This is a genomic window from Acinetobacter sp. GQ146 (genome assembly GCF_059758585.1).
The window spans coordinates 115,343-230,685 of sequence record NZ_JCAXDV010000004.1; the positions used below are offsets into that span (position 1 = coordinate 115,343).

At 43.9% G+C, this 115,343-nt stretch carries 108 protein-coding genes and 3 tRNA genes (2 of these 111 running past the window's edge); 54 read left to right on the plus strand and 57 right to left on the minus strand.

The window, feature by feature from the left end:
• The 4 genes from AC6CHI_RS08515 to AC6CHI_RS08530 all read left to right on the plus strand — a co-directional run.
• A protein-coding gene (locus AC6CHI_RS08515; RefSeq protein WP_498120702.1) for a coniferyl aldehyde dehydrogenase crosses the window boundary here: on the plus strand, window positions 1–57 show its 3' portion. Its footprint begins 1,392 nt before the window's first position; only the last 57 of its 1,449 coding nucleotides appear in the window; its start codon lies beyond the left edge, outside the window; it ends in the stop codon at window positions 55–57.
• Window positions 58–222: 165 nt separating this feature from the next.
• Window positions 223–459 carry a 50S ribosomal protein L28 gene (rpmB, locus tag AC6CHI_RS08520; RefSeq protein WP_000048256.1) on the plus strand — a complete coding sequence of 79 codons (237 nt, stop codon included), beginning with the start codon at window positions 223–225 and terminating at the stop codon, window positions 457–459.
• A gap of 16 nt (window positions 460–475) precedes the next feature.
• Entirely contained in the window at window positions 476–631 is a 156-nt protein-coding gene (gene rpmG, locus AC6CHI_RS08525; RefSeq protein WP_003654787.1) for a 50S ribosomal protein L33, read from the plus strand.
• Window positions 632–776: 145 nt separating this feature from the next.
• The gene (locus AC6CHI_RS08530; protein ID WP_498120704.1) at window positions 777–2,495 is read left to right on the plus strand and encodes a cation:proton antiporter; all 1,719 of its coding nucleotides are present in this window, start codon (window positions 777–779) and stop codon (window positions 2,493–2,495) included.
• Between the two features lie 52 nt (window positions 2,496–2,547).
• Here AC6CHI_RS08530 and AC6CHI_RS08535 read toward each other — a convergent pair whose 3' ends face one another.
• The 12 genes from AC6CHI_RS08535 to AC6CHI_RS08590 form a co-directional block, all read right to left on the minus strand.
• Window positions 2,548–2,826, minus strand: coding sequence for a hypothetical protein (locus tag AC6CHI_RS08535; RefSeq protein WP_016168262.1), 279 nt, complete (start codon window positions 2,824–2,826; stop codon window positions 2,548–2,550).
• 107 nt (window positions 2,827–2,933) lie between these two features.
• Complete coding sequence (locus tag AC6CHI_RS08540) at window positions 2,934–3,437, minus strand: DUF6586 family protein (protein WP_498120706.1); 504 nt, start codon at window positions 3,435–3,437, stop codon at window positions 2,934–2,936.
• 473 nt (window positions 3,438–3,910) lie between these two features.
• On the minus strand, window positions 3,911–4,162 hold the full coding sequence (locus tag AC6CHI_RS08545; protein ID WP_458892646.1) for an RNA recognition motif domain-containing protein: 252 nt from the start codon (window positions 4,160–4,162) through the stop codon (window positions 3,911–3,913).
• A 74-nt stretch (window positions 4,163–4,236) separates the two neighbouring features.
• A complete protein-coding gene (locus AC6CHI_RS08550) occupies window positions 4,237–6,225 on the minus strand; it encodes an ATP-dependent helicase (RefSeq protein WP_498120707.1) in 1,989 nt (662 codons plus the stop codon).
• Window positions 6,226–6,316: 91 nt separating this feature from the next.
• A complete protein-coding gene (locus AC6CHI_RS08555) occupies window positions 6,317–7,471 on the minus strand; it encodes a glycerate kinase family protein (RefSeq protein WP_498120708.1) in 1,155 nt (384 codons plus the stop codon).
• Window positions 7,472–7,568: 97 nt separating this feature from the next.
• On the minus strand, window positions 7,569–8,141 hold the full coding sequence (locus tag AC6CHI_RS08560) for an HdeD family acid-resistance protein (protein WP_498120709.1): 573 nt from the start codon (window positions 8,139–8,141) through the stop codon (window positions 7,569–7,571).
• Window positions 8,142–8,275: 134 nt separating this feature from the next.
• The gene (locus AC6CHI_RS08565; RefSeq protein ID WP_458892643.1) at window positions 8,276–9,034 is read right to left on the minus strand and encodes a hypothetical protein; all 759 of its coding nucleotides are present in this window, start codon (window positions 9,032–9,034) and stop codon (window positions 8,276–8,278) included.
• A 40-nt stretch (window positions 9,035–9,074) separates the two neighbouring features.
• The gene (locus AC6CHI_RS08570) at window positions 9,075–10,052 is read right to left on the minus strand and encodes an NYN domain-containing protein (protein ID WP_498120711.1); all 978 of its coding nucleotides are present in this window, start codon (window positions 10,050–10,052) and stop codon (window positions 9,075–9,077) included.
• Between the two features lie 99 nt (window positions 10,053–10,151).
• Window positions 10,152–12,797 carry a type I DNA topoisomerase gene (topA, locus tag AC6CHI_RS08575; RefSeq protein WP_498120712.1) on the minus strand — a complete coding sequence of 882 codons (2,646 nt, stop codon included), beginning with the start codon at window positions 12,795–12,797 and terminating at the stop codon, window positions 10,152–10,154.
• Window positions 12,798–12,833: 36 nt separating this feature from the next.
• Complete coding sequence (locus AC6CHI_RS08580; RefSeq protein WP_458892640.1) at window positions 12,834–13,283, minus strand: ammonium transporter; 450 nt, start codon at window positions 13,281–13,283, stop codon at window positions 12,834–12,836.
• Between the two features lie 70 nt (window positions 13,284–13,353).
• A complete protein-coding gene (locus AC6CHI_RS08585) occupies window positions 13,354–14,346 on the minus strand; it encodes a hypothetical protein (protein WP_498120713.1) in 993 nt (330 codons plus the stop codon).
• Between the two features lie 134 nt (window positions 14,347–14,480).
• Window positions 14,481–14,726: a SlyX family protein gene (locus AC6CHI_RS08590; protein WP_458892638.1), complete on the minus strand. Its 246-nt coding sequence runs from the start codon at window positions 14,724–14,726 to the stop codon at window positions 14,481–14,483.
• Window positions 14,727–14,759: 33 nt separating this feature from the next.
• On the opposite strand from AC6CHI_RS08590, the gene AC6CHI_RS08595 reads away from it, so the two are divergent.
• Window positions 14,760–16,661 (plus strand): ATP-binding cassette domain-containing protein, encoded by a 1,902-nt coding sequence (locus AC6CHI_RS08595; protein ID WP_498120715.1) that lies wholly within the window; start codon window positions 14,760–14,762, stop codon window positions 16,659–16,661.
• Between the two features lie 109 nt (window positions 16,662–16,770).
• Here the strand turns inward: AC6CHI_RS08595 and AC6CHI_RS08600 are convergent, their stop codons facing one another.
• Complete coding sequence (locus AC6CHI_RS08600; protein ID WP_498120717.1) at window positions 16,771–17,742, minus strand: acyltransferase family protein; 972 nt, start codon at window positions 17,740–17,742, stop codon at window positions 16,771–16,773.
• 387 nt (window positions 17,743–18,129) lie between these two features.
• Between AC6CHI_RS08600 and AC6CHI_RS08605 the strand changes: the two genes are divergently transcribed.
• Window positions 18,130–19,068, plus strand: coding sequence for an LpxL/LpxP family acyltransferase (locus AC6CHI_RS08605; protein WP_498120719.1), 939 nt, complete (start codon window positions 18,130–18,132; stop codon window positions 19,066–19,068).
• A gap of 98 nt (window positions 19,069–19,166) precedes the next feature.
• The gene (locus AC6CHI_RS08610; RefSeq protein ID WP_498120720.1) at window positions 19,167–20,276 is read left to right on the plus strand and encodes a glycosyltransferase family 4 protein; all 1,110 of its coding nucleotides are present in this window, start codon (window positions 19,167–19,169) and stop codon (window positions 20,274–20,276) included.
• A 301-nt stretch (window positions 20,277–20,577) separates the two neighbouring features.
• Here the strand turns inward: AC6CHI_RS08610 and AC6CHI_RS08615 are convergent, their stop codons facing one another.
• Window positions 20,578–21,690 carry an endonuclease/exonuclease/phosphatase family protein gene (locus AC6CHI_RS08615; protein WP_498120721.1) on the minus strand — a complete coding sequence of 371 codons (1,113 nt, stop codon included), beginning with the start codon at window positions 21,688–21,690 and terminating at the stop codon, window positions 20,578–20,580.
• A 187-nt stretch (window positions 21,691–21,877) separates the two neighbouring features.
• Between AC6CHI_RS08615 and asd the strand changes: the two genes are divergently transcribed.
• The 5 genes from asd (at window position 21,878) to truA (ending at window position 27,756) form a co-directional block, all read left to right on the plus strand.
• Window positions 21,878–22,996 carry an aspartate-semialdehyde dehydrogenase gene (asd, locus tag AC6CHI_RS08620; protein ID WP_458892632.1) on the plus strand — a complete coding sequence of 373 codons (1,119 nt, stop codon included), beginning with the start codon at window positions 21,878–21,880 and terminating at the stop codon, window positions 22,994–22,996.
• A 142-nt stretch (window positions 22,997–23,138) separates the two neighbouring features.
• Window positions 23,139–24,563 (plus strand): FimV/HubP-related protein, encoded by a 1,425-nt coding sequence (locus tag AC6CHI_RS08625; protein WP_498120722.1) that lies wholly within the window; start codon window positions 23,139–23,141, stop codon window positions 24,561–24,563.
• 67 nt (window positions 24,564–24,630) lie between these two features.
• On the plus strand, window positions 24,631–25,926 hold the full coding sequence (gene fimV, locus AC6CHI_RS08630) for a T4P machinery localization factor FimV (RefSeq protein ID WP_498120723.1): 1,296 nt from the start codon (window positions 24,631–24,633) through the stop codon (window positions 25,924–25,926).
• 45 nt (window positions 25,927–25,971) lie between these two features.
• Complete coding sequence (locus AC6CHI_RS08635; RefSeq protein WP_498120724.1) at window positions 25,972–26,940, plus strand: asparaginase domain-containing protein; 969 nt, start codon at window positions 25,972–25,974, stop codon at window positions 26,938–26,940.
• An 18-nt stretch (window positions 26,941–26,958) separates the two neighbouring features.
• Window positions 26,959–27,756, plus strand: coding sequence for a tRNA pseudouridine(38-40) synthase TruA (truA, locus tag AC6CHI_RS08640; protein WP_498120726.1), 798 nt, complete (start codon window positions 26,959–26,961; stop codon window positions 27,754–27,756).
• 76 nt (window positions 27,757–27,832) lie between these two features.
• Here truA and AC6CHI_RS08645 read toward each other — a convergent pair whose 3' ends face one another.
• The gene (locus AC6CHI_RS08645; protein ID WP_458892627.1) at window positions 27,833–28,840 is read right to left on the minus strand and encodes an AraC family transcriptional regulator; all 1,008 of its coding nucleotides are present in this window, start codon (window positions 28,838–28,840) and stop codon (window positions 27,833–27,835) included.
• A 228-nt stretch (window positions 28,841–29,068) separates the two neighbouring features.
• Between AC6CHI_RS08645 and infA the strand changes: the two genes are divergently transcribed.
• Both infA and AC6CHI_RS08655 read left to right on the plus strand, forming a co-directional pair.
• The gene (gene infA, locus AC6CHI_RS08650; RefSeq protein ID WP_001284370.1) at window positions 29,069–29,290 is read left to right on the plus strand and encodes a translation initiation factor IF-1; all 222 of its coding nucleotides are present in this window, start codon (window positions 29,069–29,071) and stop codon (window positions 29,288–29,290) included.
• Between the two features lie 138 nt (window positions 29,291–29,428).
• Entirely contained in the window at window positions 29,429–29,815 is a 387-nt protein-coding gene (locus tag AC6CHI_RS08655) for a hypothetical protein (protein ID WP_498120728.1), read from the plus strand.
• 58 nt (window positions 29,816–29,873) lie between these two features.
• Here AC6CHI_RS08655 and leuB read toward each other — a convergent pair whose 3' ends face one another.
• From leuB to leuC, 4 genes are all read right to left on the minus strand, one after another.
• Entirely contained in the window at window positions 29,874–30,953 is a 1,080-nt protein-coding gene (gene leuB / locus AC6CHI_RS08660) for a 3-isopropylmalate dehydrogenase (protein ID WP_498120730.1), read from the minus strand.
• Between the two features lie 35 nt (window positions 30,954–30,988).
• The gene (locus AC6CHI_RS08665) at window positions 30,989–31,558 is read right to left on the minus strand and encodes a hypothetical protein (RefSeq protein ID WP_458892624.1); all 570 of its coding nucleotides are present in this window, start codon (window positions 31,556–31,558) and stop codon (window positions 30,989–30,991) included.
• Window positions 31,559–31,659: 101 nt separating this feature from the next.
• Window positions 31,660–32,310: a 3-isopropylmalate dehydratase small subunit gene (gene leuD / locus AC6CHI_RS08670; RefSeq protein ID WP_498120731.1), complete on the minus strand. Its 651-nt coding sequence runs from the start codon at window positions 32,308–32,310 to the stop codon at window positions 31,660–31,662.
• 21 nt (window positions 32,311–32,331) lie between these two features.
• Complete coding sequence (gene leuC / locus AC6CHI_RS08675) at window positions 32,332–33,750, minus strand: 3-isopropylmalate dehydratase large subunit (RefSeq protein ID WP_498120733.1); 1,419 nt, start codon at window positions 33,748–33,750, stop codon at window positions 32,332–32,334.
• Between the two features lie 230 nt (window positions 33,751–33,980).
• Here leuC and AC6CHI_RS08680 point away from each other — a divergent pair, with 230 nt between their 5' ends.
• Together AC6CHI_RS08680 and AC6CHI_RS08685 are read left to right on the plus strand one after the other, a co-directional pair.
• Window positions 33,981–34,223 carry a DUF2061 domain-containing protein gene (locus AC6CHI_RS08680; RefSeq protein ID WP_458892621.1) on the plus strand — a complete coding sequence of 81 codons (243 nt, stop codon included), beginning with the start codon at window positions 33,981–33,983 and terminating at the stop codon, window positions 34,221–34,223.
• 122 nt (window positions 34,224–34,345) lie between these two features.
• Window positions 34,346–35,203 carry a LysR family transcriptional regulator gene (locus AC6CHI_RS08685; protein WP_498120735.1) on the plus strand — a complete coding sequence of 286 codons (858 nt, stop codon included), beginning with the start codon at window positions 34,346–34,348 and terminating at the stop codon, window positions 35,201–35,203.
• Between the two features lie 330 nt (window positions 35,204–35,533).
• On the opposite strand, the gene AC6CHI_RS08690 is transcribed toward AC6CHI_RS08685, so the two are convergent.
• Complete coding sequence (locus AC6CHI_RS08690) at window positions 35,534–35,788, minus strand: DUF2789 family protein (protein ID WP_498120737.1); 255 nt, start codon at window positions 35,786–35,788, stop codon at window positions 35,534–35,536.
• A 148-nt stretch (window positions 35,789–35,936) separates the two neighbouring features.
• Complete coding sequence (locus AC6CHI_RS08695) at window positions 35,937–36,590, minus strand: HAD family hydrolase (protein WP_458892618.1); 654 nt, start codon at window positions 36,588–36,590, stop codon at window positions 35,937–35,939.
• Window positions 36,591–36,772: 182 nt separating this feature from the next.
• Here AC6CHI_RS08695 and AC6CHI_RS08700 point away from each other — a divergent pair, with 182 nt between their 5' ends.
• Both AC6CHI_RS08700 and ptsP read left to right on the plus strand, forming a co-directional pair.
• On the plus strand, window positions 36,773–37,255 hold the full coding sequence (locus tag AC6CHI_RS08700; RefSeq protein WP_016168296.1) for an RNA pyrophosphohydrolase: 483 nt from the start codon (window positions 36,773–36,775) through the stop codon (window positions 37,253–37,255).
• 85 nt (window positions 37,256–37,340) lie between these two features.
• Window positions 37,341–39,638 (plus strand): phosphoenolpyruvate--protein phosphotransferase, encoded by a 2,298-nt coding sequence (ptsP, locus tag AC6CHI_RS08705; protein WP_498120740.1) that lies wholly within the window; start codon window positions 37,341–37,343, stop codon window positions 39,636–39,638.
• Here the strand turns inward: ptsP and AC6CHI_RS08710 are convergent.
• A complete protein-coding gene (locus tag AC6CHI_RS08710) occupies window positions 39,635–39,832 on the minus strand; it encodes a DUF7230 family protein (protein WP_498120742.1) in 198 nt (65 codons plus the stop codon). The genes ptsP and AC6CHI_RS08710 overlap by 4 nt on opposite strands.
• Before the next feature lie 236 nt (window positions 39,833–40,068).
• Between AC6CHI_RS08710 and AC6CHI_RS08715 the strand changes: the two genes are divergently transcribed.
• Window positions 40,069–40,509 (plus strand): MarR family winged helix-turn-helix transcriptional regulator, encoded by a 441-nt coding sequence (locus tag AC6CHI_RS08715; protein WP_498120744.1) that lies wholly within the window; start codon window positions 40,069–40,071, stop codon window positions 40,507–40,509.
• Window positions 40,510–40,849: 340 nt separating this feature from the next.
• The gene (locus AC6CHI_RS08720; protein WP_498120746.1) at window positions 40,850–41,839 is read left to right on the plus strand and encodes a zinc-binding dehydrogenase; all 990 of its coding nucleotides are present in this window, start codon (window positions 40,850–40,852) and stop codon (window positions 41,837–41,839) included.
• A 306-nt stretch (window positions 41,840–42,145) separates the two neighbouring features.
• On the opposite strand, the gene AC6CHI_RS08725 is transcribed toward AC6CHI_RS08720, so the two are convergent.
• Window positions 42,146–43,798, minus strand: coding sequence for an acyl-CoA dehydrogenase family protein (locus tag AC6CHI_RS08725; protein ID WP_498120927.1), 1,653 nt, complete (start codon window positions 43,796–43,798; stop codon window positions 42,146–42,148).
• Window positions 43,799–43,877: 79 nt separating this feature from the next.
• Between AC6CHI_RS08725 and AC6CHI_RS08730 the strand changes: the two genes are divergently transcribed.
• Window positions 43,878–44,495: a TetR/AcrR family transcriptional regulator gene (locus tag AC6CHI_RS08730; RefSeq protein WP_498120747.1), complete on the plus strand. Its 618-nt coding sequence runs from the start codon at window positions 43,878–43,880 to the stop codon at window positions 44,493–44,495.
• A gap of 198 nt (window positions 44,496–44,693) precedes the next feature.
• Here the strand turns inward: AC6CHI_RS08730 and AC6CHI_RS08735 are convergent, their stop codons facing one another.
• On the minus strand, window positions 44,694–45,440 hold the full coding sequence (locus AC6CHI_RS08735) for a hypothetical protein (protein ID WP_498120749.1): 747 nt from the start codon (window positions 45,438–45,440) through the stop codon (window positions 44,694–44,696).
• Between the two features lie 206 nt (window positions 45,441–45,646).
• Window positions 45,647–47,833, minus strand: coding sequence for a catalase/peroxidase HPI (katG, locus tag AC6CHI_RS08740; protein ID WP_498120751.1), 2,187 nt, complete (start codon window positions 47,831–47,833; stop codon window positions 45,647–45,649).
• Window positions 47,834–48,105: 272 nt separating this feature from the next.
• Here katG and AC6CHI_RS08745 point away from each other — a divergent pair, with 272 nt between their 5' ends.
• Window positions 48,106–48,561 (plus strand): thiol-disulfide oxidoreductase DCC family protein, encoded by a 456-nt coding sequence (locus AC6CHI_RS08745; RefSeq protein WP_498120752.1) that lies wholly within the window; start codon window positions 48,106–48,108, stop codon window positions 48,559–48,561.
• The gene (locus AC6CHI_RS08750) at window positions 48,539–48,958 is read left to right on the plus strand and encodes a DoxX-like family protein (RefSeq protein ID WP_498120754.1); all 420 of its coding nucleotides are present in this window, start codon (window positions 48,539–48,541) and stop codon (window positions 48,956–48,958) included. The genes AC6CHI_RS08745 and AC6CHI_RS08750 overlap by 23 nt, the downstream gene beginning before the upstream one ends.
• On the opposite strand, the gene AC6CHI_RS08755 is transcribed toward AC6CHI_RS08750, so the two are convergent.
• The 7 genes from AC6CHI_RS08755 to hcaE all read right to left on the minus strand — a co-directional run bounded on the left by AC6CHI_RS08755 (window position 48,955) and on the right by hcaE (window position 55,879).
• Window positions 48,955–50,007 carry an MBL fold metallo-hydrolase gene (locus tag AC6CHI_RS08755; protein ID WP_498120755.1) on the minus strand — a complete coding sequence of 351 codons (1,053 nt, stop codon included), beginning with the start codon at window positions 50,005–50,007 and terminating at the stop codon, window positions 48,955–48,957. The genes AC6CHI_RS08750 and AC6CHI_RS08755 overlap by 4 nt on opposite strands.
• A gap of 242 nt (window positions 50,008–50,249) precedes the next feature.
• A complete protein-coding gene (gene hcaD, locus AC6CHI_RS08760) occupies window positions 50,250–51,476 on the minus strand; it encodes a 3-phenylpropionate/cinnamic acid dioxygenase ferredoxin--NAD(+) reductase subunit (RefSeq protein ID WP_498120757.1) in 1,227 nt (408 codons plus the stop codon).
• Window position 51,477: 1 nt separating this feature from the next.
• Window positions 51,478–52,446, minus strand: coding sequence for a 3-carboxyethylcatechol 2,3-dioxygenase (locus AC6CHI_RS08765; protein WP_498120758.1), 969 nt, complete (start codon window positions 52,444–52,446; stop codon window positions 51,478–51,480).
• 406 nt (window positions 52,447–52,852) lie between these two features.
• A complete protein-coding gene (hcaB, locus tag AC6CHI_RS08770; protein ID WP_498120759.1) occupies window positions 52,853–53,668 on the minus strand; it encodes a 3-phenylpropionate-dihydrodiol/cinnamic acid-dihydrodiol dehydrogenase in 816 nt (271 codons plus the stop codon).
• A gap of 2 nt (window positions 53,669–53,670) precedes the next feature.
• On the minus strand, window positions 53,671–53,997 hold the full coding sequence (gene hcaC, locus AC6CHI_RS08775; RefSeq protein ID WP_498120760.1) for a 3-phenylpropionate/cinnamic acid dioxygenase ferredoxin subunit: 327 nt from the start codon (window positions 53,995–53,997) through the stop codon (window positions 53,671–53,673).
• Window positions 53,997–54,515, minus strand: coding sequence for a 3-phenylpropionate/cinnamic acid dioxygenase subunit beta (gene hcaF / locus AC6CHI_RS08780; protein WP_458892602.1), 519 nt, complete (start codon window positions 54,513–54,515; stop codon window positions 53,997–53,999). Before hcaF ends, hcaC begins: the two co-directional genes overlap by 1 nt.
• Window positions 54,512–55,879 carry a 3-phenylpropionate/cinnamic acid dioxygenase subunit alpha gene (gene hcaE / locus AC6CHI_RS08785; protein WP_498120762.1) on the minus strand — a complete coding sequence of 456 codons (1,368 nt, stop codon included), beginning with the start codon at window positions 55,877–55,879 and terminating at the stop codon, window positions 54,512–54,514. Before hcaE ends, hcaF begins: the two co-directional genes overlap by 4 nt.
• Before the next feature lie 282 nt (window positions 55,880–56,161).
• Between hcaE and hcaR the strand changes: the two genes are divergently transcribed.
• On the plus strand, window positions 56,162–57,061 hold the full coding sequence (hcaR, locus tag AC6CHI_RS08790) for a DNA-binding transcriptional regulator HcaR (protein WP_458892600.1): 900 nt from the start codon (window positions 56,162–56,164) through the stop codon (window positions 57,059–57,061).
• 306 nt (window positions 57,062–57,367) lie between these two features.
• Entirely contained in the window at window positions 57,368–58,045 is a 678-nt protein-coding gene (locus tag AC6CHI_RS08795) for a DUF1345 domain-containing protein (RefSeq protein ID WP_498120764.1), read from the plus strand.
• Window positions 58,046–58,118: 73 nt separating this feature from the next.
• On the opposite strand, the gene AC6CHI_RS08800 is transcribed toward AC6CHI_RS08795, so the two are convergent.
• The 7 genes from AC6CHI_RS08800 to AC6CHI_RS08830 form a co-directional block, all read right to left on the minus strand.
• Complete coding sequence (locus tag AC6CHI_RS08800; protein ID WP_498120765.1) at window positions 58,119–58,979, minus strand: alpha/beta fold hydrolase; 861 nt, start codon at window positions 58,977–58,979, stop codon at window positions 58,119–58,121.
• 284 nt (window positions 58,980–59,263) lie between these two features.
• Complete coding sequence (locus tag AC6CHI_RS08805; protein WP_498120767.1) at window positions 59,264–60,502, minus strand: OprD family outer membrane porin; 1,239 nt, start codon at window positions 60,500–60,502, stop codon at window positions 59,264–59,266.
• An 816-nt stretch (window positions 60,503–61,318) separates the two neighbouring features.
• Window positions 61,319–62,338, minus strand: coding sequence for a 4-hydroxy-2-oxovalerate aldolase (gene dmpG, locus AC6CHI_RS08810; protein WP_498120769.1), 1,020 nt, complete (start codon window positions 62,336–62,338; stop codon window positions 61,319–61,321).
• Window positions 62,339–62,348: 10 nt separating this feature from the next.
• Complete coding sequence (locus AC6CHI_RS08815) at window positions 62,349–63,245, minus strand: acetaldehyde dehydrogenase (acetylating) (RefSeq protein WP_458892595.1); 897 nt, start codon at window positions 63,243–63,245, stop codon at window positions 62,349–62,351.
• A gap of 25 nt (window positions 63,246–63,270) precedes the next feature.
• Window positions 63,271–64,068 carry a 2-keto-4-pentenoate hydratase gene (locus AC6CHI_RS08820; RefSeq protein WP_498120771.1) on the minus strand — a complete coding sequence of 266 codons (798 nt, stop codon included), beginning with the start codon at window positions 64,066–64,068 and terminating at the stop codon, window positions 63,271–63,273.
• Window positions 64,069–64,478: 410 nt separating this feature from the next.
• Complete coding sequence (locus AC6CHI_RS08825) at window positions 64,479–65,147, minus strand: HAD-IA family hydrolase (protein WP_498120773.1); 669 nt, start codon at window positions 65,145–65,147, stop codon at window positions 64,479–64,481.
• A 271-nt stretch (window positions 65,148–65,418) separates the two neighbouring features.
• Window positions 65,419–66,357 (minus strand): RluA family pseudouridine synthase, encoded by a 939-nt coding sequence (locus AC6CHI_RS08830; RefSeq protein WP_498120774.1) that lies wholly within the window; start codon window positions 66,355–66,357, stop codon window positions 65,419–65,421.
• Between the two features lie 759 nt (window positions 66,358–67,116).
• Here AC6CHI_RS08830 and AC6CHI_RS08835 point away from each other — a divergent pair.
• The 5 genes from AC6CHI_RS08835 to AC6CHI_RS08855 all read left to right on the plus strand — a co-directional run bounded on the left by AC6CHI_RS08835 (window position 67,117) and on the right by AC6CHI_RS08855 (window position 72,917).
• Window positions 67,117–70,461: an Rne/Rng family ribonuclease gene (locus AC6CHI_RS08835; protein ID WP_498120776.1), complete on the plus strand. Its 3,345-nt coding sequence runs from the start codon at window positions 67,117–67,119 to the stop codon at window positions 70,459–70,461.
• Window positions 70,462–70,648: 187 nt separating this feature from the next.
• Complete coding sequence (locus AC6CHI_RS08840) at window positions 70,649–72,490, plus strand: long-chain-acyl-CoA synthetase (protein WP_498120778.1); 1,842 nt, start codon at window positions 70,649–70,651, stop codon at window positions 72,488–72,490.
• 133 nt (window positions 72,491–72,623) lie between these two features.
• A tRNA-Lys gene (locus AC6CHI_RS08845) sits at window positions 72,624–72,699 on the plus strand.
• Window positions 72,700–72,717: 18 nt separating this feature from the next.
• Window positions 72,718–72,793 (plus strand) — tRNA-Lys (locus AC6CHI_RS08850).
• A 48-nt stretch (window positions 72,794–72,841) separates the two neighbouring features.
• Window positions 72,842–72,917: transfer RNA gene (locus AC6CHI_RS08855), tRNA-Lys, on the plus strand.
• 111 nt (window positions 72,918–73,028) lie between these two features.
• Here the strand turns inward: AC6CHI_RS08855 and AC6CHI_RS08860 are convergent.
• Window positions 73,029–73,685 (minus strand): hypothetical protein, encoded by a 657-nt coding sequence (locus tag AC6CHI_RS08860; protein WP_498120779.1) that lies wholly within the window; start codon window positions 73,683–73,685, stop codon window positions 73,029–73,031.
• A gap of 290 nt (window positions 73,686–73,975) precedes the next feature.
• Between AC6CHI_RS08860 and AC6CHI_RS08865 the strand changes: the two genes are divergently transcribed.
• Window positions 73,976–74,233: a PspC domain-containing protein gene (locus tag AC6CHI_RS08865; protein ID WP_498120781.1), complete on the plus strand. Its 258-nt coding sequence runs from the start codon at window positions 73,976–73,978 to the stop codon at window positions 74,231–74,233.
• Window positions 74,234–74,308: 75 nt separating this feature from the next.
• On the opposite strand, the gene AC6CHI_RS08870 is transcribed toward AC6CHI_RS08865, so the two are convergent.
• Window positions 74,309–75,427: an HPP family protein gene (locus tag AC6CHI_RS08870; RefSeq protein WP_498120783.1), complete on the minus strand. Its 1,119-nt coding sequence runs from the start codon at window positions 75,425–75,427 to the stop codon at window positions 74,309–74,311.
• 222 nt (window positions 75,428–75,649) lie between these two features.
• On the opposite strand from AC6CHI_RS08870, the gene AC6CHI_RS08875 reads away from it, so the two are divergent.
• From AC6CHI_RS08875 to AC6CHI_RS08915, 9 genes are all read left to right on the plus strand, one after another.
• A complete protein-coding gene (locus AC6CHI_RS08875; protein ID WP_498120785.1) occupies window positions 75,650–76,408 on the plus strand; it encodes a sulfite exporter TauE/SafE family protein in 759 nt (252 codons plus the stop codon).
• 117 nt (window positions 76,409–76,525) lie between these two features.
• Complete coding sequence (locus AC6CHI_RS08880) at window positions 76,526–77,938, plus strand: SLC13 family permease (RefSeq protein ID WP_498120787.1); 1,413 nt, start codon at window positions 76,526–76,528, stop codon at window positions 77,936–77,938.
• An 86-nt stretch (window positions 77,939–78,024) separates the two neighbouring features.
• Entirely contained in the window at window positions 78,025–79,647 is a 1,623-nt protein-coding gene (locus AC6CHI_RS08885; protein ID WP_498120788.1) for an SIR2 family protein, read from the plus strand.
• Window positions 79,648–79,716: 69 nt separating this feature from the next.
• On the plus strand, window positions 79,717–80,706 hold the full coding sequence (gene glyQ, locus AC6CHI_RS08890; protein ID WP_498120790.1) for a glycine--tRNA ligase subunit alpha: 990 nt from the start codon (window positions 79,717–79,719) through the stop codon (window positions 80,704–80,706).
• On the plus strand, window positions 80,706–82,775 hold the full coding sequence (gene glyS / locus AC6CHI_RS08895) for a glycine--tRNA ligase subunit beta (RefSeq protein ID WP_498120791.1): 2,070 nt from the start codon (window positions 80,706–80,708) through the stop codon (window positions 82,773–82,775). The genes glyQ and glyS overlap by 1 nt, the downstream gene beginning before the upstream one ends.
• A gap of 69 nt (window positions 82,776–82,844) precedes the next feature.
• Window positions 82,845–83,948, plus strand: a complete 1,104-nt coding sequence (locus tag AC6CHI_RS08900; protein ID WP_498120793.1) for an HNH endonuclease — start codon at window positions 82,845–82,847, stop codon at window positions 83,946–83,948.
• 60 nt (window positions 83,949–84,008) lie between these two features.
• On the plus strand, window positions 84,009–84,398 hold the full coding sequence (locus AC6CHI_RS08905; RefSeq protein ID WP_498120795.1) for a hypothetical protein: 390 nt from the start codon (window positions 84,009–84,011) through the stop codon (window positions 84,396–84,398).
• Window positions 84,399–84,710: 312 nt separating this feature from the next.
• Entirely contained in the window at window positions 84,711–85,322 is a 612-nt protein-coding gene (locus tag AC6CHI_RS08910) for a hypothetical protein (RefSeq protein ID WP_498120797.1), read from the plus strand.
• Between the two features lie 184 nt (window positions 85,323–85,506).
• Window positions 85,507–85,914, plus strand: coding sequence for a hypothetical protein (locus AC6CHI_RS08915; RefSeq protein WP_498120798.1), 408 nt, complete (start codon window positions 85,507–85,509; stop codon window positions 85,912–85,914).
• A 54-nt stretch (window positions 85,915–85,968) separates the two neighbouring features.
• On the opposite strand, the gene AC6CHI_RS08920 is transcribed toward AC6CHI_RS08915, so the two are convergent.
• A complete protein-coding gene (locus AC6CHI_RS08920) occupies window positions 85,969–86,922 on the minus strand; it encodes a 2-hydroxyacid dehydrogenase (protein WP_498120800.1) in 954 nt (317 codons plus the stop codon).
• 412 nt (window positions 86,923–87,334) lie between these two features.
• Window positions 87,335–88,609 (minus strand): hypothetical protein, encoded by a 1,275-nt coding sequence (locus tag AC6CHI_RS08925; protein WP_458892578.1) that lies wholly within the window; start codon window positions 88,607–88,609, stop codon window positions 87,335–87,337.
• A gap of 275 nt (window positions 88,610–88,884) precedes the next feature.
• Between AC6CHI_RS08925 and AC6CHI_RS08930 the strand changes: the two genes are divergently transcribed.
• Together AC6CHI_RS08930 and AC6CHI_RS08935 are read left to right on the plus strand one after the other, a co-directional pair.
• Window positions 88,885–89,661 (plus strand): class I SAM-dependent methyltransferase, encoded by a 777-nt coding sequence (locus AC6CHI_RS08930; RefSeq protein WP_498120801.1) that lies wholly within the window; start codon window positions 88,885–88,887, stop codon window positions 89,659–89,661.
• A gap of 23 nt (window positions 89,662–89,684) precedes the next feature.
• Window positions 89,685–90,236 (plus strand): hypothetical protein, encoded by a 552-nt coding sequence (locus AC6CHI_RS08935; RefSeq protein WP_498120803.1) that lies wholly within the window; start codon window positions 89,685–89,687, stop codon window positions 90,234–90,236.
• An 86-nt stretch (window positions 90,237–90,322) separates the two neighbouring features.
• On the opposite strand, the gene AC6CHI_RS08940 is transcribed toward AC6CHI_RS08935, so the two are convergent.
• From AC6CHI_RS08940 to AC6CHI_RS08950, 3 genes are all read right to left on the minus strand, one after another.
• On the minus strand, window positions 90,323–90,730 hold the full coding sequence (locus tag AC6CHI_RS08940) for a GFA family protein (protein WP_498120804.1): 408 nt from the start codon (window positions 90,728–90,730) through the stop codon (window positions 90,323–90,325).
• A gap of 67 nt (window positions 90,731–90,797) precedes the next feature.
• A complete protein-coding gene (locus AC6CHI_RS08945) occupies window positions 90,798–91,985 on the minus strand; it encodes a TIGR03862 family flavoprotein (protein WP_498120805.1) in 1,188 nt (395 codons plus the stop codon).
• Between the two features lie 3 nt (window positions 91,986–91,988).
• Entirely contained in the window at window positions 91,989–92,657 is a 669-nt protein-coding gene (locus AC6CHI_RS08950) for a class I SAM-dependent methyltransferase (RefSeq protein ID WP_498120928.1), read from the minus strand.
• A gap of 83 nt (window positions 92,658–92,740) precedes the next feature.
• On the opposite strand from AC6CHI_RS08950, the gene AC6CHI_RS08955 reads away from it, so the two are divergent.
• Together AC6CHI_RS08955 and AC6CHI_RS08960 are read left to right on the plus strand one after the other, a co-directional pair.
• Window positions 92,741–92,914, plus strand: a complete 174-nt coding sequence (locus tag AC6CHI_RS08955; RefSeq protein WP_498120806.1) for a DNA gyrase inhibitor YacG — start codon at window positions 92,741–92,743, stop codon at window positions 92,912–92,914.
• A 541-nt stretch (window positions 92,915–93,455) separates the two neighbouring features.
• Entirely contained in the window at window positions 93,456–93,638 is a 183-nt protein-coding gene (locus AC6CHI_RS08960) for a hypothetical protein (protein WP_498120808.1), read from the plus strand.
• A gap of 90 nt (window positions 93,639–93,728) precedes the next feature.
• Here the strand turns inward: AC6CHI_RS08960 and AC6CHI_RS08965 are convergent, their stop codons facing one another.
• From AC6CHI_RS08965 to AC6CHI_RS08985, 5 genes are all read right to left on the minus strand, one after another.
• Entirely contained in the window at window positions 93,729–94,373 is a 645-nt protein-coding gene (locus tag AC6CHI_RS08965) for an MBL fold metallo-hydrolase (protein ID WP_458892572.1), read from the minus strand.
• Window positions 94,374–94,388: 15 nt separating this feature from the next.
• Window positions 94,389–95,402 (minus strand): ferrochelatase, encoded by a 1,014-nt coding sequence (hemH, locus tag AC6CHI_RS08970; RefSeq protein ID WP_498120810.1) that lies wholly within the window; start codon window positions 95,400–95,402, stop codon window positions 94,389–94,391.
• Window positions 95,403–95,477: 75 nt separating this feature from the next.
• Entirely contained in the window at window positions 95,478–96,497 is a 1,020-nt protein-coding gene (locus AC6CHI_RS08975; protein ID WP_498120812.1) for a DUF4062 domain-containing protein, read from the minus strand.
• Window positions 96,498–96,604: 107 nt separating this feature from the next.
• Window positions 96,605–97,480: a glutamate racemase gene (gene murI / locus AC6CHI_RS08980; RefSeq protein WP_498120814.1), complete on the minus strand. Its 876-nt coding sequence runs from the start codon at window positions 97,478–97,480 to the stop codon at window positions 96,605–96,607.
• A gap of 47 nt (window positions 97,481–97,527) precedes the next feature.
• Window positions 97,528–98,139, minus strand: a complete 612-nt coding sequence (locus AC6CHI_RS08985) for a DUF1285 domain-containing protein (protein WP_498120815.1) — start codon at window positions 98,137–98,139, stop codon at window positions 97,528–97,530.
• Between the two features lie 187 nt (window positions 98,140–98,326).
• Between AC6CHI_RS08985 and AC6CHI_RS08990 the strand changes: the two genes are divergently transcribed.
• Window positions 98,327–100,039, plus strand: coding sequence for an electron transfer flavoprotein-ubiquinone oxidoreductase (locus AC6CHI_RS08990; RefSeq protein WP_498120817.1), 1,713 nt, complete (start codon window positions 98,327–98,329; stop codon window positions 100,037–100,039).
• Window positions 100,040–100,136: 97 nt separating this feature from the next.
• Here AC6CHI_RS08990 and tusA read toward each other — a convergent pair whose 3' ends face one another.
• Entirely contained in the window at window positions 100,137–100,394 is a 258-nt protein-coding gene (tusA, locus tag AC6CHI_RS08995; protein ID WP_458892566.1) for a sulfurtransferase TusA, read from the minus strand.
• 231 nt (window positions 100,395–100,625) lie between these two features.
• Here tusA and AC6CHI_RS09000 point away from each other — a divergent pair, with 231 nt between their 5' ends.
• Both AC6CHI_RS09000 and lnt read left to right on the plus strand, forming a co-directional pair.
• Complete coding sequence (locus AC6CHI_RS09000; protein ID WP_458892565.1) at window positions 100,626–101,465, plus strand: CorC family transporter; 840 nt, start codon at window positions 100,626–100,628, stop codon at window positions 101,463–101,465.
• On the plus strand, window positions 101,462–103,021 hold the full coding sequence (gene lnt, locus AC6CHI_RS09005; protein WP_498120819.1) for an apolipoprotein N-acyltransferase: 1,560 nt from the start codon (window positions 101,462–101,464) through the stop codon (window positions 103,019–103,021). The genes AC6CHI_RS09000 and lnt overlap by 4 nt, the downstream gene beginning before the upstream one ends.
• Window positions 103,022–103,089: 68 nt before the next feature.
• Here lnt and AC6CHI_RS09010 read toward each other — a convergent pair whose 3' ends face one another.
• The 3 genes from AC6CHI_RS09010 to gspF form a co-directional block, all read right to left on the minus strand.
• Window positions 103,090–103,431 (minus strand): hypothetical protein, encoded by a 342-nt coding sequence (locus AC6CHI_RS09010; RefSeq protein WP_498120820.1) that lies wholly within the window; start codon window positions 103,429–103,431, stop codon window positions 103,090–103,092.
• A gap of 279 nt (window positions 103,432–103,710) precedes the next feature.
• Window positions 103,711–104,148 carry a type II secretion system major pseudopilin GspG gene (gene gspG / locus AC6CHI_RS09015; RefSeq protein ID WP_458892561.1) on the minus strand — a complete coding sequence of 146 codons (438 nt, stop codon included), beginning with the start codon at window positions 104,146–104,148 and terminating at the stop codon, window positions 103,711–103,713.
• Window positions 104,149–104,178: 30 nt separating this feature from the next.
• Window positions 104,179–105,384 (minus strand): type II secretion system inner membrane protein GspF, encoded by a 1,206-nt coding sequence (gspF, locus tag AC6CHI_RS09020; RefSeq protein WP_498120821.1) that lies wholly within the window; start codon window positions 105,382–105,384, stop codon window positions 104,179–104,181.
• 152 nt (window positions 105,385–105,536) lie between these two features.
• Between gspF and AC6CHI_RS09025 the strand changes: the two genes are divergently transcribed.
• From AC6CHI_RS09025 to AC6CHI_RS09055, 7 genes are all read left to right on the plus strand, one after another.
• Entirely contained in the window at window positions 105,537–107,759 is a 2,223-nt protein-coding gene (locus AC6CHI_RS09025) for a primosomal protein N' (protein ID WP_498120822.1), read from the plus strand.
• Between the two features lie 53 nt (window positions 107,760–107,812).
• Complete coding sequence (locus tag AC6CHI_RS09030; RefSeq protein WP_498120824.1) at window positions 107,813–109,654, plus strand: monovalent cation:proton antiporter-2 (CPA2) family protein; 1,842 nt, start codon at window positions 107,813–107,815, stop codon at window positions 109,652–109,654.
• Window positions 109,655–109,704: 50 nt separating this feature from the next.
• Complete coding sequence (gene hslO, locus AC6CHI_RS09035; RefSeq protein ID WP_458892557.1) at window positions 109,705–110,580, plus strand: Hsp33 family molecular chaperone HslO; 876 nt, start codon at window positions 109,705–109,707, stop codon at window positions 110,578–110,580.
• A gap of 298 nt (window positions 110,581–110,878) precedes the next feature.
• Window positions 110,879–111,343, plus strand: coding sequence for a DUF2147 domain-containing protein (locus AC6CHI_RS09040; protein WP_498120825.1), 465 nt, complete (start codon window positions 110,879–110,881; stop codon window positions 111,341–111,343).
• A gap of 293 nt (window positions 111,344–111,636) precedes the next feature.
• Entirely contained in the window at window positions 111,637–112,593 is a 957-nt protein-coding gene (locus AC6CHI_RS09045) for a DnaJ C-terminal domain-containing protein (protein WP_458892555.1), read from the plus strand.
• 10 nt (window positions 112,594–112,603) lie between these two features.
• On the plus strand, window positions 112,604–112,942 hold the full coding sequence (locus AC6CHI_RS09050; RefSeq protein WP_458892554.1) for a chaperone modulator CbpM: 339 nt from the start codon (window positions 112,604–112,606) through the stop codon (window positions 112,940–112,942).
• A gap of 85 nt (window positions 112,943–113,027) precedes the next feature.
• Entirely contained in the window at window positions 113,028–113,303 is a 276-nt protein-coding gene (locus AC6CHI_RS09055; RefSeq protein ID WP_498120826.1) for an HP1242/YdcH family protein, read from the plus strand.
• A gap of 131 nt (window positions 113,304–113,434) precedes the next feature.
• Here AC6CHI_RS09055 and AC6CHI_RS09060 read toward each other — a convergent pair whose 3' ends face one another.
• Both AC6CHI_RS09060 and pnp read right to left on the minus strand, forming a co-directional pair.
• On the minus strand, window positions 113,435–114,670 hold the full coding sequence (locus AC6CHI_RS09060) for a magnesium transporter CorA family protein (RefSeq protein ID WP_498120827.1): 1,236 nt from the start codon (window positions 114,668–114,670) through the stop codon (window positions 113,435–113,437).
• 198 nt (window positions 114,671–114,868) lie between these two features.
• On the minus strand, window positions 114,869–115,343 hold the 3' portion of the coding sequence (pnp, locus tag AC6CHI_RS09065; protein ID WP_458892685.1) for a polyribonucleotide nucleotidyltransferase. The gene runs 1,613 nt beyond the window's last position; only the last 475 of its 2,088 coding nucleotides appear in the window; its start codon lies off the right edge, out of view — the gene reads right to left on this strand; the stop codon is at window positions 114,869–114,871.

Below are 115,343 nucleotides of genomic sequence, written 5' to 3' on the forward strand. Positions count from 1 at the left end.
CTCCCACCGTTTAATAAGCCGATTCACAAATTGATTTTGAAAACTCTTCTTCGTTAAGTGATCAAGGCATGAGCTATCGCACTAGTTCATGTCGAGTTTTAATGAAAATCGCTTGTCTTTTAAGCGCATTTTTGGTATAAAACGCCCCTTGAATGAATTCAATCCGTTTATTTTTGACTGGCCATACAGATTTGCTGTTGGCTAAATCAATGGAGTTACACCATGTCTAAGGTTTGCCAAGTTACCGGCAAGCGTCCAGTCGTTGGTAACAACGTCTCACACGCCAACAACAAAACTAAGCGCCGGTTCGAGCCGAACCTGCACCACCACCGCTTCTGGTTAGAAAGCGAAAAACGTTTCGTACGTCTTCGTCTTACTACTAAGGGTATGCGTATTATCGACAAATTGGGCATTGAAAAGGTTGTTGCTGACCTACGTGCTCAAGGTCAAAAGATCTAAGTAAGGAGTCAGGACAATGCGTGATAAGATTCGCTTAGTTTCTACAGCTGGTACAGGTTATTTCTATACCACTACTAAAAACAAACGTACTATGCCGGAAAAAATGGAAATCAAAAAATTTGATCCAAAAATCCGTCAACACGTAATCTTCAAAGAAGCTAAAATCAAATAATTTTAGATTCTTAAAAGAAAACGACCTTATCTGGGGTCGTTTTTTTTTGCATTTTTTTTATGCGCCTTGATAAACTTAAATAACTTTTTGGCATTCTTTGTGCTTATTTTCTTTTCACCCTTAACCTATGTTTAAGGAGTTCTTAGTGCCACATAATGTAGACCTGATAATATTACTGGCTGTTGGTTTTGGGCTTGCGCTGATCTTTGGCTATCTGGCCGCTCGTTTACGCCTTCCCCCGCTCATCGGGTATTTAATTGCAGGCATAATTATTAGCCCGAACACTCCGGGTATTGTGGGTGATATTCAACTGGCCAATCAGCTGGCCGAACTTGGGGTCATGTTCCTGATGTTCGGGGTCGGCATGCACTTTTCCCTAAACGACCTCTTACAAGTCCGAAGAATTGCCCTTCCTGGCGCCATCTTACAAATTGCGGTGGCGACCTTGCTGGGTATCGGACTTTCCATGCTCTGGGGATGGAGTTTTGGTTCCGCTTTGGTCTTTGGCCTGAGCTTATCTTGTGCAAGTACAGTGGTCTTACTCAAAGCCTTAGCCGATCAAGGCCTCCTCAACTCAATTAACGGCAAAATTGCGGTTGGCTGGCTGTTGGTTGAAGATCTGGTCATGGTGCTGGTTTTGGTGCTCCTACCTGCAACAGCGATGTTACTGGGCGGAGAATCTATCTCAGGGCATGCTGGCCAGGACAATATCTGGCTGACCCTCGGCTTAACCTTATTAAAAGTCGCAGGCTTTATTGCCTTTATGTTGATCATTGGCAAACGTCTCGTGCCACTGATTATGCAGTTTGTTGCGCGCTTGGGTTCCCGTGAGCTGTTTACCTTAACCGTTGTCGCTGCTGCCGTCTCGATTGCATTTGGTGCCTATAAGGTCTTTGGTGTCTCTATGGCGCTCGGTGCCTTCTTTGCAGGGATGGTGGTGAAAGAATCGGACTTTAGTCATCGCGCTGAAGAAGAAACTCTGCCTTTACGCGAAATTTTCGCCATCTTGTTCTTTGTCTCGGTAGGCATGCTGTTCGACCCACGTATTTTATGGGAAGAACCTGAACACGTTTTGGCCGTCGTTGGCATTATCATGATTGGTAAGACCATTGCCGCCATGGCATTGGTCTTATTCTTTCGTTACCCCATCAATACAGCCCTCACCGTCGGTGCGAGTCTGGCACAGATTGGCGAGTTCTCCTTTATTCTGGCCACACTGGGTGTGTCCTTAAAGCTCTTGTCATTAGAAGGTCAAAACTTGATTTTGGCGGGTGCGCTGATTTCCATCACCCTAAACTCCTTTATTTTTGCTGCGATTGAACCGATTCAAAACTGGATTCGTGAACGTTCTTCACTGGCGCGCTTATTAGAGCGAAGCAGTGACCCCTTGGCGATGCTGCCAGATGAAGTCTCGCAAGATTATTTACGTGACCAAATTGTGATTGTCGGTCATGGTGAAGTCGGTCGTCGTATTACCAAAAGTCTGATGGCGAAAGAAATTAAGGTGGTCATTGCTGAAGAAAACCGCGATATTGTCGAGAATCTACGTGAAAAAGGCATTGCTGCGGTATCAGGGGTGGCAACTGAACCTGGGGTACTGATTCAGGCCCATATTCAGCATGCCCGACTTTTGGTGCTGTCTCCGATGGATATTATCGACATCCATAAAATTGTCGATATTGCCAAAACCTTAAACCCTCAAATACAGGTCTTGATTTGTGCCGAAAGTAAAGAAGAGGCTGAAGTCATTCGCAAGGAAAACCTTGGCGAAGTGTATTTAGCCAAAGAGGAAATGGCGAAAAATATGAGCAATCATATTCTTAATCAAATTGAACTGGCTCACCATCAATCCCCGAGTCATTAATTCTCAGACATAAAAAAGCGCACTTCATGTGCGCTTTTTGGGCTAAAACAGCTTAGCTCATAAACTGTGGTTTTTCGTCCACAACCTCGGCTTGCCATTCATTCACTTGTTTTTCAAGCAAGCCAAACAATGCCGCCTGAATCATGTGCTGTGCAATCACGGCGGTCTGATCACCCAACAAGGCTTTTACTTCATCGTTAAACTGAATTTTCACCAGAGGTTCTTTCTCTGAGCCTGCGTTACGCAATGCCAACTCACCACCTTCAAGTTGAACTAACTCTAAAACCGCTTCCTGATTCCCGAATAACTCTTTCAATTGCTCTATAGACATATCTTCCTCCATGTTCAACATGGTGGCAAAGGCCGTTGCACTTTGCATTGCTTAGATTATTAATATCGGGTCAAAAATCTAAACTTCAAGCATTTGCCTTGATTTACTTAAAACTCCACCATTTCATTGCGGAAACCATCAATCAGCTGAGTCAGATCACGATGCCACTCACGTAAAATTTTCGTATCAGGTAACCACGCCTGCGGAGTTTGCGTCACTTTAATAATCAAGTTAGATGAGGTTTCATCTTCTGGTTCTGGCGCAGTTGGCTCAGGTGCGTACTGGCACATCCGATAGGCACGCTTTAATTCCGCAATAAAGCCATCTTTAGCAAGTTGCTGCATCACCGTAACTTCTGGTGAAACCTGACCTTTGGCCGCCATCAGTTCCTCAATGGACTTTAAAGTCGGCTGAAAGTCATTTAAACGGTAATAACGCACCAGCTCCTGCAAGAAAGCCAGTACCGCACCATGCAGATGAAAAACTGCTGCCTCACGATAGGCCTGTGCTTGTTGAATATGATCGATTTGCTCTGCTTGTTGGCACGACAAACGTGCAAAATATAATTTCTGATTGGTACGGTCGGCATGGAAGCGAGCAACACGGGACATACGGATTTCCTATTTTTTGGGCATTTTGTAACAGCTCTAAGATTAAACTCAATTCAATTCGATGCACAATAAAAAAATTACATCTGTTCCTGTTCTATCCAAGATATTTTAGGGCGAGTCACAGTTTTTATTGGGGGTGTATTGGTCTGACATTTTCAATGACCCAAGCGTAATAGCGTGTCCTCAATAGAAAGCTTGGCCGAAATCAATTTCAGGATTTTCTGAATATGAAGCGAATGATCATCAACGAACGCAACAACGCAAGCTACCTCTATAATGCCGTGGCGATCCCAATAATGCCTCGGCTTCGAGCATCAGTAAATCCTTGCGTTGTACTGATCGCCTAGAGCGAATTTCCAATACTTGTCTACCTTGAACAATATATTTACTCGCAGGTGCCGACCTAGATTAGGCTGAATCAGAGTTTTTATAATTTTTATCAAAAAAAAGGAGCAATTATTGCTCCTTTTAATTTAAGCCTGTGGCTTGTCTTCAGCTTGCTTGACCCGAATACCAGTGCCATGTAAACGCAAGGTATTTAAACCTTTAATCGCTTTTACCGCTTCACGGCCATGTGGCATTTCCACAAAAGCAAAACCTTTGGATTTACCGGTTTCGGCATCCAACACCAACTGACAAGTGTCGACTGTACCGTATTGCTGAAACAGCTTCAGTAATTCATCTTCTGTGACAGTACGTTCTAAATTACGAACTAAAATTTTCATCTTTAAACCTTAAAATAGGCAAATACTCAAAAAGCAGAATGGAATTGGCTTTCAAGCTTCGCAATAGCGATAGTTTAATCGAGATTGATCCCAAAATCTAAATCAATTGACTGACGTTCAATTAAAGCACTTTTCACCGTCTGCTGACGGGTTTTATGATGCGTTTCTAGCGTACATAAATTTCGCGTCAAATCATTCAGGAAATAACTTTCAACAGTACGCCCTTGTTCATCAATCACATCGCGCGCCCACAGATTTAAGTTCTGCTTCGTTAAAATCAGCTCATTTTTCGCACGAGTCATTGCAACATACAGCACTCGACGCTCTTCCTCAACCTCATCAAAATTCCCCTGCGCTCGCGCATGTGGATACTGCCCTGGCGTGACATTCGCTACATAACATACCTTTTGCTCCGTCCCCTTGGCAGAATGGATGGTAATCAGGGTCACCACATCACGATCAGACTGACGTTCAATTTCAGAAATCGACACAGGATCAAGCACATATTCCTCAAGAAATTCGCTTAATTGAGCATGTTTGGCAGCCAACTGCTTCACCAGTTCAAAATCACCTTGGCGACGATTCCAGTCTTTTTTATAATTTTCCGCCAGTTGAGCTTCAATCGCCTGAATCCCCAAACTGACACAGGCTTGTACTTCTTGTTTCAGCACCGTCATTTGTTTCATGATCAACAAGACGTCTGCTGGAATACGCCCAAACTGTTCCAGCTTCGTAAACATTACCTCGAACTCAGGTTCCAGTAACAATTGCTGTGCTAAACGGCTCGCACCGACATCACCAACACCATTCCACAAGGTAAGAAAGCGCATCCAGGCAATATCATCCAGCGGATTGGCAATCACGCGTAACAGACTCAGTAAATCTTTCACATGAGCCGTTTCCAGCAACTTCATGCCACCAATAAAACGGTACGGGACATTCGCTGCAATACAAGCCGCCTCGATATGCCGTGCAGCAAAGCTAGAACGCACCAAAACCATATGATCTGACCACGGATGCCCCTGCAAGTAATGGCGCTCTTTAATGTCTATGGCGATCCATTTGGCTTCATCAAATTCATTCGGAAAAATATGCATCCGGGGCTTAATTCCCTCCCCCCGATATGCATCCAAACGTTTGTCATAATGAATTTCAGACTGATCCAGCAACCAATTGGATAAATCTAAAATTTCTTGGGTAGAACGATAGTTCTGCTCCAGTTTATAGACCACTGCATCAGGTACGCGTTCTTTAAAATGGTGAATATTTTCAAAATCGGCACCACGAAACCCATAAATCGACTGGGCATCATCTCCGACGCAGAACAGGCTAACTTTGTCTTTTAAGGGATCGAGTAGTGCCCACTGTAAGGGATTGGTATCCTGCATTTCATCCACCAGCATATGCTGGCAAATCGAGGCCACATAATCCACCAAGCCTTCTGACTGATCGAGCGCCGAAGCAACAATGGCTAAAATATCATCATAGTCCAAAAAGCTGCGGGCACGCTTGCGGCTTTCATATTCTTGCATGATTGCAGCGATTTGATCTTTAAACACCAAATGCTCAGGATGCTGTTTTTCTAAAGCCTCGCTCAATTTCTGACGAGTATTACGTGCAAAAGAATAGAGATCGCATAGCTCTTGTGGCTTAGGCAATTGATTGGGATTTTTCTTGTCGTCTTTACCCCGAATCAGTCGAAACATCATCAACTGGTCATCCCGATCAATAATCGAGAATTGTTCTAATCCAAAGGCTTTCGGTACGCGGCGCAACAGATACATACAAAAGGTATGAAAAGTCGATGCACGCAGCCCTTTGGCTTGCTCACCCAAAGCCAGTTCTACCCGCGCCACAATTTCACTGGCTGCACGACGCGTAAAGGTGAGGATTTGAATTTGATTGGCAGGCACCCCCTGATCAATCAAATAGGCCGCACGCGCCACAATGGTTTTGGTCTTACCACAGCCTGCCCCTGCCAGCACCAGACTATGTTGTGACGCTGTCGTGGCTGCTTGCTTTTGTTGTGGATTTAATTCATCAATTAGGCTGGCTAAACTCATAATGGCTCATCGTGCTAGATCGATGCCTAGTTTAACAAAATCCCCTCTAAAATGCCGATTTTGCTTTTTATCGCGTACCTAAGCTAATCCTTTAAGTTTCAAGACATGGCTGTAAGGATAAAAGCCGTGCCACATTCTCACAGCTTCGTTCCAAATTATTTTGACCATTTTTTAAGGCTGTAGGTAAATCGCACGCAGCATCCACAATTCCAAAAATGGCAGTAAAACCTTCGGCATATAATTCATCAACGCGATCACCAATTGCTCCAGCAAAGGCAATCACAGGCTTATTAAATTGCTTTGCCACTTGCGCCACGCCATAGGGCGTTTTACCCAATTTGGTTTGAAAATCGATCCCTCCTTCGCCGGTAAAAACATAATCGGCATGAGCAATATGCTGGGCCAGTTGTGTATACTGAATCACCATTTCCACCCCAGAACAGATTTTTGCCCCCGTGAACACCATCAAGCCATAGCCCAAGCCACCTGCCGCACCTGCGCCAGCAACATCGGCATAATCGAGCTGCAATTGAGCTTTCACCACATCGGCAAAATGCGCCAGATTGTGATCCAATTGATGCACCATGGCTGGTGTTGCCCCTTTCTGTGCTCCAAAGACCTGAGAGGCACCATTTTCCCCGCAAAGTGGATTATTGACATCACTCGCAATCACGATCTCAACCTGCTCTAAGCGTGGATCACGTTGTGACACATCAATCTGAACAACCCGATGCAACTGCCCACCCCCTTGAGCAACATCGTTCCCGTCGCCATCTAAAAATCGCACCCCTAATGCCTGTGCCATACCCATACCCGCATCGTTGGTCACACTGCCACCTAGCCCAATGATGATTTGAGTCACCCCTCGATCCAATGCTTGTTGGATCATCTGCCCAGTTCCATAGGTCGACGTCAATGCAGGATTGCGTTTAGAGGGTTCCAGGAGATGAATTCCATTGGCTTTGGCCATTTCAATCACTGCGGTTTTACCTTCATCCAGCAATCCCCAATAGCTAGTGATCTGCTGTTCGACCAGAGGGCCAGAAACCATGCAAGGTACTTTCCTACCGTGTACTGCCGCGACCAAAGCATCGACCGTGCCCTCACCGCCATCTGCCATTGGAACCTGAACACACACCGCATCTGGATATACACGCTGAATACCACGTTGCATAGCTTGACAGGCTTGTTGAGCGGTCATACTTTCTTTAAAGGAATCTGGAGCAAGCACAAAAGTTTTAGGCATAAGTGTATGAAGAATAACTGGAGTATTCTTGCATCATACGCAATAAAAAAGAGCGCACATAGCACTCTTTTTTCGGTGACTCTAAGGCTATCTTCCCCTATAAGTCTGCCGAACTTTTAGGAACTTCGTGCTTGATATATGAGGCTAAGGTTAAATAATTGATGCCTTGAAATAGAATATCCACAGCGAGGAACATGCCCAACACCCAAAATGGCGCAGTCGGAGACATTAAGATCACCACCCCTGTAATGAAGGTGAGCACCCCTGAAAAAAGCGTCCAGCCCCAGCCTGCCAAAGGTTTTAGCATAAAGGCATTTATACTCCGCACAATCCCCGCAATCACCAAGAAAATGGCCAAGAAACTGGTTAATACAATGGCCGTTTTGACAGGCGTGGTAAAGGCATAATAACCCGCAATCAGATAAAAAATCGCAAATGCGGCCCATAGCCAACGATATCCCCCCTCAAAGATTTTAAATGCCGCGACCAAGTGTAGTACCCCACCGATCATCATTAAAATACCAAACAAATAAACCGCTGACAGGGTCGCAAATGGCAAAGCCGCCAACAAAATAAAGCCAAACACGGTCAACAGAATGCCGAGTGCCAAGTACCATTTACGGTTTTCATGTAATTGATGTCGAACCAGATCATTACCCACAGTTTTCATATTTTTTCTCAATTTTTTTGTGATGGATGACCATGATTATTATCGATTTTAAATGACCTGTCTGTTACCAATCTGCATCTTTTTTATCCACAGCAAAGTAAAGAACTGTGGATAAAACTGAAGTTATACCCAGCTTATTTTATCCAACCAATTTCTAGTGCGGTAATTTGATTAATCAATGTGTCTTGTAATGCTTCAGGCATTTTGCTGCTTTGTGCCGATACAGGAATATGCCCGGCCATTAACTCCGCTTTAGCCTGCGGGAATAACGGCTGCTGCATTGGATAAGCATAACCTTGCGGATACAGGGGCTGTCCTGTCGCAATATCGTATTTGTCCGAAGCACCAAAGGCATGTAACAGCTCATGAACCAAAACGATCTGATTCTGCCCATTTTGCTTTTTACTGGCATAAAGATTGACCGAACCAATCCGCCCTTTTTCTAAGGCAGTAGAGTGTTTTAACTCATTTGTAAATTGAGGATCGTAATAATTTAAATACAGCGTCACTGCCGAAGCACCATCACTACGTTTATGCTGTTGCCAGTCATAAAAACGAAATTTAAGGCTCCACCATATAATGTCCAACATGTTGGCCTGTTCAGGCACTTTGGGTGGTTTTTGACTCAGTGCCCGTCCAAAATTTAAATACAACTGAATGGGTTGTCCACGATACTGTGCTGACATCTGCTGTAAATAAGGCTGTACATCAGCAAGATCGTGTAGAGATAATTGTTGAATATAGTGTTGCGTGCTTGCCTGACCATCCGCATTAATCGGATGTAGTAACACGATAATCGGCTTATTCCAATTTTGATTTTGATCACGCCATGCGTTTACCGCCACAATCAATAAAATCAGCAATAAGCATAAAATTCTTATTTTTTTCCACATACCGTATCCTCTTATCTAAATACCAATTGCATGTTGGTTATCACGGCATGACCTTATTTGTTCGAATGAACTTAGATTCATTTACAATCTTAACTTCAATCCATCCCTGATGAATTGAATCAATAGCTTCTTCATAATTTTTTATATTCAAATCAGACTTTTTTAAAAAATTAATTACTTCTTGAATATGTACCCAATCATTTACTTCTGATTGTTGACTAATTGCCTTCTGTACTAGTTTAATAAATGAGCTGAAACTGCTTTTTCTCAGATACATTTGACTACCTTGCATTCTGGTTTCAAATAGCCCTAATCCTTTTATTAATCCAGATAACTTATCATAGCCATAATTACGGGTATCGAAATCAGGTTTAACAGTAGAAATATAAGTTCCTATAGTGCCTAAATAAGCCCACCCACGCTCATCAGAGTTTTCTTTAACCGCCTTATAAATAAGATTTAGCGTTGCTTTATCTATTTGTTGTTTAATATTTTCTCGCTCAAGAGTAACTATTTTAATTGTTTCTTTATTAATTTCTTTTTTCAATTCATCACTTTGCTTAATATCTTCTTTTTCCTCAATAATAAGATTCTCTACTGAAATAAATTTATCACAAGCCTTTTTAAAAGCTTCTGGCGTGGATTTTTTACCAAATCCATAAACACTTAATCCATTTTCACGAATACGCGATGCTAAAGGAGTAAAGTCACTATCACTGGATACAATACAAAAGCCATCTAATGCTCCTGCATACAGCAAATCCATTGCATCAATAATTAAAATCATATCCGTCGCATCTTTACCTTTTGTGTAGGCAAACTGCTGAACGGGCGTAATTGCATGAGGCAATAAAACATCTCTCCATTTCTTCAGTGTGTCACTACTCCAGTCACCATAAACCCGCTTTACACTCGCAATCCCATATTTAGCGACTTCTTCTAAAACCGATGAAATGGCGCCAATTGATGAATTATCGGCATCAATTAATACAGCAAACTTTTTCGTTTGAATGTCCACAGTTCCCCCAAAAAAAATATTTTTTACGTTTTTATATGATTTATTGTGACATAAAAAATGCCCACCGAAGTGAGCATTTATAATCAATCATTTAAGACTTTAAGCTTCAACCCACTTGCCATCTTGGAACACCAGTGACCATTTGGTTTGCTTACCTTCAGCCGTTTCCGAACCAATATACTGTGCTTGGTTTTTACGGCTAAATTTCACCAAAGTTGGATTTCCTTCTGGATCAACATCAGGGGCTTGCAAAATAAATTGATACTTTGGATCAAGCTGCTCGGCAACGGAACGTAGCTCAGACACTTTCGGGGCACGCGTTTCACGAATTTTCGGGAACTTGCTTGCAGCCAAAAATAGACCTGCAGCACCATCACGTAAGACGAAGAAGTCATCATGCTTGGTCGAGCGCAAATGTTCCATTTTAATTGGATCAACCCGCGGTGGTGCCGGCTGACCGCTCTTCAATACTTTACGCGTATTATCACAGCTGGTGCAGGCAAAATAAGGACCAAAACGACCCGTCTTTAACTGCATTTCACCATCGCACTTGTCACATGGAATGGTTGGACCGTCATACCCTTTAATTTTGAACTCGCCTTCTTCCAGTTCAAAACCAGCGCAATCTGGATTATTACCGCAAACATGTAGTTTACGACCACCATCAATCACATAACTGTCCATGGCAGTTGCGCAAATTGGGCAACGCTTTTTCGACATCAAGTCCGCTGTTTCAGCCGCATCATCATCAGACAGGGCCGCAAGAGATTCAACAGGCGTCAAGTTCAAGGTGCCTTTACAACGCTCTTTAGGCGGCAGGTTATAACCTGAACAGCCCAAGAACACACCCGTCGTTCCTGTACGAATCTGCATAGGACGTGAACATTCAGGGCAATGCACCTCTCCCACTTCAACAGGTTGATTGCGACGCATGCCACTATCGCCCTGAGCCGTGGTTAAACGCTTTTTGAAATCACCATAGAAACTGTCTAGCAAGTCTTTCCAGTTGCGCTCACCTTCTGCAACTTTATCCAACTGACCTTCAAGATCAGCCGTAAAGTCATAGTTCATCAGGTTATTGAAACTTTCATCCAAACGATCTGTGACGATCTCCCCCATCTTTTCAGCAAAAAGACGACGATTTTCCAGTTTTACATAACCACGATCTTGAATGGTCGAAATAATCGCAGCATATGTTGATGGACGACCAATACCCCGCTTTTCCAATTCTTTCACCAACGAAGCTTCGGTAAAACGCGCAGGCGGCTTGGTAAAATGTTGTGATGGATCGAGTTTTTCCAGATTCAGGACTTCGCCCACTTTTACCGCAGGTAACAAGACATCATCATCGGATTTGTTTTGACCGCGAACTTTGGTAAAGCCATCAAACACCAAGGTACGACCTTTGGCCTTTAGCTCTACGCCATTGGCATCGACTAAAATTGTAGAAGATAAGTATTCCGCTGGCGTCATCTGACAGGCCACAAATTGACGCCAGATTAAGTCATATAAACGCTGAGCATCACGCTCTACACCCACCAAACTATCGCCTTTTAAGCCAACATTGGATGGACGAATGGCTTCATGCGCTTCTTGTGCACCTGCTTTATTGCCATAACGATTCGGCTTGGCAGGTAAATATTTGGCACCAAACTCTGACTCAATATGCTGACGCACCATATTCACGGCATCATCACTCAAGAACGTTGAGTCGGTACGCATATAGGTAATAAAACCGGCTTCATACAAACGCTGCGCCAACATCATGGTTTTCTTGACCGAGAAACCTAAACGGGTACTGGCAGCTTGTTGTAAGGTCGACGTGATATACGGTGCGCTTGGATTGACCTTAGTCGGTTTATCTTCACGTGCTGAAACTGTGTAATCGGCATCTTTTAAAATTTTCAATAAAGCATCAGTTTCGGCTTTATTGCGTAATTTCAGTGTTTTACCGGCTTGCTTCACCGCCTCTAAACGAATCTCATCGCTCGAAGATTTGGTATCCGCAAAGACTTGCCAGTACTCTTCAGGAATAAAGGCACGAATTTCACGTTCACGCTCTACCACCAGTTTGACTGCAACCGACTGTACCCGTCCTGCAGATAAACCACGGGCAATTTTTTCCCAGAGTAATGGTGAAATCATGAAACCAACGACACGGTCCAGAAAACGACGCGCCTGTTGTGCATTGACTTTATTGGTATCTAAACGTGCAGGATGCTTAAAGGCTTCTTGAATGGCATTTTTGGTAATTTCGTTAAACACCACACGTTGATAGCGCGAATCATCACCACCAATCACTTCTTTTAAATGCCATGCAATTGCTTCCCCTTCACGGTCCAAGTCCGTTGCGAGGTAAACTTCGTCGACTTGCGAAGCCAGTTTTTTTAATTCAGCAACCACATTTTCTTTACCAGGCAGCACTTCATAATGCGCTTTCCAGTCATGTTCAGGATCGACCCCCATCCGATTGACCAAAGCCTGTTGCGCTTTTTCAGCTTTTTGTGCTTCGGTCAATTTGGTTCGGGTCGCTGCCGCTTTCTTATCTGTACTTTTACCAGAGCCACCCGTCGGCAAGTCACGTACATGACCTACAGAGGATTTCACAATGTAATTTGAACCGAGATATTTGTTGATTGTTTTCGCTTTTGCAGGCGACTCCACAATCACTAAGGCACGCTTATTCCCAGCATCAGAAGATTTTGCTGTAGTGCTTTTGGATGTGGATCGAGGAGCATTCGCCATAGTTAACCGTTTTTCCTATTTCAGTGAATCTAAAAATTAAAGTTCAGCCAAAGAATGTAAATATGCTTTGATGTCTTCTAATTGGGTTGCTTTTAAATCAGCTTCTTCATCCCAATAGAGTCCTACACAGTTTGCCTGCATATCAATAGCATAAATGCCCTTTAATGCAATTGGAAAATTATTAAATTTTTCATCACCATGCACGAGCTTAAGTTGCTGATCTTCAACACGGGCACGCATGAGCGGCAAACGCGCATCGGGAATCAGTACGCTATAGTATGCAACCATACTGGCACGATCTGAAGATGCTTTGGGAATTTTGGTCCAATCGGGAGCTGCCACTAAACGTGGGTGTAGACCCATTTTGCGTGCTTTTTCGCGCATTAAGCCCAAAGCCTTTTCACGCGGACTGACACGGAGACCAAAAATTGATCCCAGCACAAAAACCACAATGACCACAGCAACCCAAATGCCTGTATGTTCCATAACAAAACCTTATTTATCTTTTATTAGATTTGCATAAGCACAATATAAAACGCAAGTTACAACGACGAAATTAATTCAGGAACATTTCATGACTATATAAGACTTCATGCCCATTCCAGTAAATATATCCCTTCTCAATCAACTCTTTGAGCAACAAACGGATATCTGCTTTGGGAAACATTTGTTCCAGTAAATCGCGTAAGGCATAGATGTCTTTAGGCTTATCATTTTTCAGTTCGCGCAGTTTTTTGGCGACCTGAAGCTGCACAGGATCAATTTTTCCAAAGTCCTTAAATAAGGCCTCTTGTGCATGTTGAGTCTCTAGCGCTGAACAGGATTGCTCAGCCGCAGTCTGCAATTGCTCTACCGCTTGATCAAGATTGAGAGACGTCTCCAATTCAGCCTGATCTTGCGCCAAATGCAGTTGTGCCCATTGTTTTAAGACTTTTTTACGAAAATTAATCTGTTCATCATAACGTTTGACGATTTTCAGATTAATCAACATGCCGACCACGTGCTGCGCTTTTTCAGGCACCACATGCAAAATATTCATCACTGAATTTTTTAATGAATCGACGGTATTTGGTTTACCCGACATTTTGGCCAAGGCATCACAGTACTGCTTGACCATTTTCAAATACGGTTTACTTTGAATGACATCCAGACTTGGAATTTTATATTTGGGTTTGCTGATTTCCGCCGCATCTTGAATTTGAATTAAGCTGCAACTCAAAGATGAACTTTGCATTAACTCAATTAATAGCACACTGCTTTTTGCCGCAGAAATCACTTCCACATGGGTATCTGGTTCCAGTAAAGCAATCAGTTGCCCCACTAAAACGGCATATTCAAACTCTTTCTCTTTGGCTTGTGCAGTCTCTAAAATCACCACTTGACCACTGCTCACCCAAGTTGCAAATTCGGTTAGATCTTCCAACGAATATGTAAACTGACCTTTACAGTTAAACAAATACAAGGTGGGATAATGCTCCACGAGATCGCGTAACATCTTTGCCGTTGGCATATTATTTTCTAGATCGAACAAAACCGCTTTAGCAGACATAAATTTACAGTCATGAGAGATAAGCAAAGAGCGTGCATTAGAACGGGAAGCGGACAAAAGGTCAAGCCTCGCCCGGCGTTCCCTCATTTGAAATCAGGCTCATGAACAGAGACATCTTCATGCTGCCGACAAGATTAATAATGCGGAGGCACATTGGCTAAAGGATCAAAAGCTTCAATGCCTTCCGATATATCAGCCGACTCTACCCGCTGATACAATAACTGCATTTGTTTCTTTAAATCAGCGATTTCGAGATTTTGGCGTGCCACCTGATCATTCAGCTGATCAACTAAATCATCCAAAAATGCAATTCGGACTTGCAAATCTTCAATGGGTGCGGAAAATGACGCCTGATTATCTAGATTTTTTTGTTTAGTCATTTAAAGTCCTCATTTGAGATTTCAGGAAACATTATGGCCTATATTACTTTAAGGGACGTCCAGCTTGCATTTGGTGGACCTGCCTTGCTCGACGGCGCGAATTTTAACCTAGAACGTGGCGAACGAGTGTGTTTGATTGGCCGTAATGGTGAAGGTAAGTCTACGCTACTTAAACTGATTGAAGGTAGTTTATTGCCCGATGCCGGCGAAGTATCCATTCAAAATGGCTTAACCGTATCCATGTTGGCACAAGACGTTCCTATGGATTCTGGCAAAGTGGCCGATATCGTCGCCGATGGTGCGGGCGAAGCAGCCATCGTGCTTAAAGCATACCACGAAGCCAGTGATGCCTGCATCTTAGGTGATATGGAAGCTTGCGATCGCATGGGCAATTTGCAACACAAATTGGATTTGCTAGATGGCTGGGCTTTAGAAAATAAAGTTAATTCCATTTTAAGCAAGATGGGACTGGATCCGAATGCTGATTTAGCAGATTTATCGGGTGGACGTAAGCGTCGTGTGCTGTTGGCTCGCGCTTTATTGACGCAACCAGACGTATTATTGCTGGATGAGCCGACCAACCATTTAGATGTTGAAAGCATTGAATGGTTAGAGAAATTCTTGCTCGACCAAAACAATTTAACGTTGTTGTTTATCTCGCATGACCGTTCATTTGTGGACAGTATTGCGACCCGTATTGTCGAGCTAGATCGTGGTACTTTGCGTAGCTACGAAGGCAACTATTCGCGCTACCTCGATCTTAAAGCGCAACAAATGGAAGCCGAAGAAAAACAAAATGCTTTATTTGATAAAAAACTGGCTGAAGAAGAAGCTTGGATTCGCCAAGGGATTAAAGCACGTCGTACCCGTAATGAAGGTCGTGTTCGCGCCCTGAAAGCACTTCGTGAAGAATCCAAAGCACGTCGTTTCCAACAAGGCAAAGTCAGTATGGCCACCCAAGATGCCAATCGCTCTGGCAAACTGGTGTTTGATATTGAGCATCTCAGTGTCGCATACAATGACAAAGCACTGATCAAGGATTTCTCTGCGTTGGTGATGCGTGGAGACCGCATCGGCCTAGTTGGGGATAATGGTGTAGGAAAAACCACCTTAATTAAAGCCATTTTGGGTGAAATTGAGCATGGCGGTTCAGTCAAAACAGGGACACAGCTTGAGGTTGCCTATTTTGACCAATTACGTAATGCACTTGACCTTGAAAAAACTGTGATGGCAAACGTGTCCGAAGGCTCTGACTTTGTCGATGTAAATGGTAATCGTCGCCATATCTACAGCTATTTACAAGACTTTTTGTTCTCGCCTGAACGTGCGCGTACACCTGTCAAAGCCCTTTCTGGTGGTGAAAGAAATCGTATTCTATTGGCTAAACTGTTACTCAAACCGTCCAATTTAATTGTGATGGATGAGCCTACCAACGATCTAGATATGGTGACGCTAGAACTCTTAGAAGAAATGTTGGCGGAATATAAAGGCACCCTGTTATTAATCTCGCATGACCGTGCCTTCATGGACAACGTCGTGACTTCAACTTGGGTGTTTGACGGCAAAGGCAACATCGATGAATATATTGGTGGCTATCAAGACTACTTAGAACAACGCCCAGATCAGAAAGTGGTTGATCAAAAAAGTGACGTGAAAAAAGCACAAGCCAAAGCTGAAGCAGCAGCAACGCCTGCACCGAAAAAGGTCAAACTCAGCTATAAAGATCAACGTGAACTGGATAGCTTGCCTGCAGAAATCGAGGCTTTAGAAACTGAGCAAAGCCAACTTTCAGATAAATTGGCAGATGGTTCATGGTTTGTCAGCGATGCCGAAGCAGCAACCAAGGCTTCACAGCGTTTGGCTGAAATTGAAGAGCTCTTGCTGGAAAAGCTGGAACGCTGGGATGAACTGGAAAATCTGAGCAAAGGCAATTAATTCAGCCATGCTTTATACCTCAAATGCCTGTTCGGCAGGCATTTGAGGAGATTCGAATTTTCAAAAAATAACTAATATTATCAACGGTTCTGACGCAACCGTATCTATTTTATTTTTGCCAAAGTCTACTGCTCGGTTTGACTAACCACAACGATAGTTTCCGCAACAGTTGATCAAAAACACTTTGTCTCAACACCCAGCAGGTCATGATCGAAAGTACCACACAAACTCCAATTTTGATGGCAATTGGAGCATCCAACTGTATCCAGTGCGCCAGCCAAATCACCACAAAACCATGTAATAAATATACAGGCAAGGTGTTTTTTCCTAATTCCGTAAATCGGCTGCCTAGACCTTGAAATAAGGTCAAAAGGGTTAAAATGCCCCAACTCGACATCAGCATACAGGCAAATCGAATCAGACTGCCCTGCCAGACGTCTACTTTAAGTTGCATATAACTTAAACTGCCATACCACCAGAACTGGCTGAGATGGGTGTAATACAGAATGAGCATAATCATACCAAGGCTCACACTTCCCAACAAAAACGTATGCTTTTGCTGCTGTAACGCTTCTAATATGCGCTGCCCATAACGACATCCCAGTACAAAAAAAGGTAAAAACACCCCAATTCGACCAATCGAATAGGCATAATTATTCCAAGGCGATAAACCAATTCCGAACGCGACTAATATTGCCCACAATAAGACGTATTGACTGCGATAAAACACATGCATGAATAAGGTCCATGCCATCATGCCCATGAGATACCACATCAACCAATATGGTCGTTCAAATAGGGTAAAATGCCACTGCCCAGTCATCAAAGCATTAGACGCCAAGTACAACAATTGAAAAGGCACAAATAAAGCAACAAAGAAGATGATATTTTTCAACCAGTTTTTATCTTTATACAACATACCGGAAATAAAAATAAAAGCAGGCATATGCATTGCATAAATGGTTTCCAGAATTAAATGACTCGCAGGTTGCGACCACCCGATCATTCGTTCCAGAAAATGCCCCAGCACCACTAAAAAAATTAGTCCAGCTTTGGCGGTATCAAGTGCTTCATTTCTCATGAATCGCTACAGTGATTTAACAATATCAAATAGTTTAACATTAGTACGCTAGGGTTGATTCAGCATAATCATTTTTGCTGATTGGAATAAAATAAACGCCTTGCACTTCAGTCTACACAGCAGAGACAACAGAACCCAATTTTTCATAAATCTTTTGCCATTTACACTGAATTTTAGGGTGATTTTCTGATTCACCTCTCAGAAGTGATCACTTCGCTATTTCATTCTGTTAAATCTGATTTGCCCTGTAAAAACTCGCTCAATTGAACACTTAAGAGCAACAATCACGTCAAGCACTCAAGTTGCCCCAGTTTCAGCCCAATGGTGTCCAATTATTTCCGCTTCATGCTAAACTCAAGGCTTTCTTTTCTAAGCTTTTCATCAGTTATGAGTAATAAGCCAGACTATCAGCCCGGTGAATTTCAATGGTCCTTTCTGCTGCCTCAATATTGGGGCATTTGGCTTGGCATTGTATTTCTGATGATACTGGCAATTTTACCGTGGGCCATACAGCACCGTTTAGCCACTTTTCTAGGCAATGTTGCATTTAACAAACTGAAATCACGCCGCAAGACGACCGTGCGTAATTTGGAAGTGTGTTTTCCTGAGTGGAGTCCAGAACAGCTTCAAGCCAATGCACGTCAAGTTTTTGTCGATCAGATGCTCGGGGTATTTGAGACGCTAAATGCTTGGTATTGCCCGCAATGGTTTAAAAACCGCGTCAGCATTGAAGGCTTAGAACATATTCAAACGGCACAAGCCGCAGGTAAAGGTGTATTGCTATTAGGGACACACTCCACTTTATTGGATGCCGGTGGTTATTTATGCGCACAATATTTTGAACCCGATGTGGTTTATCGTCCGCAAAACAATCCTTTGTTAGACATGCTGATCTACCGTTGTCGTGCCACGATTTATGCAAATCAGATTGACCATGACGACATGCGTGGCTTAATTCGCAATTTAAAAAATGGACATGCCATCTGGTATAGCCCAGATCAAGATTTTGGTTTAAAGCAAGGGGTCATGGCCCCCTTCTTTGGGGTTCCAGCTGCAACCGTCACGGCACATCGACGTCTGTTAAAGATTTCGAAGGCCGTGGCTGTGCCTTTATATTTTTATCGTCATGGCGATGTTGCCAATCCTCAATATCACTTATTGATTGAACCCGCTGTTGAAAACTTGCCAAGTGAAGACGAAGTCGCTGATGCAACTCGAGTTAATCAGATTATCGAGCGACAATTGCGCATTGCACCAACCCAATACATGTGGTTCCACCGCCGCTTTAAAACCCGCCCAGAAGGCTATGAAAAGATTTACAAATAGCTAAGTCACTGGCGAGTAAATTCGGTTCCGACACCACACGCTGTTTTTAGTTTTTCGGTAACTTGAACAGCGCAACCTCTCAAATAAGGATAAATCCAATGAAAGTGATGCAGCTTCTTCCTGAACTCAATAGTGGTGGTGTTGAACGTGGTACGCTCGAAATTGCCAGAGCTTTAGTCAGTCAAGGGCATACATCACTGGTGGTTTCCAATGGTGGTCGTCTGGTGGCGCAGCTTGAAGCAGAAGGTTCGACTCACTTAACCTTGCCGATTCACAAAAAGTCACTGTCCAGTTTATGGCAGATTCGTCCACTCAGACAGTTGATCCTGCAACATCGCCCAGACATCGTACATGTCCGTTCCCGTGTCCCCGCGTGGTTAACTCATTTTGCCTTAAAAGGCATTCCTGCCGCACATCGTCCCCACTTAATCAGCACGGTGCATGGCTTTTATTCTATTAACCGTTATAGCGCCATTATGACCCAAGCAGAAAAGGTCATTGCTGTTTCAGATAGTGTGGTGCAATACATTACCGATCACTATAAAAATTGTCCGCCTAAAGATATTGTACGGATTTATCGTGGTATTGATCCCAAAGCTTTTCCGCATGGTTATCAACCTTCGGTACAGTGGATCCAGCATACCTTAAAAGACTATCCTCAACTGGAGCACAAATTTTTGTTGTGTCTCCCGGGGCGGATTACTCGCCTAAAAGGACATGAGACCTTAATTGAACTCATTCAGCAACTGCAAGATCACTATCCGTATTTACATGCAGTGGTGGTGGGTGGTGCAGATCCGAAAAAAGCGGCTTATCTGGATGAACTGGAACGGACGATTCAAGCTAAGGGCTTAGACCATCACATCACCTTTGTCGGTCACCGTTCAGACATTCGCGAATGGTTGGCCTATAGTGATGTGGTTCTTTCCTTGTCGAATCAAGCCGAAACTTTTGGACGTACCGCATTAGAGGCACTCTCCGTGGGCACACCTGTGGTCGGCTGGAATCGCGGAGGGGTTGCCGAGATTTTATCTCAGCTCTATCCAGAAGGACTCATTCCGGTTGATGATCAAGCTACCTTAATGCAAGTAATTCAGCAACATATTGACCATCCTAAACATGTTGCCCCAGTGACGCAGTTCAGCTTACAAGATATGTGTGATCAAACCTTGGCTCTCTATCAACAGGTTTTACAATCGTCATCATGATGAAATAAATTTCAGCTAGACTAAAACACATAACCCGAGTTCTGCATCCTGCAAAACTCGGGCATATGAGGTTGTGCTTTCAATCATCATTTTTGTTTTATCGTGCGGTCATCCTAACCTGCCATCATTTCCGTGATGTTTTCCTTCAGCGTTGTCTTCCTTAGTGGGATTATCCATTCCCTGTTCCGTGTGCTGATGAAATAAGAATAAGATAAATCTGTTCATCCGACCATTCGTCAGAGACCTAAACCTTTGTAAGCAATTTCGTACACTATTTTGATTTGAATTTGCCGACCAATTCTCACTTTTTATAATCTTGCGCAATTTCATCGGTCACGCATTTTTCTTCTTGCTCCGCTTTTTCTATCCCCTCTTGAATGGCTGCCTGAGCTTCCTGTTCATCGGCATCGGTTTGCTCAAGCTCTTGTTGCTGCTGTTCAAATTTACGCCCCGACTGTAACTCCACATAAATCGGGAAATGATCCGAACCAATATGCGGTAAACGCTGCATTTTAATCAGCGCAAAGTCTGTGCTATGAAAGACATGATCTAAAGACCAGCGAAAAAAGGGATAGTCGGCATGAAAGGTATTGACATAATGCCGCCCGACGCGAGGATCCAATAAACCACTAATGCGCTGAAACAGTCGGGTCGTTCTCGACCATGCCACATCATTTAAATCCCCCATCACAATGCAGCTTTGATCCAATTCTTTGATTTGATCTCCCACAATCAACAGCTCAGCATCACGTAAGGTAGAATCTTTGGCTTCTGTTGGACTCGGCGGTTTGGGATGCAGACAATACAACTGCACGGGCTGCCCTGAAGGCAGCACCACTGTGGTATGAATCGAGGGAATTTCATCACTCAGAATAAACTTTACTTCGGGCTCTAATAATTTTAGACGGCTGTACAAATGCATGCCGTATAAATTATCTAATGGAATCGGGACGCGATAGGGATACTCCGCCTCAATCACCTCTAGGGCCTGTTGCCAGCACTGATCGGTTTCCAAAGTGAGTACCAGATCGGGCTTCAATGTTAAAATTTGTTCAATCAATAAATGATATTGAGTATTTTGTGTCAGCACATTCGATACGATCAGGGAAATTTGGCGATCGGGTTTTAAGTCCGCAGCAGAAACCGTTTGCACCTGTTTTTTCCAGAGAAAGGTATAAGGCAGAACCATTTTTAACTGATAGGCCAGAGCGGCAATTAATGCCACTAAACTCAGCTCACGTGCCATATCCCAATCAGCTGGACTGAAAAGCAATAAAATAAAAGCCAATATTCCGATGGCCAAAATTTGCAGCCTTGGAAAATCCGCACCGCGAATCCACCATTCATCTCGGGGAATCAGTGACCAAAAGGTCAAGACCACCACCAACATCGCCAAGATTTCCACCCAGATCATTTTGTTTTTCTCGGTTTATCCTGTTCGCAGAATTGATTTTCCCGAACTTTATCAATTTTGTATGTATCATAAACAAGTTATTTCTCTCAATTATATTGATGTTTTACTTATGTAGTGCTTGCAGTTGTGGTCGCTTTTGATACACTCAAACCCCTTTTAATTTTTTAACGCACCGAGGCAAAATGACATGAAAGTAGGTCTGGTCGGTTGGCGCGGGATGGTTGGTTCCGTCCTTATGCAACGTATGGTTGAAGAGAATGACTTTGCTCACTTTGAGCCATTCTATTTTTCTACCAGTAATGCAGGTGGTGAAGCCCCTGCATTTGGTGGTAAGACTGCCCCAGCACTTATGGATGCATCAGACATTAACAGTCTGAAGCAAATGGATGTCATTATTACCTGCCAAGGTGGCGACTATACCTCTGAGGTTTTTCCAAAGCTGAAAGCTGAAGGCTGGAACGGTTATTGGATTGATGCTGCTTCAACGCTTCGTATGGATGATGAAGCCATCATCGTGCTTGATCCAGTCAACATGAATGTGATCAAAGACGGTTTAGTTAAAGGCACTAAAACCTTTGTTGGCGGCAACTGTACCGTTTCCTTGATGTTGATGGGCTTAGGTGGTCTATTCCAGAACAATTTGGTGGAATGGGCAACATCCATGACTTATCAAGCGGCTTCTGGTGCAGGCGCGCAAAATATGCGTGAACTGATCACCGGTATGGGCTACTTGTACAACAACACCAAAGATTTACTGGATGACCCGAAATCTGCGATTTTGGACATCGACAGTAAAATTGCAGCGCTACAACGTGGCGAAGGCTTCCCTTCTGCTAACTTTGGTGTGCCTTTAGCAGGTTCCCTCATTCCGTACATCGACAAGCAATTAGAAAGCGGTCAATCGAAAGAAGAATGGAAAGGTCAGGTTGAAACCAACAAAATTTTAGGTAATCAACAGATCGTTCCAATTGATGGCCACTGTGTGCGTATTGGTGCCATGCGTTGCCATTCACAAGCCTTAACTTTAAAGCTTCGTAAAGATGTTCCGCTTGATGAGATCGAAGATATCATTGCCAGCGCCAACGATTGGTCTAAAGTAGTTCCAAATACCCGTGAAGCATCGATGACGGATCTTACCCCAGTTGCAGTCACAGGAACTTTAACTGTGCCTGTTGGTCGCCTGCGTAAACTGAACATGGGTAAAGAATACCTAGGTGCATTCACAGTTGGTGACCAACTGCTTTGGGGTGCTGCAGAACCGTTACGCCGTATGCTCCGCATTCTGATTGATTTTAAAAATGCATAAGTATTTTTAATTATTCACACAAAAGCCGATCAAATATGATCGGCTTTTTATGTAACTAGAATGTTATCCATTTACAATTCCTCCACATCTCGGTAAGGTATAATTCTCTCGTTGCGATATATGACCAGAGTCAAAAACTAAGATGACTGTATATAACAAATTAAAAATAGCTATTCTCGCCATTATTGCATCGCAGAACCTTCATGCGATTAGCATAGAGCCATTACAAATTCAGTCTGCGCCTGGGGAACTACTTTACGCAGAAATTCCGTTCCATCATGCCAAAACCGATGCTCCTGTACAGGTCAGCTTAGCGACGCCTGAAGATTTAAATTCGCTTGGTGTCATGCATCAGCCACCTGGTCATTTAAATTTCTTTTCACGCCAAAGCAGTTCCGGTGAAGGGGTCATTACTATTACGTCCTCACGTCCATTGACTGAATCTGAACTGAATATTGTGGTCAGAATTCAAGAAGGCAATGCGGTACATTTACAGCATATTCGTACACCAATTCAGCGTAATGCCTTGCCTAAACCTAGGTTCAATGCCAAGGCCAATGAAACAGTCCTCAGCCCAATCATGATTGTGAGTGAAAAGGATATTGCGCTAAATTTACCAACCAGTACCCAATTACAGCCACCCGTCATGGCAGCGCAAAGTCCTGCAATACCGGATCAAAAGGTTGCAGCTCAAAATCAAATCCAACCTGTAAAACTCGAAGCACGACCAAGCACAAATGATGCCCCGATTGTGGTGTCAAGCGTGGCCAATACATCTGCTCCAAGCGAGCAGACCACAACTACAAACGTGAAAACGAACGCTGTAACCAAACAAGCAACTAATGTTGCAACGACAGCAAGTACACAATCGGCAGATCCTTTGGTCCAGCAATATCAAAAACGGGTTGAGGCCGAGAAGCTTGCGGCTAATGCTGCCCAAGCACCGGCTCCTGCTCCCGCAAAAGCCGCGAAAACACCTGCAGCTGAAACGGCAAAGTCCACTCCTGCACCAGTAGCCGCTAAACCTGCACAGTCCAATCAACATGTGGTACAAAACAACGAATCATTGTGGGCAATTGCACAACGGGTTGCTACTGAGCAAAATCGTCCCATTGGCGAAGTGATGCAACAAATTAAAACTGAAAATACCCATGCCTTTATTCAAGGCGATATTAATCGCTTGCGTCGCGGGGCAACCTTAAACCTACAGACCAACACCAACAAGCCGCAAAAACAGGTGGTGAACCCGACGACGACAACTGCAAAACAGTCTGGAAAAGCCAAATACCGCCTTAACCAAGCCGAAATGAGCCTCGTAGCGGAAAAAAATCCAGAATCCACCAATGGCAGTGCCAAACAGAAAGCTGAGAACGAACAAATATCAAATGAATTGTCATTAAAAGTTATGACATCACGAGAAAAAACCGTTAAATTACAGAAAGACGTAACCCAGCTGGAATTGGCACTCCGTCAAAAGGATCAAAGAATTCAATTATTAAATGCTCGTCTTGCACAATTGCAACAACAGTTGAAAGCACAACAAGCACAGAAAAAGCCAAACAGCTAAAGTGTTATATAATTTTGATATTAGAATCAGTGTCTTAAATTTGCATTCGATTCATAAGGGGTAAAACATGCTGATTTATGTGATTCCGTTTGTACTTTTGTTAGTCGTCGCAATTGTTTTAAAAAAGCGCGAAGCAAGTAAAGAAGCCGACACGGCACCTAAAAAAACGGCGGCGGCACGCAACAAAGCTAAAACACCTGCAAGCAAACGGAAAACCCCAGCAAAAGCACAAGTTGTGGAAGAAGAGCCCGTTATTGAGCACAAACAGGCAACCGTACTCAATAATGAATTACGCACTCAAATTCAGGGTCTGATTCGTGACCGCAACTTTTTTGCCGCAGAAGCTCAGATTAATCAGGCCCTGAATAAAGATAATTCGCAACATGAATTGTATTTACTCTTGCTCGAAGTTCATCTTCAACAAAAAGATGAATTTGCTATTGGTCAACTCTTCAATCATTTACGTTCTTTAGAGCTAGATGAGACACTAGCTCAGGCTGAACAGAAAAAAGCTGAATATGACAAAGAACATGCTTTTCAAGCTGAAACAAATGAACATCAGCCTGTCGCTGCATCTTTGAATGCTACGCCTCAATCCAATCTAAACAACAGTTTAGATTTTGATGCCCTGATTCAAGATAAACAGCCGACTCTAGCGAGCCATCAGGCCCAACCAGAAACGCTCGAACAAGATAAACCCTTAGAGTTCAAATCCTTTAGCATTAGCTCTGAAACGATTGAACCCGCGTCTGAACCTGCCGTAAAAGAAAAAACTGTAAGCTCTCCGTCCGACAGTTTAGAGTTAAAGCCACAAGCTGAAGAAATCTCAACGGCAAAACCAGAAGCTGAAGCTGCAGTGACCGAGTTGAAAGATCTGGAATTCTCATTCGCGCTGGACCCAGTTTCAAACACTGCTTCTACAACCGAACCGGCCGTTACAGCCGCTGAGGAAAAGTCTGAAACTGAAGATCAACCTGAATTTAAATTCTCATTTGATCTTGAGCCATCTACATCGACTCAAGCAGCACCGCAGATTGAGCCAGACATTGCTGCACCAGCAATATCATTTGATCTCGAGCGGCAACAAACAAATCTGGCAACTGAACAGGCCATCACACAAGATCTGACTGAATCTGCACCAGCTAGCGCACAAACAGAGATAAATTTACAAGATCCTTTAGTGCAGTCCTTCCCTGAGCTGTGTGAGGTCAATGAAATTACACTTAATCTGGATTTAGCCCAACAGTACATTCAGTTAGGCGCTTATGAAGCGGCTCGTCGTCTGCTCGCTGAAAAATCGAATAAATTTTCAACGGAACAACAGCAACAAGCTCAACAGTTACTGAATCAAATAGCTTCTTAAAGCATTTCCCTCTACTATAAAGCAGTCATACTTGACTGCTTTTTTATGATGAAAAAAATTGCTTTAATTTATATGGGTGGAACTTTTGGCTGTGTTGGAGAACCGCTGAGCCCAATGCCAGCAGCTGAATTTATTCCTCAACTGGAAAAAGTACTGCCCCTCGACCTGAATATTGAATGCCTAGTTGCTCCGGTAATCAAGGATAGCAGTGCCTGTACAGCTGCTGATTGGCTGCAACTGATCCAATTTATACAACACCTGCAATTACAACAATTCCAGCATTTCGTGATTATTCATGGTACAGATACACTGAGTTATGCCAGTGCAATACTCGCTAGATTTATTGGGCAATCGGCCCATGTTGTGCTGACTGGCAGCCAGTATCCTTTACTCAATATAGAGGGAAGCGATACACGCGAATTTACCGATGCGATTGATAATCTGAATTTTGCCTTACACGCTGTACACAACCAACCTGTCGGGGTGTACTTGGCATTCCATCAGCAGTTATTCCACGGTCGTAGTGTATTAAAACAACATACCACTGAATTAGATGCCTTTGCAGGGCTGGACAGCCACGTTGAACTTGCACAGCCTGCTGCTTATGTTGTGAGTGATGACGATCTGGTGAAAGCGCAGGGCTTTAATTGCTTGAATCTCATGGTACAACCGATTGACTTAGCTCAACAATTACAAAATTTACAGTTGATCGCCCAACGCCCTCCGCGCTTCCTGATTTTACAAGGCTTTGGTACAGGCAATATGGCCGTCAATGCCGCTTGTATTGAGTTGTTGCAACAATTACGTCAGCAAGGATGTCTGGTGATCCTCACCACACAAGTCTGCTTCGGTACGCTTGATCAGCGCTATGCCATCAGTCGCTGGATTCAGGATGCTGGGGTCTTGGTCAGCGACTGTATCAGTCATGCGGATTTATATGCCAAAGCATTACAGATGTATTTAAAATACGACACAGCTGAGCAATGTTTCGCACATTGGCATGCTTCAGTTTAATTTGAGGTAAGTAACCCTATGCAACGTTTCGCCATCGGCATCGAATTTTCAGGTGTTCATTATCGTGGCTGGCAAACTCAGCAAGCTGGTGTCATCAGTGTGCAAGAAACACTAGAAAAAGTGCTCAGTAAAATTGCGAATGAGCCAATTATGCTGCATGGCGCAGGCCGGACAGACGCAGGGGTTCATGCCACCAATATGGTGGCACATTTCGATACAAATGCCATCCGTCCAGAACGTGGCTGGCTGATGGGAGCCAATAGCCAACTCCCCAAAGATATCGCGATCCAATGGATTAAAGAAATGGATCATGAATTTCATGCCCGTTTCAAAGCTCAGGCACGTCGTTATCGTTATGTGGTGTATAACCATCCACAACGCCCAGCGTTGCTGTATAAACAAGTGACGCATACCTATTGCGCTCTTGATGTCGCCAAGATGATGGCAGCCGCGAAAAAATTTGAAGGCACCCATAATTTCGAGAGTTTTCGTGCAGCGGCCTGCCAATCCAATCAGCCTGTGCGCCATGTCAGCCATTGTCGCCTGATTCAACATGGGGCGTATTTAGTGCTTGATATTCAAGCCGATGGCTTCTTACATCATATGGTGCGCAATATTATGGGCTGCTTGCTTGAAATTGGCCAAGGCATGTATGACGTAGATCATATTGACCACATCTTTGCGGCACAAGACCGTAAAGCCGCAGGAGTGACAGCACCGCCCGATGGTCTGTATTTTATTCATGCCGACTATCCAGCGCAGTTCGATTTACCTAAAGTCGCTTTAGGACCGCATTGGCTGAATATGCCTGAATAAATCAAGCGTTTTCAAATACTGCTCTGCGCCAACATAAAAAACCTCCCGAATGGAGGTTTTTTATCGACTTTAATGCCTAACGCTGTTTACGTTTCCGATATTCAACCGGGGTTTCATTGGTCCAACGCTTAAATGCGCGGTAAAAAGTACTTGGTTCAGAGAAGCCTGTGAGATAAACAATTCGCTCCACACTTTCATTGGTATTTGCCAACAATTTCTTTGCCAAGCGACAGCGATAGTCTGAAAGAATCTGCTGAAAACTGGTATTGGCTTCACTCAATTGGGTCCGCAGACGACGTGGGGTAATATTGAGATGCGCTGCAACAGTTTCCAGCGTAGTCTCCCCACTTTCGAGCGTTGAACCTATTGCACGACGCACTTCACCCACCAGGTCATAGCGTGCCAATTCCTGCAATTTCTCAAGCGCGAGTTGCTCATGTAATTGTAATAGTTCAGGTTCTGCCTGCCATAATGGATAGGCTAAAATTGACGGATCAAAATATAGACGGGTTTCTTTTTGCCCTAAACTGACTGGACACTCAAATACGCGAAAGTACTCATCGTCTGGGGCACCTTGAGAAAAGTTAAAATCAATGTACAGCGGTTGAAACCGCCCTTCAGTAATGAATTTAAAAAACCGCAAAATGCCAGACATGGCACATTCAGAAAAATGACGATTGATGATATTTTCTGCCCAAGGCTGCTCGCCATTAGTCAAATAACAGCGGTCATCTTCAATCACCAAGCGAGCATGAAAAGCGTCACTGATTAGACGTTGATATGCTAAGGCACGCTTTAAACCTTCACCAAAGTTTTCACTACTGACAAATAGATGCTCAATCACCTGCCCTCGATATAAAGGCAAGTGTTCACCTAAATGTAAACCAATATCTGGGTCCTTGCTGACTTCCTCTGCCGCAGCCCAAAAGGCAAATTGCGCATTTAATGGGGTTCGATCATTGGCATGAACTTGTTTTAAAGCCACCCCTGCTTTTGTTAAAATTTCTTCGGTTGGTAATCCTGAACGACGAATCGCCTGATAGCCCAATCGCAGTACAACCGATGCATCCGTTAGCTGACCCACGCAATGACCTTCCTTGTATGTTATTCATTTATACCTAAAACAATAATTTAGATTAACTGCGATTGACCAAACTGACAACATCTATAGTCAAATTTTTCTGGAATTTTTTGAAACCGACAGTTCGCTTAATTTACTGCCAGCCAGCACGCAAGCACGGCTTTGATTCTTGATTTTTTCTAAAAAATTGACTATAATTTGCCCCTTTCCAATTTGATCATCAGGTAGGCTATGGCCAATAAAGAGGAACTCATTGAGTTCGAAGGCGTTGTCACCGAAACGCTTCCTAATACGATGTTCCGTGTACGTTTAGAAAACGGTCACGAAGTAATTGCTCACATTTCTGGTAAAATGCGTAAACACTATATCCGCATTTTAACTGGCGACAGTGTGAAGGTAGAAATGACCCCTTATGACCTCACTAAAGGTCGTATCACGTACCGTGCACGCTAATTAGTGAATGCAAATGAAGCCACATGATGTGGCTTTTTTGTTGCCTAAATTTTTGTATAAAACCGTTTATCCAACTCTACAACCATCGCGGCTATACTTGCCTATAATAAGAAAATCATCATCCGCATAGGATCTCCTATGAAGCTGATTTCCTTATTACTATGCAGTCTTTGCTTGTTCCTCTCCGCTTGCGCTACTACGCCCACTTCTAGTGTGCAACTGGAACAGTATTTACAACGCTATATCGGTCAATCCAGTGCCTATATTAAGCAAAACTTTGATTTACAGGCCTTAGGTTATGCTCCTGCAGAGCTGATGAAACAAGATCAGCACATGCTGTTATATAGTATTCCACGTTCAATCAATATTCCCATCCCTCAAGCGCCAAACAGTATGGGCGAAGCCCCGTTATACATTCCCAGCAACAGTACGCAGCACTATCCAACCGATCTTGCCTGTAACATCGTTTTCCAACTGAAAAATGACATTGCCATATCGGTACAGGTGAGCCAACGCACGTGCTAAAACCTTTTATACATAAAAAAACGCAGCTTAGAGCTGCGTTTTTCGTGTGGTCACACCATTATGCGAGCGCAGCAACAACCGCTTGACCCATTTCCACAGTCCCAACCTTGTTCATACCTTCAGACATAATATCCGCTGTACGTAAACCTTGATCCAGTACTTGACCTACTGCATCTTCAATGGCTTGAGCTGCCGCTTCTTCACGGAACGTGTAACGTAGCATCATTGCCACCGACAAAATGGTGGCCAATGGATTCGCAACATTTTGACCCGCGATATCTGGTGCAGAGCCATGACAAGGTTCATACATGCCTTTGCCATTTTCATCTAAAGAGGCTGAAGGCAACATACCAATCGAACCCGTCAACATCGCTGCCTCATCCGACAAAATATCGCCAAACAAGTTGCCCGTGACAATCACATCAAACTGCTTCGGCGCACGAACCAACTGCATCGCGGCATTATCGACATACATATGCGACAAATTAATTTCAGGATATTGCTGTTCTTTTAATGCAGTAACGGTTTGCTTCCAAAGCTCGGTGACTTCAAGGACGTTGGCTTTATCCACTGAACAGACTTTACCACCGCGTAATCCAGCCATCTCAAAAGCGACTTTGGCAATACGCTTAATTTCTGATTCAGAATAAACATCCGTATTAAAGCCTTGCTTCTCACCATTTTCGAGTTCACGGATACCACGTGGCTGACCAAAATAGATCCCACCTGTTAATTCACGCACGATTAAGATATCTAAACCCGCCACAATTTCAGGTTTCAAGCTTGAAGCATCCGCCAATTGCGGATAGAGAATCGCAGGACGCAAGTTCGCGAATAGATTTAGTTCGCTACGGATTTTTAATAATCCGCGTTCTGGGCGAATTGCACGCTCAATCGTATCCCATTTTGGACCACCGACAGCACCCAATAAAATCGCATCGGCTTTTTTCGCCTGTTCCGCAGTCACTGCTGGGTAGGGTTCGCCATGCGCATCAATTGCCGCGCCGCCCAGTAAACCATGCTCCCATGTTAAACCTAAATTAAATTTTGTATTGACTCGGTCAAGTACATGCTCGGCAGCTTTGACAATTTCTGGTCCAATACCATCACCCGCCAAAATCAAAATTTGTTTAGACATGAGAACTTCCATTATTTGATCAGTACACTGACTGTTTAGAGATTAATTTTTTGCTCTACAAACTCGCCCAATCCAGTTTGAGGATCATACGGTCTACAGAAGCGGCGAATTGTTTTTTGTTCTTGCTGTAAATCTACACACAATGGATCTGGCGCAGACGCATTCAATAAACTGACATGTTGTCTGGTTCGATCACGATACATTGTAAAGGTATAGCGTTGTTTGGCCTTAAATGCATGAATTACATGTAAAGTTTCAGCTCGATCAGGCGAAATTGGATAAAACCGAATGACCAATTCCTGCTGTTTTGCAGGTGCAGACAAATACAAGGCATTCGGTTGATTCAATGATTTCGCTTGTAAGCGTACCAAGCCTTTATCAATTGCATCGGTGGTCACGCGATGAGTTTTTGAATCTATGATAAAGACATCACCTAGACGCTCAAACTCACAATTATGTGTTCCTGAACAATAAATTAAAGCATTGGCATGTGTGCTTTCGGTATGTTCCACTTGTTTAATGCGGGCACTGTCCAACCATTGGCAACCACTCAGTGCACTCAACAATAATCCTGCAACTACACATCGACCGAAAACCTTCGTCATCTTTCTAGCCCAACCTTGCGTAATAAAGCATTTATCATCTTGATTATGCCTCCGATGTTAGCAAGAGTTGGGCCGTGTTGTCATGACCTAATCTGCACGCTTTAGCCCTGAATTTCTTGAAAAACCCATGGACGCGACTGTTTGGTTTTGGCTTCATAGGCACGAATATCATCTTGGGCCTGTAAAGTTAAACCAATGTCATCCAAACCATTTAATAAACAATGCTTACGGAACGGATCAACTTCAAATTTAAATGCCCCACCTGATGGTGTACGCACTTCTTGTGCTTCAAGGTCAATGGTCAACTGATAGCCTTCCGTTGCCGCACATTCTTTAAAAAGCTGATCGACAATTTCTTCGGCCAAAATTACCGGTAACATGCCATTTTTAAAGCTGTTATTAAAGAAAATGTCCGCATAGCTTGGCGCAATCACGGTACGGAAACCATACTCTTCCAATGCCCACGGCGCATGTTCACGGCTTGAACCACAACCGAAGTTGGCACGAGAAATTAAAATTGTCGCACCTTGATAACGCGGCTGATTCAATGCGAACTCAGGATTTTTAGGACGCTTAGAATTGTCTTGACCTAAAAAACCTTCGTCTAAATAGCGTAATTCATCAAATAAGTTTTCACCAAAACCAGTGCGCTTAATCGACTTCAAAAACTGTTTTGGAATAATTAAATCTGTATCGACATTGGCACGGTCTAATGGTGCAACAATACCTTGTTCAACGGTATATTTTTTCATGTCTTTGCTCCCCAGCCCGAATTAAAATGATCGTACATCAACGAAATGACCTGCAATTGCCGCTGCGGCTGCCATTGCTGGACTCACCAAATGCGTACGACCACCATTGCCCTGACGGCCTTCAAAGTTACGGTTTGAGGTTGAAGCACAATGCTCACCCGGTTGTAATTTATCCGCATTCATTGCCAAGCACATTGAGCAACCTGGTTCACGCCATTCAAAACCAGCTTCAAGGAAGACTTGATCCAAACCTTCGTCTTCGGCTTGTTTCTTGACTAAACCAGAACCTGGAACCACCATGGCTTGTTTAATAGTTGCAGCAACTTTACGACCTTTCACCACTTCTGCCGCAGCACGAATATCTTCAATACGTGAATTGGTACATGAACCAATAAACACACGATCCAATTGAATATCTGCCAATGCCTGACCGGCTTGCAAGCCCATGTATTGATACGCACGGGTCCAGTCATTGCGTTGTACATCATCTTTAGCATCTGCCAAAGTCGGTACGGCTTGAGATACTGGAATCACCATCTCTGGAGAAGTACCCCATGACACTTGTGGCTCAATTTCTTCGCCTTGTAAAACCACGACCGTGTCAAACTCGGCATCAGCATCGGAATGTAAGGTATTCCAATAGGCTACCGCAGCATCCCACTGCTCTGCTTTCGGTGCATAAGGACGGTCTTTCACATAAGCAATGGTTTTATCATCAACAGCCACCATGCCCACACGTGCACCCGCTTCAATTGCCATGTTACATACCGTCATACGTCCTTCAATCGACATGTCACGGAATACCTGACCACCGAATTCAATTGCATGACCTGTACCGCCAGCGGTCCCGATTTTTCCAATAATGGCTAAGACCACGTCTTTAGGTGTCACGCCCTGACCTAATGTCCCATCCACGCGGACTAACATGTTCTTCATTTTTTTCTGAACCAAGCATTGGGTCGCCAATACATGCTCAACTTCTGAAGTTCCAATCCCGTGTGCCAAACAGCCAAAAGCACCATGTGTCGCCGTATGCGAGTCACCACACACCACCGTCATACCCGGTAAAGTTAAACCTTGTTCTGGCCCAACCACATGGGCAATCCCTTGGCGGATATCATTGATTTTGAATTCAACAATATTGAAGGCTTCACAGTTGTCATCCAAGGTTTGTACCTGAATACGTGAAGTATCATCTTCAATCCCTGCAATCCCCTGCTCACGCTCTTTTTTTGACGTCGGCACGTTATGGTCAGGTGTTGCAACATTGGCACTTAAACGCCATGGTTGACGGCCTGCAAGCTGTAAACCTTCGAATGCCTGCGGTGAAGTCACTTCATGTAATAAATGACGGTCGATATAAAGTAAGCACGAACCATCATCACGTTGTTTTACTAAGTGGTCATCCCACAATTTGTCATATAAGGTTTTGCCTGCCATGTCGACGCGCTCCATAGAACTGGGTAATTGCTATACTTTAGGTGATTATAACGCTGAAATAATATAAATCTAATTTATCATTTTTATAGATTTAAAAACTTTTTGGAATAGATTCAACACCCAATTAAAATCGTATTATTCGATTATTTTAAAATAATTATTCGTTTTTACAGATTAAATTAAACTCATTATCATTAAGCCATACAGCGCAGCTCAAGGACATTTTTCTCATGGCACATATTTATCATTTTGTTCAGCACAATCAACGCACCTTAAAAAAAACCTTTAGCTACTACCTGATGCATATCAGTGTAGCGATGTTCGTTGGCTACTTTGTCACAGGCAGCTGGGTCATGGCAATTACCTTAAGTTTACTCGAACCCACAGTTCAGGCGATCGCGTTCTTTTTCCATGAAAAAGTCTGGGATAAAAATTCAAATCAGGCGACGAGCACACAGGACATTTCAGCCTAATCATTCAGTCCTGAGTATGCTTTCCTCTTTGCACCCTAAATCTGGGTGCTTTTTTTATTTGCTTAATGCTAAAAGTTTATAAATAATACATAACACATAAAAAAACTTTATGGATTATATCTATGAACTTGGCCGCCTTTGAAGCCTTTGTAAAAGTAATGGAAACAGGTTCGATTTCCTTAGCGGCTGACCAACTGTTTATTACCCAACCCGCGGTCACCAAACGAATTCATAGTTTAGAAGATTATTTTGGGGTTAAACTGTTTGAATCCGCAGGACGTGGGGTACAAGCTACCCATGCTGCACACTCGCTGTTGCCCAAAGTTAAAAACTGGCTAAATGAACTGGGTGATATTCATCACACCCTGAGCCATGAACAAGGACAAGTACAAGGCAAACTGAAAATCGGCACTAGCCATCATATTGGCCTGCATCACCTCCCGCATCATTTACGCAATTATGTACAACACTTTCCACAAGTCACTTTAGATGTGCATTTTGTTGATTCAGAGCAAGCCCACGAACAGGTTTTGGCTGGTGATCTAGAACTGGCCTTTCTGACGCTACCACCGCAAGGGGATGAACGCTTAAATTATGTCACCATTTGGAATGACCCTCTGGTGTTTGTGGCGGCCCCATTTCACCCTTTGGCTCAGAAGAAAAATCTAAAACTTGAAGATCTAATTGCCTATCCGAGTTTGTTGCCCTCTGCCCAAACTTATACCAGTCAAATCACCTTGGCTGAGTTTGAAAAGCAGGGCTTAAAGCCGAAAATTACCATGAGCAATAATCCGCTGGAATCAATCCGAATGTTGGTGTCAATTGGCTTAGGTTGGTCGGTGCTACCACAAACGCTGCTGAATCAGGATTTACAACAACTGGACATTCGTTTCGAAATGAACCGTCAACTGGGCATGGTTTGGCATCCTGGGCGGACACAGTCAAAAGCAGTGTTAGAACTGATTGAAATGATGAAATAAAATTCCAAAATGATAAAAAGCCATCTTTAAAGATGGCTTTTTTTATCTTTGCCATAGACCTTCGCTATAGATTTTTCGATACAACAACCTCTGAAAACAAGGCTGCAATCTCAAACTCAGGTGATTGTACCTTCGGGGTGACTTTTTCAAACTGCTCTATAGAAGTCATTTTACCGCGACCAATACGGCACGTATCTTACTCAGGCTGATTCATGCAGGTCACCCGCTTAAACCAAACTGAAAATGAAAAGATTGTTGATCTTAACAGAGCTCTTTCTTTTGATTTATTCAGTTATGCCATGGTGCAACCTATTTAAGCCCATCCCTAAATTACAACTTATTTTTGAGCATTGAATCTTCATGCAACGATTCATTCAACTGATCGACAATAATCGCCCATTCACCATCGGACTGGATTTTTTCTTCTAAAAATTGCCGCTGTGCCCCGCTCCAAAAGTCGGCCTGAGCAATATGGGTTTGTGCATTCAGTTGATGCGTCACAATAAATAGCGCGATTGCGTCTTCACTGGCATCTAAACCGAGCTGTTCAAATAAATGTGTCATTCTTGGGCGCACTTGATTCATTTTAATATCCTCCAGTGTTCTTATTCTCCCTCTTAGCATATCAACACAACAGCCGAGAAACTGTTAAATCTCTTTAATCTGTCCATAAAAAAGCATGGGCAGATTTCAATCCACCCATGCTTGTTCATCAAAATCTACTAAAAATTCTTTAGCTGATTGACCAGTCTTGAATGTCCCAGCCCTGTTCTTTGGCCAAAACTTCTAGGCGATCATCTGGATTCACCGCAATCGCATGATCGGCATATTCCAACAAGAAACGGTCATTGATGGAGTCGGAGTATGCCCAAGACTCTTTTACTTCTCGTCCATCTAGCCACAAGTCTAAACGCGCCAATTTACCTTTTTGGTAGCACGGAATATTGATCACTTTGCCCGTATATTTACCATCGATCACTTCTGCATTGGTGGCGATAATTTCGCTAATGCCAAATTCACGAAAAATCGGGGCCGTAATAAAGTCCGAAGTCGCAGTAATCCCCACCAAAGCATGTCCAGCTTCCCGATGTTTTTCAATTGCGGCAAATCCTTCAGGACGCATTTGTGGACGAATCACTTTATGCATAAAGCGTTCATGCAATTCCGTTAAATACTGATTGTCGTGCTGAGTCAGAAATTCAAAGACAAATTCATTATAGGCAATCGGGTCTAACTGCCCTGCTTTATAATCTTCATAAAATTTGTCATTCATTTGACGATGGCGGATAGGGTCGACCAGTCCTTCATTGACTAAAAACTCTCCCCAAGAATGATCTGAATCGGTATTAAGTAAGGTGTGATCGAGATCAAATAGCGCCAATTTCATGAAAATACTCGTAAAAACTGAAATTTAAGAAAAAATTTGTAAATCTATCTCCGCTAGTCGATAGAAATTCGTTAAGATCATAGCAATTTTAACATTTTAGCTTTGTTTTGGTTCGAGTTGGATAAAGAAATAACAATCCCCGAACGCGAGGCCACAATATTACACAAAATTTAGGTAGCCAAATGATCGACTCTGAAGGTTTCCGACCCAATGTCGGGATCATTTTGGCAAACGACTTTGGACAGGTTTTATGGGCAAAACGCATTGGACACAATGCTTGGCAATTTCCACAAGGAGGTATCCAATATGGAGAAACCCCTGAACAGGCACTTTATCGTGAGCTGAGAGAAGAAGTTGGCTTACTGCCCGAACACGTCGAAATCATAGCGCAAACTAAGGGTTGGCTGCGCTATCGTTTGCCACATCGATATATACGTGCGGATTCAGACCCCGTATGTATTGGTCAAAAACAAAAGTGGTTTTTACTGAAACTGACCGCTTCGGTACAGCATATTCAATTGAATTTGTCTGACCCGCCAGAATTTGACCAATGGCAATGGGTCAGTTACTGGTATCCATTAGGACAGGTGGTGAATTTCAAGCGCGATGTCTACCGTAAAGCCATGGTAGAGTTGTGCAATCAATTACCCATTAAAAAACCTTAAAAAAAATGTATAAAAATGCAGATTTTTTAAGACACTATTGCTATAAATAATACTAATTTAGACCTTTATTTTGGGAGCAGACTTTATGTCAAATATGCAACTGGATACCCTCAGACGGATTGTACAAGAAATCAATGCGTCCACCAGTTTGCATGAATCACTCGACATAATGGTCAATCAAGTCGCTGAAGCGATGCATGTCGATGTCTGCTCCATCTACCTTCTCGACGAACGCAATCAACGTTATCTGCTCATGGCCTCTAAAGGTCTGAACCCCGAATCGGTCGGTCATGTATCTTTACATACTGGTGAAGGACTTGTCGGCCTTGTCGGGCAACGTGAAGAAATCGTCAACCTAGACGATGCACCGAAGCACGAAAGGTTTATGTATCTGCCAGAAACAGGGGAAGAAATTTATAACTCGTTCCTCGGTGTACCTGTGATGTACCGTCGTAAAGTGATGGGGGTATTGGTGGTACAAAATAAGGAACGACAAGATTTTAGCGAAGCCGCTGAATCTTTTCTGGTGACCTTATGTGCGCAGTTGTCGGGCGTGATTGCACATGCTCATGCCGTGGGCAATATTGATGTGTTCCGTAAGCCGAACAATCTACCAGCCTATAAAACCTTCCAAGGGGTTTCAGGTTCTGGTGGCATTGCCTTGGGTCGTGCTGTCATCTTGTATCCTCCTGCAGATTTATCCGCAGTTCCTGACCGTGAAGCCGATGACATCAGTGAAGAACTGGATTTACTGGATCGAGCGCTTACTGCAGTACGCGAAGAAATTCAGTCACTCGATGACAAAATGCAAGATGCCTTGATGGCCGAAGAACGCGCCCTGTTTAGCGTGTTCCTACGCATGCTGGATGAGAATGCCCTGCCAGCCGAAATTAAATCAGAAATTCGGGATGGTAATTGGGCACAAGGTGCTGTACGCATTGTCATCGATAATCATATTGCCCTGTTTGCGCAAATGGAAGATGACTACTTACGTGAACGCGTCGCCGATCTGAAAGATTTAGGCCGACGAATTTTAGCGTTTTTGCAAGAAGCGGATTCTAGCCATCGTGAGCTGACCGATGAAAGCATCCTGATTGGGGAAGAAATTTCCACGGCGGCCTTGGTCGAATTGCCAGTAGATAAGATTGCCGCGATTGTGACTACCGAAGGCGCCATGAATTCACATATGGTGATTGTGGCACGTGCCTTAGGCATTCCAACCGTGGTCGGGGTCACGGAACTGCCGATCAATACCCTTGATGATGCCGAAATGATTGTCGATGCCCATCAGGGACGGGTCTTTATTAACCCGCCGCGTCGTTTGCGAACCCGCTATAAAGAAATTCAGAAAGAAGAAGAGCAAATTGCCAAAGACCTGAAACAGTACGAGACCAAAGATGCCATCACTCCAGATGGTGTTGCAGTGCGCTTATACGTCAATACAGGTTTAATGATTGATGTGGTGCGTGGTGTGCAGCGCGGGGCGAAAGGTGTCGGGCTGTATCGTTCTGAAATTCCGTTTATGCTACGTGACCGCTTCCCTGGCGAAGAAGAACAACGTGCCATTTATCGCCAGCAACTCAGCCATTTCGCCAACAAGCCAGTGGTGATGCGTACCCTCGATATTGGTGCAGATAAAGACCTGCCTTACTTCTCAATTGAAGAAGAAAACTCAGCTTTAGGTTGGCGTGGCATTCGTTTTACCCTCGACCATCCTGAGATCTTTTCTTCGCAAATTCGTGCCATGCTCAAAGCCAGCATTGGCCTGAATAATTTGCATATTCTGTTACCTATGGTGACCAGTGTTAGTGAAGTCGAAGAAGCCCTGTATTTACTGGATCGTGACTGGCATGCCGTTCAAGAAGAAGAACAGGTCAAAATTAATAAACCTAAAATCGGGATTATGGTTGAAGTGCCAAGTGTGCTACTGCAAATTGAAGAGTTTGCAGAATTGGTGGACTTCTTCTCGGTCGGTTCAAATGACTTAACCCAATACTTATTAGCCGTAGACCGCAACAATCCACGGGTTGCTAACGTCTATTCGCATTACCATCCTTCTATCTTGAGAGCACTCACGCGCTTGGTACAAGAATGTCATCAGTATGACAAGCCGATTAGTATCTGTGGGGAAATGGCGGGTGATCCGCTATCTGCGGTGCTGCTCATGGCGATGGGCTTTAATACCCTCTCGATGAGTTCGAGCAATATCTTACGTGTGCGTAAAGCGATTTGTCATGTCCCGATGAGCGATGCACAAGAACTGCTGGAACGTGTGTTGAAAATGAGTAATCCGTTAATGGTGAAAAGCTGGATGGAATATTATTTTAAAACGCATGGTTTAGCGGATATGGTGAAATCGAGTACCCGAATTGTCAGTGCCTAAGTCAACAGCACAGTATTGATGAGACATGAAAAAGGGCGATAATCTTCGGAATATCGCCCTTGTTTGTGTTTGTTATAACCACGTTTTGCATTTTTCTTTCGATCTACAAACACTTGGCTTTTGTTGACCTCGTGCATGTATTTTGCTACAAAATTATGCATCACAGCTTCTGGCTGCGGCTTCTTCTTTGCCATTCTGTTTCACCTTATTCACAACAGATTTCAAGCATGCTCTGAGTAGAACATACCCTGCGATAATACGCCTTTTTGTTGCTTTTTCAAGCAATTTTTCATCCTCAGAACGTCCTACTTCGGTCTGCAAAAATGCTTCTAAATTCAGCCAGGGTCGACCGAGTAAAATTCATAATTGGCTACAAGCCTAGCGCGCTTACCGTTATAATATCAATAATTTCCACGCTCGGTGCCCGACCATGTCCAAATCAGAGGAGTTGTTAAAGCTCGATAATCAACTGTGCTTTGCGCTCTATTCGACCAATCTGGCACTGAACCAATATTATCGTAAATTACTGCAGCCACATGGGATTACTTATCCGCAGTACTTGGTTATGCTGATTTTATGGGAGCAGGATCAACTAACAGTATCTGAAATTGGCGAACGGATTTTTTTAGAGTCTTCCACCCTCACCCCCTTATTAAAACGTCTAGAAAGTTTGGGTTTGATTGAGCGTAAACGCTCAGTTGAAGATGAACGGCGCGTGCTGATTTCCCTGACAGACCAAGGCAAAGCCCTGAAACAAGCTGTATTGCCGATTCCTGAACAAATTTTGAATGCCATTCAATGTATGCCAGACCAAGTCACACAATTAAGAGAAGAGCTACATCGCTTACGTACGCAATTAAAACAGCAATAAGATAAAACACAGCAAAAAGGAGATTGAAAAGTCCGGCTTGTACATTTTACAATCATTTTATCTCCTTGCTTGGGACAGCGTCAGGCAACCAAATCCAATACATTTTCCATCATTCACATAAAAACAATCGTGCTCGACAGATATTGAGCCTTGTCTGCCCATACGAATAAAACACAACAAACCACCTGCTTTAGCATCATGGCTCTACTTTACCAAAGGGCTGAATGCACAGATCACCGTACGACAGGATCTGCTAAAGGTAAAGCACTTCCCCACCTCTTTCAACTCAATGTTTTGGCTAGGAAAAAATAATGATAAGCAGATAAAAAGGATGAACATCATGAGAAATCAAGCTTTTAGGTTAGCCAAATATCCGCAAGGAACATTGAGCACAGACATGTTTGATCTGCTTCCCTTTCCCCTCCCGCAGCTCACTCAAGGTGAGTTTTTAGTCAAACAAAGCTATATGTCCTTAGAACCAGCCTTGCAGAGCTGGCAGCACAAAACACTACTCAACCCAAGCAGCCCTGCAGTGTTTGATGATGTCTTACAGGCATATGGTGTGGGCATGGTGATTCAATCTTTGAATGCTCAATTTCCGGTTGGTGCGATGGTAGTGGGTCCGACCACATGGAGTGAGTATGTACTCGGGTGTGAGGAAATGCAGATTGTAGATTCGACCCTCCCCGCAGAAGCCGTGCTCGCGATTTTCTATTTGACTGGCCTGACGGCGTATGCGGGCTTAATCAAAATCGGACATGCTCAAAGCGGAGAAACCGTATTGATTTCTGATGCGAGCAGTAGCGTTGGGGCGCTATTGGGACAACTGGCAAAAGCCCACGGCTTAAAAGTGCTTGGCATCGCAGAATCGGCAGGTCAGTGTGCATGGCTAAAACAGCAGCTTGGATTTGATACCGCCCTCAACGAGAATGCGCCCGATTTAGCGACAGAATTAAAAGCCGCTGCCCCACATGGGATTGATCTTTTTTACCCCAATACGCAGCGCTCAAGCTTCAATCAGGTTATGCATCACATGAATCAATATGCACGGATTGTGTGGGGAACCACCCATGCTGTGCAAACTCAGCATCAGCCCAAACATGCCATAGATTGGGCCGATATACAGAGGAAAAGTCTGCATTTACAAGGCTTTGTGGTGGCTGATTATTTAGGCTACCAAGAGGAGGCCCATCGCGTGATTGCTACGTTGCTACAGCAAGGTCTAATCCAATATAAAGTCCATGTAATAGACGATCTAGAACATTTACCGCAACGCTTAATTGAGTATTTTAATCACGACCATATCGGTCAATTGATGGTGAAATTTTAATCTAGATCAGAATCTGGACTAAACCTGAATATATTTTTCTTCTACAAAAGAAAAAGCCCAACATCCTGTCGGGCTTTTCCGTATTTGTTGCTCGGTATAACATCCTGTTGCACCAAAACAATCCTTGCTTTAGAACATCTCAATCCTTGTATGTTCCGGAACATCCTGTTCCTGAATGAGATGCATGATAGGAGATTTCTAAAAAAATACCTATACGCAAAGTCCTTCATTTATTGTACGCCACAGCTTACATAATCGATCAAAAAACAATCTACACTTTGCGTTAGTTTGTCACGACAACTGCTTTTAACCAGACAAAGCACGTTGCAATAATTGTTCTACATCAATGTCTTGTAGCTCTAATATGCCCACCACGCGCCCATGAAAGGCATGGTAACGTGACTGAATAAAAGCCTTGCTGACAAAGTCTGGCGCATACTGCTGTAATAAAATAGCTTGGGCTAAAATCACCAATCGACTCACAACACTGCGTGCTATGAATTGCAATTGCTCAGGCTGTTGCTGAAATAAAGCCAGCAATTGCTGTAATTCTGCAAGCAATACTGGCTGCTCGGCTACCACAGATGCAAAGGACTGGAGTAAAACCTGCAGCGTTTCCGGCTCTCGCTGAATGGCTCGCAGTACATCCAGACACATGACATTACCTGAACCCTCCCAAATGGTATTGACTGGTGCTTCCTTAAAAATGCGCGCCATCATGCCATTATCGACATAACCATTGCCGCCAAACACTTCCATCATTTCACCAGTGAGTTCCACTGCACGCTTACAAATCCAGAACTTGGCCGCAGGGGTCATAATGCGTTTCCATGCGACAGACAAGGCATCATCTGTTTCATAACAATGGGCCAAGTAAAAACTAAGCTGTATGGCAGCTTCGGTTTCTAAAGCCAAATCTGCCAATACCGCTTGCATGAGAGGTTGTGCGGATAGGGTTTTGCCAAAAGCTTGACGCTGTCGGGTATAGGCCAAGCATTGCACCAGTGCCTGTCTCAGCATGGCGCTACTACCCACCGAACAGGTCAAACGGGTGTAATTTGCCATTTCGATAATGGTCGGAATGCCACGCCCTAGCTCTCCAATCATGATGCCCCAAGCCGCTTTAAATTCGACTTCAGAACTGGAATTACTGCGATTCCCGACTTTTTCTTTTAAGCGTTGCACTTGTACCGCATTTTTACGGCCATCTTCTAGCCAACGCGGTACAAAGAAGCAGGCCAAACCATCCTGTTCAGTTTGTGCCACCACCAAATGTGCATCACACATTGGGGCAGAGAAAAACCATTTATGCCCCGTGAGTAAATAGGCTTGCCCTCGTCCCGCAGCAGCAATCGGTTTTGCCAGCGTTTGATTAGCGCGGACATCTGACCCTCCCTGTTTTTCGGTCATGCCCATGCCCAGCCAAATCGACTTTTTCTGCGCAATTGGAATATCTCGCGGGTCATATTCGGTCGAGAGTAATTTACTCCCGATTTTCTCCCACAGCTCGGGTTCGCGTTGCAGCACAGGAATGCTACCCAACGTCATTGCGGTCGGGCACAAACTGCCACATTCTATTTGCCCTGTGAGATAGAATCGTGCTGCCCAATCTACCCAATTAGCTTTTGTATGGGGCTGTAAAAATGGATGCGCATGTACAGCATGATTTCGGTTTAATGCCATCCATTGATGCCATGCAGGATGAAACTCGACTACATCCAGACGACGACCCCGAGCATCAAAGCTATGTAATAGTGGTGTATGCCGATTGGCTTGTTCTGCATAGGCATAATATTCTGCTGAGCCTGCAATTTGCCCCAGTTCGGTTAAATGTGCCTGATCCTGACTGCCATAACGTGCCAAAATCTCCTGCAATACCGTGTCTGTAGTGAATAAGTTATAGTCTTGTTTTTCATCAAATTGATTGCTAATTTGATGGGTCATCCATGTATTCAACATCGCCATTTCACTCTTGTTCTGATTTGGATTTTCTTTCAGTATAGACAAAAATGTCCCTTGAGATGTTCAGCTTTTAGCTATGAAAAATCCTGAGATTCAAGTCCGTCGTAAGCCGCGCCAATCCAGAGCTCGACTGACCCAAGAAGCTTTGCAAGACAGTTTTGTTCGGCTTTTGCACGAGCATTCGGCAGAGAAAATAACCATTCGTGAAATTACCGATGTGGCTGGTGTAGGCTTGGGTACCTTTTATGAATATTTTTCTAAAAAGGAAGATTTGATTGCCTTGACCATTCATCAGCATGTGAAAAACAATGCTGAACAACTCAAAAGTTATGCACAAACGCGAATGCAGTTATCCACAAAATTAAGTTTTGAGGACTATTTACAGCAGATTATTCACTTTCAGCTAAAGCAGATTCAGGCGCAACAGTTTCTTTGGGCACAGACTTTTTTACTGGAACGGCAGGTTTCAAATATTGAAAGTTACCGTAAAAGTTATGCCATGATGCTGCAAATGTGGCGCAGCATTTTGTCGCCTTATATGGAAGATGAAATGCAACTCCAGCGAATCAGTTTAAATGTGCAGCGGGTGTGTTATGGCTTTGTGTCGCAGACTTTATTGGTCGAGCCTGAATTTAAGGACTGGGATGAACTTGGAAAAGACATTAGCCAAAGTTTGGAGAAGATTAATTTTTAATAAGCGAAGTAACCATCTTGAATTGGCAAAACACATCTAAATTAATGACTTATTTACAAATCGGATTTCTTCATTTATTAGCACATCAAATAAATTAAGCAATTGATATTTAATACAATATAAAAAATACATAATCATCAGCCTGATAAATTAAAATATTTTAGAAGAGTTTTACATCCACTATTTTACTTAGAATTACTACCTAATAGGGTTATTTTTAGAAATACAGTTATTATGAGGAAGATCAAATATATCTTTAAATTCAATAGAGTGAATAAATTTTTCCCCTAAATTAGTAATTATTAAAGGGGAATCGCCCCAAAATGTAGGAGCAATTAGATTTAGGTTTTTCAGTTCTTCCATATAAGTAGGTAAAAGTGGATTTTCATTTTGCAAGGCATAAACATCATTAGATTGCCATAGTGACTCTTGCCCTAATATTACAAATCTATTGAGAATATCTAAGTGATTAAAACTTAATCTATCCAAAATCGAAATGAATAATGAAATCATTTGTGGTGAAAGAGTTGTATCTACGCATCCGTTTGCATATAAATTTGAAAATAATTCAACTTTTGCTTCTTCATACTGATTCCTAGATTTTATAAGCATCCCTTCAAACAGTTCTTCTGCAGGTTTTCTATATCCTACAGAAGATCTAAAAAAGTCATCATCTCTTATTTTAAGACCTTGATTTAAATTGCTTTCTAATTTTTCTACGAAATAAATATAAGCTTTATTAGTACGTATAACTTCTCGCTGTGACATATTCCTATCTAAAGTATCAGCTATTGTTTCACCAGCTGTAGTAATTAATACCCCTATGGTATTTGGAATAATTCCTGTTGGATCAGGAATCCATACTTGAAGTATTGGAGTGGTAGCTGCTGCAGTTATTTGAGAACCTTCTTTAAACACAGCAGGTAGAATTCTTCTAATGTTCATCAAATACTTTTCCTGAGAAATTTTAGTTTTTCTACAATTCACCATACACAGCTTATATAAAATTAAATTTAATAAATTAATTATTTAAATAAATTGAGACCAAATTAAAAATAAAGTGTGCTTACTTATCATTAACTTTTTAAATACAAAATCATCATTCAATAAAAAACCGCCCTTTCGAGCGGTTTTTTATTTTTAAAAGAAAATTACTTCACATCAAAACGGTCTGCATTCATGACTTTGTTCCAAGCGGCAATAAAGTCATGCACAAATTTCTCTTGGTTATCGTCTTGCGCATACACTTCCGCATAAGAACGTAAAATCGAGTTAGAACCAAACACCAAGTCCACACGAGTCGCAGTCCATTTCACTGCGCCTGTCGCACGATCACAAATTTCATAACGGTTTTTAGCGACGGGTTTCCATGTGTTATTCATGTCGGTGAGGTTCACAAAGAAATCATTGCTTAACACACCCACACGGTCGGTAAACACACCTTCTTTTGCACCGCCATAGTTGGTGTCTAACACACGCATACCGCCAATCAATACCGTCATTTCTGGTGCGGTTAAGCCCATGAGTTGGGTATGATCTAACAACATTTCTTCAGGTTGTACCGCATAATCCTGTTTTAACCAGTTACGGTAACCATCATGTACAGGTTCTAAGTCGGCAAATGAGTATTCGTCGGTTTGTTCCTGAGTCGCATCACCACGACCTGGCGTAAATGGTACTTTGACATTTACCCCTGCGGCTTGCGCTGCTTTTTCTACCGCTGCGGTTCCCCCCAGCACAATCAGGTCGGCAATGCTGACTTTTTTCGCAAGACCAGCCTGAATTTCTTCCAGTTTGGCTAAAACTTTGGCTAAACGCTCAGGCTCATTCCCTACCCAGTCTTTCTGTGGCGATAAACGAATACGCGCGCCATTGGCACCACCACGGTAGTCCGAACCACGATAAGTTCTGGCACTGTCCCAAGCGGTGGTAATTAAATCACTGCTAGATAAACCACTATTCAGCAATTTTGCTTTCAGTTCATCAATTTCCGCTTCAGACAAGGTGTAATCCACAGTCGGAATTGGGTCTTGCCAAATCAAGTCTTCCGCAGGCACATCGGCACCCAAGTAACGCGATTTTGGCCCCATATCACGGTGCGTTAGTTTGTACCATGCACGGGCAAAGACTTCGGCTAAACGTGCAGGGTCTTTATAAAAACCTTCTGCAATTTTGCGGTATTCCGGGTCCATTTTCAGAGCCATGTCGGCATCGGTCATCATCGGATTGCGGCGAACATTCGGGTTGTGCGCATCAACAGGCTTGTCTTCCTCTTTGATGTTAATCGGTTCCCATTGTTTTGCCCCCGCAGGGCTGGTGGTTTTTTGCCACTCATAGGTAAATAAAAGATACAGGAATTCATTGTCCCATTTGGTTGGATGTGTGGTCCATGCACCTTCCAAGCCACTCACCATGGTATTAGGGCCGTTGCCTGTGCCTTCTGGATTATGCCAACCTAAGCCTTGGAATTCGACATCGGCTCCTTCCACATCTTTACCGAGGAGTTCCGCCTTACCATTACCATGCGCTTTACCCACGGTATGCCCACCGACGGTAAGTGCCACGGTTTCTTCATCATCCATACCCATACGGTCAAAGGTCACTCGCATGTCTTGTGCGGTGCGCAGTGGATCTTGTACACCATCCACACCTTCAGGGTTCACGTAGATCAAGCCCATTTGTACCGCAGCCAGTGGGTTTTCTAAAGATTTACGGTCTTGGTCACTGGCATAACGGTTGGCTGTTGGTGCCAGCCATTCCTGCTCTTCACCCCAGTAAATGTCTTTTTCAGGATGCCAGATGTCTTTACGCCCACCGCCAAAGCCAAAGGTTTTAAGACCTGCCACGTCATACGCCACAGTGCCTGCGAGAATAATTAAATCTCCCCAAGAAAGTTTGTTGCCATATTTTTTCTTGATAGGCCACAGCAAACGGCGACCTTTATCGGTGTTGACGTTATCTGGCCAACTGTTGAGGGGAGCAAAGCGCTGATTACCTGTATTGGCACCGCCACGCCCATCTTGCTTACGGTAAGAACCCGCCAAATGCCATGCGGTACGGACAAACATCCCAATATAACTGCCATAATCGGATGGCCACCAGTCTTGGCTGCTGTTAATCAGGTCTCGGAGATCTTGTTTTACGGCTTCTAAGTCGAGCGACTCGAATGCCTTGGCATAATCAAATTCGGGATCTAAAGGATTGGTTTTGGTATCGTGTTGCGAAAGGATGTCTAAATTAAGTGAATTTGGCCACCAATCATGTGTGCTGGCAGCGGAGGTATTTGCGCCATGTGAAAATGGGCACTTACCCGTCGAGGCTTGCGAATTATTGTCCATATTATCTCTCCAAACTCAAGTATGGCATTGATTATTATTGAACCGTCGTAAATAGTGTTCGACTACCAACATAGCCCTTTTTTTATACAAGCTAAAGCGGTATTTACTAATCAAAACAATCGAATTCTTCTATGCTTAGCCCAGATTCCAAGTCTATGTTTCAGTTCAACATCAAAAAAAAAATCGGCCTACAATTGAGAGGCTTTTTTAAACTATCTCGGTGTTCAAGAATCTGCTATTTTGAAGCGTCTGAATCTGTGAATGCTTAAACAATGCAACAAGATATCCAACACATCATTCAGCAAAATGACATTATTCTCTTTGATGCCATTTGTGTCATTTGTAATGCTTGGGCCCATTTTCTCATTCAACATGATCCACAGGCGCAATTTAAATTAGTGTCAGCCCAATCTACTTTGGGAGAGGAAATTCTTAAATATTATGCGCTGTCGACCACCCATTACAGCACCATGCTTGTGATTATAAATGGGCAACTATTTACCGAATCGACGGCCTTATTAAAGGTTCTGTCTCGGCTAGGACTTCCGTTCTCACTGATGAACGCGGGTTATCTGATGCCGCGAGCTTTTCGAGATTTTCTGTATCGCAAGGTTGCACTGAATCGCTATAAAATTTTTGGTAAAACCCATTTTTGTCTTATTCCATCCCCAGAAAATAAGCATCATTTTCTAGAACAGGTCATCCGTGGACAGTCAGCAAGCAAATAAAAAATCTCTGCAAATCATTCATATGAGCCTAGCCACACTGTGGATCTATCAAGGTCTTGTTCCGAAAATTCTATTCCAAGCAAACGATGAAATTCAGATCTGGCGCATGCAAGGATTCAACCCAAACACGGCTATACATTTGATGCAATACTCAGGGGTCATGGAAATCCTGTTTGGATGTCTTTTTTTATGTGGTTATAAAAGCAGGCTGTTACATCGCTTGAATATTCTCGGCATGTTGGGCTTAAGCCTTTTAATATTAGGGACCTATCCGCAATATTTTATGCAAGCCTTTAATCCCTTTGTCATGAATGTAGCAATGGCGGCGCTGTCTCTCACCGCCCTTACGCTGATCCAACAGAGGGATAGCTCTTCTCACATGCCAAGGCCGCATTAAACAATCAAGCGCTTTCCTTCACGGATGCAATAGAATGGATTCATCAATTTCGAAGTGCCTCGCATCGCGACATGTAGGTCATGCTCAGGTTGCTCACGCGCTTCATCGGTGAGTTGATAGCTGCGATAATGAATCGCCAAGGAGCATTTGGCATGTAAGTCTTTATGCGCCTGAAAGGCATCTTCAGGGTTCATATGCAAATACCGCATCAACTCACGCGGCTCATACGCCCCGATTGGCAATAGGGCAATTCGAGGAGCCCCCAAGCGTGCATGAATCTCTTTAAAATGGGCGGAATAGCCTGTATCACCGGCAAAAAAACAATGATCTCGACCATGTTTTACCGAGAAGCCGCCCCAGAGTGCCATATTCTGATCACGCATGCCCCGCCCAGAACCATGTTGCGCCGGGGTATAGACCAATTCAAGTTCATGGAATTGTGCCGACTGCCACCAGTCCAATTCAATAACATGAAAACTCTTCGGCAAATACCAGCCATTTCCTAAACCGGTATAAATCGGCATGGCAAATTTTTCATGTAACCAGTTCAAGCTAGCGAGATCCATATGGTCATAGTGATTATGACTGAGCAACACCGCATGAATGGTCGGTAATTCTTCCAGAGCAATCCCTGCTGGGCAAAAACGCTTGGGACCACGCCCTTGTTTCGGACTCACAAAATCAGCCCAAACAGGATCTGTTAATAAGTTATAAGGCCCAATTTGTAACAGTACCGTCGCATGCCCAACAAACCAGACTTGCCAGTCCTCCAGTGCCGCATTGGGACGATCATGCGGTAAAACACGGTTAGCACTGCTATTTGAAGGATCCGTGCTCTCTGCAGCGCCCCATGTGGAAGACTTTCTTTTTAACAGCCATTTAAACAGATCAAAATGGGTGAGACCTTCGGGTGCAGGCGTAGGGTTTAAAAACCGCACGCCATTAAAATGTGCAGATTCAAGATATTGAAAAGAAGGTCTACGCCAAGTATGTGACCAACATTCTTGGGTTTTAATTTGGAAATGCTGTTGTTGTAAGTTCTGCTTCATGTACTGTCATTATCTAAAAGAAATGTCACATTCAATCCAATAACACGAATGTCGAGATCGGCGTGTTTCTTATTGTAGATACTCTGTTTGCTAATTCAAGCCAAACCGTAAAATATAAACTTTAGACGTATAACTTAAAGCTGAGGCGTCCACACTCTCGCGGTGGAAGGTTCGGATAGATCACCAAATAAAAAAATAGCAGGCTTAAATCTCCCAAGCCTGCCAAGGTTGCAAACATGGTTTTAGGCAATTTTGCGTAAGTCTTGTACCAGATCCAGATGCTTTTCGGCATCAAAAGGCTGTTGCTTACTGATCATTTTTTTCAAATGGCGCATTTCTTTGGCTGCATTCACCGTGATGCCTCCCACGACAATACCGTCGCTTACTCCAAAGAGTACACAGGAACAGGCTGAACCTAAAGCTGGGTCCATGTCCCCGCGCACATACCATTCGGCTGCCTGCATATCACCCACAAACTGGTAATTAATCTCCAGTTGATCGGTCCAGAACCATGCAGGATTGGCTGCTGGATGCGTCACACCCATCACATGGCGGGCAAAAATTCCTGCTTGCAGATTGGCATTTTCCCACGTTTCCACACGGCGGTATTGACCATCGGCACGCAGTTGGGTGGCCACATCGCCCGCAGCATAAATATCCGGATGTGAGGTTTGGCAGTTTTCATTCACCTGAATGGCAAAATCTACCGCCAAGCCCGCATCAACGGCCAGTTGCGCATTCGGTACAATGCCAATCCCGTAAATCACCGCATCTGCACGCAATTCTTCACCATCGGCTAACGTAATCAGCACCTCATCACCCGCTAAGCGGCAGTCACTGATTTGGGTATTCAAACGGACATCCACACCAGCCAATCGTTGCTGTGCCAGTAAAAATTCGCTCAGAATCCGAGGAGATGAACGTCCCATCACCATCGGCCCCATTTCAATCACGGTCACCTGACAGTCTTTAAACCGTGCTGATGAAGCCAGTTCCAAACCAATTACGCCACCGCCAATTAACACAATGCGACGCTGTGTTTGCAGCACCGGAACTAAAGCTTGAGAGTCTTCCAGATTCCGTAAGGTATAGACCTGTTGACCCAAAGCATCGAAATTCGCTAAGCGACGCGCAGCACCACCTGTCGCCAATAACAGCTTGTCATAGGCCAGCAGCTCCCCATTTTTCAAGGTCACGGTTTTGGCTTCAGCGTTGATTTTGACCACGCCATTACCACGAATCACCTCAACGCCCAATTCTGCCAGCTTGGCTTCAGACAGAATTTCAATTTTGGTCTCTTCCGGTTTTAAAATCACGTCTTTAGATAAAGGCGGGCGCTCATAAGGCAGGTGGCTTTCATCCCCGACCAAAATGATTTTGCCTGGGTATTGATGGGCACGCAGTTCTAAAATTGCGCTTGCCCCTGCTTGTCCTGCACCCACAATAATAATAGTTTCAGTCTTGCTCATGTCATGATCCTTTTAATCCTGCCGATACGATACCAAAGCCCGCAATCCACTCGCTAATGTCTTCATAGCAATGTGTCGTCATCTCATACGCTCCTAATTCATGCAATGCAGCAAAGGCGGCCATCCATGAACGGACTTCCTGACCACCACGACCACCATCACGACGAATCCCGGCTTCGGTCATGGCTTCAATTGCAGCGAAGTCTGCCTTGGCAAAGGTCTCTAACAAGGCACGATCCCACTCAGGATTCAACGGCACAGCCACGGACTGATCTCCCGCAGCCAGTTTTTGCCCCACAGCAATAATTTTGGCTTGGCGATTTTGGCGTGATTCAGGCGATGGGTTACGCCCACAAATCAGAAACTCTTCAACTTCCGGTGGCACTGCACCCATTTGTGGCGTCGGTGGATCATGTGATAATCCGCCTGTGCCTAAAATCAATACCCGCTCATGCTCTAGATTTAAAGACTGAATGAACTGTCCTACGGCACGTCCCAAGGCCACCGTCCGCTTGGTAGTCGGCATAGGGGCAGCCGCGCCATTAATAAAAATCGGAATGGTTGGATAACGGTTCAACTGCCCATCACATAAAAAATGCAACGGCTGAGTTACGCCATGATCGGCCTGCATGCGATAGGAATAAGCCACATCAACGCCTTCATCTAGCACACGGCGGACCAATTGCAGCGCTGTCTCCTCTGGAACATTCAGTTCAGGATGTTCCTTGCCATAGTCCCAATCCCCTGCGGCTGTGGCGCGAATGCCCACGCAGAAACTCGGCATCAAGTCATAGAAAAACCCATTAAAATGATCTGGACCGAAGGTAATGATTAAAGTCGGATCATAGGCTTTGACTTCCGCAGCCAGCTTGCTAAAGGTTTCACGAACCAGCTGTTCTTTGCGTTGTTCCTGCGGGGATGCAAATTCCATCAATGGGCTGTGCGATGCACAAATGAGTTTAACGGCCATGTGTGACTCCAAAATAGAAACCGTCGCTTAATGACTGTGTTTCCTTAAAATATTCAAAGATTTCAATATAAAGACTGGGTCAAAAATAAACGTTGAAATGATGAAGCTGAGTCTTTCCAAGAATGCATAAATTTTCGGATTAACCTTTGGTTCGACCTACTTTTCTTTTGGGAAAAGTAGGCAAAACCATTGTCGTTCGCAAAACTCGGCAACGACCAGCACGATCTTAATGAATCGCAGAAACATTTCGTTTTGGCTCTCGTCCTGCCTCAAACAATTGCGAATGACATTTCCGCGTACCAAAGATCTTGAGATACCCATCAAACCTCATTCAATTTAAATTCGAGATTTCTTTAGGTTTAAAAGCTCTGAAGATCCCTAAATGATGAGTCATTTAGTGAATCAATCACTCATCAAAGAACCCAGCACGCGGTTGACGTAAACCACGAATACCAAGACCACATTCAGCATTGATCAACACGCCCGTCAGTGGACGGTTATTTTGACGCGATGCCAACAGCACGTATGAACCGGTCATGTCTTCAGGTTCAGGCAGAAAATTCAACGGCATACCCCGAGCAATTTTTTCAGGGTCGCGGGCATCGAGTAAACCAAGGTTCTCCTGCCCTAAAGATGCGGCACCTTTAATGTTGACGTTCATGCCTGATGGCGCAACCGCATTCACGCGCACTTTAGGTGCGAGCTCATAGGCCAGCTCTTTCATCACCCCCACACCCGCATGTTTAGAGGCGGTATAAATGGGTCCACCACCCGCAGAATAAAGCGCAGAATTTGAAAGCGTAAAAATGATCGAACCTTCAGATTTCACCAATTCATCCAGTGCCGCTTTCGCACCCAGAATCAGAGCCTTGGTGTTAATGCCCATGATTTCATCAAAGGCATGTTCCAGTTGTTCACCCGACATATTCACGATGTCGGCATAGTGGTCCCAAATGCCCGCATTGCCAATAAAGCAGTCCAGTTTGCCAAAGCGTTCCACCGTGGCCTGCACTGCTCGCACGTTGTCGGCAAAATTAGCGACATCACCCGTCACTGCCACAATACGGTCACCGAAATGAGCTTTGAGTGCATCGACCTTGGCTTGCGAGCGTTGTAGTACTGCAACCTGAGCTCCTTCTGCTAAAAAGCGCTCGACCAACGCCCAACCCAGACCCGAACCACCACCGGTAATCAGGGCAACTTCACCCTCCAGCCAGCCCATGCTTATGCTCCTTCCATACTGACGTACAAAGCACCATCTTCGATCAGCACAGGAAAAGTTTGAATTGGATCAGTGGCTGGCAGGCATAAAGCCTGACCTGTTTTCAGACAGAACCGGGCAGAATGTAATGGGCATTCCACCGTACCGTCTTCTTCCAGATAGCCTTCTGACATTGAAGCATTGCCGTGTGAACAACGGTCATTCATAGCGAAGAACTCTCCGCCATTGTTGAAGACTGCCAATGCTTCAATACCATTAACTCCACATGCCACTTTGAGCGCATCCCCTTCATCCAATTCATCGATTTGGCAGACAAAAATCTTATTCATTAGAAGAACACACTCAAGTTATGTGACGAATAGGTCACTTGATCCAATACAATTTTGCGATTAAAAATCTGCCAGCCCAACTCCGTATCCACTTTACGGATTTTGTCTAGGCGCTTACCGCAGTAGATGGTGACATCTTTTTCTTTTTGCGTGCGATACAGCAAATAAGTCAGATGCACATCATATTCACCCTCGACGTCAGTCGCTTCGACCAAAATATTCGAGACCATATGCGTGGTGCGTGATGGCGGTTCTTCGGCCCATGCCATCCCAGTTTCCAAACGTGCCACCCGACGTTCCAACAGGTGTTTATTGTCATTAAACACCCATGTGGTTGGCGGTTCGACCGAGCGACGACGGTCACGGGTTTGAGCATTGGGCGTAGTACGCAAGGTATAGGAAATATCCTCGGCCAGCACATCCAGCCATTCGCGGAATTTCCAGTCATCCAGCAACTTGGCTTCGGTATACATAAATTGGCTAATTGAATGATAAAGCTCTAGGCTGACTGCTTTCATTTCACAAGCTCCTTCTCGTAGGCTTCTGCAGCGGCTTCCACGTCTTCCCATTTTTCATGGATCAATAAATCTGCCCAACGGCGATATAAACCACGTGCGGCAGTTTCAGAGAAAATGTAGTTGGTGATGCCTGGAATACCGTCTTCACGGACTTTTTCATTGCCCATGCCCATTTCCATAATCAGTTGGTTTTGACGTGCTTTATAACCACGTAAGACTTTCTGAATTTCCACCCAGTTTTCCGAGTCATCTTGCTCAAGGAAACCTGCCGGACCAAAGGCACGTGTCGCTGAACGCTCAAAGGCATCTTTCACTTCTTGTGAGGCTTCGGCATCGGCAATACAGAATGCCCAAACTTCGGTTTTGTTTGGACCGCGTGGGTGCCAGACGCGCAAAGTCGCAGTACCGTTTAACCAAGACAAAGTTGGGAACATGGTGTTATGCCCTGCCAAACGTAAAGCTCGGATTTCCCCTAGACGTTCTTTAACTTCATCAAAGGTTTCACGGAAGTAGTTGGCCACTTCACCATCGACCCATACGTTGGCATCCGGTTTTTCAGTAAAGAAGAAACCTGAACCATGACCGCGCTGACCATATTGCAAGGCATCTTTAGCAGTTTCCCAAACTGGACGCGCCGTTTGTGCTGCACCGAGTTGTTTCGAGGCATCATCATTCGGCTTGGCACCCAAAACTTGCACCGCAGAGGCATGCGAGAACAAGGCATGGTACTGGTCGGAAGCAAACTGTTCCGCGGCAAATTTCCAGTTACACTCGATTTCCCATTTGTGTACCCCGCCAATAATTTCGGTGCCCCCCGGACGACGATCCAGCACACCATCAAGATACCAAGCGATGTCGCCCATGTATTCAATCAGATCCGGGGTGGTTTCATCCCAGCAACCAAAGATCAGACCTTTGTAGCTTTCTACTCGGTTAACTTCGACCAAGCCCCATTTTTCTTTACACGCGCCCTGCGGGAAGGCACGATCTTCTAAAGGAATGTCTTTCAGTGAACCATCGACCCCATAAGACCAGCCGTGATACGGACAGGTAAAGGCACGGGTATTGCCACAGTCGGCAAAGCTGACACGCATCGAACGATGGCGGCATTGGTTTAAAAATGCTTTGATTGAACCATCTTTTTGACGTGCCACAATGATCGGGTCTTCACCCATATAGGTATTAAAGAAATCTCCCGCTTTAGGAATTTGGCTTTCATGACACAAAAACAACCAAGTTCGTCCAAACACGCGTTCGAGTTCTAATTCGTATAAATCTGGATCGGTATAGATGGATGGCGAGATACGTCCATTTTGTGCATCGACCAAAGCGTCGATTTCACGCACATCAATTTTTCCACTCATGAAAAGCTCTCCTGCGACCAATACACGGCACAACGTAAATAGACTCAACTTTGGGGGAATCATGGTTTTTTAGGCGCTTTTAGGGAAATATTTTTTTTGTTTTAATTAATACGTTTTAGCAATTATTAAAAAAGTAATTTCTTATATTAAAATCTCAACCCTATACTCAAGATCATTTATTTTCTAAATGCTTGAATCAACTTCACGGCATAGTTGTTTATAGATTATACTTTGCTGCAGTCATGGTAAGACATTTTTTGGATTACTCAGTGGGTTATTTATATGGAACTTAGACACCTTCGCTACTTCATTACCGTTGCTGAAGAACTGAACTTTAGCAAGGCCGCATTGAAGCTTTATACCGCACAGCCCTCTTTAAGTCAGCAAATTAAAGATCTGGAAGAAGATGTCGGTGTGAAGCTGTTGCATCGAACCAAGCGCAAAGTTGAACTCACGGAAGAAGGCGCCGTTTTTCTGGAACAGGCCCGTCTGACGCTGGCTCAAGCCGACAAAGCTGTAGCGATGGCACGCCAAGTGGCGCAAGCCAAACAGCAGATGCTACGCATTGGTTTCGTGCCTGTCGCGGAAATGAAGATTTTCCCCTACGTCTTGCCGAATTTACGGGTACAAAATCCTGATTTAAAAATTGAATTGCTGAGTATGAACAATACTGAGCAAATGCGTTTGCTCAAAAAAGGTGAACTGGACATTACCTTTACCCGACATAATTTTCATAATGATGAAATTGAAAGTCAGTTTGTACTGCGTGAGCCACTATTGTTTTTGCTGCCCAAAGATCATCCTTTGGCCAAATACGAACGCATTCCTGTTAAAGCCTTGAATGGTATTGATTTTATTATCCCTGCGGCAGAACAATCACTCACTTTGCACAACACCATTTTGGAGTTTGCCAAAGCCAACAATATTGAATTTAATATTGTGCAAAAGGCCGACAACATTCTGTTCAACATTAACTCGATTGGCATGGGACTGGGATGTACCATCTTGCCGGGCTATATTGCCCCACTGACCATGAACAATACCGTGATTCGACCACTTGAAGTGGAGTTGCCTTACCTCGACCTGTATGTCAGCTACCGTAAAAATAATACCTCACAGGCCGTCGATAAATTCATGGAGTTGCTGACCCGCGTGTTTTATTTAAATATTAACCGCAATTAATTTCAGCTTGAAAAGCAATACCAGCCCCTCAATCAGCGCACCATTATTTTCTGAATAAATAGTGGTGTGCCTTTTGGGCTAACGAATAGCAGCTTTTCAGCACAAAATCGTCCTTCGTCGACAGTAATACCGACACAAATATAGCGCTGTTTTTTTGCCCCTAATTTTTACGATACGATTCAGCCACAAAATCAGATTATTTGTAGGGTTTTTCCTACAACTTAAGTCTAAACTGATACCGATCAACGCATAAATTTTTATACTGTCAGCAATGAGATAAAAACAAAAAACTCTAGGGAGTGCTTTATGCCTATGCCTACCTTGCATCGTTTAAAATCAGGAATGCAATTTCGCCCCTTCTTTTTTATTACTTTTTTACTGACGGCCCTGATTTATGTGGTGCTAAATGTTTTCACCGACTGGACATGGTCGACCAACTTACTGATCAGCTGGAATATTGCCGTGTCCAGTTATTTGATTAAAACCATGCGTACCCTTTGGTCTGTCGACCATCGGCATATTTTGCAGCAGGCACAACAACAAGATGCCAGTAAATGGATTATTTTACTGCTGGTCATGCTGACTTTGGTGATGTGCCTGATTGCCATCGTGATTGAACTGACCCATTTACCACATAATGTGCTGCTGACATTGGGCCATTTATTGCTCTCACTACTGACCATTATCAGTGCTTGGTTTTTTATGCATACCATTTTTGCCATTCATTATGCACATGACTATTATCTGGCACTGGCCGATGAACAAGATGCAGGACTAGACTTTCCCAAAACCGCCCATCCGACTTATCCCGATTTCTTATACTTTAGTTATGTGATTGGCACCTCGGCACAAACCGCGGATGTTTCGATTACTTCCCGCCCGATGCGGATCCTGAATATTCTGCATATTCTTTTGGCCTATGGTTTTAATACCTCCATTTTAGCCATCAGCATTAATGTCGCCGCAGGTTTTATCACGCTTTAATTTAATGTGACCTCGATAAACGATCCGATATAAAAAAGGGATGGCTGAACCATCCCTTTGCTACTCCAAACTATTATTTCACGCCACGTGCGCTCAAATAATCTTTAATCACGGTGTTAAATTCTTCGGCTTTTTCCACTTGTGACCAATGTCCACACTGACTGAAAATATGCGCATCCGCCAATGGCACCGTATTTAAAATGTCCCATGTCCGCGAGACGGGAATCACCACATCCTGAACGCCATGGATCAGCAGTACAGGCACTTGAATCTCTTTCATTTTTTCAAAATCGAGCGGGAACTCGAAACGGTCACGATCACGCGCACCAACCACTTCCATTAAACGGTCTGAGGCATAATCATTCTTGGCCGCTTCATAACGCACATTGACCAGCTCATCGGTAATCAGGCTCTTATCCACCACAAACATCGACAAGGTGTTTTTAATGCCTTCTACCGTTAAGACAGGGTTGGCATGGGCTTTAAGCGCTGCCGTTTGTTTGGCTCCACCCGTCCCCATCGACACAATGCCCAGCACCCGTTCTGGGTAGTCCAGTACCATTTGGAAGGCCAACCAGCCCCCAAGCGAATTACCGACCAACCAGGTTTTTTCAATGCCCAAGGCATCGAGGGTACGCACCGCGTGATCGACCCAGGCACGAATGCCATAGGCTGTCCCTTCCGCCACCACAGTTTGACCGTAGCCAATTGAATCGATGGCGATACAACGAGCCTGCTCACCAATTTGCGGCAAGTTCAGCCACCAGTTGGCCGCAGCGGACACCCCAGTACCAGATCCATGTAAAAATAAAATCGGTGTGCCTTGACCCACTTCATGGTAATGGGTTAACTCTCCTTCAGCCGTTTCAATCCATTTATCTTCCAAGCCAAAAAATGGGTCGGTGGTGTAATTCGGGATTTGGACCGTGCTCATACATACTCCTCGTACAGCCTTGGACCTATCTGATCTTCTATGTTCAAGACAGGTCAATTCGTTCATTTCGACAGGTTTTACGGTTCCATCTTACCTGTTCCAAGCGCTGCCACTGATACTTGTTTTCGATCATATACTATAAAAAAACGATAATTTAAGATGCTGTTTTAAAACAATATTTCTACTTAAAAAACCAACTCCACCTGATTATCTCGGCGCGATCCTACAGGGTATCAATAAAAAAAGAGCGACTTGTCACCAAATCGCTCGCTTGCGGCTGAAACTTAGAATTTATAACTATAGCTAGTGGCAACCCGATATTCTTTTAAGTCACTTTTCCAGTCATAGTCGGTGTCAATATACATGGCTTGCACCCCTAAACCCTTGAGTTTACCTTCCGGCACGGTGTAGTTCACAATCAGATTTAGCTCTTGTTCTTGCTGATTGGTTTTACCACCTGCCTTAGCATCATACCCTGCAAAATAGATGGCATTGGCATTCAAACCTTTTAGCCCCAAGCCTGCAAAGTCATAGGCATAAGACAGGCTCCAAGATTTTTCCTTGGCATTGGTAAAGGTCGCAACGGACCAGTTGACCAAATACGGCTGCGGTACCCAACCTGCCAAGGTCGGGAAGTTATTTTCCCCAAACATTTGTTGATAGCCCAGCCCAACTGTATGTGCGCCACAATTCAATTTCGCACCCAACGACAAGGCTTGATTGTCAATCTCACCATAAAGCTTGTCACCGGACTCAGCGTTATCAAAATAACGCGCATGGCTGCTAAGTTTAGTCTTGGCGGTTAAATTGGTGTTGTAATTGAGGCCAGCATAGTGCTGTTGATAAATATCTTTGACATCGGCATACCAATAACTCGCGCCAATCTCAGGGTTAAACTGATGATCAATCCCTGCAATATACATCCCATCCGCGGCCTTGGCGGTATTGGGATTATTGTTCGGGAACAAGCTTAAGTCCTGAAACTGATTGTCATAACGGGCATTAATGCCATCAATATACGCCAAACTCAGTTTGGTATCTTTCAGCTCTTTCGACTCTAACCATGCGCCACTGTAAGTGGTAAGTAACTGGCGCGATGGGTCAAACACCAAGACTGGCGATACTGGCAATAATTCACCGACTTTGAGTTCGGTTTGCGACACTTTGGCTTTTAAAGTGGCACCAACTTTGCCGAAATTGCTGGCTTGTTCCTGTCCATTATGTGGAAGTACCCAATCGGCATTTTTATCCCGCCCATTTAAACGAAAGGCATGTTGCACCAATAAATCAGCACCCAATTGCAAGCCACCCAGTTCGGCATAACCTGATTTGGCATCTAAGGTGATACCTTGTGACCAACTGCCCCAATTGTTTTGTGGCAGCGTTTCATACTGGCGGTCTAAATAAAAATTTCTGAGTTTAAGCTGGACTTGGCTATCGTCGATAAATTCTGCATTCGTTGCAGTTGTACCTAATGCTGCAGTTGCAACACAGATGGCTGTCCATAAAGTTTGACGACGCATGGTATTCATTCCAATAATCACATTGAGCTATGACGCCATCATGCGGAACTCGTCGAAGAGAAAAAATCCGACCACAGTCTTAAGAAAATCGACTTAAACCCGACTTCAACCACGGAATACAGTTCGCCTATTTTTGATTAAGACCTAATTGCAATAACTCACTCTTTAGCAGATTTCGCAAGATGTAATGAAAGATTGAATCTATACCGTTTTTATTCGCCAAATCTGATTTATTCTCTGAATTACTGCAATTCTTAAGTGTTTTTTTGTTTAAATTTTAAGATCATATTTTCTAAGTTAGTTGCAGAATTATAAGAAAAAGCGCTCATATCACAGATATTTTCTATATGTGCATAATGAGGTTAAATAGCTTTAAAACAAGAAGAATGCGTAATCAAAAAACAAGAAAGGTCTAATTTATTAAATACGATAGAAAATAGAAGAACTTGATAATTCAATCGCAGTATTTTAAGTAAATATCCCTACGTTTAGAACTACTCGCCATGCAATCTTTCAATGGCTAAAGCTACTGTTGTTTCATAGCTGAGTAAAATCAGCTTTGGATACGCGAAGTGCGGCAGGGATGCCGCGCGTTGCCCATCACGGCACGGATGCTGTGTATGGGCAACAAAAGACTTTTGCCGACTTTGGGTCTTTCCAAAGTCGGATCTTGCCTGCGCAAAGGCGTTTAAACTTTATAAAATAAAAATACGGCAGTGCAGGCGCTGAAACTTAAGAATTAAAAAAGAAAATGCCAGTCAATTCCTTAATTGACTGGCATTCCTATTTAGATGTTCTTACTCATTCAAGATCAGATTAAACCAAAGCAGCCTTCGCTTTAGACATGGTCAACGCCAAATCTTCAATCATGTCTTCCTGACCACCCACGGTACCACGACGTCCCAATTCCAGCAGAATTTCACGTGCAGATACCCCGTATTTGGCTTCTGCGCGTTTCGCGAATAACAGGAAGGATGAATACACGCCTGCGTAACCTAAAGTGGCGGCATCGCGGTCAGCACGAATAGGGTTCAGCATCATTGGGATCACCAAATCTTCTGCCACATCTTGTACTTTAAACAGATCCACGCCAGTTTCTATGCCCATACGATTGGCGACTGCAATGAACAATTCTAAAGGTGTGTTGCCTGCGCCCGCGCCCAAGCCCGCAGATGCCAAGTCGACACGAATCGCCCCTGCATCCACCGCAGCCACGGTATTCGCCACGCCCATCCCCAAATTATGATGACCATGGAAACCCAGTTCAATACTGCTGTCCAGTTCTTGGCGCAATAAACCGACACGATCCGTCACATCTTGCGGCAACATATAACCGGCCGAGTCTGTTACATAAATACAGTTGGCCCCATAAGAGACCATCTTTTTCGCTTCTTCTAAAAGCCGCTCAGGTGATGCCATATGTGCCAACATCAAGAAACCCACGGTATCCATCCCCAAGTGACGCGCAGCGGTAATATGCTGTTCGGAACAATCGGCTTCGGTACAATGCGTCGCCACACGAATGGTCGAGACCCCAATCTCATGGGCCATTTTTAAATGATCGACCGTCCCAATGCCCGGTAATAGTAATGCCGAAACTTTGGCATTTTTCATCCGCGGCACCACAGCTGATAAATAGTCTTCATCACTGGCCGCAGCAAAACCGTAGTTGACTGAAGCCCCTCCCAATCCATCCCCATGTGTGACTTCAATCAGCGGCACCCCGGCATCATCCAATGCCGTTGAAATCGCAATCATTTGCTCAACCGTGGTTTGATGGCGCTGAGGATGCATCCCATCACGCAAAGTCATATCATGCACAATAATCTTAGACATGGGTTGCTCCTTATACTTCAGCCGTTGCCAATAAACGTTCTGCAAACATTTCTGCTGTCCGTGCAGCTGCTGCAGTCATAATGTCGAGATTACCGGCATAGGTCGGTAAGAAATCTCCTAAGCCTTGCACTTCAAGGAAAATCGACACGCGATTGCCATCAAAGACCGGACCATTCACCAAGGTATAACCCGGTACATATTTTTGTACTTCCGTGATCATGGCCTGCACCGAAGCGGTAATGGCGGCTTGATCTGGCTCACCCTCGACCAAGCAATGCACCGTATCTCGCATCATCAATGGGGGTTCAGCAGGATTAATAATAATGATGGCCTTGCCTTGTTTCGCACCGCCGACTTTTTCAATTGCACCTGCCGTAGTACGGGTAAATTCATCAATATTTTTACGCGTTCCCGGCCCTACCGATTTGGTTGACACGGTGGCAATAATTTCACCATAGTTGACTGGTTGTACCCGAGAAATGGCCGCAACCATAGGAATCGTCGCTTGCCCCCCACAGGTCACCATATTCACATTGGGCAACTCGCCTGCATCTAAGAGTTCTTGAAGATTTACAGGGGGAACACAGAATGGACCAATCGCTGCAGGCGTCAGGTCAATCATCTGCACGCCCAGTTCATTCAACTTACGGCTGTTTTCTGCATGCACATAAGCCGACGTCGCATCAAAGGCAATTTGAATCTCATCAGCAACGACATGCGGCAATAAACCCTCGACGCCTTCAGCCGTAGTTTTTAGTCCCATGCTCGCAGCACGTGCCAAACCTTCTGAGGTTGGGTCAATCCCGACCATCCAGACGGGTTCCAGAAATTCACTCCGCTGCAATTTATACAGTAAATCTGTCCCAATATTTCCCGGACCGATTAATGCACATTTAATCTTTTTCATGCATCTACTCTCTTAAAATTCACACTTATTCCGCAGCAAAAGCAGCGACCACTGAACCAAAACCTTCAATTTCGACCTTGAACTCATCTCCCGGCTGCGCGACCACCATCGGACCTAAAGCACCAGTTAAAATAATGTCGCCTGCAAGCAATGGACGACCACGGCGCACCATTTCATCCGCCAGCCACACCGCGGCATTCAGCGGATTGGCTAAACAGGCTTTGCCCACGCCTTGTGAAACCACTTCATCCCCACGCGTCATCACCATTTTGCAATTGACCAAATCCAGTTGTTCGAGCTTCACGGGACGTGAACCCAACACAAAGGCAGCAGATGAAGCGTTGTCCGCCACGGTATCAATCAGTGAAATTTTCCAGTTTTCAATACGGCTATCGACCACTTCAATCGCAGGCAAGGCATAGGCTGTGGCACTGATAATGTCGGCATAGCTATGTTTTTCTTGAGTTAAATCTTTATTAATCACCAGCGCAATTTCTGCTTCAACTTTGGGTTGAATCAACACACCTGCGGGAATGGCTTCACCATCGCCATACGCCATGTCGGCAAACAGCATGCCAAAGTCGGGCTGATCGACCCCAAGTTGCGCCTGAACCACTTTAGATGTCAGACCAATTTTACGTCCGACTAAACGACGACCTTCGGCTAAGGCACGTTGGGTATTGACTTCCTGAACCGCATACGCAATATCGACGTCTGCTTGTTCCTCACCGAGTTGTGGGCGAATGGGTGCAATCGCAGTCTGTGTAAGCTCAGCGTTACGTAAAGCTTGTGCAACGGATTCAACAACAGCAGAATTCGACATCTAGGTTTCCTTAAACTGCAAATAACGACAGATAACGTTTTCGAGTGTGTGAACATGCAAGACAGCATCTTTCTCATACAGTGAAAGTGCCAAGGAGAATTTGATGGCTGTCCCTAACCACCGCGAAAAACGTGTATGTTTAGACCGCTTAAGCATCGGAAAAATGACCGCTTTATGCCAATACTTATTTTATTTTTTACAATAGCTAGAACCTATTAGTGCTGTGGCAGCAGTACATGTAGAAACAAGGACTTTACTTAGGTGGGACGTGATTTCCGAGAGGAATACGCTGTTCTTATTTTTCATTCTAGAGCGTCAATGGCAGCACTTAAGACCAAATGCTAAGCCCATAAAAAATCAGGAGGAACCGCACTTTGCAGCCTCCTGATTTGGATTCAACTCGCGCAGCCTTACATGGCTTGTTTAAGTTCCACATATTGCAATAGATATTGCTGCAAACTCGCAACATCATCGGCAATGGTGAGCGGTTGATATTGTTGCAAGGTGGTCGGCGTATGCACCCCATAGCTCACACCAACTCGCGGCATGGCAATATTTCTTGCCATTTCCAAATCATAGCTGGTATCACCCACCATAATCGCTTGCTCCGCATGCAGTCCTGTGACCTGCAAAATTTCCTGCAACATCAGTGGGTCAGGTTTGGAACGTGTTTCACTGGCAGCCCGTGTAGCAACAAACAACTCTTGGCTTTGGGTTTGCGCCAAGACACGATCCAATCCTTTTCGGCTTTTCCCTGTCGCCACAGCCAACAACAAACCAGCTTCACGCAATTCATTCAGCATATCCGCGACTCCGTCAAACCAAGCATCGCCTTTGGAGTTTGCGACATAGTGCTCAGCATAACACTGCAAAATCTCGCGGTGTAATTCAGGCACTTGAGGGAATAACCGCTGCGCAACTTCGGGCAAACCTAAACCAATAATACTTTTGGCATCTTCATGGCTCAGTGGTTGCGAAAATTGCTGTGCGGCAAACAATAAACTCGCCACGATCTGCCCGACTGAATCAAATAGCGTCCCATCCCAATCAAAGATAATCAGTTCTACAGGTTTGTTCATTCAAGGGTCCAATATTTACTTGTATCAAGACAATTTACACGATGCATTTGCTACGTGATGGCGACAAAGATGTCGCCGTTGAGCTGACTTGCACTTCACTTTCAAGCCATGCTTAAAGTTCATTCAGAACGTTCTATCAGCTCAACAAAAGATTTTTGTTACTTTTTATCTTTAAAAAGTCAGGATGACCAATACAGCATCATCTCCAATCAATCACAACAAAAGAGGTTATGTTTTACCCCCCTCTCCTAGAAGGAGAGGGAAAAAAGGGTTAATCCTTCTTCTGTGCTCTTAACTGCGCCACAATATTCTGCATATCTTCAGGCAAAGGCGCTTCAATCGGCGGATAGCCAGGAATATCCAAACGCATGGCGTGTAAGCACAAGCGACGCGGTTTAGGGCCGTTATACTCGGTTTCATGGCCATATTTATCATCACCCACCAACGGATGACCAATACTTAAACCATGCACACGAATTTGATGGGTACGTCCCGAAAGCGGTGACGCATACACCAAGGTGGCATGCATAAAACGCTCTGCCACATTCCACTGCGTTTTTGAATCCTTACCTTCTTTGGACACACGTACACGACGCTCGCCATTCGACAATTCATAACGGTGCAAAGGTGCATCAATCAGTTGCTTGTCTAAACTCACCACGCCTTTCACCACTGCAGCGTAGGTTTTTTTAATCTTATGTTCACGCAGCATGTCCTGTAAGGTCTTCAGCACACTGCGTTTTTTAGAAATCATCACCAACCCTGAGGTATCACGGTCAATACGGTGAATCAGTTCTAAATATTTCTTCCCTGTTGCCGCACGCAAGCCTTCAATCAGGCCATACGCCACACCGCTGCCCCCATGAACGGCAATGCCCGATGGCTTATTGACCACCATCAGTCCTTCATCTTCATATACCACACGGCTCAATAAACTCTGCGCGACTTTATCTGAAACGGGAGCCGCAGTTTCATCTTTTTGCTCATAGCGAATTGGTGCAACACGAATTTGGTCACCAATCGCCAATTTGGTTTCGGCTTTAATGCGTTTTTTATTGACGCGCACTTGGCCTTCACGAATTAAACGATAAATGCGACTTTTCGGGACACCTTTGAGTCGACTAAATAAAAAATTATCGATGCGCTGACCCGCTTGATGCTCGTCCACTTCAAACCAAGTGACACTTTGCCATTCTTGCGTAGAATTCATACAGATACTGTGACCTAAAAAAATACTAAAATTGATTAAAAACTGATCATTTAGGCTATACTTTTCACTAGAAACGTAAGCTTAGCCCATAGGCAGATGATGTAAGGTTTGCTATAGTCAGCGCACGGAAACCATCGTAAGTGAATCATCATCAACACATTTCAATTTATTCAAAACTGAAATGTCATTGAAAATATGATCATAAACTCGGAAAGGTCCCAAAAGAATTATGCCGACGCCGAAGGCTTATTATATCGGCAAAACCGCAAACTGTTGCGTTTAATTGTACCTCAGGTACATAAATCAGTTTGCCCGAAAAAATATGTCGCCAACCTCAAGTTGGTTTTTAAACGTAAACTGATACACATCAGATTAGTCGCACCCTGATATAACCTTCAGGCTACAGCGTCTGATGCATTGGATCTGCACAGTTTGTAAAGGTACGACGATAATTCCGTATCAAGACACTCTTATTTTGTAGGGATGCTCTTCGAGCAATGTGACAGTGAAAGTTACTCACATCCAATGCACCGCTTGTTCGCCAGTGAAGTGTACAGGTGACTTTAATCGTTTAAAGATTGAAGCCGTATTGCCATCATCAATACGTGAATCAAAGCTGGAGCCCACCTTAAAAGAAGGCCAGTGAAAACCCTCAGACCACAATTGGTTTATTTGAGATCTGAGTTTGATCCGTGATGTTTGATGTTCGCTACGTGAATAGCGATTTTTTGTTGTGTATCACTATAAGGTGTTACACCCATGAAACGTATGTTGATTAATGCAACACATGCAGAAGAAATCCGCGTTGCACTTGTCACTGGACAACGTCTTTACGATTTTGACTTAGAAAATCGTACCCGTGAACAAAAAAAATCCAATATCTATAAAGGTCATGTGACTCGCGTAGAACCTTCTCTAGAAGCTGTATTTGTCGAATACGGTGCAGGTCGCCAAGGTTTCTTGTCGATGCGCGAAATCGCAAACTCTTATTACAAAGCCGACCCTCGTCAAACTTCAAATATTCGTGAATTGATTACTGAAGGCACTGAGCTTTTGGTTCAAGTTGAAAAAGAAGAACGTGGCAACAAAGGTGCTGCACTTTCAACGTTTATTTCTTTGGCAGGTCGCTATTTAGTATTGATGCCAAACAATCCAAAAGGTGGTGGCATCAGCCGTCAAATTTCGGGTTCAGTTCGTGAAGAATTGAAAGAAATGTTGGCATCCCTGAATGTGCCGCGTGGCATGAGCGTAATTGTACGTACTGCAGGAATTGGCCGTTCGCAAGAAGAATTACAACTGGACTTACAACACCTACTCGACCTTTGGGCGCAAATCCAAAGCACAGCAAGTTCTGGTCCATCACCAATGTTGGTGCATCAAGAAGCGGGTGTAGTCACACGTGCGATTCGTGACTACTTACGTGACGATGTCGCAGAAATTCTGATTGACTCTGAGCAAGCCTATAACGAAGCCTATAACTTCGTAAAAGCAGTCATGCCGCGTCAAATCGACAAGTTAAAAACTTATACCTTGAATGAGCCACTCTTTGCGCATTTTGGTATTGAAAGCCAGATTCAAACGGCTTATGAGCGTGAAGTAAAATTGCCTTCTGGCGGTTCAATCGTCATCGACCAAACTGAAGCATTGGTGTCTATCGACATTAACTCTGCGAAATCGACTCGTGGACATGATGTTGAAGAAACGGCACTCAACACCAACTTAGAAGCTGCTGAAGAAATTGCACGTCAATTACGTTTACGCGATATCGGTGGTTTGGTGGTCATCGACTTCATCGATATGACCAAAGACCGCAACCAACGCATGGTTGAAGCGAAACTTCGCGAAGCAACACAAAGTGACCGTGCACGTATCCAGTTTGGTCAATTGTCTCGCTTCGGTTTAATGGAAATGAGCCGTCAACGCTTACGTCCATCTTTAGAAGAAGCCACTGGTTATGTCTGCCCACGCTGTCATGGCACAGGCATGGTGCGTGACCTACGCTCTCTTTCACTTTCAATTATGCGTAAAGTGGAAGAAATCGCGCTACGTGAGCGTCATGGTGAAGTCCAAGTTGAAGTACCCGTTGAAATTGCGGCGTTCTTATTGAATGAAAAACGCCATAGCTTGGTGTATTTAGAACAAACTTCAAATGTGCGTGTCACGGTATTACCGCATCCACACTTAGAAACACCACATTACGAAATTTCGTACAACCCAGAAGGCTTCGCGCCAACCAGCTATGAACGTACTGAAGCCACTCGTTCTAGCGAAAAAGAATTGGGCTATGAGGCTTCAGATTGGCACTTAGAAGAAGCCGAACAACCCGCCAGCGTTGCGCCTGCAGCTGAAAAACACATCAAGAAAAAGCCGCAGCAAGCAGCTCAACCAAGCACTCAAACTTCTCGCCAAGCAGCACCTGCGGCAGCATCAGGCAGCCCATGCGCATGGTTAGAAAACTTGTTTGTGCAAAAACAAGCTCAGACTGTAGACCAAGCACGCACAGCCAATAACGCTGCAGCGGCAATTGAACAAATGGTCAATGGTGGTGCTGTAAGCCGTGGTCAGTTTGGTCAGGTCACCACACCAGCTGCTGCACCAGCGCCTGTGGCAAGCAGCAACGTTTACCTCTCTGCAACACCTGCTCCACAAAAACCAGAGCAACGTGATCTCGCAGACAAAAACGTTGAAAAAGAAGAGAGAACGCAGCGTCACAACAAAAAGCGCAACAATAACAACAAGCACAGAGAGCAACGCGAGCAGCCACAAGAGCAAAACCAAGTGGTTGAAGAAGTTGTTCAGATGACGCGTCAAGAGCAACGCCAAGAACAGCGTGAGCAAAAACGTCAACGTCAACAACGTCAACAACCGCAAGAGCAACAGAGCGAAGCTCCAGTTGAACAAGCTGCAGTGCCGCGTCGTGACCGCAACAACCAGCAACGTCCAAATCGCCCAAATCGCCACCGCGACCAAAGCGTATTTAACGAACAGCCAGCTGCTGCAATCGCTGCGCCTGCGCCAGTCGTAATTGATGAGCGACAAGTGAAAGTTGACGTGATTGATGCGCCACGTCAGGACATCATGCCAACAGCACTGGTGGTCAATGTTGATCAAGCACAAAGTGAAATTGTGGCCATCAACAATACTGCCCCTGTAGTAGCTGTTGCCGCAGAACCAGTTGTCGCTGAACCGATAGAAGCCGTTCAAGCCGCTCCTGTCGCCGCTCAAACTGAAGCCAAAGCAGAAGTTCAACCAGAAGCAACAACACCTGCTGCCAAGGAAGAGCACAAGCCTCGTTCAGAAGTAAAACGTGCAAGCAACGATCCGCGCATGCGTCGTCGTCAACAACGTGAAGCTCAGGCTAAACAAGCGCAAGCACCGAAGCTCAACCCGTCACAAGTGCCAACTTTGGCGCAATACACCGTGGGTAGCTTAATTCGCTATGTCTATGGTGAAGACTGTGCCGTACTGATTGAGCAATTTGGCTTGATTCCAACCTTCAACCGCGCTTTGCAAAAGTTCACGACTGAATACGCAGCGAGCCTAAGCAGCCCTGCTACGGTAGAAGCGGAAAAGAAACCTGTCACACGTGATGTAGAAGTTGCCAAAGCAACGCCTGAAGCTGAACCTGCACCGGTGTTGGATTTGACTCCACCCAAGCCAGAGTCGGAAAAACGCGTTGCCAATGACCCGCGCGAGCGTCGTCGTTTAGCCAAACAGGCAGCTGAACAAGCATTGGCTCAAGTAAAGCAAGCTCAAGTGGAAGAAACGCCAGTTGCAGCAGAACCTGCTGTCGCTGCAGTGGTTGAAGAAGTTGCTGCTGTCGTTGAGCCTGTAGAAGTGGCTGCCGAAGTTGCCGCTACGGAAACCGTTGTTGCTGAGCCGGCTGAACAAGCTGCTGAAGTCACCGAAGCACCGATGGTCGAAAAAGCGGCTCCAGCAAAAGCCAAAGCTAAAGCTGAACCGGTACAAACGGAATTGGCCGTAGATGTTGCCGATGATGCGACAGCCGAAGAAACAGCAGCGGAAAAGGAAGAGAAAGAAAAAGCTCGTCCTCGTCGCCCTCGCGGTCGTCCACCGAAAAAAGCCAATCCAGCAACTGAGTAAGCATTTACCCAATTGCGAGAAAAAATAAAAACCTAGTCATTTCGGTGACTAGGTTTTTTTTGTTACTTTGATCAGATTAGGTTGATTGCACTAGAAAGAAACGATTAAAAGGACAACTGTACAGATTATTTCGTTCAACCTGTAAACAAAGACATCGTATTGGACACGAAAAATAAATAGGATTCTTATGAGCCAAACCACACAAAACGATCTTATTGGAATTACGGACGTCGCTGCCAAAATCCCGCAATTTATTGGAAAACTGCCTCATCTGATTACAGGTTTGAAACAGGCTTATATACGCACTGCAAACTCGCCTGCCGGCTTGGGCATTGCTTTTGAAAAGGCGGTCAAACGCAATCCTACGGGCTATGCCTTGTTATTTGAAGAGCAAAAATTTACCTACCAGCAACTGAACGACTGGGCCAACCAAATTGGTCATTATTATTTGTCGATTGGGGCAAAAAAAGGCGACGTGATTGCGGTCATGATTGAAAACCGCCCTGAACTGGTGGCCAGCGTACTGGCACTGGCAAAAATTGGCGTGACTGCTGCCTTGGTGAATACCTCTCAAGTGGGCAAAGTGCTGGCGCATAGCATCAACTTAGTCAAACCAATTGCTCTGATTGTCGGCGAAGAATGCCGCGTTGCGGTCGATGAAATTCGTCAGGATTTGGCTTTGGACGAAAATCGCTTGTACTGGTTTGCCGATCAAGCAACCCGTCAAGATGCAGGTACGACACCAGCCGGCTATCTCAACTTAGCTCATGAGATCATGACTTTCCCAACCTTTAACACCCCGACCACACACAGTGTCAAAGGCAAGGATGGCTTATTTTATATTTACACCTCTGGGACCACAGGCTTACCCAAAGCTGTAATTTTTACCCATAGCCGCTGGACGCTGGCTTACGGCACCTATGGACATGTCCTTGATCTGAATAGCAAGGATGTGATGTATGTGACTTTACCGCTGTACCATGCTACTGGGATTGTGGTGTGCTGGTGCGGTGTGATCGCAGGTAGTGCAACACTGGCGCTGCGTCGTAAATATTCCACCTCTTCCTTCTGGAAAGATGTACAGAAATTTGATGCCTCCGCCATTGGCTATGTAGGTGAACTCTGCCGTTACCTGATGGATGCGCCTCCTTCAGCGCTCGATCAGGGGCATCGGGTCAAAAAAATGATTGGCAATGGCATGCGCCCGAACATTTGGGACAAATTCAAGCAGCGTTTTGGTATTGAAGAAGTCTTAGAACTCTACGCATCCAGTGAAGGCAATGTCGGTTTTAGCAACGTATTTAATTTTGATAATACCGTCGGCTTCTCGCCTACTCCGTATGCGATTATTCAATTCGATAAAGAAAATAATGAGCCGATTCGCGATGCAAAGGGCTGGTGCCAGAAAGTCGCAAAGGGTGAAGTTGGCCTGTTGATTGGTAAAATTACCCGTCGTTCCCCTTTTGATGGCTATACCGACCCTGAAAAAAATAAATCAGTGATGCTGAAAAATGTGTTTAAACAAGGCGATGCCTATTTCAACACGGGTGATTTGGTGCGTGACATCGGCTTCCGTCATGCTCAGTTTGTCGACCGTTTAGGCGATACGTTCCGCTGGAAAGGCGAAAACGTGTCAACCACTGAAGTCGAAAACATGCTGTGCGAATATCCCAAAATTGCTGAAGCTGTGGTCTATGGCGTTGAAATTCCACATACCAATGGTCGTGCAGGCATGGCTGCCATTACCTTAGCCGATCAAGCCCAACTCAATGCCGAAGATTTGCAGGCCATGGTCAACTGCTTTAAAAAGAGCTTACCCGCTTATGCAGTTCCTGTATTTTTACGTGTGCAAAAACAAGTCGAAACGACCGGCACATTTAAATATCAGAAAAATAAACTCAAGGAACAAGCCTTTAACCCTGAAAAAACCGAAGAGCAAATTTTGGTGTTATTGCCAAACAGCAGCGCCTATTGTGATTTGAATACTGAAATCTACAGCAATATTCAAAGCTATCAATATCGTTTCTAAAACCTTAAATTGGCAATTTTTTGCATAAAATTGAGCAAAGTTGTTGTATTTATAATCAAACATCAACAACTTTGCGATTTTTCTCTTGCGCTCGTTCGAGATCTTGCTACAATACGCTCCATCAAAACGAGATGGGTCGTTAGCTCAGTTGGTAGAGCAGCGGACTTTTAATCCGTTGGTCCCGCGTTCGAGTCGCGGACGACCCACCACTTATTTTGATTCCTGATGGGTCGTTAGCTCAGTTGGTAGAGCAGCGGACTTTTAATCCGTTGGTCCCGCGTTCGAGTCGCGGACGACCCACCATCTTTAAGCTTTTCAAAAAAGCTGTCATAATGTGAAAGCATTCTAAATGGGTCGTTAGCTCAGTTGGTAGAGCAGCGGACTTTTAATCCGTTGGTCCCGCGTTCGAGTCGCGGACGACCCACCATTTATTCAAAGCTTCTCTCTTCTTCTCGCAGACCTTTGCAAGCTGCTGGCGATACCTGAGCAACTCATTGTAGAAATCGAGCAACCAATTCAAAGAATTACGGTTTTATTATTAATCTTTAATTAAATGATAAGCCTGTGATGGCATGGGATAACCCGAGTCAAAAAAATTCTGGTTTCTGGCATGTGCCCGATCTAAAGTCCGCTCCAGATCTAAGGTCAAATTGTGCTGCTCATCAACATCATAATAAAATTCTGCCCCTTCTTCTAAATGCACGATCAATTCCGAACCATCTGCATTCACTGACCAAGTATCACGTCGGTAAGTCCGAATGTTGCTGTTTTCTGCATGCTTTTCACTAAATAACTTACCGGTGTAAACAATACTTCGAAATGCGGAACCATCCGCAGCCAAAGTCAGAATATATTCAGCAGCGCCTTGAGAGCATTGCACAAAATCATCATCACAAGAAATCTGCACATGATAACGCCCAACATAGGGATTTTCGTTCTTATGCTCAGCACGCTCTTGCACGGTTGATGCTGCGTCATTCGGCATACTGGCCTGCCCTGCCAGCTCCGTCAGGCTTTTTCCTGTCTGCGGCGAGCTCACAGCAGAGGCAGCAGCCTGTACATCCTCTTGATCAGTGTACTCCCGAGCGGGTACTGTGGACTGACTACACCCCAAAAGCAAAAAGCCTGTACAGCATCCTGCCAATATTTGCCATGCCAACTTCGGACTAAGTTTAAGACTTTTCCATTTCTTCACTTGAATATACAACCCGCACTGAATCTGACCACTCACCCAAAGGGTAAAAATGTAATTGCCTCATCATCCTTAATAACAGCAATAACATTGCAAGTAATTGTATTTATTTAGCAAAAATAAAAACAATCGTAAATTTGATCACATTTTAAGTAGTCTCACTCAAGGTTCAAATCCTTGTTTACATAACTTAACCATTTTCGTGCTCTACGCTGTTTAAAAATTGAAGTACATCACCATTTATATTTTATGGGGATAGCACAAATCCCAAACTAAATTCTAAGGAGACCTGAATGGCCAATGTTGGTTTATATCGTTCAAACCGCCAAAATATGATTGCGGGTGTGATGGGCGGTATTGCTGAACGCTTTGGTTGGAACGCAAACTTATTAAGAATTATCTTCTTTTTGGTTTCCGTCATGAGTGCTGCCTTTCCGGGCATTTTAGTGTATTTGATTTTATGGCTGGTTATTCCAAAACGTGAAGATGCCGATGCACAAAAGTATCGTCAATCCATACGTACAGTGAACGAGCAACAACCCCCACTGTAAGTTTGAAAGAACCTCATTTGACCTACCGTTTTGGTCGCTACGGCTTTTTCCCCAAAGAGTCGTAGCTTTTTTTATTTACGCCGGTGATTTTTGATTTCGCAATTGAATCAGCTGCTGGTTCAATGCGGCAATCATATCCGCACGACTAATCATACCGACCAATTGCTGCTGCTCCACCACGGGAATGTAATTAAAAGACCGTTCCACAAAATACGGCACCAAATCCTGAATGGGCTGATTGGGCTGTACCGTGACCACTTTTCTGTTCATAATCTGTTTCACCTGATGCTCCCAACTCGCTTTGGGGTCTGCCGCTCGTTTAAACCATTCCACCACATCATACAGCGCCAGTGTTCCCACCAACTGCCGCGCAGCATTGACCACAGGCAAGCTCATCAAGTTAATTTGCTTAAATTTATCTAAAGCCAAATGAATGTCATCCTGTTCATTCAACATTAAAACATCTTTAGACATTAAATCTTGACAGGTCAGCTCATTCACAGCGCGGGCATTGGCAATTTGCTGGGCCTTTAAAATAATGTTCTGTAAATCATATTCACTGATATCTAACAGCTGTGGCTGGTGTTCCAGCACATTGTGAATATCTTGCGGCTGAATCGTGACTTTTTGCGTGGGCGTCGGATCATTCGAGCGTGGATTTAGCTGCGCACTTTGCGGATATGCGCGCCCGAGCATACGGTTAAACCCAACCGCGATAAGCAATAACAACAGGGAATTTAATAACACCGGATAGGCAATAAACTGATAACCCATGGCATGTACATTATCACCGCCCAAAACTGCGGTAATGGCCACAGCCCCACTCGGTGGATGCAAGGAATCCGTCGTCATCATCAGAAAAATAGACAGTGCCACTGCAATACTGAAGGCTTCGGTTAAATTCGGCAAATACAGCGCGCACGTCACCCCAATAAAACCCGCCAAAGTATTACCAATGATCATATTCCATGGCTGTGCCAAAGGACTGGCAGGTACTGCAAACAAAAGCACAGATGAAGCACCCATGGGGGCGATGTACCAAGCATTGATGCCGCCCAGCATCCACCAACTGATCAAGGATGACAATGCCAAACCTAATAGCGCGCCAACACCACAGAGTAAACGCTCCTTGAGGGGTAACACTTTAAAATTAGGCTTGAAATAGTTGAATAAATAGAGGGGCTTATTGCTCACAGCAGATCCTTTGAACTGGTTTGTTATGCAGTGGTTGCATTAGTATAAAGGTGAAACCACCATTAAATACATTTGATTTACACCTTATAAACATCATTATTTTTGATAATCTGTGTCAAACAGTCTATCTGCTCCATAAAACACGATCTCTAGAAATACGTGCCCAGAGCTTGAAGTTAATCCAATTCCGTGTCCCTTCCTTTTCGCGGTTAGAGAGTCATCATGTTCAAAATTGAAATTATTACCTTCGTTTTGTGCGTACTTGCCGCCCTATTACACGGACTCAGTGGTTTTGGCTTTCCCATGATCAGTACGGCTGCACTTGCCCTGTTTTATCCCTTACCGATTGCCGTCGCAATGGTCATTATTCCTTGTCTGATCTTAAACCTGATGATGCTACGTTCTGACCCAGAACGCTCCTTTCTACAGACACTACACCACTATCTTAAAAAGTACTGGATACTGATCATAAGTAGCCTGATTGGGAGTTTTATGGGCGTGCTATTGCTCCTCTATATCAATGAAAACTATTTAAAATTTATCATGGGGATGGTGATTCTGCTGTATGTGCTCGATCAATTAAGCACACAGCCAATTCGTATTCAGCAGTCTTTACGCAATATGCTGATCTTTGGTGGTCTTGCGGGGGTGATTGGTGGCGCAACCAATGCCATGGCTCCTTTTCTAATGATGTACCTCTTAAGCACCCAACATCAAAAAACCGATATTGTGATGATTAGCAACCTGAGCTTTTTAGCCAGCAAGCTGATCCAGCTCGGCATGCTATACCCCATTCTCTCTAGCTTCCAAACAGCACAAATTTATTTATTGGTTGCCATCACACTCTCTGCCTTAGCCTTTGTATATCTAGGCAGTAAAATTCGCGCACACCTGTCACAACAAAAATTCAGGCGCATTATTTTAACCCTGCTGGCATTACTTGGCGTGAATGCGCTCTGGCAAGCCATGATGCATTTTTAAATGCTTTTCATTACAGTGTCAGAACAATCGCTTATTTACTTCAACAAAAACAGACACTATGGTTAAAACAAACATCGACGATTAAATAATCAGAACAACTCAAAACAAGGATCCTCTATGAATGTTCCGAATCTTGAAACACCCACCAATGCGATGCCCAAAGGCTTAGTTCGCGGCTGGGGAATTATTATCATTGCTGCAATTCTGGCTTTTGTGCTGTATCAGATTCTGCCTTATGAGCAGAATGCCAACAAAGGGCTGAGTTTACTGTTTTTTATTGGTGTTTTATGGCTCACCGAAGCCATTCATATCACCATTACCGCCTTGCTGGTGCCCATTTTAGCCGTGCTCTTGGGCATGCCGAGTAAAATTGAGGGTGAAATGGTGGCAATCACCACCAGTAAAGCCCTAAGTACCTTTGCCGATCCGACCATCTTCTTATTCTTTGGTGGCTTTGCACTGGCAACCGCTTTGCATGTACAGAAACTAGATCGCAAGATTGCCATGTGGATTATCGGTCTATCTCGTGGGCATTTGGGCGTGGCTGTTCTCGCCATCTGCCTCGTCACCGCGGTGCTCTCAATGTGGATTTCCAATACCGCAACTGCCGCCATGATGTTACCGCTGGCTTTGGGACTGCTCTCGCATTTTGATGCAGAGAAAGAACATAAAACCTTTGTCTTTATTTTATTGGGCATCGCCTATTCGGCCAGTATTGGCGGCTTAGGAACCATTGTCGGTTCGCCACCAAATGCGATTGCGGCAAAAGCACTCGGCTATGATTTTGCCGACTGGATGAAAGTTGGCTTACCGATGATGCTACTGATTCTGCCTGCAATGCTCATCAGTCTTTATGTAGTGCTGCGTCCAAAACTGAATCATCGGGTCGAATTTAAAACCGAAGTGATTGCATGGAATCGTGACCGTATTCTGACCATGCTGTTATTCAGCGTGACCGCCTTGGCATGGGTTTTTGGCAAGAGTCTTTCTGAAAAATTCGGAATCAGCCAGCCCGATACATGGGTTGCGATTGCTGCGGCCTGTATGGTGGTAATTTTAGGCATTGCCACATGGAAAGACATTACCAGCAACACCGACTGGGGCGTATTAATGCTGTTTGGCGGTGGTCTCACGTTAAGTGCGGTTCTAAAAGATTCCGGCTCATCCCTAGTTTTGGGGCAAACCCTTGCGAATGTGTTTGGTGATGCTTCACCATTTCTGGTCATCATCATCGTCGCTGCCTTTATTATTTTCTTAACAGAATTTACCAGCAATACGGCATCGGCAGCGCTGTTGGTGCCTGTGTTTGCGGCCATTGCTGATCAAATGGGCTTACCAAAAGAAATTTTGGTGATTGTGATTGGGATTGGCGCTTCATGTGCCTTTATGCTGCCCGTTGCAACGCCACCGAATGCCATTGTTTTTGGTACAGGCTATATTCAGCAAAGCGAAATGATGCGGGTGGGTTTTGTACTCAATATTTTGTGTATTGCACTCGTCTCGATTTTTATTTACTTATTCTTTATTTAAGCTCAAGCACCTTCGGGTGCTTTTTTATTTGAAAATAATAAGTATTTTATTAAGATAAATTAATTCAACAATGCTTTATAAAACCAATGAAAGAAAATCAACGCGAAGAGCTTTTAAAACATTTAGCCGCTTCACTACAAGATGCAAAAAAAGAAGGTGGAGCAATTTTACTGGTCGGTGCAGGTATTTCTGTTTCCGCGGGTATTCCCCCTGCACAAAAGCTTATGCAAATTGCGATTGAAAACTTTCCTGATTACTTTATAGAAGAAGAACAATGGCTTGCTCAAGAAGATTTAAGCCAACTTCAATACAACGACATTATGACTAAGCTCTCTAATGTTAAACGTAAAGAACTATTTAAATGGTTTATTGAAGGCAACAAAGAAAAAGGAATTAAAAAAGCCAAGTTGAACTTTGCTCATATCGCAATTGCAGAGTTATTAAAACAAGGCTATTTCAGCCGAATTCTCACCGTAAATTTTGACCCACTTTTAATCCATGCCTGCTATATGGTTGGCATGTATCCTTTCCCAGCCATTTATGATTTAGGGGCTATGGGTAAAGTGAACGCCGAACTTTTACATGACCCAAGTATTGTCTACCTAAATGGTCAGCATGTTGGTTTTGTTCAGCGAAATACTAACGACCAACTGGAAGCCCACAAAGAAACACTAAGCCAAATCGTTCGTTCAACTGGTTGTTCTAAAACTTGGGTTGTTGCTGGTTATAGTGGAGAAAACGACCCTCTTATGGATGCCTTAAACGAGTTACGTCCATATAACAATTGGCTGTATTGGTTGGAATATAACAATCAAGTTTTACAGGAAGAAAGTCACCATTTCTTAGAAAATGATGAAGAATGTAAAGTCATTTATCAGTGTGATGCTGACGAAACATTCATGAATATCTCTGATTTACTTAATTGCAGTTTGGATTTTATTGAGCGACCACATAAAGAATTAGAAATGTATCTAGAGGAAATTAGATTTGAAACATCGAAAAACTCTCAACATAGATATACTGCTAAAATTAAAAAATACATAGAAATATTAGAAACTGATACAGCTATTAGCCAATTTAAACATGCTGATCAAGTAGACATGCTATTGGTTTATCTAGAAAACCTTATTGCTCACAAAATACCCTCCACTCATGAAGATAACTTAAAAAAAATAATAGAAATTTGTGAAAAAATATCGCAATTATCACCTGATCACGATGCTACATATTGGTATTGGGGCGATGCTCTATTTGCTACGGCAAAATTAGAAGGAATAGACAAAAATAAATTTCTTGAAGAAGCAGAATTAAAGTATCAGCTATCCATTGAGAAAGATATCTCAGAGGATATTAATATTAAAGCCAGAAAACTTTATGAGCTTTACAGATATAAATACTCTCTAACTAATGATGAAACTACAAAAAATGATTTGCTAAAAAAAGCTTTGGCAAGTCTAAATCTATGTACAGAATTATCCTTAGAAAAAGCCAAAGTTTACTCATTACTAAATGAACCCCAATTAGCGGTGAGTCACTTGAATAAAATTAATTATAAAAATAAGAACACTTCTATACTTGGAAGTCTTTTATCATTCTTCAACCATTCAATAGAAGATGTGATAAGTGATGAAGATTTTCATCCAATTAAGAATCATCCCGATTTTAAGCATTGGATAGAGCAAAAGCAGAGGGAAAGTATAAGCGCATAACCTTTGCCACTCTCTCACAAAATCCTTATACTTAGGGGCAATTTTTCTCTAATTTTTAATGGATGCACCATGAGTCGCGCCATATCGCATATTGATACATTTCAAGGCTTAATTCTTGCCTTACAAAACTACTGGGCTGAACAAGGTTGTGTGGTTTTACAACCTTACGATATGGAAATGGGAGCAGGAACATTCCACACTGCAACCTTCCTTCGTGCATTAGGGCCAGAAACATGGAACGCGGCTTATGTACAACCTTCACGTCGTCCAAAAGACGGGCGTTATGGGGAAAACCCGAACCGTTTACAGCACTACTACCAATTCCAAGTGGTGTTGAAGCCAAACCCAGATAACATCCAACAGCTTTACCTCGACTCGCTTAAAGCAATCGGGATTGACCCACTGGTTCACGACATCCGTTTTGTTGAAGACAACTGGGAATCTCCAACACTGGGTGCTTGGGGCTTAGGTTGGGAAGTGTGGTTGAACGGTATGGAAGTGACTCAGTTCACTTACTTCCAGCAAGTGGGTGGTGTTGAATGCTACCCTGTTACTGGTGAAATCACTTACGGTCTTGAGCGTTTAGCCATGTACCTACAAGGTGTAGACTCAGTTTACGATCTTGTTTGGACCAAAGGTCAATTCGGTACGGTAACGTATGGCGATGTGTTCCATCAAAATGAAGTTGAACAATCGACCTATAACTTTGAATATGCCCCAGTCGACAAACTCTTTGAATTGTTCGATTTCTACGAAGGCGAAGCCAACCGTTTAATCGAAGCTAAATTGTCTCTTCCTGCGTATGAGCAAGTGGTTAAAGCGTCGCATACCTTTAACTTACTCGATGCACGTGGCGCGATTTCAGTAACTGAACGTCAACGTTATATTTTACGTGTGCGTACTTTGGCGCGTGCGATTGCACAAAGCTATGTGGCAGCACGTGCGGAACTCGGCTTCCCAATGGCAGAGCCACACTTACGTGACGAAGTGCTTGCACAACTTAAAGCACAGGCTGAAAGCGAAGCAGCCCAAGCAGAAAAAGCAGCGGAGAACAAATAATGTCTAAACATACTGTTTTATTCGAACTTGGCTGTGAAGAACTTCCACCCAAAAGCTTAAAAACTTTACGTGATGCGTTAAAAGCTGAAACTGAAAAAGGCTTAAAAGATGCCGGCTTGGCGTTTGATACCATTGAAGCTTATGCAGCGCCACGTCGGTTGGCCCTCAAAATTGTGAATGTCGATGCGGCTCAAGCAGACACGCAAAAACGTTTTGATGGTCCTGCTGTTCAAGCAGCTTATGATGCAGAAGGCAAACCGACCAAAGCTTTAGAAGGCTTTATGCGCGGTCAAGGCATTACTGCGGATCAAGTTTCGACTTTCCAAGCCGGTAAAGTTGAAAAAGTCTGCTTCTTGAAAGATGTGAAAGGTCAAAGCCTTGACGCACTCTTGCCACAAATTTTACAAACTGCGTTGGATAACCTTCCAATTGCAAAACGTATGCGTTCTGCGGCAAGCCGTACCGAATTCGTGCGTCCTGTAAAATGGGTCGTGTTGTTGAAAGACAACGATGTGGTTGATGCGACGATTCAGGATCACAAAGCAGGTAACGTGACTTATGGTCACCGTTTCCATGCGCCTGAAGCGATTACCCTTGCCAATGCAGATGCTTACTTAGATGTGCTTCGTGCAGCGAAAGTTGTGGCAAATTTTGAAGAGCGTCAAGCCATCATCGACCAGCAAGTGAAAGCCTTGGCAGATGAAGTGAATGCGATTGCAATTGTGCCTGCGGATCTTCGTGATGAAGTCACTGCTTTGGTGGAATGGCCTGTAGCATTACGTGCCAACTTTGAAGAGCGCTTCCTTGCGGTTCCTCAAGAAGCTTTGATCACCACCATGCAGGACAACCAGAAGTATTTCTGTTTGGTCAATGCAGACAACAAGCTCCAACCTTACTTCATTACCGTTTCTAACATTGAGTCGAAAGACCCAACGCAAATTATTGAAGGGAACGAGAAAGTGGTTCGTCCACGTTTGTCGGATGCTGAATTCTTCTTCTTGCAAGATCAAAAGCAACCGCTTGCATCTCGTAAAGAAAAACTGGCGAACATGGTGTTCCAAGCGCAGTTGGGTACACTTTGGGACAAATCAACCCGTATTGCCAAATTGGCTGTTGCCCTTGCACCAATTACAGGTGCCAATGTGGCTGATGCTGAAAAAGCAGCACTGCTGGCAAAATGCGATTTAACCTCTGAGCTTGTGGGTGAATTCCCAGAACTTCAAGGTATTGCGGGCACTTACTATGCACGTCTTGAAGGCGAAAATGACGAAGTGACTGAAGCCTTAGGCGAGCAATATCTTCCGAAATTTGCGGGTGATGTATTACCGCAAACCAAGACAGGTACCACCATTGCCCTTGCAGACCGTTTAGACACGCTCACCGGTATTTTTGGTATTGGTCAAGCACCGACTGGTTCAAAAGACCCGTTTGCATTACGTCGTTCTGCAATTGGTATTTTGCGTTTAGTGACTGAAAATAACTTAGACGTTTCCATTGAAGAACTCATCAAGCTAGCTTTAGCGGCTTATGGCGATGTGGTAAAAGATCACGACAAGACTTTGGCAGATGCAGTGGCATTCTTAGAAGGTCGTTACCGTGCGAAATATGAAGACCAAGGTGTTGCGGTTGATGTAATTCAAGCGGTTCAAGCCTTGTCACCAAAATCTCCGCTTGATTTTGACAAGCGTGTAAATGCGGTAAATCACTTCCGTAACTTGGCGGAAGCGGCTGCTTTGGCTGCGGCAAACAAACGTGTTGCCAACATTCTTGCCAAAGAAGCGACACCTGAGGGTGCTGTGGTTGAAGCGAAGTTGGTTGAAGATGCTGAAAAAGCATTATTCGCAGAACTTCAAGCCATTACTCCAGTGGTTGAACCATTATTGGCTGCGAAAGACTATACCGAAGCGCTTTCTAAACTCGCTGCCCTTCGTGCGCCAATTGATGCCTTCTTTGATGGCGTAATGGTGATGGCGGATGATGCTGAATTGAAAGCTAATCGTTTACGTTTACTCGCTCAATTACGTAGCTTGTTTACAAGTGTTGCGGATATTTCAGTGTTGCAGCACTAAGCCTTAATTGGTTGTAAATTAATTAGAACCCTGCTTGAATAAGTAGGGTTTTTTAATATTTAGTGAAAAATGAATACATATTTATTTGCTTGGAATCCCAATAAGTTTCCATCTTTTAACTTAAAAGAAATGGCTTCAAAACTCCCAAACATAAAACCTATTCACAAATGGAAAACAAATAGAATAAATAACATTGGGAGTGGTGATAATTTTATTCTTATTAAATTAGGTACGAATCTTTTAGAATCTGAAAAAGGTATTATTGGAATTGGAAAAATTATCTCTTATCCCTATAAAGATATTGATTATCTTCATGAACATCAAATCGTAGACTATGTAGACTTAGAGTTTTCATATCTTCATGCAACGCCTTTTATTTCATTAAGTAATCTAAACAAAATAGATTCATCAACAACTTGGACACCACAGCAAAATGGAAATAGCATTCCAGATAGTACATATTCTCAAATATATGAAATAATCAATAAAGATCAATCAACAGTTTTATTCGAGAAAAAAATCTACTTTCCAATGATTGCTAATGAAATTGATTTAGCACTCACTAAACAATCTTCAATACATCATGATGAAATTATTCACTTATTATTAAATAAATATCAACTATCATTCGAAAAAATTGCTCATAACACTCATCAATCCAGCTCGTTTATTGCACAAAATATGATGGATTGTTTTTTAGCAGAATTGAACAAAGAATCTGATCTTGTTTCAGAATGGACAAAAAAATATTTACGAACTTTAATCAAATTTAATGGTCGTGAAATTACAAACTACTCTTTGGCTTTAAATACAACTCAAGATGAAATTATTGAAGAAAATAATCTCACATATACAGAAGGTTCTATTAAACAAATTACCGTCAATGCCTATGAGCGTAATCCTAAAGCAAGACAAGCTTGCTTAAATCATTTTGGCTATTCCTGCAAAGGTTGTGGTTTTAATTTTGAAAAAACTTATGGTGAAATTGGAAAAAATTTTATTCATGTACATCACATCAAACCTCTTTCAGAAATTAAAGAAGAATATAAGCTTGATCCCATTTCCGAATTGATACCTGTTTGTGCAAATTGCCACGCCATTATCCATAGAAAAAATCCACCTATATCAATTGAAAAATTAAAAGAGATCTTACATAACTCTCAAAAAACATAGTCAATACTTTATCTATTCCCTATACTCAAACCAACAACACTCAACAAGAAAGAACGTTATATGAAATTAAAAACACTTTTACTTACGGGCTTCACTTGCGCAGCACTTACAGCATGTACCTCATCTCCTAAAATTCCACAACTGGAAACAGGTGTACTGCAAGAAGTTCAAAACCTAGATGTCTATCCAAACACCACAGATAACAAAGCCAAACTGACCAAATTTGTCGACAAATGCGTCATTGAATTTACGGGGAATTTAGACGGCAACAAAGTCATTGAACAATGGTCATTTAGAGGTAATACCCTCATTACTGGCGGCACAGCAACTTTTGCCAAAGATGGCACCAGCCAAGCTCATAATTTCGACCTCAATAATGCCGAAGTCCAACAAAACTTTATCAAGTTACGCAAAAACTTTGCCAAAGAAGCCGTTGCACAATGTAACTAAGCTTCAGCCTAGACTTTGCGTCCATGTCACGCAAAGTCTAGCCAAAGCGCCACATCTTCAACTCTCTCCACCTCTTTAATCTTCGCCCCTGTTGTTACAAATGCCATGCCGAAATGCATCAACATCACAGCGTCTATACAGGAACAAGCTCCAATTCGCGGCTATCGCTACAATTGCGTGGGTATTGTTAAACTACACGACTAAACTGTAGAGGTTTCATCTCAAATCGAAAAAACACCGATTGATCTGTTTATGATGGCTCACATTCAGCACTCCCATGACATGGGGTGAAGTCACAGAGGAAGATCCAACATGAACATGATGAAAACCGCATTAATGAGTACCGCATTTTTGGCTTCAGCTTCGGTCTTTGCCAATAGCTCCATCCATGCTCAAGCCAATGCCACTACCGAGGTGCAAGGCTCTACTCACGGCGTACTCCACAATATTCATGAAGGTGTCAAAAGTTCTACCCAAAAAGTGGGGCATGGTTTAAGCACAGCAACAGAAAATGTCGGACAGGGCATTCAACAGACATCCAGCCAAGTCGGACAGGGCTTAAGCACAGCATCGGAACGGGTCGAACAAGGCCTTGAAAAAGGTGCTAAACAGAGTAAATCTGCCAGTAAAGCCGCATGGCACAACACCAAACAGTTCAGTGCCAAGCAGACACAAAATGCACGTCAAACCCTACATAAAGCCAAAGACTCTAGCGCAGACCAAGCCAAACGTAGTCAGCAATATGTGGGGCAAAAAATCCAACAAGGCAAAGCAACCACTGAACGAACTTGGGACAAAACCAAAACAGCATTGACCACCCCGACACAGGCAGAAGTCAACGCACAAGTGGGCGTACAGACACCGATTAGCAAAACCCAGATTGGGGTGACGGGTCAAGGCTCAATCCATAACCAAAATAATTAGTTTAATCCGTTTTCATGGCCACATTTTTAACTCAAGCTGTGCGCTACAGCGCACTGAAAAATCTTGACGGATGCATGGATACAGCAGAATATTATGTATCCATTCAGTCGTGTCACACTATTAAAAGCACATTTGCCTGATGTGTTTTTGCCACATAGATGTCGAGCAATAGAGGAATATGTTGATGCACTTTGTAAAAACAGCATTGTTATCCAGCGCGGTCATTGCCGCCATGATGTTATCTGCGCATGCCGCAGAAAGCAGCAAGAAAAATGACTATGGCGACAACCCGAATATTTTTGAAGTTTTGGGGCAAAAAACCTTGGATACAGCTCAAGATGCTGCCAATGCCGTAGACCGTACCACCATGGATGGTATTGCCAAAGTCCGACCTAAAGTCGCAGAAACATGGCAAGGCACCAAAGCCTATAGTGAAGAGCAAGCTGAAATTGCCAAAGAAAACTCGCAAAAAGCCGCGGCCAGTGTCAATAAAAAATGGCATGAAGCCAAAGCCAACGTTTTAGGGGATCCGAATAGCCCGCCTGCCCCTATTGAATCACATCCTTTAAGTGCTCCCCCTCAAAATAACTAAGGGTTTTCGCGACTGAGGAAAAAGCGTTGCACTAAATACAACGCTTTTGGAGGCTTAAGCCACCCGACGAATCGGCTGACCTTGTTGATATGCTAAGGTATTTTCCAGCATTTGCTGCACAATACGTTGCCGAGCATCGACACTTCCCCAAGCACTATGCGGGGTAATAATTAAATTCGGGATATCGGCTGCCAGCAAGATATTGCCATCTTTCGGTGGCTCTACGCTCAATACATCGGTTGCCGCACCTGCAATTTGCCCTGTACGCAAAGCCTGCGCCAAAGCGGCTTCATCGACAATGCCCCCACGCGCGCAATTGATTAAAAAAGCACTCGGTTTCATCGCTGCGAATTCGGTAGTACTGATTAAATCACGGGTGGAATCGGTCAATGGGCAATGCAGGCTGAGAAAATCGACCTGAGGCAATAATTCAGCCAAAGGCAAGCGACCTTCACGCTGTGGACGATCTGCCAAACCTGCCACTAACACCCGCATATCAAAAGCCTGTGCCAACTTGGCCACTGCCTGCCCTAACTCACCATAACCGACAATGCCCAAAGTTTTACCCGCCAGTTCCACAATTGGAAAATCCAGCAGACAAAACTGTGACGATGTGTTCCATTGCCCCTGCTTCACTGCCGCATCATATTTTAATAGTGAAGTTGCCAATGCCAGCATCAAGGCAAGGGTATGCTGTGCTACGGCAGACGTACCATAGCCCTGACAGTTACACACCACAATGCCTTGTGCTTGGGCTTGGTGCAAATCCACATTGTTGGTGCCTGTCGCAGAAATCAGGATGAGTTTTAATTGTGGGCATTGCTGCATGATCTGTGCACTAATCTGCACTTTATTGGTAATGATGACCTCGGCATTCTGCACACGTGTCAGTACCAGTTCTGGGCTTGTGGCAGCATAACACTGGAGTTCGCTAAACACGGCTGTTAAGGCGGTTAAATCTAAATCCTGTTGATCTAAAGATGCTACATCCAAAAATACCGCGTTCATCCTGCCCTCCTCGATTTATTGGCAATGCCCTGTAGGGACTTTATTAAAAGCCAAAGCCGATTCAGGTGCAAGTGTGCTGGAATAAAAAGAAAAATCCACTATTTTGTGGATTCTTTTATACACTCATGCACGGAAACGCGAATTTGTTGATACACATAAATCGCCAGAATCAAAACCAGCTGCAAGCCACTGGCCAGCATAATCGCTGCCAGATTAAACGCTTGAAAAAACAGATAGATGAAACTCAGAATTAGTGTCGTCGATACAAGCACAGCAGGTATAAATAGCCTATTCATACAGCCAAACCTTGAGTGAGAAATGAAAAAAGAGTGGATATTTTTTATCCACTCTTTTGATCTTAATCCAATTTACTGAAAAATCAAGCCTTCAGAATTCAAGAAGTTTCATCCAATTACGACTCGTCTTCAGGCTGCGTCATAAACTTGGCAGTGTCAGGCGTATCTTCGACAAAGTCGTTACCGCCATATTCATCACTACTCAAATTAAACTGCTTATAACTCAATAAGTAATGATCACTATATTTTTTCAAAACCAAGGGATGCATGCCCGCTGAAAGTTCATCCTGCTCTTTAAACAGCTTCATGACATGACGGTCATTCATGGCAATCACATAGCGTTCATCATTCAGACTGATTTGAACCAAGCCTGTGCCTTTGGCAAAAATTGGAATCAGGAATTTATGATTCAGGTTAATGGCATTTTGTGCATAGCTTTCAATTTTTTGGCTAATCACGTTAAACACCAAGCCATGCCCAAAGCTATCCAATAACTGGCTGTTATTTTCCTGCGGTAAATTCACCTGAATCCCGAGCTTTAACAAGTCCTGCTCACTGACCTGACGGTTGCTGAGTAACTGGCGAATAATGCTTTGTTTTAATTTGGCATCAAAAAACTGGCTGTCCAACTGCATGTCATTGTTTCTGAGAATTTTCCCCAGTGAACGACGATGATGTGGCAACAGAGTTTCAATCACTTTACGATAATAAAACTTGCTGCCTTTTTTTACCTGACGAATTTTTTGATAGAAATACACGCTATCAAATTCACGGGTTAAAAAGTCATTTAACAGCTCAGAACTGGCCAACACGGCAATTGCATCATGCCCAGTAAATGGCAAATTCAAGGTTTTGATTTCAGGAATGACCTGCTCCAGCAGCACATAGTGCGCACGGTCTTCCTCGCAATATGGGTCATAGACCACAATATATTCACAGTCCGTGGCAATATCTTGCGGTTGCACCTGCATATTGGCATTCAATTCAGCATGGTAGAACATGTTATAGCGACTATCTTCCACCACCTCTGGGTCAATCGAATATTGTGGTACCAAAGACACCACACGTTTCAAGCCCAATAACTTTGAATACTTAATCGCGGCATAGCCCCCCATAGAACCGCCATAACCAATGCGCTTTTGAAATGGGGCAATCAGGCTCTCAATCGCTTGTAAGAGGTTATGCATGGACTCGGCAGGAAACCACGACTTTTCCTTAGGCATAATGCCAATAACATTAAAATCGAATTTTGCCAGTGACTTTTCAGCGTTAATCGAAAGCCCTTTGGCACGGGTAATTAAATCACCAAAAGAAAAAACCAACTCGTCTGACGAACCTTTTAAAAAAATAGCGCGAATCTGTTCATCTTCAAAAATAATGTGTTTATCCATGTCCACACCGAAACAAATCGGCCCTAATTTTTGGTATCAATAAAATTCATAGTGCAGCTGCTTATCATGCTGTCTATGTAGGAGAACGTCTTGACTGTCATCTTCATCACAATCAATAACTTTATAAATCTACGGCATCACACCGTTGCAGCATTTTAACGTATGCGTCTGCAGATGTATGTATTAGAAAAACAAGTCCTGTTAAAGCTTGCTTACATTCATCTACAAGGACTATGTTATTTTATAGATGCACAGCAGATAAAAAAGCGCAAAATATGACACAATCACTTCATCCTGCCGCACAGCAAGGCTTTAGTTCTGGCGCCGAACTCTATCAACAGGTTCGTCCAAGTTATCCGCAACAGATCGTAACTTGGCTACAAGAACAGCTCCACCTCAGTGCACAGTCTCACGTGATTGACCTCGGTTCAGGTACTGGAAAATTTATTCCTTATTTGCAGCAAGTCACCTCCCATATTGTGGCGGTGGAACCGATTGCAGAAATGTTAGCGCAATTGCAACAACGCTACCCGGATATTCCAACCTTACAAGCCAGCAGCGAGCAACTTCCCTTAACCGCTGAAAGTATGGATGCGGTGCTCTGTGCGCAATCTTTTCACTGGTTTGCCACGATTGAAAGCCTCAACGAAATCCATCAAATTTTAAAACCGAATGGACAACTGGGCTTGGTCTGGAATCAGCGTGATATTGAGGTGGATTGGGTGAAAGCATTGGCAGATCTGCTCGAACCCCTCGAAGGCGATACGCCACGCTTTCATCATGGCACATGGAAACAGGTATTTGAGCAACAATTTTTATTCCAACTCGATCAGGTTAAAACCTATCGGCATTGGCATACGGGGCGGGTAGAAGATGTGGTCTCGGGGCGTTTACTTTCGACCAGTTTTATTGCCGCTTTACCCCAAGCCCAACAACAGCAATTAAAAACTCAGTTTGAGCAGATTGTGGCCAGCTATACAGGAAAGTCTGCGCAAGATGAAATTGCTTTTCCTTATGTCACCTATGCCTATAATTTTAAGAAAACAACATAGATTTCACTTTAGGACAATTCAAAATGAGCCAAATGAAAGCATATTTACTCCCCTTATTATTCAGCTCGTTATTGTTTACCGCATGCAGTAAAAATAATGAAGTGGATGCTCCAGATCCTTCTGAAGATCGCATGATGCAAGAATTAAGTTCTTCCCCAATCCAAGAGTTTCCGCAAACGGCCAATGATCAACATGACATTAGCCTGTTACGGGATTTTGACCGTCGCTTCAGTGATATGAGCGATGAAATGGAAGATGAATTAATCAAAATGCGCGACAATGGTAGTCTTAGCGATGAATTTGCCCGTAGCCGCAAACAGGACAATATCCAATCGGCACTGACCATGCTCAAAGATCTGGATTTAAAAACCGAGCAAGGGCGCTATATTCAAGGGCTGATGGCACAGTACTGGGAAAACCAAGCCAAACTTTTGAACAACAGCAGTAAACCTGCGCAGGATCTTCCAAACTCAACCCCAGATAATATTAAAGGGCTGAGAGAATTCCTGCATGCACAAGAACAACTGGATCATTGGGAAACGCAATACGCACCTGCGGAACAACCCAAATCGTAAATGCTCGACGCAGATGACATCATCATGATTTAAAAAAAGACAAGCGAGGTTAACCCGCTTGTCTTTCAGCATGATCCCCTAAACGCTTAAGGGCGTTCACTATACTGTGGTAACGCATCACAAATGCTGTCCCACTCGGCCTTTGAATCCACAAAAATATGCATGGTCGGTTTTTGCTGCAAAGGGGTATCTAGGGTACCAATTCTTAAACGGTAATAATCTGGTGTAGCCGTTTTAATGCTCATAATCGGTGAACCACACTCACTGCAAAAACAGCGCTGAGTCGTGGCAGTCGACTGGTAAGATTTTAAAAATTGCTCACCCTGTAGCACCTGAAAATCTGACTTTTTAATTGGCGCATTGGTAGCAAACGCAGTCCCATTGGCTTTACGACAGCGTTGGCAATGGCATTGCACCACATCACCAATTTCACCGCGAACTTGGTAACGAATGGCTCCACATAAACAGCTTCCCGCATAATTGTGTTGTGACATCAGTTCAGCCCTGTGCATAAAAGAGCTTTAAAACTAACATGTCTAACTCAGGCAAGACACCTGTTTTTCAATGCTGCGACAGATATTCGTGTACCCCTTCACCTGCTGCACGTCCCGTCGCAAAACAGGCTGTGAGCAAATAGCCCCCAGTGGGCGCATCCCAGTCCAGCATTTCACCACAACAAAAAATCTGCGGTTGCTGTTGAAGTTGCAATTGTGCATTTAGCGCGTCACGTTTGACCCCACCGGCACAACTAATCGCTTCTTCAATCGGGCGAAAGCCTGTTAAGGGAATCTGCAACTGCTTAATCTGCTGTGCCAATTTTTCAGGGTCATGCCAGTCTGCTTTCGGCACCAACTCACGCACTAAACTGGCTTTGGCCGAATCTAAGCCTGCTTTACGCCAGAGATTACTTAAGGACTGTTTTTTGCTTGGCTGCAGTTTTTGCAGCAATTGGGCATGGCTTAGTTCAGGTAACAAATCCAGCTGCAATTGCATGACAGACTGCTGTCTTAAGGCTCTCCCCAGCTTATAGATGAGTCCACTCTCCAAGCCATAATGGGTAATTACGATATCGCCCTGACTCTTTTCCGCCGGATTGACCCAAGCCTCGACCCGTTTTAAGGGTTGCCCAAACACGGGCTGCATAAAGCTCGACCATGGGCGCTCCACCCCAGCATTACTGGCTTGAAATGGATTTAATTGGTCTGCTGCTAACCAACTTTGCCACTGACCATCACTGCCCAGTTCTGGCCAAGAGATGGCACCACATGCCAGAACAATAGCATCAAAGTATTCACTCAATTCACGTTGCTGCAGCAAATCTTTGATCTGCAAGCGATTCGACTGAATCCCTGTGCAACTGTGCCGATAATGAAATTGCACGCCCTGAGTGCCTAAACGCTTTAACCAAGCTCTTAACAACGGTGCAGCTTTCATTTCAACAGGGAAAATACGTCCAGATGAGCCTACATAAGATTCAATACCCAAGCCCTGCATCCAGTTTTGAATCCAGCTGGCATCCCAACGGCGAATCCATTGCGCTAGCCAATCTGCTTGATCATAGCGCTGAATAAATTGTTCTAATGGCTCTGCATGGGAAATATTTAACCCCGTCTTGCCTGCCATTAAAAACTTACGGGCAGCAGAAGGCTTTTGCTCATAAATATGAATATCATAATTGAATTGACTCAGAACTTCTGCGGCCATCAAACCCGCAGGACCTGCACCAATAATGGCGATTCGCTTGCTCATGGCTTATGAATCACTTTGCGGGTGGGTCGCAGCTTGTTTCGGCATATTCACACCAGCCAAAGGCTGAAAATCATCAAAGCGCGTGGTGTAATGTTCAGGCTTTTGAATCAGCAATTGCTGACACAATTCTCCACGCTCTAAATATTTAATTTCAAAATGCGTTCGGGCTGAGTCAGAAGCAACCACTTCTTTGACATAGGGTAACTTCCAGACCTGTTGTAACTGCTGCTCCGCTTCCGCTATGTATTCTGGAATATTGCTGGCCAATGTAATTTGCCCACCCACCTGTAAACGAGACAGTAAAAACTCGAAAAACGGCATATTTAACCAGCGCTGTGCGGGATTATGCGGTTCTGGATTTGGATAGAGGATGAAAAACTGCTGGACCTGAGCAGGTGCTAAAGCATGCACAACCCAGGGTAAGGCATCCGCATGAATGGGGGTTAAATTCGGCTGCCCTTCTAATTGATGCTGCTTTTGCATGGCTAAGAACTTTTCACGCGTACGTTCGACAGCAATCAATCTGCTTTCAGGATGTTCACGCGTAAAGAGCAAGGCATGTTTACCTTTGCCTGCACCAATTTCCACACAAATCGGGTCTGAATCAATCATGATAAAATCACGAGGGGCATGCATGTGCTGTGCTTGAAATTGACGAATTGGCATAATCAGATCAAACTTAAGAAAATCTGCGCCAGTCTAACACTTGTGCAAAGTTTTGACCAAATCTTGCAACCGATTTACAGGAGCCAATCATGCCCAAGACCTTTGCTTGCCCACGTTGTGGCGAACCTTCTACTTGGGAAGGGAATCCTCATCGACCATTCTGCTCGGAACGCTGCAAATTGATTGATTTAGGTGCATGGGCCAATGACGAATATAAATTGCCTACAGAAGATGCACCGCAAGCGGCAAACTCTGAAGAATAGCTTTTTATTTTTACAATTCATAATAACGACATACAAATCATTAATCATTTTATACATGATTATTATTTGCACAGGTGCCTTTTAGGCACCATAATAATAAGAATCATTATATTTTTAACTTTTTAAACTTCTTTTTCCCTATTCGAGATTTCCCATGAGAGAATTGACCTTAAAAATATTCTTTTATCTTTCTATTGTCTTTACCGTCTTGAGTTTAATTTTGACTATTTACGCACAAGATATGATGTTCTTTGGAATCACTATTCTTCTTACTATAGCAACGATTTTATTAGGTTTGGAAAGCAAACAGTTTTCAGCTAATCCATTTAGAAAATAAAGCTACCTCTAATTTTTAATTTTAACCACTTACTCACTAGGCTTCGGACTTAGACAGAATCTGTATGGAAGGATGAAGCAACTATCCATTGTTGATAATTTCTATAGCTTTTTCAAAAAACATTAATATAATGCTGAAACTTTCCGCATATTTAATCACAAATCGTTAAATATGCATCGTTTTTTGGATTTGGGAAATCTTCCGATGAGAGAAATTGCTTTAAAAATCTTTTTTTATCTTTCTATTGTTTTGACATTGTGCGCTACGGGATTGGGACTTTTTACTCAAGACATGATGATCATTGGCATAGCTATCCTACTAGCTGTTGCAGCACTTTTGCTTGGCTTAGAGAAAAAACAATATAAAACCGATCCGTTTCGTAGCTAAAGTTGTATATTTCTCCCAAAATGGGCGCTTTTAGCGCCCATTTTTATTGCAACATCAACCTTCCCGACCACAGCAGAACAGCAAACAACACTAACCTGCTTTACCCGCGACAAATGGATTGTGCTGTTTTTCAAAGCCAATCGTGCTGAGCGGTCCATGACCGGAAATAAATTGCGTTTCATCAGGTAAGCTAAAACATTCACGCTTGATTGAATCAATCAACTGTTGATGATTACCGCGCGGAAAATCTGTTCGACCTATCGAGCCTTTAAATAAAACATCGCCTGTCCACAACAAGGCGTTTTCCGCATTGTAGAACATCACGTGTCCTGGGGTATGACCCGGGGCAAAACGAACTTCGAAACTTTGCTGACCAAGCTGTAAGGTTTCCCCACCTTCCAACCATTGGGTTACTTCGACCTTTTCTGGAATCGGAAAACCGTAACGTGCCGAAACGTCTTGCAGCATATCTAACCAGAATTGGTCTTCTTTATGCGGACCAACCACAGGGACATTCCAGATCCGACTCAAGGCACCGACCGCACCAGCATGGTCTAAATGTCCATGCGTCAGCCATAAGGCTTTAACTTTTAACCCTAATGCCTCTACTTCTGCCTGCAATTTTTCAGGTTCACCACCTGCATCAATTAAAACCGCTTCTTTACTTTCAGAATCCCAGACAATGGAACAATTCTGTGCAAAAGCAGTTACAGGTACAATTTTTACTTGAAGCATCGTCGCAGGTCTCACTTAAGAATAGGCTAATGTTTGACGTAAGCCATCAAGATTAGCTTGCAATAAACTGAAGAGCAATTTTAGATGATCTTCCCGCGTATTCAATGCCGGAATATAGGCGTACTGTTCACCGCCCTGCGACAAGAATAACTCGGCATTTTCAATCGCCAATTCTTCTAAAGTTTCCAGACAATCAGCAGAAAAGGCCGGACTCATAATCTGCACCGACTTTACCCCCTGTTCAGCCCACTCTTGTAGCAATTGATCTGTGTAAGGTTTGACCCATTCCTGTTTACCAAACCGTGACTGGAAACTAATCGCCCATTGATCCTCACTTAAATTCAGCGCTTGAGCCAATAATTGCGCGGTAATACGACAACGATCAGCATAAGGATCGCCCTTATCGGCATAAGGCTGCGGAATACCATGAAAGGACATCAACAGTTTTTCCGCCTGTCCATGTACCGCCCTATAATCTTGAACACTTTGCGCTAAAGACTGAATATACAAAGGGTGCTGATAGTAATCCCGCACAATTGAAATGCCCGGCAAGTTACGTTGCTTCTGCATCCACTGTGCCAAAAGATCGTATAACGGTGCCGTTGATGTGGCTGAATATTGCGGGAATAACGGCAACAGAATCAGATGGTCTTGGGGCGTTTTTTCTAGGCTGGCAAGCACACTAGATAATCCTGGCTGACCATAGGTCATGGCAGGCACCACATTCAATTCAAATTCGGGATAGTGTTCAGATAAGGCTTGTCGAATCTGCTCGACCTGCGCCAATAAAATCTCACGCATCGGAGAATCTTTTGACCATACGCTGGCATAGGCATGCGCTACCCGTTTTGGTCGAAACGGCAAAATAAACAAACGCAAAATGATTTGCCACAACGGCTTGGGAATCTCAATCACGCGTTGATCCGACAGGAACTGCTTCAGAAACCGTCTCACTGCTGGAGCAGTTGGTGCATCGGGCGTTCCTAAATTGGCTAAAATAACGGTAATTTTTGCTTTTTCCGCAGGCATTATGCGACCTTCATATCCAACTCAACCCACCCACTTTAACAACTTTTGAGTTAAATTAAATATGAATTAATACAATTATTTCGATAGAGAAACACGATGATCGGCAAGCAGATAAGTTTCAATGATGTTATGTCCTTTCTGCGTCAGCTTCCATAACATGCGTTGACGGTCATCACGCCCTGCAGGACTGATCCACTCATTTTGGCGCATCTGCATTTTAATGTTATGCAAGGCTCGAATATTGATTTGAGCACGAGCAACAGCATGTGCACGTGGCATTTCCTGTCGCGCATCGTCCAAACCAATTTCATTCAAATATTCATTCATACGTTTAGAAAAATATTCTTCAGGCGTTGGATTGACAAAAGTACTGCCCAGTACTGCCAATAAGTCAGACCATGTCAGAGTTTTCTGAATTTTCAGCTCTTTAAAATTACCGTCCTGATAGGCATGTATGCGATATTCAAAACCAAAGGCTTCATTCATCGCCACTTTCGGTAAAGTCAAAAATGGATCTGCCTCTCGCGTCCCCAAATCGCGTTCGAGCTGGTTGATTTTGGCTTTTAGACGGTCAATTTCATCATGTAAGGCTTGTGTATTTTGCGGACGCACCCAACCCGTTGCTGGAGATCGTTCGAGCATATGAGTCATGTTTAAACGCACGGCCATTTCTAAGTCACGCAAAGTGCGGTAAGTAAAGACCTGATCTGCCTCTTGTTGTAGCAGCTTACGGAATTCATTAAATTTTTCTTTTAATTCTGGTTTCTGATCGTGCAAGACTGGATCACGTGATGCTGGATCTTCATGCATAAACACAATAATCGGTTTTTGTTTGGTCACAGCATAAATATATTCAAGATGCATATACCCCACACCGGACACCGATTGTTCACCATATTGGCTACCAAGAAGAACAATCACATAGTCACAATCATCAATTTGACGACGCGCAAATGCTGTACTCAAAGGTGTTCGTTGTTCTAATCCCCATGAGAAAAATCCCATACCGACCAAAGTTTGAGATAAAACCATGCGCTCTGGTTGCATGTCCGCACCAGATGTTGAAATAAATACTTGATAACGCTTATCGATCATTGGTTATCCTCATCCTTTCCTTTCATACCGCAGTTACAGCCATGCAGTATGACGACCCCAATTATTAGTATGAATGCATAAGTTCAAGACAGATTATTGTTCTACATCTATTTTGTTACGATATCCGCAATACTCCAACTCAAGTCCGCTTGAATCAAGTGTTGCAAAATCGGTTCTAGATGTGTGGCATTATTTCCACTGACATAACATTCTATGCGCAGCAAACCATCATTCCGTCTTTGTTCAAATAATAACTCATTTTTTAATAAAATACGGCTAGTTTGACGCGCAACGGCATATCCTGAGTCAATTAATGTCATTTTTTGCCCAAAAATTGATTCGATTGCTGGTTTTAAGAACGGATAATGGGTACACCCGAGCACCAAATAGTCTGCGCCCTGATCGACCACAGGCTGCAAAAGTAGTTCTAAGGTCATTAAACAGGCAGCACTCATTTGCTGACCACTTTCGACAAAAGGGACCAAATCCAGACAAGTGACAGGCAATACCGTGACCTGTGAAGGAATTGCAAAACGCTGAACCACATCATGAATCAGCTTGCCTCGAAAAGTCGCTGGCGTTGCCAGTACTGCGACGGTTTTACTTTGGCTTTGCAATACAGCGGGTTTTAATGCCGGCACCAAACCAATAATCGGGAAATTTTCTCCATAGTGTTCGCGCAAATAATCCAGACTAAAGGCTGAGGCGGTATTACAAGCCACCACCGCAACTTTACAACCTTGGCGATAGAGCCATTCGATCGCGCGTGCCGTCAGCTCACGAATTTCCTGATCATCGCGCGGACCGTAGGGCACATTGGCCGTGTCGGCAAAATAGAGAATCCGTTCATTGGGTAAATAGCGAGCGATTTCCTGCGCCACCGACAATCCACCAATACCCGAATCAAAAATGCCAATCGGGGCATCCAACTGCGCTTTTGGCATTGGATTGATTAAGGGATAAATCGGATGAATCGCTGTCATAACACACTATTCACAGGTTTGGATGGGAGATAAAACAAGCTTAAACCTCAAGTGCCTAATTGCAAGTGAAAATCACCGCTTTGTAGCGTTAAGATGGTATCACCCTGCTCATTTTCAAGCAGTGTGCCCATTTCAATTAAATGAAAAAAAGCCGAACGCTGAATTAAGGCATTAATTCCCCAACGTACATGCACATAAGGACGCAGTTCACCGGCATATTCACGCATAAAAATAGGATGTGCCGCATCAACAATAATCACATCATCATGTGTGGTCTGCAGTTGAATATAGCGTTTATCCTCAATGACCACGGAGTCAACTTGATTGACGAACAAGGGTTCATCTTCTACCTCAATCTCAATTTGCTCGGTGGGGGTCTTTAAATAAAAGCGCCCCTCTTCTTTCCAAAGCACGCTTGAAAACAGGTTCAGTAAGGACTGACGCTTAATCAATTGACCTTCGTGCCACCATTCTCCATTGGCTAAAACCTTTAAATCCATTCTGCCACAATGCTTTGGCTGCCATTGCTCCAAAGGGGGGATTGACCTTTTGTGACCGCCCTGTGCACTTTTTAAGTCTTGTGCAATACTCATTAAGTTTTTATCATCAATTTTCGCTGAATTATTCGTCGGGCTACTGGAATTAGTTTGATTTACCATGAATTAATGCCTACTTGACGTAAAAATATTATGATTCAGCCAATTGGCTAGACCGCGGTTTAAAACTATACTAGCCCACAATATAAAAGGCATGCTATTACAGTTGTGCCGAATATTTAAGAACACTCATGGCAGCACTGTAAAGAGTCATACAGTTGCCACCTTTAAGTAATATGAGGAGTCCTACATGGAACACATCGAACGTGAATCGATGGAGTTTGACGTCGTTATCGTAGGCGCAGGCCCTGCAGGTCTTTCTGCTGCGATCAAAATTCGTCAACTTGCGATTGAAAACAATTTATCTGATTTATCCGTTTGTGTGGTAGAAAAGGGCTCCGAAGTCGGTGCGCATATTCTTTCAGGTGCTGTACTCGAGCCACGTGCAATCAATGAACTCTTCCCGAACTGGAAAGAAGAAGGTGCGCCTTTAAATGTTCCTGTAACGGAAGATAAAACCTATTTCTTGATGTCGCCTGAAAAAGCGCAAGAAGCGCCACATTGGATGGTGCCAAAAACCATGCACAATGATGGCAACTACGTGATTTCATTAGGCAACGTGGTACGTTGGTTAGGTCAAAAGGCCGAAGAACTTGAAGTTTCAATTTTCCCGGGCTTTGCCGCAGCTGAAGTACTTTACCATGCAGATGGCACGGTTAAAGGTATTCAAACTGGTGACATGGGCATTGGTAAAGATGGCGAGCCGACGCACAACTTTACTCCAGGTTATGAACTACATGCCAAATACACCATTTTTGCTGAAGGCTGTCGTGGTCACTTAGGTAAGCGTCTCATTGCCAAATTCGATTTGGACAAAGATGCCGATCCACAGCACTACGGTGTCGGGATTAAAGAACTTTGGGAAATTGATCCTGCAAAACACAAACCAGGTTTGGTGATGCATGGTGCAGGCTGGCCTTTAAGTGAAACAGGTTCATCTGGCGGTTGGTGGCTATACCACGCAGAAAATAACCAAGTGACTTTGGGGATGATTGTCGATTTATCTTACGAAAATCCACACATGTACCCATTTGCAGAAATGCAACGCTGGAAAACCCATCCACTGGTGAAACAGTATTTAGAAGGTGGTAAGCGTATTTCTTACGGTGCACGTGCCGTGGTGAAAGGTGGTTTCAACTCACTACCGAAGTTTACCTTCCCAGGTGGTTCTTTAATTGGTGATGATGCAGGCTTCCTCAACTTCGCTAAAATTAAAGGCTCACACACCGCGATGAAATCAGGCATGTTGTGTGGTGAAGCCGTATTTGAAGCGATTCAAGCCGGTGTTGCCAAAGGTGGTGATCTCGCGATTGCTCGTGTCACTGAAGGTGAAGACTTCTTCGCGAAAGAACTCACGGCTTACACCGAGAAATTCAACAACAGCTGGTTAAAAGAAGAGTTATACAACGCGCGTAACTTTGGTCCAGCCATGCACAAGTTTGGTCAATGGATGGGTGGTGCATTCAACTTTATCGACCAAAACGTCTTTAAAGTACCGTTCACCTTACATGACCTCGTGCCTGACTTCAGTGCATTAAAAACGGTCGATGCGGCAAGCTTTAAACCAAACTATCCAAAACCAGATGGCAAATTAACCTTTGACCGTTTGTCGTCAGTCTTCGTTTCAAACACCGTGCATGAAGAAAACCAGCCTGCGCATTTGAAACTGACCGATGCCTCTATTCCAGTGAATGTGAACTTACCAAAATGGGATGAGCCTGCACAGCGCTACTGCCCTGCCGGTGTTTACGAAATCATGGAAAATAATGACGGTTCAAAACGTTTCCAAATTAATGCGGCAAACTGTGTTCACTGTAAAACGTGTGACATTAAAGATCCATCGCAAAACATCACTTGGGTAACACCAGAAGGTGGTGGTGGTCCGAATTACCCGAACATGTAATATCAGCACATTGTGTCGAGTTTTATTCGGCACTGCTGTTGCATAAAAAAATCCCCTCAAATGAGGGGATTTTTTATCGGTAAAACTTAATGGCTAATTAGCCTTTTTTCACCAAATAATGAAATTCTTTATTGCCATTTTCATCTAAACGTTCTTCTTGCAACAGTAACTCGTGTCCCAAATGCAGACAAAATTTAGGAATATCCCAAGAGGTTGAATTGTCCGTTGCAAATACCTCAACCACATCCCCAGATTTTGATTTACGGATGGCTTGATGCAGCATCATCACAGGTTCTGGACAACGCAAACCACGGGTATTTAATTGTAAGGTCGGGGTAACAGAGGATTCAGACATCAGGACACTCTAGGCTTAGAAACAGGGCTATTCTAACATAAACTCAGCACAGCACAGCAGCGGCTGCTTAAGCAGCCAAATGATGCTAAAAATGCCAATTTCAGCACCAGACTCAAGATCCGAAAATGACGATAACATTCATATTTTGCTATATTTTTTGCATAGACATCTGCATTTTCTAAGGTATGATGAAAATAATTTTTTTCATATATAGAGCCTTTAGGAAAGATCATGCACGATGAATCAAGCCCGTCGTGGGGCATGCGTGGCTTAAGAAAGTGGTTAGGAACTGCACCGGAAACTCGCGACGAACTGTTAAAATTAGTACAAGATTCTCGTCGTTTTTTAGAACCCGATACTGTTGCCATGCTTGAAGGCGTGCTTGACCTGCCTGCAACCAAAATCCGTGAAGTCATGACGCCGCGTACCGCGATGATTAGCCTGCAAGAAGATGATGAATTACTGGATATTTTGCATGTGCTGATTGAATCTGCACACTCGCGCTTTCCGGTATTTTCATCCGATCAGCCCGATAATGTGGTCGGGATTTTACTGGCCAAAGACTTATTGCCTTTCCTCACGGAAAAAGCCAGCAAAGTCGATATTCGGGTACTGATGCGTCAGCCGCTGTTTGTGCCTGAAAGTGCTCGCTCTGACCAAGTCTTACGTATGTTGAAAAACACGCAAACCCATATTGCTGTCGTGATTGATGAATATGGGACAACCTCTGGTTTGGTCACCCTTGAAGATATTCTTGAAGAGATTGTCGGAGAGATTGAAGATGAGCACGATATGGTCGATGAAGAAGCTCAATACATCGTACCGGATGATGATCCGAAGACAGCCAATACCTGGTTGGTGCAGGCACTTACACCAATTGAACATTTTAATAATCTTTTAGATGCTGATTTTCCTGACGATGAAGTAGAAACTATGGGCGGTTTATTGCTTCAAGAAATTGGTTTAGTGAGCGATCTACAAGGTCAAGTGATTGAAATTGGCGATTGGGAATTTACCATTGTAGAAGCAGATGCACGTACTATTCATCTGATTCGAGCTGTACTTAAATGAGAACTTATTTTCAGGCGCTGTTAAATTCTTCACAACAACAAAAACAGCTCCCCGTCATTTTACCTTTCATGATTTCCCTCAGTGCTGGTGCCATTCTAAGCTTTGCCTTGGCACCTTATTACTACTGGTGGATTGCACTCCTCTCCCCGGCCTTACTGTATGCCTGCTTACATCAACGTTCTGCAAAACAGGCGTTTTTCATTGGCTGGGGCTATGGTTTCGGATTGTGGTTTGTTGGCGCATTTTGGCTTTACACCTCCATCCATGTCTATGGCGATACCAGTGCTGTACTCAGTGTCATTATGATTGCGATCATGGCACTGGCGATGGGCCTTTTTACCGCACTACAAACCTGGATTTATCGCAGATTTTTCCCCGAAACACCACTGACCTTTGCGCCACTTTGGGTGTTGTTTGAATGGGCAAAAACTTGGGTATTTACAGGTTTCCCATGGTTATTCGTCGGTTATGCCTTTACCGAACGTTTCCTCGATGGTTATGCACCTCTTTTTGGCGTGTTTGGGGTATCCTTTGTGGTGATTCTCTTGGCCTGTGCCTTGGTCGAGATGCTCCATAAAAAATTCTTTTGGCTCATTCCCGCGGTGCTTTTACTGTTCGGAGCATGGGGAGCAGCTCAACTACAATTTGTACAACCGAAAGCAGAAAAGCCTCTCACGGTGTCCCTCGTTCAGGGCAATATCCCGCAAGACCTGAAATGGCTAACGGAATACCAGACCCAAACCTTGATGATTTATGCTGAACTCACTCGAACTGAATGGGGACGGGATTTAATTGTCTGGCCGGAGTCGTCTATTCCGATGTTCCAAACCGATATCCAACCGTTCTTGGATGCCATGAAAGCTCAAGCGCAAAAAACAGGAACCTCTTGGGTCACTGGCATTCCGTATTGGGATCTAAAGGCTTCGGCACAACAAGATAGTCCTATGTTCTATAACAGTATTATGGCGCTCGGGGATCATGCCGACGGGTTGTATAAAAAGCAACGCTTGGTTCCATTTGGCGAATATATTCCGCTGTCTGGCATGCTGAGTTGGGTACTGCCAGCCTTACAAAACGATCCTTCGGTGAGCGGTTTTTCACGTGGTGCTGCCGATCAAAAGCCCTTACAGATTAAGCAACATAACTTAGCTGCGGCCATTTGTTATGAAGTGGCTTATCCAAATCTGACCCGACGCAATGCCAGCAATAGTGATTTCTTAGTCACCGTTTCGAATGATGCCTGGTTTACTGGTACGGCGGGGCCTTGGCAGCATTTACAAATGGTGCAAATGCGTGCCAAAGAAAATGGTCGCTGGTTTATTCGTGCCACCAATACCGGTGTAACGGCCTTCATTGACCATCACGGCCATATCGTGCGCCAAGCTCCGCTGGATCAAAAAGCAGTGTTACGCGGCGATTTACCAGCGATGCAAGGTCAAACCCTGTATACCCGCCTGAGTGACTGGCCAATTCTTGGATTCTCAGCGCTCTTATTAATCATTGGCTGGATTTTCCGACCACGCAAAGTCGATATTTCCTTTAAATCTCGACGCTAAGACATAAAAAAGGGAGATCAATATCTCCCTTTTTTTCAACACATATATTTCACTGGCACTGCTCAACGCTAAAATAGAACCGTGACTTGGGTTGCCAAATAAGCTGCCAGACTCGACAAAAATAGCATGGGAATATAACGGTACAATTTGAATACCACTTGCTCAGTGTGTGACAGACCTCTGCATTGCCATAGTGTGGCCTTGAGTGCCTTTAAAAAACAGACCACGCTCCAAGCCGTCACAATACTTAGGCTGACAAAGCCCACCATAATCTGACTGCTTCCTTCGGTATGCTGCCACAAGGTCAATGCACCTTGTATCATGGGCAAAACAGTCAGAATTAACACAACCGATTTCAGCATTGCCCAATGAAATTGGGTAATTTGATCTGATATCACGAATGCTTTCATTCTATTCTCCCCCACAACAATTTTTTGTTATGTAAATCATTATGCAAGGATTTTTTTAAATAAAAAGACTATTTATCTTCATAGTTGACTATTTTTGTAAGCATTACAGTTAGGAATAATTCTTATTATAACTCTCAAAAACCAATTATTATCTATATGTATTATTTTTCAATATCTTATATTATAAAACCTAAACAAGAAAGATTATCACTTTATCTATAATTGAATATTTCATAACATAAAGTGATAATCTCAAAACTGGATTTAATCTCTTTTTAATTAAGGCTGATAATAAATATCCGCATCGGTACCTTCACCACCTTCTTTACCATCAGCACCAAAGGAATATAAATCAAAGGCACGACCTTCAGCCCCTGGGCTGATATATTGAATATCGTTTTCCCAACTGTCTTTTGGATAGCCGCCTTTGACATAGCCACCTTGCATCCAGTTTTTGGCAGAAGCGGGTTGGTTCACCAAAGCATCTAAACCGCCATCCTGCATCGATGGGTATTTGCTATTGTCCAATTTATATTGATCTAAAGCCCCTGCCACCCCTTTTAGGGTAATCGCAGTCGTATCGACCTTGGCCTTTTCACCACGCCCCATCACATTGGGAACAATCAGGGCAGCCAACACGCCCAAAATGACAATCACCACCATCACTTCAATTAAAGTAAAACCCGATTGTTTGATTTGATATTTATTCACTTGCATGCAACAACTCTCTTGGAAATCTTTTTCTCTTTAAATCATGTTATTCATGTTCACAATTGGCAGCATCACCGCAATCACAATCACCAAAACGATACTGGCCATCAGCACCAGCATTAACGGCTCTAACAAAGCCAACAAGGTCGAAATCAGCGTGGTAACCTCTCGATCCTGCATATGTGATGCCCGTGCCAACATCCGATCCAGCTCACCGGAAGCTTCCCCACTTTTGATCATTTGTACCATCATCGGGGGGAAATAACCACTGCGCTCTAATTGGGTCGCCAGATTGCCGCCTTCGGTGACTTTTTCCGCTGCCAAGTTCACGGCATCCCGTATCACCCAATTATTACTCACCGCTGCACCGATCTTTAAAGCATCGACCAAAGGTACGCCCGACTGAGTCAAAATAGACAAGGTACTGGCAAAACGTGCCGCATTAATACCACGCGATAATTTACCAAATAATGGCAGTTTGAGTGCTAAACGATCAAAAGCATAATGCCCTGCGGTACTTTTTAAAAACCGCAATAGCACCCCCATGCCGAACACACTGACCACCAATAAAAAGGGCCAAGCCATACGAATAAACTCACTGGCTTTCATGAGTGCCACAGTAATCCATGGCAATGCATCTTTATTTTGGTCAAAGGTTTTTACGATATCGGGTACCACATAGGTCATCAGCCCCATCACAATCGCAAAGGACATCAGCATTAAAATGATCGGATAGATCATCGCGCCTTGAATCTTCTTTTGCATGGCAAAGCGGTTTTCGGTGTAATCCGCCAATTGATCCAAAATCAGATCCAGATGTCCCGAACGTTCACCCGCAGCAATAGTGGCACGGTACAGTTCAGGAAAACGCCCCGATTGCTGTAAGGCATTGGCCAAGGAATGCCCTTCCAAGACTTTGGAACGCACCGACAGTACCAACTGCTGTACATGGGTTTTTTCACTTTGTTTGGCAACGGCGCGTAATGCTTCTTCTAAAGGAATGGCGGCTGCCACCAAAACGGACAACTGGCGGGTAAACAACGCCAAATCATAGGCTGTAATTCCTTTTTGGAACCAACGCCCGCCTTGCTGCTGATCTTTCTGCTCCACAGGATCGACAGCAACAGGAATTAAAGCTTGCTCACGTAATTGTTGACGGATTTGACGGGCAGAATCGCCTTCTAGTACCCCTTTTTGCTGCTTCCCTGAAGCATCGATGGCCGTAAATTGATATGCAGGCATTGTAATGCTCTAATTTTCCAAAATTTCCTTCAGCGCAGTTGCGTCTGACCACTAAAATCATTCATATTCTTGAATATAAATTTTATTCGCTCACTCTAACATAACTCTAGACTTCACACGACGACTATTCAGCTGGAACATTTGACCTGTTTATGCCAAATTCTGTACCGCCTTCATCGCCTCTTTATCGTATTCGTGTTGCCGTTCCAGCACATGTCTATGACTGTTTTGACTACCAAATTAGCGCTGCAGATTATGCACGTGCTCAGGTTGGGGCACGGGTTGCCGTTCCCTTCGGACCACGCAATCTCATCGGGGTGATTACAGAAAAGCTAGCACTCGATGCCCCCAGCAACCCCAAATTCAAATTAAAGCCAATTCAAGCCCTGTTAGATGATGAGGCCATTTTAGATCACAAAGTTTTAACTTTATTGACATGGGCGGCTCAGTATTACCAATTTCCGATTGGTGAGGTAATTCAAAGCGCATTACCGACCCTGTTACGCCAAGGTAAACCTTACGACCTGTTGGCACATATGTGGCGTTTGCTGGATCTGAATGCTGAGGAAAAAATCAAGCGTTCGGAGAAACAGCAGCATGCTTATAAAATTTTAAAGCTGCATCCTGCAGGCACCTCGGAAAATATTCTGAATTTGGCCGGCATTGAAACTGCCACTTTAAAAGCCTTAGAAAAGAAAGGAATTTGTGAAAGCTATTTAGACCAAAAAGACTTTAGCCCACAAGTCATGAGCTTGGCTCAAATGCCCTTGACTGCCAATCCCGATCAGAAACATGCGATTCAGCAGGTACTCAAATCGTTGTCGTCTTATCATGCTTTTTTACTGGATGGTTTGACGGGCAGTGGCAAGACTGAGGTCTATCTGCAAATTATGCAAGAGGTGCTGAAACAAGGTAAACAAGTCTTGGTCTTGGTGCCGGAAATTGGTTTGACACCACAAACCATCAGTCGTTTTCAGTCCCGTTTTCACTGTCATATTGCCTTGCTGCATTCAGGTCTCACCGACAGCAAGCGTTTACAAGCGTGGCAGAGTGCGCAAATGGGCAAGGCGTCGATTATTCTGGGAACCCGTTCCGCCATTTATACCCCGCTGCCGAATCTGGGATTAATTATTCTGGATGAAGAACATGACTTATCTTTTAAGCAACAAGAAGGCTTCCGTTATCATGCCCGTGATGTGGCGCTGTATCGTGCCCATTTAGAAAACTGTCCGATTATCTTGGGGTCAGCCACGCCAAGCATGGAAAGTTATGCCTTGGTCAATCTCAACAAACTGACCTGTTTAGAGTTAAACCAACGCGCAGGTACAGCCTTATTACCGAAACTGCATATTCTCGATCTGAAAGTTGGCCGTAAGCAGCATGGTTTTAGCCAGTTCCTCTTGGATGAAATGCATAAACGTCTGGCAAAAAAAGAACAAGTGCTGATCTTTTTAAATCGTCGTGGCTATGCCCCTGTGCTGATTTGCGAAAGCTGTGCCTGGCAAGCCAAATGCCCGCACTGCGATGCCAATTTTACCTTGCATACCCAACCTTACCAGCACTTGCATTGCCATCACTGCGGCACCATTCACCGCATGCCCGATCATTGTCCGCAATGTCATCATACCGAACTAAAACCGATTGGCATGGGCACCGCCAAAGTGGAAGAACACTTAAATGAACTCTTCCCCGAAGTTGATGTAATTCGGGTTGACCGCGATTCAACCAGTCGGGTCGGCAGTTGGCAAAAAATTTATGAGCGGATTCAAAAAAGTGAGCCTGTCATTTTATTGGGTACACAAATGCTGGCCAAAGGTCATCATTTTCCCTATGTATCTTTGGTGGCTATTTTAGATATTGATGCAGGTTTACTTAGTGTCGATTTTCGTGCCCCAGAACGCACAGCACAGTTAATCGTGCAAGTTGCAGGGCGTGCAGGACGCGGCGAGAGAAAAGGCGATGTCTATTTGCAAACGCTGCGTCCAGAGCATCCATTGTTGCATACCTTGGTTGATGGTGATTATCGCCAATTTGCTCGTCAGACCTTAAAAGAACGACAGCAAGCGCTGTTCCCGCCCTACCGCTATGCTGCACTGATTCGCTGTGAATCGAAAAGTCAGGAACACAATCAGCAGTATCTCGGTGAATATGCACAGCAGTTACGTGAGATTTCAGCACAAAGTATTGAAATCTGGGGACCAATTCCAGCACCGATGGAGCGTAAAGCAGGTCGTTACCAAGCGCATATGGTGTTATTGTCTCAAGATCGTGCACGCTTACACTATTACTTACGGTCTTGGTGGCAAAATATGTTGCAACATAAGCCTGCCAGCATGAAACTGAGTCTGGATATTGACCCACAAGAATTGAGTTGAATGCACACTCAACTGTTACTTTCAGTATAGAACCCATTTTTCAGGACAGAGGCATGTCGTTATTGTTGCAAATCACGCTTTTTCTCGGTGCAGCCCTGCTGGTGGTGCCGCTCCTAAAACGCTTGGGGATTGCTACAGTCTTAGGCTATCTCATCACGGGCATTGTTTTGGGACCACATGTGCTAAATATTGCCAATGATCCTGAAGCGATTCACAAATTAGCTGAATTTGGCGTGATTTTCCTGATGTTTTTAATTGGGTTGGAGTTGCGACCACAGCGGCTCTGGACGATGCGTCAGTCTATTTTTGTGATGGGCAGTGTACAAGTGGGCATTACGGCCCTTGTGATTGGCACCATTCTATTTTTGGTATTAAAACAAGGCATCGCGACCAGTCTGGTGATTGGAAGCGCACTGTCACTGTCATCAACCGCATTTGTATTACAACTGTTGACCGAAAAGCAGCAACTGAATACCAGTTATGGACAACAATCTTTCTCAATTTTATTGTTCCAAGATATTGCCGCGATTCCGCTGATTGCAGTGATTCCCCTACTCGCGGGCAATGAATCCACCCATTATGGCATCGCCTACTTTGCAGCAATCGTGGCAGCATTTACCGGACTATTTTTGTTTAGTCGCTTTTTAATTCGACCTTTTTTTCGCTTTATCGTGAAAACTGGTGCACATGAGTTAATTACAGCGATCAGTTTATTCATTGTTCTCGCTGTGGTGTTACTGATGGATCTGCTGAATATCAGCACCACATTAGGTGCATTCTTAACGGGAGTATTACTGGCGGATTCTGAGTTTCGGCATGAACTGGAAGCCAGTATTGCGCCTTTTAAAGGACTGTTACTGGGACTGTTCTTTATAACCGTAGGGATGCTGACCCCAATTCAGCTTTTATGGCAACAACCGCTATTTATCTTGGCGGGTGCACTACTCTTGCTGTTGACTAAATTCACCCTTTTAACGGCCATTGCCCGTTATTTCCAGTTGTCTTGGCCCAACAGCTTGCTACTGGCTAGTTGTTTAGCACAGGGTGGAGAGTTTGCTTTTGTCATATTCAGCGTGGCACAAACTGAACAACTGCTCACAGAAGCGATTATCGCGCCTATCACCTTAATGGTGATTATCTCGATGATCCTCACCCCAGTTCTATACTGGATTATTCGCCAAGGAATTGTGCCCCATCTTACGCCTGTCACAGTACCCGCTTATGATGAAATTTTGGATCAGCAACCGGCCATGATCATTGCAGGTTTTGGTCGTTTTGGACAAACCATTGCACGGGTGGCCCATCTGCAACACCAAAAGTTTACGGCCATCGACAGCAATCTGGAAAAAGTTGATTTTGTGCGGAACTATGGGGGACATTTGTATTATGGTGATGCCACCCATCCTGACATTTTAAGAGCCGCGGGAATTGAACAGGCCAAAGTCTTTGTTCTCGCCATTGATGATATTGAAGACTCGATGAATGTGGCACGCCATATCTGCCTGAATTACCCTACGTTACAGTTATTAGTCAGAGCACGAGACCGACATCATGTACACTTATTACGTGACTTAGGTGTGAAGCATATTTGGCGAGAAACCTATTTATCTTCGCTTGGCATGGCGTATCGTGCCTTGTGTGATTTGGGTGTCAGTGACAGCGATGCCAAGAAAAGTATTGAGCTCTTTCGCGATTATGATGAACAGCTCCTGGCACAGCAACAACGCGTCTATACCGACGAACAGAAGGTATATGAATCGCATCGCAATGCCCTAGCTGAACTGGAACATTTATTTGAGCGCGATGCAGAAATTCGTGCGGTCGAAACAGGCGTCGATTTACAGCGCGGTTTAGATTCTACCCGAATAGATGTGACACGAGATGAAGCAAAATGACTTGTGTTTTACAATATCGCCACCATTAAAGCAGGGTTTTGGAGAAAATTATGTCTGATATACGTCAACGCTTTTATATTGAAGATTGCCCTGTGCGTGGTGAAGTCGTTCATTTAGAAGAAACCTTACAAACCATTCTAGCTCAACGCGACTACCCACAAGCCGTGCAAATTTTACTGGGCGAAATGCTCAGTGCGACCGCCTTGTTGGCCAGCACGCTAAAAATTAAAGGGCGTATCAGCTTACAAATTCAAGCCTCTGGAACATTTAAATGGGCCATGGCGGAATGCAACCATTTAGGTGAAGTCCGCGCCTTGGCGGATTATGAAGAAGATCCGCGTTTTCAAGCTGCAAGCGACAGCAGCACAGTGCTGAAAGCTTTGCTGAGCCCAGTGTTGTTTATTAACATTGAGCCTGAGTTTGGCGAGCGCTATCAAGGGATTGTACCCCTAGACCAACCGACACTCTCTGGTTGCTTGATGCAGTATTACGACCTCTCGGCACAAATTCCGACTCGTATTGTGTTAGCGAGTACCGCACAGCGCTCAGGTGGTTTACTGATTCAACTGTTACCACGTATCAATGAAGAAGAACAGCAGCGCGTAGATGAAGATTTATGGCCGCGTTTGACCATGCTGACGGAAACGCTCAAAGTTGATGAGCTGACCGAATTAGATGCCAATGAAATTCTGTATCGCTTGTATAACGAAGAAGATGTCCGCTTGCCTGAAGTAGAGCAATTACAGTTTGGCTGTACCTGTTCTAAAGAACGTTGTGCCAATGCCCTGCAACAAATTGGGGTCGAGGCTGTACGTGAAACCCTAGAGCATCAAAATCCAATTACCATGGATTGCCAATTCTGTAATACGCAATATCAATTCACCGCAGAAGAAGCACTGGCATTATTTGGCGAGCATCTCAGCTAAATTCACCGCCATCCCTGCCTGTTGGAACATGTCTACATGCACCAATAGGCAGATCTGTGCTGCCGAATGAATTCTTCGGTTGCAACCACAACAAAAAATAACTCCCCATCCTATAGTCCTCCCCTAAGTTTTCGGCTCTTGGACTAAAATCGTATATATTTCAACTCCGCAAACACTCTATAAAAGACTGCGACCAAGACAACAAAAATACTGTTTACTGCGTCCTATCATGACAATAAATCCATAATTTTAATATGTGATTCATACCACTTCGACTTATACAATGAGGTATTCCTTCATGGGAACAACGTTTCTTTCCCGCACGGTTTTGATGTCTACCCTTCTTTGCAGCCTGCACACCTTTGCCGCAACCGACCCATTGCTCGGGAAATGGAAAACCGTGGATGATCGTACAGGACATTCACTGGCCGATGTCGTGATCAGCAAAGATCCGCAGGGGAATTATCAAGCGCAAGTAACCGAAATTCGCGCTATTGCAGGTAAGGACAAGCTAACCACTTGCCAAAAATGCCCAGGAAGTTTTAAAAATCAGCCCGTTCTGGGTTTAACCATTTTATCGGGACTGAAGAAAAACCCAGAACATCGGGATCAATATATCGAGGGACGTTTTCTGGACCCCGTTTCAGGACATTTATATGTTTCAGAAGCGCGTCTAGGACAGCAAAATAAATATCTACAAATTCGTGGTCAGGTCGCAGGCTCGGCCAATGTACGGCATATGACATGGATTAAAGTGCCTTAATGCACACCCGATTTCTGTTATAAAAAAGCCCGATTCGGGCTTTTTTTATGAATCTGGCATATGACATACACCAGAAGGTGCAGGTTTCAGTTCGTTAAATTGCATTGCATTTGCATAAATCAATATAAGTCATTCAATATTCTCAGAATAAGGAAAAATCTGTGCTGCCTAAAAGGCACATCGCCATTGCACCGTCATGATTTGAAACAAATATCAACAGTTCTACACTACTTCCCTGCTTCAGAAAGACATAATAATATTGGTGAAAATATCATCAATACTACTATGCTCATATGCCTAAGAATTATTACGAGATCCTTGGGGTAACACGCGAAGCTTCCCCCGACCAAATAAAAAAAGCATATCGAAAGTTGGCACGTAAGTACCATCCCGATATCAGTAAAGAGAGTGATGCCGAAGCCAAAATGCAAGAAGTCAATGTGGCTTACGATACGCTCAGTAACGAGGAAAAGAAGAAAGAATACGACTTCATTCTGGATCATCCCGAAGGTTTCGCCAACTTTGGCGGGCAAGCGGGTCAATCTGGATTTGATGGTGCCCAATATTATCGGCAGGGGTTTGGTCAGGGAAGCAGTTCAGACTTCTCGGGCTTTGAAGATTTGTTTGGTCGCTTTGGCACAGGCTTTGGAGGAAGTAACTATCAGTACAAGCAAAGACAGCAGTCCTTTCGTGGTGAAGACCAGCATGCACGGATTGAAGTCGATTTAGATGTGGCATTTCATGGCACCTCACAGCAAATCACCATGCAAATTCCGAGCATTAATGCCTATGGTGAACCTGAGGTACAACGCAAAACCCTGCAAGTCAAAATTCCCAAAGGCATGAAAGAAGGACAACAGATTCGTTTATCGGGTCAAGGACAAACAGGCATCCGTGGCGGAGAAAACGGGGATTTGTATATTGAAATTTATTACAAGGATACCGCACAGTTTCGGGTCGAAGGTGCAGACATTTACTACACCGTTCCAGTGAGTCCTTGGGAAGCTGCGCTTGGCCAGCAAATTGAATTGCTGACTCCAGCAGGGAGCAAAGTGCAGGTGAACTTACCCAAAAATGCCCATACGGGACAACAATTACGCTTAAAGAATCAAGGGATTCCCAATAAAACACCAGGACACTTATTTTTAATTCTTAACATTGTGAATCCACCTGCTCAAACCGAGCAAGAACAGCAAGCCTACCAAGCTTTTGCTCAAGCTTTTCAGCAGTTTAAGCCTCGACAACTTTAAGGAGAACGCTATGACAACAATTCATTATCGTGAAATTATTTGCGACGGTTATAGCACCGCAGAAATCGTCGATGAACATCGTAGTTTCGATTTAAAACATTTTGCCGAAGCCTGTGGTCAAAGCCCTGAATGGGTGTTACAACTTTTAGAATACGACATTTTACCGTCTCGCCCAGAAGATCGAATTCATCAATTCTTTGGTGAAGATGTTTCACGTGCGCGTAAAGCCTACCGCTTACAACGGGATTTTGATGCCAGTTTTTCGGCGGTCGCCATGATGCTGGATTTAATTGATGAAGTCCAACAACTACGGCGCCAAGTTCGGCATTCCCATATTCAACAATCATAAACCTGTCATACAACCCATTTTTTGATTAATCATCAAGCAATGGGTTGTTTTCTTTCAGCACTAACAGAAGAGTAAAACGGTTGCCATGAAAACAAAAGAATGTAACAAGAAAGTCAAACTCATGTTTCCCGAACATCGTGAGATTATTCCGCAATTGCGACAAGAAAATCCGCATTTTGCAAGAATTTTTGAAGAACATGCAGATCTCGATCAGGAGATTTGCCAACGAGAGCTGAATCCCGTTTTTCGCATCAATGATGATATTGAAGCCTTAAAACGGAAAAAACTGCGCCTCAAGGACGAAATTTATCGTCTGCTCCAGCACCATGCCAATACTCAAGTTCAGGATGTATTCAAATAGGCGAAGATGATGCATACGAGCGGGAACAATAATTAAAAGCTCATCAAAAACAAAAAATTAAACTCTCTTTATAGACGCAGCATAAAAGAAGAAGATGTCATTATCATGACATCTTCTGTCTTTGAGCAGGCTTATTTTAACTTCGTCAGTTTTTCTACTTCTTTGATCGTGACTTTAACCCCCTGTTTAATCGGCTCGTAATCCAAGAACCACAATAGCCCCACATGCTGGTCTTGATGTTGTTGTGCCAGCATATCAATCACACTTTTCTCGCCTCGCCCCACCAAATGCCGGCGATAAAAATACAAAATGAGCCACACCGTGGTAATCAGCATCACCACCAACATAATCCAAAACCCAATCGGAGATTTCAGCCCAGGAATAAACTCAAAGTTCATGCCATAAATGCCAGTCAACAAAGTAAGGGGCGCAAAAATAGCGGTAATAATGGCGAGAATGCGCATATTTTCATTGGTCTGGTTGGCAATTGCCGAAAAATGAAGTTCTATCGCAGCCTGTACTGCACTGCGCAAACGCGTAGTATGTTTTTGAATCCGTTCCACATGGCTTACCAGATCATCGGTCCGTACCAACACCAGATCACGCTTTTCAGAACGTTTTTTCGGCTTTAAATGGGCAAAGTTTTCGACGATCTCATCGCGCAATTCCTGCAATACTTCAATTTGTTCTTCACACAAATTTTCAATCTGCTGAAACGCCATATTTTCTTGTAGCAATTGGTTCCACTTGGTAAAGCGTCGGTGACCTTGTAACAACTCCTGCTGCCAATATTCTACCCGTCGGGTCAAAGGTACCCGCAAGTCCAAATAACCGTCGACCATGGCATTTAGGAGACGTAATGCTAAGTCGAGCGGGCTTTGCGAGAGTTTTCTTGGCTTGTTTTGCTCGTCTTGTGAGCGTGCAGAAATCGCATTTATTCGCTCGATATATTGCTCGATGACACGATTCCCCCGTTCACGCACGGTAATCAGGACTTGAGCGGTCATAATGAAACTGATGGGTGTGGTGGATAATCCAAAAAATCGCTCATGCTGCTCGAGTGCTTGCTCTCCGATTTGAATTTTGTCATCGGGCGTAATCAGTTTACGGAAAATCAAGACGTCATAATCTTCCATCGCATCAAAAGCACACGGATGTTCTAAATTCAGAATATCCTTTAAATGGAATTCATTTAAGCTCACACCCGATAATTCATAGATTTGTGCTTGCCAGTGTTCAGCATGATTCACTACATCTTCACGGGTACTGTCGATCCAAATAAATTCGGGCTCAATATCTTCACGGAGCTGCTGCTGGACATACAAATGTGCTTCGGTCGGATGTTGATAAAAATAATAACTTTGCATCGATCCCATCACTCTATGCTGGTGCTGTTGACTGTTTTAATAGGCTTGAGTGTACTGCATATTTTTTAACTTATTCATCTTTATCGCAATTTCACCACAAACTTTCCCGCATTGATCGACAAGCAATCTTCCTCATTTTTTGACATAAAAAAAGCCCACTTCAATGAGCGGGCTTTTTTAAGTCAGTTTAATTCAAGATTAAACTTGCTCAATATCTTTCATCGTTAACTTGATACGACCACGGTTGTCGACATCTGCAACTTGTACTTTCACTTCCTGACCTTCAGATAATACGTCTGCAACATTAGCAATACGTTCATTTGAAATTTGAGAAATGTGAAGTAAACCATCAGTACCCGGAAGAATGTTCACGAATGCACCGAATTCAACGATACGAATCACTTTACCAGTGTAAATTGTACCTGGTTCAACTTCAGCTGTAAGCGCTTGGATTTTCGCAATCGCCGCTTGTGCAGCAGCTTTGGTTTCACCAAAGACGCGTACTGTACCGTTGTCTTCAATATCAATTGCCGCTTTAGTTTCTTCAGTGATTGCACGGATAGTTGCACCACCCTTACCAATCACGTCACGAATCTTATCTGGGTTGATGTTGATGACTTGGAACGTAGGCGCATGCATTGAAATCTCTGGACGCGCACGTGAAATCACTTGG

Bases quoted from the DNA above. Each gene is read 5' to 3' on its own strand.
- AC6CHI_RS08585 (WP_498120713.1), bottom strand. From the start codon at position 14,346: ATGTCTGCTAAAGCGGTTTTGTTCGATCTAGAAAATAATATGCCAACG.
- AC6CHI_RS08695 (WP_458892618.1), bottom strand. From the start codon at position 36,590: ATGAAATTGGCGCTATTTGATCTCGATCACACCTTACTTAATACCGAT.
- AC6CHI_RS08985 (WP_498120815.1), bottom strand. From the start codon at position 98,139: ATGGTAAATCAAACTAATTCCAGTAGCCCGACGAATAATTCAGCGAAA.
- AC6CHI_RS08715 (WP_498120744.1), top strand. From the start codon at position 40,069: ATGTCCAAATCAGAGGAGTTGTTAAAGCTCGATAATCAACTGTGCTTT.
- leuD (WP_498120731.1), bottom strand. From the start codon at position 32,310: ATGAAAAAATATACCGTTGAACAAGGTATTGTTGCACCATTAGACCGT.
- infA (WP_001284370.1), top strand. From the start codon at position 29,069: ATGGCCAATAAAGAGGAACTCATTGAGTTCGAAGGCGTTGTCACCGAA.
- hemH (WP_498120810.1), bottom strand. From the start codon at position 95,402: ATGCCTGCGGAAAAAGCAAAAATTACCGTTATTTTAGCCAATTTAGGA.
- AC6CHI_RS08625 (WP_498120722.1), top strand. From the start codon at position 23,139: ATGACTGTATATAACAAATTAAAAATAGCTATTCTCGCCATTATTGCA.
- truA (WP_498120726.1), top strand. From the start codon at position 26,959: ATGCAACGTTTCGCCATCGGCATCGAATTTTCAGGTGTTCATTATCGT.
- AC6CHI_RS08655 (WP_498120728.1), top strand. From the start codon at position 29,429: ATGAAGCTGATTTCCTTATTACTATGCAGTCTTTGCTTGTTCCTCTCC.
- AC6CHI_RS08600 (WP_498120717.1), bottom strand. From the start codon at position 17,742: ATGAGAAATGAAGCACTTGATACCGCCAAAGCTGGACTAATTTTTTTA.
- AC6CHI_RS08800 (WP_498120765.1), bottom strand. From the start codon at position 58,979: ATGAGCACGGTCCAAATCCCGAATTACACCACCGACCCATTTTTTGGC.
- AC6CHI_RS08590 (WP_458892638.1), bottom strand. From the start codon at position 14,726: ATGACTAAACAAAAAAATCTAGATAATCAGGCGTCATTTTCCGCACCC.
- fimV (WP_498120723.1), top strand. From the start codon at position 24,631: ATGCTGATTTATGTGATTCCGTTTGTACTTTTGTTAGTCGTCGCAATT.
- AC6CHI_RS08820 (WP_498120771.1), bottom strand. From the start codon at position 64,068: ATGTCGAATTCTGCTGTTGTTGAATCCGTTGCACAAGCTTTACGTAAC.
- AC6CHI_RS08875 (WP_498120785.1), top strand. From the start codon at position 75,650: ATGTTCAAAATTGAAATTATTACCTTCGTTTTGTGCGTACTTGCCGCC.
- AC6CHI_RS08885 (WP_498120788.1), top strand. From the start codon at position 78,025: ATGAAAGAAAATCAACGCGAAGAGCTTTTAAAACATTTAGCCGCTTCA.
- leuC (WP_498120733.1), bottom strand. From the start codon at position 33,750: ATGGCAGGCAAAACCTTATATGACAAATTGTGGGATGACCACTTAGTA.
- AC6CHI_RS08925 (WP_458892578.1), bottom strand. From the start codon at position 88,609: ATGGATAAACACATTATTTTTGAAGATGAACAGATTCGCGCTATTTTT.
- AC6CHI_RS08540 (WP_498120706.1), bottom strand. From the start codon at position 3,437: ATGTCCCGTGTTGCTCGCTTCCATGCCGACCGTACCAATCAGAAATTA.
- AC6CHI_RS08595 (WP_498120715.1), top strand. From the start codon at position 14,760: ATGGCCTATATTACTTTAAGGGACGTCCAGCTTGCATTTGGTGGACCT.
- AC6CHI_RS08920 (WP_498120800.1), bottom strand. From the start codon at position 86,922: ATGAACGCGGTATTTTTGGATGTAGCATCTTTAGATCAACAGGATTTA.
- AC6CHI_RS08610 (WP_498120720.1), top strand. From the start codon at position 19,167: ATGAAAGTGATGCAGCTTCTTCCTGAACTCAATAGTGGTGGTGTTGAA.
- katG (WP_498120751.1), bottom strand. From the start codon at position 47,833: ATGGACAATAATTCGCAAGCCTCGACGGGTAAGTGCCCATTTTCACAT.
- AC6CHI_RS08580 (WP_458892640.1), bottom strand. From the start codon at position 13,283: ATGGAACATACAGGCATTTGGGTTGCTGTGGTCATTGTGGTTTTTGTG.
- AC6CHI_RS08565 (WP_458892643.1), bottom strand. From the start codon at position 9,034: ATGTGGAAAAAAATAAGAATTTTATGCTTATTGCTGATTTTATTGATT.
- gspG (WP_458892561.1), bottom strand. From the start codon at position 104,148: ATGCAAGTGAATAAATATCAAATCAAACAATCGGGTTTTACTTTAATT.
- AC6CHI_RS08930 (WP_498120801.1), top strand. From the start codon at position 88,885: ATGACACAATCACTTCATCCTGCCGCACAGCAAGGCTTTAGTTCTGGC.
- hcaF (WP_458892602.1), bottom strand. From the start codon at position 54,515: ATGAAAGCAGTCAGCCTAGAGCTTTATCATTCAATTAGCCAATTTATG.
- AC6CHI_RS08960 (WP_498120808.1), top strand. From the start codon at position 93,456: ATGAGAGAAATTGCTTTAAAAATCTTTTTTTATCTTTCTATTGTTTTG.
- AC6CHI_RS08615 (WP_498120721.1), bottom strand. From the start codon at position 21,690: ATGATCTGGGTGGAAATCTTGGCGATGTTGGTGGTGGTCTTGACCTTT.
- lnt (WP_498120819.1), top strand. From the start codon at position 101,462: ATGAGAACTTATTTTCAGGCGCTGTTAAATTCTTCACAACAACAAAAA.
- topA (WP_498120712.1), bottom strand. From the start codon at position 12,797: ATGGCGAATGCTCCTCGATCCACATCCAAAAGCACTACAGCAAAATCT.
- AC6CHI_RS08535 (WP_016168262.1), bottom strand. From the start codon at position 2,826: ATGTCTATAGAGCAATTGAAAGAGTTATTCGGGAATCAGGAAGCGGTT.
- glyS (WP_498120791.1), top strand. From the start codon at position 80,706: ATGTCTAAACATACTGTTTTATTCGAACTTGGCTGTGAAGAACTTCCA.
- AC6CHI_RS08735 (WP_498120749.1), bottom strand. From the start codon at position 45,440: ATGAACATTAGAAGAATTCTACCTGCTGTGTTTAAAGAAGGTTCTCAA.
- AC6CHI_RS09025 (WP_498120822.1), top strand. From the start codon at position 105,537: ATGCCAAATTCTGTACCGCCTTCATCGCCTCTTTATCGTATTCGTGTT.
- AC6CHI_RS09050 (WP_458892554.1), top strand. From the start codon at position 112,604: ATGACAACAATTCATTATCGTGAAATTATTTGCGACGGTTATAGCACC.
- AC6CHI_RS08880 (WP_498120787.1), top strand. From the start codon at position 76,526: ATGAATGTTCCGAATCTTGAAACACCCACCAATGCGATGCCCAAAGGC.
- AC6CHI_RS08865 (WP_498120781.1), top strand. From the start codon at position 73,976: ATGGCCAATGTTGGTTTATATCGTTCAAACCGCCAAAATATGATTGCG.
- AC6CHI_RS08905 (WP_498120795.1), top strand. From the start codon at position 84,009: ATGAAATTAAAAACACTTTTACTTACGGGCTTCACTTGCGCAGCACTT.
- AC6CHI_RS08545 (WP_458892646.1), bottom strand. From the start codon at position 4,162: ATGAAAATTTTAGTTCGTAATTTAGAACGTACTGTCACAGAAGATGAA.
- AC6CHI_RS09055 (WP_498120826.1), top strand. From the start codon at position 113,028: ATGAAAACAAAAGAATGTAACAAGAAAGTCAAACTCATGTTTCCCGAA.
- AC6CHI_RS08805 (WP_498120767.1), bottom strand. From the start codon at position 60,502: ATGCGTCGTCAAACTTTATGGACAGCCATCTGTGTTGCAACTGCAGCA.
- AC6CHI_RS08940 (WP_498120804.1), bottom strand. From the start codon at position 90,730: ATGTCACAACACAATTATGCGGGAAGCTGTTTATGTGGAGCCATTCGT.
- AC6CHI_RS08830 (WP_498120774.1), bottom strand. From the start codon at position 66,357: ATGAATTCTACGCAAGAATGGCAAAGTGTCACTTGGTTTGAAGTGGAC.
- AC6CHI_RS08765 (WP_498120758.1), bottom strand. From the start codon at position 52,446: ATGGCCGTTAAACTCATTTGTGCATCGCACAGCCCATTGATGGAATTT.
- rpmB (WP_000048256.1), top strand. From the start codon at position 223: ATGTCTAAGGTTTGCCAAGTTACCGGCAAGCGTCCAGTCGTTGGTAAC.
- hcaR (WP_458892600.1), top strand. From the start codon at position 56,162: ATGGAACTTAGACACCTTCGCTACTTCATTACCGTTGCTGAAGAACTG.
- hcaD (WP_498120757.1), bottom strand. From the start codon at position 51,476: ATGAGCAAGACTGAAACTATTATTATTGTGGGTGCAGGACAAGCAGGG.
- AC6CHI_RS08975 (WP_498120812.1), bottom strand. From the start codon at position 96,497: ATGATCGATAAGCGTTATCAAGTATTTATTTCAACATCTGGTGCGGAC.
- AC6CHI_RS08795 (WP_498120764.1), top strand. From the start codon at position 57,368: ATGCCTATGCCTACCTTGCATCGTTTAAAATCAGGAATGCAATTTCGC.
- AC6CHI_RS08690 (WP_498120737.1), bottom strand. From the start codon at position 35,788: ATGAATCAAGTGCGCCCAAGAATGACACATTTATTTGAACAGCTCGGT.
- AC6CHI_RS08720 (WP_498120746.1), top strand. From the start codon at position 40,850: ATGAGAAATCAAGCTTTTAGGTTAGCCAAATATCCGCAAGGAACATTG.
- AC6CHI_RS08935 (WP_498120803.1), top strand. From the start codon at position 89,685: ATGAGCCAAATGAAAGCATATTTACTCCCCTTATTATTCAGCTCGTTA.
- AC6CHI_RS08840 (WP_498120778.1), top strand. From the start codon at position 70,649: ATGAGCCAAACCACACAAAACGATCTTATTGGAATTACGGACGTCGCT.
- AC6CHI_RS08605 (WP_498120719.1), top strand. From the start codon at position 18,130: ATGAGTAATAAGCCAGACTATCAGCCCGGTGAATTTCAATGGTCCTTT.
- glyQ (WP_498120790.1), top strand. From the start codon at position 79,717: ATGAGTCGCGCCATATCGCATATTGATACATTTCAAGGCTTAATTCTT.
- AC6CHI_RS08730 (WP_498120747.1), top strand. From the start codon at position 43,878: ATGAAAAATCCTGAGATTCAAGTCCGTCGTAAGCCGCGCCAATCCAGA.
- hcaE (WP_498120762.1), bottom strand. From the start codon at position 55,879: ATGAGTGGAAAAATTGATGTGCGTGAAATCGACGCTTTGGTCGATGCA.
- rpmG (WP_003654787.1), top strand. From the start codon at position 476: ATGCGTGATAAGATTCGCTTAGTTTCTACAGCTGGTACAGGTTATTTC.
- AC6CHI_RS08710 (WP_498120742.1), bottom strand. From the start codon at position 39,832: ATGGCAAAGAAGAAGCCGCAGCCAGAAGCTGTGATGCATAATTTTGTA.
- AC6CHI_RS08835 (WP_498120776.1), top strand. From the start codon at position 67,117: ATGAAACGTATGTTGATTAATGCAACACATGCAGAAGAAATCCGCGTT.
- AC6CHI_RS08550 (WP_498120707.1), bottom strand. From the start codon at position 6,225: ATGAGTTTAGCCAGCCTAATTGATGAATTAAATCCACAACAAAAGCAA.
- AC6CHI_RS08915 (WP_498120798.1), top strand. From the start codon at position 85,507: ATGCACTTTGTAAAAACAGCATTGTTATCCAGCGCGGTCATTGCCGCC.
- dmpG (WP_498120769.1), bottom strand. From the start codon at position 62,338: ATGTCTAAGATTATTGTGCATGATATGACTTTGCGTGATGGGATGCAT.
- AC6CHI_RS08665 (WP_458892624.1), bottom strand. From the start codon at position 31,558: ATGACGAAGGTTTTCGGTCGATGTGTAGTTGCAGGATTATTGTTGAGT.
- AC6CHI_RS08685 (WP_498120735.1), top strand. From the start codon at position 34,346: ATGAACTTGGCCGCCTTTGAAGCCTTTGTAAAAGTAATGGAAACAGGT.
- AC6CHI_RS08635 (WP_498120724.1), top strand. From the start codon at position 25,972: ATGATGAAAAAAATTGCTTTAATTTATATGGGTGGAACTTTTGGCTGT.
- AC6CHI_RS08560 (WP_498120709.1), bottom strand. From the start codon at position 8,141: ATGAAAACTGTGGGTAATGATCTGGTTCGACATCAATTACATGAAAAC.
- AC6CHI_RS09030 (WP_498120824.1), top strand. From the start codon at position 107,813: ATGTCGTTATTGTTGCAAATCACGCTTTTTCTCGGTGCAGCCCTGCTG.
- AC6CHI_RS09010 (WP_498120820.1), bottom strand. From the start codon at position 103,431: ATGAAAGCATTCGTGATATCAGATCAAATTACCCAATTTCATTGGGCA.
- AC6CHI_RS08680 (WP_458892621.1), top strand. From the start codon at position 33,981: ATGGCACATATTTATCATTTTGTTCAGCACAATCAACGCACCTTAAAA.
- AC6CHI_RS08745 (WP_498120752.1), top strand. From the start codon at position 48,106: ATGCAACAAGATATCCAACACATCATTCAGCAAAATGACATTATTCTC.
- AC6CHI_RS08945 (WP_498120805.1), bottom strand. From the start codon at position 91,985: ATGAGCAAGCGAATCGCCATTATTGGTGCAGGTCCTGCGGGTTTGATG.
- AC6CHI_RS08755 (WP_498120755.1), bottom strand. From the start codon at position 50,007: ATGAAGCAGAACTTACAACAACAGCATTTCCAAATTAAAACCCAAGAA.
- AC6CHI_RS08910 (WP_498120797.1), top strand. From the start codon at position 84,711: ATGAACATGATGAAAACCGCATTAATGAGTACCGCATTTTTGGCTTCA.
- AC6CHI_RS08555 (WP_498120708.1), bottom strand. From the start codon at position 7,471: ATGCCTAAAACTTTTGTGCTTGCTCCAGATTCCTTTAAAGAAAGTATG.
- ptsP (WP_498120740.1), top strand. From the start codon at position 37,341: ATGTCAAATATGCAACTGGATACCCTCAGACGGATTGTACAAGAAATC.
- AC6CHI_RS08990 (WP_498120817.1), top strand. From the start codon at position 98,327: ATGGAACACATCGAACGTGAATCGATGGAGTTTGACGTCGTTATCGTA.
- AC6CHI_RS09040 (WP_498120825.1), top strand. From the start codon at position 110,879: ATGGGAACAACGTTTCTTTCCCGCACGGTTTTGATGTCTACCCTTCTT.
- AC6CHI_RS08700 (WP_016168296.1), top strand. From the start codon at position 36,773: ATGATCGACTCTGAAGGTTTCCGACCCAATGTCGGGATCATTTTGGCA.
- hcaB (WP_498120759.1), bottom strand. From the start codon at position 53,668: ATGGGCTGGCTGGAGGGTGAAGTTGCCCTGATTACCGGTGGTGGTTCG.
- gspF (WP_498120821.1), bottom strand. From the start codon at position 105,384: ATGCCTGCATATCAATTTACGGCCATCGATGCTTCAGGGAAGCAGCAA.
- AC6CHI_RS08965 (WP_458892572.1), bottom strand. From the start codon at position 94,373: ATGCTTCAAGTAAAAATTGTACCTGTAACTGCTTTTGCACAGAATTGT.
- AC6CHI_RS09045 (WP_458892555.1), top strand. From the start codon at position 111,637: ATGCCTAAGAATTATTACGAGATCCTTGGGGTAACACGCGAAGCTTCC.
- asd (WP_458892632.1), top strand. From the start codon at position 21,878: ATGAAAGTAGGTCTGGTCGGTTGGCGCGGGATGGTTGGTTCCGTCCTT.
- hcaC (WP_498120760.1), bottom strand. From the start codon at position 53,997: ATGAATAAGATTTTTGTCTGCCAAATCGATGAATTGGATGAAGGGGAT.
- AC6CHI_RS08955 (WP_498120806.1), top strand. From the start codon at position 92,741: ATGCCCAAGACCTTTGCTTGCCCACGTTGTGGCGAACCTTCTACTTGG.
- tusA (WP_458892566.1), bottom strand. From the start codon at position 100,394: ATGTCTGAATCCTCTGTTACCCCGACCTTACAATTAAATACCCGTGGT.
- AC6CHI_RS08825 (WP_498120773.1), bottom strand. From the start codon at position 65,147: ATGAACAAACCTGTAGAACTGATTATCTTTGATTGGGATGGGACGCTA.
- hslO (WP_458892557.1), top strand. From the start codon at position 109,705: ATGTCTGATATACGTCAACGCTTTTATATTGAAGATTGCCCTGTGCGT.
- AC6CHI_RS09000 (WP_458892565.1), top strand. From the start codon at position 100,626: ATGCACGATGAATCAAGCCCGTCGTGGGGCATGCGTGGCTTAAGAAAG.
- AC6CHI_RS09060 (WP_498120827.1), bottom strand. From the start codon at position 114,670: ATGCAAAGTTATTATTTTTATCAACATCCGACCGAAGCACATTTGTAT.
- leuB (WP_498120730.1), bottom strand. From the start codon at position 30,953: ATGTCTAAACAAATTTTGATTTTGGCGGGTGATGGTATTGGACCAGAA.
- AC6CHI_RS08900 (WP_498120793.1), top strand. From the start codon at position 82,845: ATGAATACATATTTATTTGCTTGGAATCCCAATAAGTTTCCATCTTTT.
- AC6CHI_RS08815 (WP_458892595.1), bottom strand. From the start codon at position 63,245: ATGAAAAAGATTAAATGTGCATTAATCGGTCCGGGAAATATTGGGACA.
- murI (WP_498120814.1), bottom strand. From the start codon at position 97,480: ATGACAGCGATTCATCCGATTTATCCCTTAATCAATCCAATGCCAAAA.
- AC6CHI_RS08725 (WP_498120927.1), bottom strand. From the start codon at position 43,798: ATGTTGAATACATGGATGACCCATCAAATTAGCAATCAATTTGATGAA.